The organism is Streptomyces yongxingensis, from assembly GCF_055597465.1.
In genome coordinates this window covers 9,073,867-9,186,996 of sequence record NZ_CM145717.1, presented here as the reverse complement: position 1 = coordinate 9,186,996, position 113,130 = coordinate 9,073,867, and the positions used below count along the sequence as shown (strand labels likewise).

At 71.6% G+C, this 113,130-nt stretch carries 96 protein-coding genes, 4 pseudogenes and 3 riboswitches (2 of these 103 cut by a window edge); of the genes and pseudogenes, 49 read left to right on the top strand and 51 right to left on the bottom strand.

Annotated features, from left to right (window positions below; genetic code table 11):
* From ACZ6TD_RS39445 to ACZ6TD_RS39435, 3 genes and pseudogenes are all read right to left on the bottom strand, one after another.
* Positions 1-317 (bottom strand): annotated as a pseudogene (locus ACZ6TD_RS39445) (ThuA domain-containing protein); its annotated part reaches 427 nt to the left of the window's first position; the annotation flags it as partial.
* A 239-nt stretch (positions 318-556) separates the two neighbouring features.
* Entirely contained in the window at positions 557-1,723 is a 1,167-nt protein-coding gene (locus tag ACZ6TD_RS39440) for a Gfo/Idh/MocA family protein (protein WP_471345874.1), read from the bottom strand.
* Between the two features lie 375 nt (positions 1,724-2,098).
* Positions 2,099-2,893 (bottom strand): IclR family transcriptional regulator, encoded by a 795-nt coding sequence (locus tag ACZ6TD_RS39435; RefSeq protein ID WP_471345872.1) that lies wholly within the window; start codon positions 2,891-2,893, stop codon positions 2,099-2,101.
* Positions 2,894-3,166: 273 nt separating this feature from the next.
* Here ACZ6TD_RS39435 and ACZ6TD_RS39430 point away from each other — a divergent pair, with 273 nt between their 5' ends.
* The gene (locus ACZ6TD_RS39430; protein ID WP_471345870.1) at positions 3,167-4,018 is read left to right on the top strand and encodes a putative RNA methyltransferase; all 852 of its coding nucleotides are present in this window, start codon (positions 3,167-3,169) and stop codon (positions 4,016-4,018) included.
* A gap of 42 nt (positions 4,019-4,060) precedes the next feature.
* Here the strand turns inward: ACZ6TD_RS39430 and ACZ6TD_RS39425 are convergent, their stop codons facing one another.
* Positions 4,061-4,189: a hypothetical protein gene (locus ACZ6TD_RS39425; protein WP_471358864.1), complete on the bottom strand. Its 129-nt coding sequence runs from the start codon at positions 4,187-4,189 to the stop codon at positions 4,061-4,063.
* Between the two features lie 11 nt (positions 4,190-4,200).
* On the opposite strand from ACZ6TD_RS39425, the gene ACZ6TD_RS39420 reads away from it, so the two are divergent.
* A complete protein-coding gene (locus ACZ6TD_RS39420) occupies positions 4,201-4,368 on the top strand; it encodes a CGNR zinc finger domain-containing protein (RefSeq protein ID WP_471345869.1) in 168 nt (55 codons plus the stop codon).
* 56 nt (positions 4,369-4,424) lie between these two features.
* On the opposite strand, the gene ACZ6TD_RS39415 is transcribed toward ACZ6TD_RS39420, so the two are convergent.
* A complete protein-coding gene (locus ACZ6TD_RS39415) occupies positions 4,425-5,102 on the bottom strand; it encodes a response regulator (protein ID WP_471345867.1) in 678 nt (225 codons plus the stop codon).
* Positions 5,103-6,284 carry a sensor histidine kinase gene (locus ACZ6TD_RS39410; protein WP_471345865.1) on the bottom strand — a complete coding sequence of 394 codons (1,182 nt, stop codon included), beginning with the start codon at positions 6,282-6,284 and terminating at the stop codon, positions 5,103-5,105.
* Between the two features lie 540 nt (positions 6,285-6,824).
* Here ACZ6TD_RS39410 and ACZ6TD_RS39405 point away from each other — a divergent pair.
* Entirely contained in the window at positions 6,825-7,037 is a 213-nt protein-coding gene (locus ACZ6TD_RS39405) for a hypothetical protein (protein ID WP_471345863.1), read from the top strand.
* Between the two features lie 138 nt (positions 7,038-7,175).
* Positions 7,176-7,396, top strand: a riboswitch (cobalamin riboswitch).
* A gap of 167 nt (positions 7,397-7,563) precedes the next feature.
* A complete protein-coding gene (metE, locus tag ACZ6TD_RS39400; RefSeq protein WP_471345861.1) occupies positions 7,564-9,876 on the top strand; it encodes a 5-methyltetrahydropteroyltriglutamate--homocysteine S-methyltransferase in 2,313 nt (770 codons plus the stop codon).
* A gap of 97 nt (positions 9,877-9,973) precedes the next feature.
* Here metE and ACZ6TD_RS39395 read toward each other — a convergent pair whose 3' ends face one another.
* On the bottom strand, positions 9,974-10,840 hold the full coding sequence (locus tag ACZ6TD_RS39395) for a helix-turn-helix transcriptional regulator (RefSeq protein ID WP_471345860.1): 867 nt from the start codon (positions 10,838-10,840) through the stop codon (positions 9,974-9,976).
* Between the two features lie 151 nt (positions 10,841-10,991).
* On the opposite strand from ACZ6TD_RS39395, the gene ACZ6TD_RS39390 reads away from it, so the two are divergent.
* Complete coding sequence (locus tag ACZ6TD_RS39390; RefSeq protein WP_471345858.1) at positions 10,992-11,924, top strand: SDR family NAD(P)-dependent oxidoreductase; 933 nt, start codon at positions 10,992-10,994, stop codon at positions 11,922-11,924.
* A 22-nt stretch (positions 11,925-11,946) separates the two neighbouring features.
* Here the strand turns inward: ACZ6TD_RS39390 and ACZ6TD_RS39385 are convergent, their stop codons facing one another.
* The 3 genes from ACZ6TD_RS39385 to ACZ6TD_RS39375 are packed head-to-tail and all read right to left on the bottom strand — an operon-like array spanning position 11,947 to position 15,184.
* Complete coding sequence (locus ACZ6TD_RS39385; protein WP_471345856.1) at positions 11,947-13,131, bottom strand: epoxide hydrolase family protein; 1,185 nt, start codon at positions 13,129-13,131, stop codon at positions 11,947-11,949.
* 59 nt (positions 13,132-13,190) lie between these two features.
* Positions 13,191-14,078 (bottom strand): helix-turn-helix domain-containing protein, encoded by an 888-nt coding sequence (locus tag ACZ6TD_RS39380; protein WP_471345854.1) that lies wholly within the window; start codon positions 14,076-14,078, stop codon positions 13,191-13,193.
* A gap of 41 nt (positions 14,079-14,119) precedes the next feature.
* On the bottom strand, positions 14,120-15,184 hold the full coding sequence (locus ACZ6TD_RS39375; RefSeq protein ID WP_471345852.1) for an alkene reductase: 1,065 nt from the start codon (positions 15,182-15,184) through the stop codon (positions 14,120-14,122).
* A 133-nt stretch (positions 15,185-15,317) separates the two neighbouring features.
* Between ACZ6TD_RS39375 and ACZ6TD_RS39370 the strand changes: the two genes are divergently transcribed.
* Positions 15,318-15,878 (top strand): MarR family winged helix-turn-helix transcriptional regulator, encoded by a 561-nt coding sequence (locus ACZ6TD_RS39370; RefSeq protein ID WP_471345850.1) that lies wholly within the window; start codon positions 15,318-15,320, stop codon positions 15,876-15,878.
* 108 nt (positions 15,879-15,986) lie between these two features.
* On the opposite strand, the gene ACZ6TD_RS39365 is transcribed toward ACZ6TD_RS39370, so the two are convergent.
* The gene (locus ACZ6TD_RS39365; RefSeq protein ID WP_037961940.1) at positions 15,987-16,427 is read right to left on the bottom strand and encodes an Lrp/AsnC family transcriptional regulator; all 441 of its coding nucleotides are present in this window, start codon (positions 16,425-16,427) and stop codon (positions 15,987-15,989) included.
* A 176-nt stretch (positions 16,428-16,603) separates the two neighbouring features.
* Between ACZ6TD_RS39365 and ACZ6TD_RS39360 the strand changes: the two genes are divergently transcribed.
* The 3 genes from ACZ6TD_RS39360 (at position 16,604) to ACZ6TD_RS39350 (ending at position 21,947) form a co-directional block, all read left to right on the top strand.
* A complete protein-coding gene (locus ACZ6TD_RS39360) occupies positions 16,604-20,116 on the top strand; it encodes an indolepyruvate ferredoxin oxidoreductase family protein (RefSeq protein ID WP_471345848.1) in 3,513 nt (1,170 codons plus the stop codon).
* Positions 20,117-20,168: 52 nt separating this feature from the next.
* A complete protein-coding gene (locus tag ACZ6TD_RS39355; RefSeq protein ID WP_471345846.1) occupies positions 20,169-21,308 on the top strand; it encodes an acyl-CoA dehydrogenase family protein in 1,140 nt (379 codons plus the stop codon).
* 117 nt (positions 21,309-21,425) lie between these two features.
* Positions 21,426-21,947, top strand: a complete 522-nt coding sequence (locus tag ACZ6TD_RS39350; RefSeq protein ID WP_471345844.1) for a hypothetical protein — start codon at positions 21,426-21,428, stop codon at positions 21,945-21,947.
* Positions 21,948-22,134: 187 nt separating this feature from the next.
* Here ACZ6TD_RS39350 and ACZ6TD_RS39345 read toward each other — a convergent pair whose 3' ends face one another.
* Complete coding sequence (locus ACZ6TD_RS39345; RefSeq protein ID WP_471345842.1) at positions 22,135-22,959, bottom strand: aldo/keto reductase; 825 nt, start codon at positions 22,957-22,959, stop codon at positions 22,135-22,137.
* Positions 22,960-23,069: 110 nt separating this feature from the next.
* A complete protein-coding gene (locus tag ACZ6TD_RS39340; protein ID WP_471345840.1) occupies positions 23,070-24,275 on the bottom strand; it encodes an MFS transporter in 1,206 nt (401 codons plus the stop codon).
* Between the two features lie 783 nt (positions 24,276-25,058).
* Between ACZ6TD_RS39340 and ACZ6TD_RS39335 the strand changes: the two genes are divergently transcribed.
* From ACZ6TD_RS39335 to ACZ6TD_RS39325, 3 genes are read left to right on the top strand one after another with little or no spacing between them, the layout of a single operon-like run.
* Positions 25,059-27,101 (top strand): flavin monoamine oxidase family protein, encoded by a 2,043-nt coding sequence (locus tag ACZ6TD_RS39335; RefSeq protein ID WP_471345838.1) that lies wholly within the window; start codon positions 25,059-25,061, stop codon positions 27,099-27,101.
* Entirely contained in the window at positions 27,098-28,945 is a 1,848-nt protein-coding gene (locus ACZ6TD_RS39330; RefSeq protein ID WP_471345836.1) for a thiamine pyrophosphate-binding protein, read from the top strand. The genes ACZ6TD_RS39335 and ACZ6TD_RS39330 overlap by 4 nt, the downstream gene beginning before the upstream one ends.
* A 4-nt stretch (positions 28,946-28,949) precedes the next feature.
* On the top strand, positions 28,950-29,456 hold the full coding sequence (locus ACZ6TD_RS39325; RefSeq protein ID WP_471345834.1) for an inclusion body family protein: 507 nt from the start codon (positions 28,950-28,952) through the stop codon (positions 29,454-29,456).
* A 112-nt stretch (positions 29,457-29,568) separates the two neighbouring features.
* On the opposite strand, the gene ACZ6TD_RS39320 is transcribed toward ACZ6TD_RS39325, so the two are convergent.
* Positions 29,569-30,261: an ROK family protein gene (locus ACZ6TD_RS39320; protein WP_471345832.1), complete on the bottom strand. Its 693-nt coding sequence runs from the start codon at positions 30,259-30,261 to the stop codon at positions 29,569-29,571.
* 85 nt (positions 30,262-30,346) lie between these two features.
* Between ACZ6TD_RS39320 and ACZ6TD_RS39315 the strand changes: the two genes are divergently transcribed.
* Positions 30,347-30,655 carry a glycoside hydrolase family 95-like protein gene (locus tag ACZ6TD_RS39315; RefSeq protein ID WP_471345830.1) on the top strand — a complete coding sequence of 103 codons (309 nt, stop codon included), beginning with the start codon at positions 30,347-30,349 and terminating at the stop codon, positions 30,653-30,655.
* A gap of 50 nt (positions 30,656-30,705) precedes the next feature.
* On the opposite strand, the gene ACZ6TD_RS39310 is transcribed toward ACZ6TD_RS39315, so the two are convergent.
* On the bottom strand, positions 30,706-31,497 hold the full coding sequence (locus ACZ6TD_RS39310; protein ID WP_471345828.1) for a heparin lyase I family protein: 792 nt from the start codon (positions 31,495-31,497) through the stop codon (positions 30,706-30,708).
* 205 nt (positions 31,498-31,702) lie between these two features.
* Between ACZ6TD_RS39310 and ACZ6TD_RS39305 the strand changes: the two genes are divergently transcribed.
* Complete coding sequence (locus ACZ6TD_RS39305; protein ID WP_471345826.1) at positions 31,703-32,587, top strand: SDR family oxidoreductase; 885 nt, start codon at positions 31,703-31,705, stop codon at positions 32,585-32,587.
* Positions 32,588-32,695: 108 nt separating this feature from the next.
* Here the strand turns inward: ACZ6TD_RS39305 and ACZ6TD_RS39300 are convergent, their stop codons facing one another.
* The 3 genes from ACZ6TD_RS39300 to ACZ6TD_RS39290 form a co-directional block, all read right to left on the bottom strand.
* Positions 32,696-33,871: an epoxide hydrolase family protein gene (locus ACZ6TD_RS39300; RefSeq protein ID WP_471345824.1), complete on the bottom strand. Its 1,176-nt coding sequence runs from the start codon at positions 33,869-33,871 to the stop codon at positions 32,696-32,698.
* Between the two features lie 316 nt (positions 33,872-34,187).
* Positions 34,188-34,772: a CGNR zinc finger domain-containing protein gene (locus ACZ6TD_RS39295; RefSeq protein ID WP_471345822.1), complete on the bottom strand. Its 585-nt coding sequence runs from the start codon at positions 34,770-34,772 to the stop codon at positions 34,188-34,190.
* Positions 34,773-34,832: 60 nt separating this feature from the next.
* Positions 34,833-35,318 carry a hypothetical protein gene (locus ACZ6TD_RS39290; protein WP_471345820.1) on the bottom strand — a complete coding sequence of 162 codons (486 nt, stop codon included), beginning with the start codon at positions 35,316-35,318 and terminating at the stop codon, positions 34,833-34,835.
* Between the two features lie 32 nt (positions 35,319-35,350).
* On the opposite strand from ACZ6TD_RS39290, the gene ACZ6TD_RS39285 reads away from it, so the two are divergent.
* Positions 35,351-35,737, top strand: coding sequence for a hypothetical protein (locus ACZ6TD_RS39285; protein WP_471345818.1), 387 nt, complete (start codon positions 35,351-35,353; stop codon positions 35,735-35,737).
* 9 nt (positions 35,738-35,746) lie between these two features.
* Here ACZ6TD_RS39285 and ACZ6TD_RS39280 read toward each other — a convergent pair whose 3' ends face one another.
* The 5 genes from ACZ6TD_RS39280 to ACZ6TD_RS39260 form a co-directional block, all read right to left on the bottom strand.
* Positions 35,747-36,577 (bottom strand): ABC transporter ATP-binding protein, encoded by an 831-nt coding sequence (locus ACZ6TD_RS39280; protein ID WP_471345816.1) that lies wholly within the window; start codon positions 36,575-36,577, stop codon positions 35,747-35,749.
* Complete coding sequence (locus tag ACZ6TD_RS39275; protein ID WP_471345814.1) at positions 36,574-37,587, bottom strand: FecCD family ABC transporter permease; 1,014 nt, start codon at positions 37,585-37,587, stop codon at positions 36,574-36,576. The genes ACZ6TD_RS39280 and ACZ6TD_RS39275 overlap by 4 nt, the downstream gene beginning before the upstream one ends.
* Before the next feature lie 56 nt (positions 37,588-37,643).
* The gene (locus ACZ6TD_RS39270; RefSeq protein WP_471345812.1) at positions 37,644-38,681 is read right to left on the bottom strand and encodes an ABC transporter substrate-binding protein; all 1,038 of its coding nucleotides are present in this window, start codon (positions 38,679-38,681) and stop codon (positions 37,644-37,646) included.
* A 60-nt stretch (positions 38,682-38,741) separates the two neighbouring features.
* Positions 38,742-38,969: riboswitch (cobalamin riboswitch) on the bottom strand.
* A gap of 7 nt (positions 38,970-38,976) precedes the next feature.
* Positions 38,977-39,906 carry an RNA polymerase sigma-70 factor gene (locus ACZ6TD_RS39265; protein ID WP_471345810.1) on the bottom strand — a complete coding sequence of 310 codons (930 nt, stop codon included), beginning with the start codon at positions 39,904-39,906 and terminating at the stop codon, positions 38,977-38,979.
* A gap of 43 nt (positions 39,907-39,949) precedes the next feature.
* Complete coding sequence (locus tag ACZ6TD_RS39260; RefSeq protein WP_471345808.1) at positions 39,950-40,423, bottom strand: carboxymuconolactone decarboxylase family protein; 474 nt, start codon at positions 40,421-40,423, stop codon at positions 39,950-39,952.
* A gap of 205 nt (positions 40,424-40,628) precedes the next feature.
* On the opposite strand from ACZ6TD_RS39260, the gene ACZ6TD_RS39255 reads away from it, so the two are divergent.
* Positions 40,629-41,168 carry a DUF2165 domain-containing protein gene (locus tag ACZ6TD_RS39255; RefSeq protein WP_471345806.1) on the top strand — a complete coding sequence of 180 codons (540 nt, stop codon included), beginning with the start codon at positions 40,629-40,631 and terminating at the stop codon, positions 41,166-41,168.
* Positions 41,169-41,221: 53 nt separating this feature from the next.
* Here the strand turns inward: ACZ6TD_RS39255 and ACZ6TD_RS39250 are convergent, their stop codons facing one another.
* The 6 genes from ACZ6TD_RS39250 to ACZ6TD_RS39225 form a co-directional block, all read right to left on the bottom strand.
* Positions 41,222-43,090, bottom strand: a complete 1,869-nt coding sequence (locus ACZ6TD_RS39250) for a serine/threonine-protein kinase (RefSeq protein WP_471345803.1) — start codon at positions 43,088-43,090, stop codon at positions 41,222-41,224.
* Between the two features lie 261 nt (positions 43,091-43,351).
* Positions 43,352-44,134 (bottom strand): polysaccharide lyase family 7 protein, encoded by a 783-nt coding sequence (locus tag ACZ6TD_RS39245; protein WP_471345801.1) that lies wholly within the window; start codon positions 44,132-44,134, stop codon positions 43,352-43,354.
* A gap of 99 nt (positions 44,135-44,233) precedes the next feature.
* Positions 44,234-45,028 (bottom strand): FHA domain-containing protein, encoded by a 795-nt coding sequence (locus ACZ6TD_RS39240; RefSeq protein ID WP_471345799.1) that lies wholly within the window; start codon positions 45,026-45,028, stop codon positions 44,234-44,236.
* Between the two features lie 239 nt (positions 45,029-45,267).
* Complete coding sequence (locus ACZ6TD_RS39235; RefSeq protein WP_471345797.1) at positions 45,268-45,762, bottom strand: IclR family transcriptional regulator; 495 nt, start codon at positions 45,760-45,762, stop codon at positions 45,268-45,270.
* Positions 45,763-45,902: 140 nt separating this feature from the next.
* Entirely contained in the window at positions 45,903-46,550 is a 648-nt protein-coding gene (locus tag ACZ6TD_RS39230; protein ID WP_471345795.1) for a TetR/AcrR family transcriptional regulator, read from the bottom strand.
* Between the two features lie 178 nt (positions 46,551-46,728).
* The gene (locus tag ACZ6TD_RS39225; protein ID WP_471345793.1) at positions 46,729-47,550 is read right to left on the bottom strand and encodes a 2-keto-4-pentenoate hydratase; all 822 of its coding nucleotides are present in this window, start codon (positions 47,548-47,550) and stop codon (positions 46,729-46,731) included.
* 278 nt (positions 47,551-47,828) lie between these two features.
* Between ACZ6TD_RS39225 and ACZ6TD_RS39220 the strand changes: the two genes are divergently transcribed.
* Positions 47,829-49,118: a hydroxyacid-oxoacid transhydrogenase gene (locus ACZ6TD_RS39220; RefSeq protein WP_471345791.1), complete on the top strand. Its 1,290-nt coding sequence runs from the start codon at positions 47,829-47,831 to the stop codon at positions 49,116-49,118.
* A gap of 75 nt (positions 49,119-49,193) precedes the next feature.
* On the opposite strand, the gene ACZ6TD_RS39215 is transcribed toward ACZ6TD_RS39220, so the two are convergent.
* Complete coding sequence (locus ACZ6TD_RS39215) at positions 49,194-50,213, bottom strand: LLM class flavin-dependent oxidoreductase (RefSeq protein WP_471345789.1); 1,020 nt, start codon at positions 50,211-50,213, stop codon at positions 49,194-49,196.
* 150 nt (positions 50,214-50,363) lie between these two features.
* Positions 50,364-51,671 (bottom strand): flavin monoamine oxidase family protein, encoded by a 1,308-nt coding sequence (locus tag ACZ6TD_RS39210; RefSeq protein ID WP_471345787.1) that lies wholly within the window; start codon positions 51,669-51,671, stop codon positions 50,364-50,366.
* 229 nt (positions 51,672-51,900) lie between these two features.
* Between ACZ6TD_RS39210 and ACZ6TD_RS39205 the strand changes: the two genes are divergently transcribed.
* The 6 genes from ACZ6TD_RS39205 (at position 51,901) to ACZ6TD_RS39180 (ending at position 57,308) form a co-directional block, all read left to right on the top strand.
* Positions 51,901-52,695 carry an IclR family transcriptional regulator gene (locus ACZ6TD_RS39205; RefSeq protein WP_471345785.1) on the top strand — a complete coding sequence of 265 codons (795 nt, stop codon included), beginning with the start codon at positions 51,901-51,903 and terminating at the stop codon, positions 52,693-52,695.
* 295 nt (positions 52,696-52,990) lie between these two features.
* The gene (locus ACZ6TD_RS39200; RefSeq protein WP_471345783.1) at positions 52,991-54,412 is read left to right on the top strand and encodes an LLM class flavin-dependent oxidoreductase; all 1,422 of its coding nucleotides are present in this window, start codon (positions 52,991-52,993) and stop codon (positions 54,410-54,412) included.
* Between the two features lie 79 nt (positions 54,413-54,491).
* Positions 54,492-55,013 carry a flavin reductase family protein gene (locus ACZ6TD_RS39195; RefSeq protein WP_471345780.1) on the top strand — a complete coding sequence of 174 codons (522 nt, stop codon included), beginning with the start codon at positions 54,492-54,494 and terminating at the stop codon, positions 55,011-55,013.
* A 111-nt stretch (positions 55,014-55,124) separates the two neighbouring features.
* Entirely contained in the window at positions 55,125-55,946 is an 822-nt protein-coding gene (locus tag ACZ6TD_RS39190; protein ID WP_471345778.1) for an SDR family NAD(P)-dependent oxidoreductase, read from the top strand.
* A gap of 266 nt (positions 55,947-56,212) precedes the next feature.
* Positions 56,213-57,034 carry a SigB/SigF/SigG family RNA polymerase sigma factor gene (locus ACZ6TD_RS39185; RefSeq protein WP_471345776.1) on the top strand — a complete coding sequence of 274 codons (822 nt, stop codon included), beginning with the start codon at positions 56,213-56,215 and terminating at the stop codon, positions 57,032-57,034.
* Positions 57,035-57,074: 40 nt separating this feature from the next.
* A complete protein-coding gene (locus ACZ6TD_RS39180) occupies positions 57,075-57,308 on the top strand; it encodes a DUF5133 domain-containing protein (protein WP_471345774.1) in 234 nt (77 codons plus the stop codon).
* 120 nt (positions 57,309-57,428) lie between these two features.
* Here ACZ6TD_RS39180 and ACZ6TD_RS39175 read toward each other — a convergent pair whose 3' ends face one another.
* Both ACZ6TD_RS39175 and ACZ6TD_RS39170 read right to left on the bottom strand, forming a co-directional pair.
* Complete coding sequence (locus ACZ6TD_RS39175) at positions 57,429-58,430, bottom strand: threonine ammonia-lyase (RefSeq protein WP_471345772.1); 1,002 nt, start codon at positions 58,428-58,430, stop codon at positions 57,429-57,431.
* Between the two features lie 156 nt (positions 58,431-58,586).
* The gene (locus ACZ6TD_RS39170) at positions 58,587-59,402 is read right to left on the bottom strand and encodes an alpha/beta fold hydrolase (protein WP_471345770.1); all 816 of its coding nucleotides are present in this window, start codon (positions 59,400-59,402) and stop codon (positions 58,587-58,589) included.
* 148 nt (positions 59,403-59,550) lie between these two features.
* On the opposite strand from ACZ6TD_RS39170, the gene ACZ6TD_RS39165 reads away from it, so the two are divergent.
* Complete coding sequence (locus ACZ6TD_RS39165) at positions 59,551-60,522, top strand: GlxA family transcriptional regulator (protein WP_471345768.1); 972 nt, start codon at positions 59,551-59,553, stop codon at positions 60,520-60,522.
* On the opposite strand, the gene ACZ6TD_RS39160 is transcribed toward ACZ6TD_RS39165, so the two are convergent.
* Entirely contained in the window at positions 60,507-61,190 is a 684-nt protein-coding gene (locus tag ACZ6TD_RS39160) for a helix-turn-helix transcriptional regulator (RefSeq protein ID WP_471358440.1), read from the bottom strand. The genes ACZ6TD_RS39165 and ACZ6TD_RS39160 overlap by 16 nt on opposite strands.
* Before the next feature lie 120 nt (positions 61,191-61,310).
* Between ACZ6TD_RS39160 and ACZ6TD_RS39155 the strand changes: the two genes are divergently transcribed.
* Entirely contained in the window at positions 61,311-62,195 is an 885-nt protein-coding gene (locus ACZ6TD_RS39155) for an NAD(P)H-binding protein (protein ID WP_471345766.1), read from the top strand.
* 53 nt (positions 62,196-62,248) lie between these two features.
* Positions 62,249-62,856, top strand: a pseudogene (locus ACZ6TD_RS39150) (sensor histidine kinase); the annotation flags it as partial.
* A gap of 29 nt (positions 62,857-62,885) precedes the next feature.
* Here ACZ6TD_RS39150 and ACZ6TD_RS39145 read toward each other — a convergent pair.
* Positions 62,886-64,409: an FAD-dependent monooxygenase gene (locus ACZ6TD_RS39145; protein WP_471345764.1), complete on the bottom strand. Its 1,524-nt coding sequence runs from the start codon at positions 64,407-64,409 to the stop codon at positions 62,886-62,888.
* 89 nt (positions 64,410-64,498) lie between these two features.
* Here ACZ6TD_RS39145 and ACZ6TD_RS39140 point away from each other — a divergent pair, with 89 nt between their 5' ends.
* A complete protein-coding gene (locus tag ACZ6TD_RS39140) occupies positions 64,499-65,140 on the top strand; it encodes a TetR/AcrR family transcriptional regulator (protein ID WP_471345762.1) in 642 nt (213 codons plus the stop codon).
* A 119-nt stretch (positions 65,141-65,259) separates the two neighbouring features.
* Here ACZ6TD_RS39140 and ACZ6TD_RS39135 read toward each other — a convergent pair whose 3' ends face one another.
* Together ACZ6TD_RS39135 and ACZ6TD_RS39130 are read right to left on the bottom strand one after the other, a co-directional pair.
* On the bottom strand, positions 65,260-66,027 hold the full coding sequence (locus ACZ6TD_RS39135) for a CbtA family protein (protein ID WP_471345760.1): 768 nt from the start codon (positions 66,025-66,027) through the stop codon (positions 65,260-65,262).
* A gap of 21 nt (positions 66,028-66,048) precedes the next feature.
* The gene (locus ACZ6TD_RS39130) at positions 66,049-66,270 is read right to left on the bottom strand and encodes a CbtB domain-containing protein (protein WP_201850408.1); all 222 of its coding nucleotides are present in this window, start codon (positions 66,268-66,270) and stop codon (positions 66,049-66,051) included.
* A gap of 56 nt (positions 66,271-66,326) precedes the next feature.
* Positions 66,327-66,461: riboswitch (cobalamin riboswitch) on the bottom strand.
* Positions 66,462-66,543: 82 nt separating this feature from the next.
* On the opposite strand from ACZ6TD_RS39130, the gene ACZ6TD_RS39125 reads away from it, so the two are divergent.
* A complete protein-coding gene (locus ACZ6TD_RS39125) occupies positions 66,544-67,470 on the top strand; it encodes a cobalamin-binding protein (RefSeq protein ID WP_471345758.1) in 927 nt (308 codons plus the stop codon).
* Positions 67,471-67,568: 98 nt separating this feature from the next.
* Here the strand turns inward: ACZ6TD_RS39125 and ACZ6TD_RS39120 are convergent, their stop codons facing one another.
* The 3 genes from ACZ6TD_RS39120 to ACZ6TD_RS39110 form a co-directional block, all read right to left on the bottom strand.
* A complete protein-coding gene (locus ACZ6TD_RS39120; protein ID WP_471345756.1) occupies positions 67,569-70,700 on the bottom strand; it encodes an alpha-mannosidase in 3,132 nt (1,043 codons plus the stop codon).
* Between the two features lie 197 nt (positions 70,701-70,897).
* Positions 70,898-72,244, bottom strand: coding sequence for a 6-phospho-beta-glucosidase (locus ACZ6TD_RS39115; RefSeq protein ID WP_471345754.1), 1,347 nt, complete (start codon positions 72,242-72,244; stop codon positions 70,898-70,900).
* Between the two features lie 47 nt (positions 72,245-72,291).
* Positions 72,292-73,041, bottom strand: coding sequence for a DeoR/GlpR family DNA-binding transcription regulator (locus tag ACZ6TD_RS39110; RefSeq protein WP_471345752.1), 750 nt, complete (start codon positions 73,039-73,041; stop codon positions 72,292-72,294).
* A 126-nt stretch (positions 73,042-73,167) separates the two neighbouring features.
* Between ACZ6TD_RS39110 and ACZ6TD_RS39105 the strand changes: the two genes are divergently transcribed.
* From ACZ6TD_RS39105 to ACZ6TD_RS39080, 6 genes are all read left to right on the top strand, one after another.
* Positions 73,168-74,217, top strand: coding sequence for a PfkB family carbohydrate kinase (locus ACZ6TD_RS39105; protein WP_471345750.1), 1,050 nt, complete (start codon positions 73,168-73,170; stop codon positions 74,215-74,217).
* 153 nt (positions 74,218-74,370) lie between these two features.
* Positions 74,371-75,651 (top strand): extracellular solute-binding protein, encoded by a 1,281-nt coding sequence (locus ACZ6TD_RS39100; RefSeq protein ID WP_471345748.1) that lies wholly within the window; start codon positions 74,371-74,373, stop codon positions 75,649-75,651.
* 12 nt (positions 75,652-75,663) lie between these two features.
* On the top strand, positions 75,664-76,647 hold the full coding sequence (locus tag ACZ6TD_RS39095) for a carbohydrate ABC transporter permease (RefSeq protein ID WP_471358436.1): 984 nt from the start codon (positions 75,664-75,666) through the stop codon (positions 76,645-76,647).
* 9 nt (positions 76,648-76,656) lie between these two features.
* Positions 76,657-77,493 (top strand): carbohydrate ABC transporter permease, encoded by an 837-nt coding sequence (locus ACZ6TD_RS39090; RefSeq protein WP_471345746.1) that lies wholly within the window; start codon positions 76,657-76,659, stop codon positions 77,491-77,493.
* Positions 77,493-80,495 carry a glycoside hydrolase family 2 TIM barrel-domain containing protein gene (locus tag ACZ6TD_RS39085; protein ID WP_471345744.1) on the top strand — a complete coding sequence of 1,001 codons (3,003 nt, stop codon included), beginning with the start codon at positions 77,493-77,495 and terminating at the stop codon, positions 80,493-80,495. The genes ACZ6TD_RS39090 and ACZ6TD_RS39085 overlap by 1 nt, the downstream gene beginning before the upstream one ends.
* Positions 80,496-80,516: 21 nt before the next feature.
* The gene (locus ACZ6TD_RS39080; RefSeq protein ID WP_471345742.1) at positions 80,517-81,785 is read left to right on the top strand and encodes an alpha-L-fucosidase; all 1,269 of its coding nucleotides are present in this window, start codon (positions 80,517-80,519) and stop codon (positions 81,783-81,785) included.
* Positions 81,786-81,891: 106 nt separating this feature from the next.
* Here ACZ6TD_RS39080 and ACZ6TD_RS39075 read toward each other — a convergent pair whose 3' ends face one another.
* On the bottom strand, positions 81,892-82,668 hold the full coding sequence (locus ACZ6TD_RS39075; RefSeq protein ID WP_471345740.1) for a DeoR/GlpR family DNA-binding transcription regulator: 777 nt from the start codon (positions 82,666-82,668) through the stop codon (positions 81,892-81,894).
* 315 nt (positions 82,669-82,983) lie between these two features.
* Between ACZ6TD_RS39075 and ACZ6TD_RS39070 the strand changes: the two genes are divergently transcribed.
* The 3 genes from ACZ6TD_RS39070 to ACZ6TD_RS39060 are packed head-to-tail and all read left to right on the top strand — an operon-like array spanning position 82,984 to position 86,679.
* On the top strand, positions 82,984-84,588 hold the full coding sequence (locus tag ACZ6TD_RS39070; RefSeq protein WP_471345738.1) for an FGGY family carbohydrate kinase: 1,605 nt from the start codon (positions 82,984-82,986) through the stop codon (positions 84,586-84,588).
* Positions 84,581-86,068, top strand: a complete 1,488-nt coding sequence (locus ACZ6TD_RS39065; protein WP_471345736.1) for an FGGY-family carbohydrate kinase — start codon at positions 84,581-84,583, stop codon at positions 86,066-86,068. Before ACZ6TD_RS39070 ends, ACZ6TD_RS39065 begins: the two co-directional genes overlap by 8 nt.
* Entirely contained in the window at positions 86,065-86,679 is a 615-nt protein-coding gene (locus ACZ6TD_RS39060; protein WP_471345734.1) for a histidine phosphatase family protein, read from the top strand. The genes ACZ6TD_RS39065 and ACZ6TD_RS39060 overlap by 4 nt, the downstream gene beginning before the upstream one ends.
* Before the next feature lie 102 nt (positions 86,680-86,781).
* On the opposite strand, the gene ACZ6TD_RS39055 is transcribed toward ACZ6TD_RS39060, so the two are convergent.
* The gene (locus tag ACZ6TD_RS39055) at positions 86,782-88,062 is read right to left on the bottom strand and encodes a ricin-type beta-trefoil lectin domain protein (RefSeq protein ID WP_471345732.1); all 1,281 of its coding nucleotides are present in this window, start codon (positions 88,060-88,062) and stop codon (positions 86,782-86,784) included.
* Positions 88,063-88,495: 433 nt separating this feature from the next.
* On the opposite strand from ACZ6TD_RS39055, the gene ACZ6TD_RS39050 reads away from it, so the two are divergent.
* From ACZ6TD_RS39050 to ACZ6TD_RS39040, 3 genes and pseudogenes are all read left to right on the top strand, one after another.
* Positions 88,496-89,530, top strand: coding sequence for a chitinase (locus tag ACZ6TD_RS39050; RefSeq protein WP_471345730.1), 1,035 nt, complete (start codon positions 88,496-88,498; stop codon positions 89,528-89,530).
* An 86-nt stretch (positions 89,531-89,616) separates the two neighbouring features.
* Positions 89,617-90,933: pseudogene (locus tag ACZ6TD_RS39045) on the top strand (coagulation factor 5/8 type domain-containing protein); the annotation flags it as partial.
* Between the two features lie 235 nt (positions 90,934-91,168).
* A complete protein-coding gene (locus ACZ6TD_RS39040; protein WP_471345728.1) occupies positions 91,169-92,398 on the top strand; it encodes a glycoside hydrolase family 88 protein in 1,230 nt (409 codons plus the stop codon).
* 49 nt (positions 92,399-92,447) lie between these two features.
* On the opposite strand, the gene ACZ6TD_RS39035 is transcribed toward ACZ6TD_RS39040, so the two are convergent.
* A complete protein-coding gene (locus ACZ6TD_RS39035; protein ID WP_471345726.1) occupies positions 92,448-92,879 on the bottom strand; it encodes a MarR family winged helix-turn-helix transcriptional regulator in 432 nt (143 codons plus the stop codon).
* Between the two features lie 153 nt (positions 92,880-93,032).
* Here ACZ6TD_RS39035 and ACZ6TD_RS39030 point away from each other — a divergent pair, with 153 nt between their 5' ends.
* The 3 genes and pseudogenes from ACZ6TD_RS39030 to ACZ6TD_RS39020 all read left to right on the top strand — a co-directional run bounded on the left by ACZ6TD_RS39030 (position 93,033) and on the right by ACZ6TD_RS39020 (position 97,136).
* The gene (locus tag ACZ6TD_RS39030) at positions 93,033-94,745 is read left to right on the top strand and encodes an FUSC family protein (protein ID WP_471358433.1); all 1,713 of its coding nucleotides are present in this window, start codon (positions 93,033-93,035) and stop codon (positions 94,743-94,745) included.
* A gap of 161 nt (positions 94,746-94,906) precedes the next feature.
* Positions 94,907-96,028, top strand: a pseudogene (locus tag ACZ6TD_RS39025) (chitinase); the annotation flags it as partial.
* Between the two features lie 112 nt (positions 96,029-96,140).
* On the top strand, positions 96,141-97,136 hold the full coding sequence (locus tag ACZ6TD_RS39020; protein ID WP_471345724.1) for an aldo/keto reductase: 996 nt from the start codon (positions 96,141-96,143) through the stop codon (positions 97,134-97,136).
* Positions 97,137-97,151: 15 nt separating this feature from the next.
* On the opposite strand, the gene ACZ6TD_RS39015 is transcribed toward ACZ6TD_RS39020, so the two are convergent.
* Positions 97,152-98,789 (bottom strand): FAD-dependent monooxygenase, encoded by a 1,638-nt coding sequence (locus tag ACZ6TD_RS39015; protein WP_471345722.1) that lies wholly within the window; start codon positions 98,787-98,789, stop codon positions 97,152-97,154.
* A 70-nt stretch (positions 98,790-98,859) separates the two neighbouring features.
* Here ACZ6TD_RS39015 and ACZ6TD_RS39010 point away from each other — a divergent pair, with 70 nt between their 5' ends.
* The 3 genes from ACZ6TD_RS39010 to ACZ6TD_RS39000 are packed head-to-tail and all read left to right on the top strand — an operon-like array spanning position 98,860 to position 102,380.
* A complete protein-coding gene (locus tag ACZ6TD_RS39010; RefSeq protein ID WP_471345720.1) occupies positions 98,860-99,486 on the top strand; it encodes a TetR/AcrR family transcriptional regulator in 627 nt (208 codons plus the stop codon).
* Positions 99,487-99,495: 9 nt separating this feature from the next.
* On the top strand, positions 99,496-100,746 hold the full coding sequence (locus tag ACZ6TD_RS39005) for an AAA family ATPase (protein WP_471345718.1): 1,251 nt from the start codon (positions 99,496-99,498) through the stop codon (positions 100,744-100,746).
* A complete protein-coding gene (locus tag ACZ6TD_RS39000; RefSeq protein ID WP_471345717.1) occupies positions 100,743-102,380 on the top strand; it encodes a VWA domain-containing protein in 1,638 nt (545 codons plus the stop codon). Before ACZ6TD_RS39005 ends, ACZ6TD_RS39000 begins: the two co-directional genes overlap by 4 nt.
* Here the strand turns inward: ACZ6TD_RS39000 and ACZ6TD_RS38995 are convergent.
* Positions 102,337-103,236, bottom strand: coding sequence for a helix-turn-helix domain-containing protein (locus ACZ6TD_RS38995; RefSeq protein WP_471345715.1), 900 nt, complete (start codon positions 103,234-103,236; stop codon positions 102,337-102,339). The genes ACZ6TD_RS39000 and ACZ6TD_RS38995 overlap by 44 nt on opposite strands.
* A gap of 225 nt (positions 103,237-103,461) precedes the next feature.
* Here ACZ6TD_RS38995 and ACZ6TD_RS38990 point away from each other — a divergent pair, with 225 nt between their 5' ends.
* A complete protein-coding gene (locus ACZ6TD_RS38990; protein ID WP_471345713.1) occupies positions 103,462-104,379 on the top strand; it encodes an alpha/beta hydrolase in 918 nt (305 codons plus the stop codon).
* A 139-nt stretch (positions 104,380-104,518) separates the two neighbouring features.
* On the opposite strand, the gene ACZ6TD_RS38985 is transcribed toward ACZ6TD_RS38990, so the two are convergent.
* The 6 genes from ACZ6TD_RS38985 to ACZ6TD_RS38960 all read right to left on the bottom strand — a co-directional run bounded on the left by ACZ6TD_RS38985 (position 104,519) and on the right by ACZ6TD_RS38960 (position 110,801).
* A complete protein-coding gene (locus ACZ6TD_RS38985; protein WP_471345712.1) occupies positions 104,519-105,268 on the bottom strand; it encodes a DNA alkylation repair protein in 750 nt (249 codons plus the stop codon).
* A 127-nt stretch (positions 105,269-105,395) separates the two neighbouring features.
* A complete protein-coding gene (locus ACZ6TD_RS38980; protein ID WP_471345710.1) occupies positions 105,396-105,860 on the bottom strand; it encodes a ribose-5-phosphate isomerase in 465 nt (154 codons plus the stop codon).
* Positions 105,857-107,602: a dihydroxyacetone kinase family protein gene (locus ACZ6TD_RS38975; protein WP_471345708.1), complete on the bottom strand. Its 1,746-nt coding sequence runs from the start codon at positions 107,600-107,602 to the stop codon at positions 105,857-105,859. The genes ACZ6TD_RS38980 and ACZ6TD_RS38975 overlap by 4 nt, the downstream gene beginning before the upstream one ends.
* Complete coding sequence (locus tag ACZ6TD_RS38970) at positions 107,599-109,059, bottom strand: FGGY family carbohydrate kinase (protein WP_471345706.1); 1,461 nt, start codon at positions 109,057-109,059, stop codon at positions 107,599-107,601. Before ACZ6TD_RS38970 ends, ACZ6TD_RS38975 begins: the two co-directional genes overlap by 4 nt.
* A complete protein-coding gene (locus ACZ6TD_RS38965) occupies positions 109,056-110,126 on the bottom strand; it encodes a 2-hydroxyacid dehydrogenase (protein ID WP_471345704.1) in 1,071 nt (356 codons plus the stop codon). Before ACZ6TD_RS38965 ends, ACZ6TD_RS38970 begins: the two co-directional genes overlap by 4 nt.
* 6 nt (positions 110,127-110,132) lie before the next feature.
* Positions 110,133-110,801 carry an HAD family hydrolase gene (locus ACZ6TD_RS38960; protein ID WP_471345702.1) on the bottom strand — a complete coding sequence of 223 codons (669 nt, stop codon included), beginning with the start codon at positions 110,799-110,801 and terminating at the stop codon, positions 110,133-110,135.
* Positions 110,802-110,978: 177 nt separating this feature from the next.
* On the opposite strand from ACZ6TD_RS38960, the gene ACZ6TD_RS38955 reads away from it, so the two are divergent.
* Complete coding sequence (locus ACZ6TD_RS38955; RefSeq protein ID WP_471345700.1) at positions 110,979-111,767, top strand: DeoR/GlpR family DNA-binding transcription regulator; 789 nt, start codon at positions 110,979-110,981, stop codon at positions 111,765-111,767.
* A 104-nt stretch (positions 111,768-111,871) separates the two neighbouring features.
* Positions 111,872-113,130, top strand: partial view of an MFS transporter gene (locus ACZ6TD_RS38950; protein ID WP_471345698.1) — the 5' portion only. 40 nt of this gene lie beyond the right edge of the window; only the first 1,259 of its 1,299 coding nucleotides appear in the window; it begins with the start codon at positions 111,872-111,874; the stop codon falls past the right edge of the window.

Below are 113,130 nucleotides of genomic sequence, written 5' to 3'. Positions count from 1 at the left end.
GCGATATAACCCTCGAAGGCCGTCTGCCTGCCGCCGTCGAGGACGTCGCCGGTCGTGGACAGGAAGACCACGGCGGCGTAGCGGGCGAGGTTGCCGGGCGTGAAGGCGGTGGCGTCCTCGGTGGCGTCCACGGCGAACCCGGCCTGGGTGCCCAGTTGCCGGATGGCGGCGATGCCGTCGGGGATGGAGTCGTGGCGGAAGCCCGCCGTCTTGGAGAACACCAGCACCCGGCCCGCCTTCGGCCGCCTGCGGATGGGCGCGGCCCACGCGGGCGCGTTCGCCGCGGTGATCAGGACGGCGCCGGCCGCGGCCTTCATCACGGAGCGGCGCGGGGCGGGGGCGGGCAGGTCTGGACGTTTCCTGTGCACGGGGAACCTCCGGGGAGAAGTGTGATTCTCAAAGGGGGTTGGGCACAGCGCGCGCCGTCGCGCCTGGGGCGCCGCACGGATGCGAGCCTCGGTGAGGGGATGGGGCCGCGTCCGTGGACGTAAGGGACCGTACCGAGTCGGCCTCACTTTGCAAAGCCCGTTGACAAAATCCTGTGCCGGTCGTCCGTTCACCACCTCGTGGGCGCGGGACGGCCCGCCGATGGGGACAGCTCGTCGACGAAGGGCACGGGCTCGGGACGGGAACATGTGGTGCCGACCGGCAGCGAGGTCCGCTCCCGGGCGGCGTCGAGGAGGGTGAGCATGACGTCCAGGACATGCCGGGCGAGCTCGGCGGAGGCCCGGTGCGGACGGCCCGCGCCGAGTGCCCGCGCCAGGTCGGCCAGGCCATAGCCCCGGGCGGAGCCCGCGTATCCGGCCGACGGCGCCAGCGGCTCCCAGGCGCCACCGCGCCAGAGCTCCACCGGGCCGTCGAAGGTGTTGGGGTCCGGCACCGACAGCGAGCCCTCACTGCCGTGGACTTCGATGCGCGGCAGCCGGGCCGCGTGCACGTCGAAGCTCATCAGCAGTGTGGTGAGCGCGCCTCCGCGATGCTCCAGGACGCCCGTGACATGGGTGTCCACCTCGACCGCGAAGCGCTCGCCCGCGCGCGGCCCGCTGCCGATGCTGCGCTGGGCGCGCGGCCGGGAGGCGGCTCCGGTGACCCGGACCACCGGGCCCAGCAGGTGCACGAGGGCGGACAGGTAGTACGGGCCCATGTCCAGCAGCGGCCCGCCGCCGGGCCGGTAGTAGAACTCCGGGTCCGGATGCCACGCCTCGTGCCCGGCGGTGGTCATGAAGGCGGTGGCCGCGACCGGTGTGCCGATGAGTCCGTCGTCCACGGCCTTGCGCGCGGTCTGGGTGCCCGGACCGAGCACGGTGTCCGGCGCGCAGCCGACCCGCAGCCCGGCGAGCTCGGCCGCGCGCAGGATGGCATCGGCCTCCTCGCGAGTGCCGGACAGCGGCTTCTCGCCGTACACATGCCGGCCCGCGGCGAGCGCGGCCAGCGCCACCTCGGCGTGCGCCGCCGGGATGGTCAGGTTGAGTACGGCGTCGACGTCCTCACGTGCCATCAGCTCATCGGCAGACGCGGCGACGGCCACGCCCTTCGCGCCCCTGGCGGCGGCCTCGGTGCCCCTGGCGGCGGCCTCGGCGCTCTTGGCCGCGGCTTCGGCGCGCGCCCGGTTGAGGTCGGTCACGGCGGTCAGGCGCAGTCCCGGCAGGCGGGGCAGCGTGTCCAGATAGGCCCGGCTGATCTTGCCCGCCCCGACCAGTCCTATCCTCAGCGGCTCGCCCACAGCGGCCCCCTCCCGGTCAGCGCCCGCGCCCGGGGCGCCCATCTGCTCGTCGCGTTCGGTGTCACGGGCAGTTCTGAGGTGCCGTCAGGAAGGTGCGTACGGCGGTGGTGCGGAGCTTGTCGCCGCGCTCCGCCACCCAGGGGGCCTGGGCCAGCGGGAGGTGCGGCTCGCGGGGGTGCGGACATACGCTCCCATTCCCATAGCCGAATGGCGATCGTCCATTCGAACGTAAAGAGGGTTCAGGAGCGGTGTCAATGACCGTACCGGGATATGGCCGGACCCAGGCGTGCGGCGGGGCACATGGCAGGGGCGCGGAGCGGGGCGCACGGCAAGGGCGCGTGGCAGAGGCGGCGGCGCGCGGCCGGGCCCGGAGGCTCAGTGCTCGCCGAGGCGCTTCAGCAGCGTGCGCAACGAGTGGGCCGCCTCGGTGACATGAGCGGCGATCTCGCTCAGCCGGGCGTCGTCCATCCGGCTGCGCGGCGCCGAGCAGCTGATCGCATCGCCGCCGCCGTGCCCGGTGCCGAGCGGGACCGCCACACAGCGGATGTCCACCGAACTCTCGCCCTCGTCCACCGCCCAGCCGCGCTTGCGGGCGTCTGCGAGCTGGGCGAGCAACTCGTCCGGGTCGGTGACGGTGCTCGGAGTAAGTGCCGGGAGCGGCCAGTTGAGGCGGCGCTGGACCTCCGCCGCGTCGTACTGGGACAGGATCGCCTTGCCGAGCGCGGTGGCGTGCGCGGGCAGCCGGCGGCCCACCGCCGAGTACATTCGCAGGGCATGGCGGGATTCGCGTTTGGCCAGGTGGACGACGTCCGTGTGGTCCAGCCGCCCGAGGTGGACGGCCTCGCCCGTCTCCTCGGCCAGCAGGTCGAGCACCGGCCCCGCGATCCCGGCGAGGTCGTCACTCTCCAGATAGGCGGTGCCGGTCAGCAGCGCCTTGAGGCCAAGGCTGTACAGCGTTCCGGACGGGTCGGTCTCCACCCAGCGGCGGGATTCCATGGTGCGCAGCACCGCGTGCAGGCTGCTCTTGGGCACGGACAGGGTGCTCGCCATGTCGGCGAGCGAGAGCCGGGCGCCCTCGGCACCGAGGAGTTCGAGCACTTCCAGGACGCGCGCCGCGGACTTGACGTCCTCATGACGCCGGACCCGCGCTGCTCCCGACACCGATTCCACGCCGGCCTCCGCTCCCCGGCCCGGCGCCCCGCCGACCCCGGTCCCCGACAAGTTCCGTAGCTCGTCTCGACGCTATATCACGGCGAGCCTATGTTCCGTTACTCCAATGCTGTTCGGTCTTCCGAACGCTGCGCATCAGGCGGGGGATTGTGCCGACGACGTCTCCGGGCGGACCGGCCGCGGCGACCGAGGCAGGGGGTGGATGTGCGGCACCCCGCGCACCTGCGCATAGGCTGGGGTCCTGTCAGGACAACGGCGCCAACGGGGGACACGATGCGGAAAGAGGCGGTTCGGTACCTTCGCTGTCCGTACTGCTCCGGCGCCATGACGATGACCGACGGCGTTCTGCGGTGCTCCCAGGGGCACAGCTTCGACGTGGCCAAGCAGGGGTACGTCAATCTGCTGCGTGGCGCCGCCAAGTTCAGCGCGGACACCGCCGCCATGGTGGCAGCCCGCGCGGACTTCCTGGCCGCCGGCCACTACGCACCGATCGCCGGGGCACTGGCCGCGCTGGCGCGCGCGACGGCACCGGAAACCTCGGGTGGGGACCTCGGCTGTGTCGTGGACATCGGTGGCGGCACGGGCTATCACCTCGGCCGGGTGATGTCGGAGTTCCCTGACTCCGAGGGGATCCTGCTCGACATCTCCAAGTTCGCCGCCCGCCGCGCCGCGCGGGCGCATCCCCGGATCAGCGCGGTGGTGGCCGACGCCTGGGACGGGCTGCCGCTCGCCGACGGGGCCGCGTCGGTGGTCCTCAACGTCTTCGCACCGCGCAATCCGGCCGAGCTGCGGCGGATTCTGCGTCCCGAGGGTGTGCTGCTGGTGGTGACGCCCCGGCCGGATCATCTGCGGGAGCTGGTGGCGGCGCTGGAGCTGCTGCGGGTGGGCGAGCAGAAGGACGAGCGCCTGGCGGACCGGCTCTCGGCGCATTTCACCGAGGTGGCCCGGGAGCGGTCGCGGAGCACCATGACGCTGGACCACAAGGCCGTGCCGCAGTTGGTGGGGATGGGCCCCAACGCCTGGCATCAGCAGAGCGAGCGGCTGGAAGAGCGCATCGCCCGGCTGCCCGAGCCCTGCGATGTGACGCTGTCCGTCACGCTCACCGCGTACCGTCCGCTGGTCTGACGCCGGGCCCCATCGGGCCCCATCGGGCTCCGCTCGGCGCCGTCAGGTCCAGACGGTGTATCCGCCGTCCACGCGGATCGCCTCGATACCGCTGATGTACCGGGCGCCGCAGCGGTCCTGGGGCAGGACGAGCTGGGGGCCCGCGCGGCCAGCTCGCCACTGAGGCGCCATCGGCGCAGCGCATGGCCAGGATTCGCGGCCTGCGCACGGCCCTCATGGACATCATCACCGCGCCGGACAGCGACACCACGCGCAGCCGCACCCAGCGCTGGCACGCGTATGGCACCTGTGGCAACAAGAGCGACGTGGCCGCGTACCGGGCCCGGAAGAAGGCCCGGCCCGGCGGCTGACCCGAGAGCTCGACCTCGGAAAAGTGCGGTCTCGCGGGTACGCCATCGGCCCCGGGTCATTCCTCCGCGTCGCGGACCAGGAGTGCGATCTGCACCCGGTTCTCGACCGCCAGCTTGGCGAACAGGTTGCCGGTGTGCGCCTTGACGGTCGCGATGCTGATGTGCAGCCGCCGGGCGATCTCCGGGTTGCCCAGCCCGTCCGCGATGGCCCTGGCGGTTTCGCGTTCTCGTTCGGTCAGGGTGGACAGCTGTTTCCGCGCGGCTTCGCGGGACGAGTCGCGAGCGTGAGAGGACCGCGGACCGGTGGCTGCGGCGATCACCCGTGCCGTGGCCGCTGGAGACAGCACGGGGTTGCCGTCCGCGACGGTCCGTACCGCGTCGAGAATCTGCTGCGGTCGGGTGTCTTTGAGGACGAACCCGAGTGCTCCGGCGCGCAGTGCGCCGAGCACCAGATCGTCGGAGTCGAATGTGGTCAGCATGAGCACGCGCGGCGGCGCCGGTCGGGTGAGGAGTTCCCGGGTCGTGCTGAGACCGTCACGGCCGGGCATCCGCACGTCCATCAGGACGACGTCCGGCCGCTGCTCGTCCACCACGGTGATCGCGGCGTCCCCGTCGGCCGCCTCCGCGACGACGGTCAGGTCCGGCTCGCCGTCGATGACGAGCCGCAGCGCCATCCGCACCAGCTGTTCGTCGTCGACGATGACGACACGCACCCGCTCCCGCTCGGTATCCACTCATACTCTCTTTTCGTGGGTGGGGTTCGGCCAGGGTAGTCGCGCGGTGAGGAGGTATCCGTTGCCGGGTGTGGGGTGATGGTCGAGTTCTCCGCCGGCGAGGGTGATTCGTTCGGTGAGGCCGAGCAGGCCGAATCCCGATGCCGGTGGTTGTGCGGTTGCCGCGGTGGCTGGGGAGTTGTGGACGCTGACGGTGAGTTTGCCGCCCGCTGTTCCATCGAGGGTGATGTGTACGTGTGCGCCTGGGGCGTGTTTGGCGGCGTTGGTCAGTCCTTCCTGGACGATCCGGTAGCAGGTTCGTCCGACGACGTCGGACGGTATTCCCGTAAGGGTGGTGGTGAGCGTGACGTCCAGTCCGGACGCGCGGGCGTCGTCCACCAGTTCGGGGATTCGGTCGAGGGAGGGTTGTGGTGGGTCCGGGCGGCCCGGGTCGGCTCGGAGCACACCGAGGACATCCCGTAGTTCTTCCAAGGCTCGGTGGGAGCCGTCGGCGATGCCGCGGACCAGCACGCGGTTCTCCTCGGCCGTGAGGTCGCCGCGGTGGTCCAGCACTCCGGCCTGCATGGCGACCAGGGAGATCCGGTGCGCGAGTACGTCGTGCATCTCGCGGGCGATCCGGTTGCGTTCCAGGGCCCGCGCCTGCGCCGCTCGTGCGGTCTGTTCCCGTTCCGCGCTCTCCGCCCGGTCCCGCAAGGACCGCACTTCGACACGGCGCGCGCCGATGGCCATGCCCGCGGCCACCGCGATGCCCGCGATCAGTACCGGGAACGAGAGCCGGAACCACAACGAGCCGGGCGGGCTCTGGACCGGGTAGAACGCGTCGGCGAACTGTGACGCGGTCACGAAGGCCAGCCCGACGACCCCGCTCTCCACCGGACGGCGACGAGTGGAGATCGAGCCCATCGCCAGAAGTGCGGCGCCGGTGGCGAGTGACGACGCGGCCGAGGCGATCGCGACCGTCATGGCGACGGCGAGCGGGAACCGCCGCCGCCACAGAAGCGCCGTCAGGCAGCCGGAAGCCACCAGCGGATCACCGATGACGAACCACGAGCCCGTTTCGGCCGCCTGCCCCCGCAGCAGCACACCGGTGGAGAGCCAGAGCGGGATGCCCACCGCCGCGGCCGCCGCCAGCCGCCAGGTCTGCTGCCACCACCCGAGCCGTGCCGCGACGTCCGTGTTCACCTGGTCATTATCGCGACACCGTGCGGCCGGTGAGTCGGACCGAGGGCTGATACGCCCTGGACCAGAGTCGAAGCACCGCCTCGCCTTGGGTCGGAGGCGGTGCGAGCCGCCGGGCTGATGTGCCGGCCGCGCCGCACGGGCAGGCTCGCGCCCCTGTGTGCCCCCGTGTGCCCCTGTGCGCCCCTTCAGGAGGACATCAGATGCGCAGAACCCTGCCCCTCGCCTGCGCGGCGGAGCTCCCGGGCACTGTTCGCTCGTCGGCTGACGAACGATGATGGCCGGCAGACGGTCTACGGCGTCGACGTCAGGCATTGGCAGAACCAGTCGTGGGCAACACCGTGATCGGGCTCGGTACGGCGGCGGCCAGCACGGAGCGGGCGCTGCGGCTGCGCTACAGCCGGCTGCTCGACGGCGGCGGACGACCTGACGGGACCGTCTTCGCCCATTGGGAGGACGTTGGGCCGCGATCCGCCCGACAAAGGGGCACCATGCATGCGAAGCCGGTCATTTCTGGCCGCTCATCCCCAGCAAGGAGTTCCCATGCGTATGCGGACCGCCCTGTCCACGCTCGCTCTCACCGCCGCGTCCCTCGCCGTCGGCGCGGCGGGTGCCGTCGCGGAGGACGGCCCCGATGTCACCACCGTCAACAACGCCGGCAGCACGACCTTCCCCGGTGTGTGCGCCAGCAACCAGTTCTCCTTCGTCACCGTCCCGGTCAATCTGGTGGGCGCGTCGGACTCCAGTTCGTGCTGAGCCCGTGAGGAGCGGAACCCCCGGCCGACGTGGCCGGGGGTTTTCCTGTGTCCTGAGTGGGCCATGCCACACCATGCCCGTCCCACCTCACCATCCCGAATACCGGACGGGACGCCGCACACCGCCGCACGGCCCCGTAGGCTGGCTGGTGCAGCTGGTTCGCCCCGTCCGCCAGGCGGGACGCGTCGCAAGAGGGAACCCGGTGGGAATCCGGGACTGCCCCGCAGCGGTGAGCGGGAACGACCGCCGTCATACGCACTGGGCCCGGTGAGAGGGGCCTGGGAAGCGACGGCCAGTAGGTGTCCTCCGAGGAGGACGCGCCCGTGAGTCCGAAGACCTGCCATCTGCCCGCGTACGGACCACCCGTGCGCGGACATCCCGGTGACCTCGAGGGCGGGTCGGCGAATCTGTACCAGGCGGACGATCGCGCGCCAGCCGCGCGAGGTCGTGGCGTCCGGTCCGTCACCCTTCGCGCTCTCCTCCCGTCGCCGGGACCTCAGGGATTCATCTCGCGAAGGAGATCTCCGTGACCACCAAGTCCGCGGCAGCACGGGCCACCGTGTACGGCTACCCCCGCCAGGGCCCGAACCGGGAACTGAAGAAGGCGATCGAGGGCTACTGGAAGGGCCGCGTCACCGCCGGCGCGCTGAGGGCCACCGCCGCCGAACTGCGCCGCGCCACCTGGCGGCAACTGGCCGGGGCGGGCATCGACGAAGTCCCCACCGGCGACTTCTCGTACTACGACCATGTGCTGGACACCACCGTCATGGTCGGCGCCGTCCCCGACCGCCACCGGGACGCCGTCGCCGCCGACCCGCTCGACGGGTACTTCGCGATGGCGCGGGGCACACAGGACGTGGCGCCGCTGGAGATGACCAAGTGGTTCGACACCAACTACCACTATCTGGTCCCGGAGCTGGGTCCGGACACGGTGTTCGCGGCCGACTCCGCCAAGCAGGTCGCCGAGCTCAAGGAGGCCCTCGCCCTCGGGCTGACCGCGCGGCCGGTCCTCGTCGGCCCCGTCACCTACCTCCTCCTCGCCAAGCCCGCGCCCGGCGCGCCCGCCGACTTCGAGCCGCTCACCCTCCTGGACCGGCTGCTTCCGGTGTACGCCGAGGTCCTGGCCGATCTGCGGGCGGCCGGTGCCGAGTGGGTGCAGCTCGACGAGCCCGCCCTGGTCCAGGACCGCACCCCGGCCGAAATTAACGCGGCCGGTCGCGCCCATCGCAACCTGGGCGCCCTCACCGACCGCCCGAAGCTGCTGCTCGCCTCGTACTTCGACCGCCTCGGCGAGGCGCTGCCGGTGCTGGCCAACGCCCCGGTCGAGGGGCTGGCGCTGGACTTCACGGAGGCCGCCGCGGCCAATCTGGACGCGCTGGCCGCCGTCGGCGGGCTGCCCCGCAAGCGGCTGGTCGCCGGTGTCGTCAACGGCCGCAACATCTGGGTCGACGACCTGGAGAAGTCCCTGGCCACGCTCGGCACCCTGCTGGGCCTGGCGGACCGGGTCGATGTGGCCGCCTCCTGCTCGCTGCTGCACGTCCCGCTCGACACGACGGCCGAGCGGGACATCGAACCGCAGATCCTGCGCTGGCTGGCCTTCGCCCGGCAGAAGACCGCGGAGATCGTCACCCTCGCCAAGGGCCTGGCCCGCGGCGCGGGCGCGATCACCGCCGAGCTGGCCGCGAACCGGGCCGACCTCGCCTCCCGCGCCGGCTCCCCCATCACCCGCGACCCGGCCGTCCGCGCCCGCGCCGCCGCGGTCACCGAGGCCGACGCCCGGCGTTCCCATCCGTACGCCGAGCGCACCGCGGCCCAGCGCGCCCACCTGCGCCTGCCGCTGCTGCCGACCACCACCATCGGCTCCTTCCCGCAGACCGGTGAACTCCGCGCCGCCCGCGCCGCCCTGCGCGGGGGCCGGATCGACACGGCCGGGTACGAGGAGCGCGTCAGGGCCGAGATCCAGGAGGTGATCTCCTTCCAGGAGAAGACCGGCCTGGATGTGCTGGTGCACGGCGAGGCCGAGCGCAACGACATGGTCCAGTACTTCGCCGAGCGGCTCACCGGCTATCTGGCCACGCAGCACGGCTGGGTCCAGTCCTACGGCACCCGTTACGTCCGCCCGCCGATCCTGGCCGGTGACGTCTCACGTCCCGAGCCGATGACGGTGCGCTGGACGACCTACGCCCAGTCCCTCACCGACCGCCCGGTCAAGGGCATGCTCACCGGACCGGTGACGATGCTCGCCTGGTCCTTCGTCCGCGACGACCAGCCCCGCGGCGACACCGCCCGGCAGGTGGCCCTCGCCCTGCGCGACGAGGTGAACGACCTGGAGGCGGCCGGGACCTCGGTCATCCAGGTGGACGAGCCCGCGCTGCGCGAGACCCTGCCCCTGCGCACCGCCGACCAGCCCGCCTATCTGGCCTGGGCGACCGAGGTCTTCCGGCTCACCACCGGTGGCGTACGCCCCGACACCCAGATCCACACCCATATGTGCTACGCCGAGTTCGGCGACATCGTGCAGGCGATCGACGACCTCGACGCCGATGTCATCAGCCTGGAGGCCGCCCGCTCCCATATGCGGGTGGCCCGCGAGCTCGCCGCCCACGGCTATCCGCGCGAGGCCGGGCCCGGGGTGTACGACATCCACTCCCCGCGGGTGCCCAGCGCGGAGGAGGCGGCCGAACTGCTGCGGACGGGCCTGAAGGCCATCCCCGCCGAGCGGCTGTGGGTCAACCCCGACTGCGGTCTGAAGACCCGCGGCTGGCCGGAGACCCGCGCCGCACTGGAGAACCTGGTCACCGCGGCCCGTACGGTCCGCGGTGAGCTGCCCGCGTCCTGACCCGGACGACCGGCCGGGGCCGGGGCGCCACGCGCTCCGGCCCCGGTGCCGGCGCTCCGGCCCCGGTGCCGATCCCACGCCGCCGCGACAGGACCGGTCACGGGCGAGGAGCGGCGGTGTGGGGGCCGGTGACGCGCAGCAGGTCCAGCTTGCCCGCGTCGCTGCTTCCGGTCGCCGCCGTGTAGGTGACCATGCGCAGATCCGCGCCGGGGACGATGAGCACATCGCAGTCGAGCAGGATGTCGCCGATCTCCGGGTGCCGGATCGTCTTGCGGTCGGAGGTGTGCTGGGCGGCGGTCGCCCGGGTGGCCCAGTGACGGGCGAAGACCTCGGACTCCGCCCGGAGCTCCCGCACCAGGCGGGCGAGCCGGGCGTCGGCGGGGTAGCGGGAGACGGCGTCCTTGAGGTCGGCCACGATCGAGGTTTCGAAGGTGTCGGGCCCCCTCTCGGGACGGACGCGGAGCACCGGGTCGCGGGCGGCACCGGTGCCGAACAGGGCGCGGGCCAGGTTGCGTTCGGCGGTCGGGAGGACGGTGGGGTCGCCGTGCAGGGCGCTCCACATGGCGTTCCACCACACCAGGGTCCAGTCGGCGGTGAATACCCCGATCGGGACGTCGCCCAGACGCGCCGCGAGCCGTTGGATGCCCGGGGGCACATGGGCGCTGACCGTCCCGTCCCGCGGCGGCAGCAGCCCGGCGCTCCGGTACAACTGGTCGCGTTCGGCGCGGGAGAGCTGGAGGGCGCGGGCGAGGGCGCCGACGACCTGGTCCGAGGGGTGCTTCGCGCGTCCCTGCTCCAGGCGCAGGATGTAGTCGACGGAGAGCCCGGCCAGCTCGGCGAGCTCCTCGCGGCGCAGCCCCGGGGCACGACGGCCCGCCGCCGGGGCGAAACCGGCGTCGGCCGGGGCGAGGCGGTCGCGCCAGGCCCGCAGGAGCACGGCGAAGTCGGAGCGGGAGGAAGCCATGGGTTCATTCTCGCCGCGCGGCGCCGGATGAGCCTGGGTACTGCCAGTCCTAGTGACGGGGACGGCACTGGCCGGCGGGGGCGGGGGCGGCGAACGTGGAGCCGCCGCGCCCGGGCCGGGCGCCATCGGCCGACCAGTGAAGGAGCCTTCCATGCCTGCTACGCAGCACACCATCGTGATGACGGGCGCGAGCCGCGGGATCGGGCGGGTCGCCGCGGAGCACATCGTGCGCCGGTCGCCCGACGCGCACCTCCTCGTCGTGGCCCGCGCGTCCTCCGGCGCCCAGCTCGCCGAAGAGCTCGCCACGGGCGGGCACACGGTCTCGTACGTCCCGGCGGACCTCGGCTCGCTCCAGAGCGTCCGCTCCGCCGCCACCGGGATCCGTGACCGGCTGGAGCGCGGTGATCTGCCACCGCTGCGCGGCTTCGTGGGCAACGCGGGGATGCAGTACACCAACGCGCTGACCGAGTCCCCCGACGGGTTCGAGGCCACCTTCGCCATCAACGTACTGGCCAACCACCTCTTCGTCCGGGTGCTCCAGGACCACTTCGCGGCGCCCGCCCGAATCGTGATCACCGTCAGCGACACCCACTTCGGGGACTTCAGGCACAACCTGGGCATGGTTCCCGGCCCCGTCTGGAACTCCCCCGACGTTCTCGCCCGTCCGGGCGCCTTCCCCAAGCCGGCCGGCCCGGCGGGCGGGCGCACCGCGTACTCGACCAGCAAGCTGGCCGCCGTCCACCTCGTGCACGAGTACGCGCGGAGGCTTCCGGCCGGGATCGATGTCGTCGCGTACAACCCCGGTTTCGTCCCCGGCACCGGTCTCGCCCGCAACGCCGGTCCGCTCTCCCGCTTCGCCATGCGGCGCGTCCTGCCGGTGATGGCCCTCACGCCGTTCGCCACCGGCCGGGGCGCCGCGGGCCGCTACCTCGCCGACGTCGTGCTCGGCACGACCCCGGCACCGACCGGCTCCTACGTCGACCGCGCCCGGGTCGCGCGGTCGTCGGAGGAGTCCTACGATCCGCGGCGCGAGCGCGAACTGTGGGACGCCGTCGAGCGGTTCACCGTGACGCACGCGGCCTGAGCGGCGTGGCGCACCACTTTCGTCACCGCACGGTGCGGAAGGCGTCCCGCAGCTCCCGCACCAGCGTCTCGGGCTGCTCCAGCCCGGGGAAGTGGCCGCCCACCTCCATCTCATGCCAGGAGCGCAGATCCGTATAGCGCCGCTCGGCCCAGCGTTCGGCCGTGGGCCATGGCTCGGCCGGGAACAGCGTGCACGCGGTCGGCACGGTCACCGGCAGGGCGTTCTCCTCCTCGGCGCCGCGCGGTGTCCAGCGCAGCGCCTCCCAGTACCAGCGGGCGCTGGACGCCCCCGTTCCGGTGAGCCAGTACAGGGCGATGCCTTCGGCCTGCCGGTCAAGGCTCACTCCCCCGCCCGCTTCGGCACGGGTGTCGGCGTAGGCGGCGAACTTCTCACCCAGCCAGGCGGCCAGCCCGGCGGGCGAGTCGACCAGGGCGTAGCCGAGGGTCTGGGGCCGGGTGCCCATCTGGATGCCGAATCCATAGCCGTCGGCCAGGTGCAGATCGCGCCGTTCGATCATCCGCGCCTCCGCCGGGGTGGCGGTGTCGCGGTCCTGCGGGAGCGGCGAGGCCACCGGCATCGTCAGGTGCAGGCCCGCCACCCGTGAGGGGAAGCGGCGGGCCAGCTCGGTGCTGATGAACGCGCCCCAGTCGCCGCCGTGCGCGCCGAAGCGCTCGTAGCCCAGCCGGCTCATCAGCGTCGCCCAGGCGTCGGCGGTGCGCGCGGGATTCCACCCGGTCCGCGCGGGACGGCCGCTGAAGCCGAATCCGGGCAGGGACGGGACGACGACGTCGAAGGCGTCGGCCCGGTCGCCGCCGTGGCCGACCGGATCGGTGAGCGGGCCGATGACCTGCTCGAACTCCAGGACCGACCCCGGCCAGCCATGGGTCAGCAGCAGGGGCATCGCGCCGGGCTCCGGCGACCGCACATGCCAGAAGGCCAGCTCCAGGCCGTCGATGACCGTGCGGAAGTGGCCGATGGCGTTCCACATCTTCTCGCGTGCCCGCCAGTCCAGCGCGCGCAACGCCGCGAGGAGTGCCCGCATCTGGTCCAGCGGCACGCCTTGGGAGGCGTTCGCCACGGTCTCCGATTCCGGCAGGCGGACCCGTTCCAGTCGCAGGCGCAGATCGTCGAGGTCGGCGTCGGGAACGGAGATGGCAAAGGGTTCGATGTCGGGCGTCACTCCGCCCGGTGAAGAAGAAGTCGGCACGCCACGAACGCTAGAAGCGCCCCGGGGCCGTGGGAATGCGCGCGATTGCCGTCCACGGATCAGCGATTGCGGTAGGCCGACGGCCGTACGCCCGTGTGCCGCAGGAACGCCGTGGACAGTGCGCCCGGGCTGCCGAATCCGCACCGCGTGGCCACTTGCGCGACGGACAGCTCACCCGCCCGGAGCAGCCGCTGTGCCTCCTCGATCCGCAGCCGGGTGAGATAGCGGTGGGGCGTCTGGCCCGTGGCGTCCCTGAAGGCCCGGATGAAGTAGTACACGCTGAAGCCGGCCTCGGAGGCCATGTCCGCCACCGTCAAGGGGCCACCCAGCCGGTCCCGCATCATCGCCACGGCCTTGTGCACCCAGGGCCCCGCGGCGCTCGGCCGGTTCACCTCCGGTGGCCGGACGCCGCAGGTGAGCAGATGCACGGCGAGGAACGTCGCCGCGGACTCCGCGTACAGGTCGTCGGCCTCGCCGGCCGCGCCCAGCGACCGCATGGTGTGCTCGACGAGCGGATCCCCCGAAGCCACCGCTGCGGCCATCCGCTCGTAGTCGATGCGTTCCCCGCCCAATTGCTCGACCGTACGGGCGACGGTGACGCGTGGGATGTGCACCTGGAGGGTCCGCAGGGGGACCACGGACCGATAGCGGCGTACCGACGCCACGCCCGGAACCGCCATATCGAGCTGTCCCGGCATCCAGTGCCGCTGCCGCCAGCGCCCACCGGTACTGGTCTCCATGGCCGCGTCGCCCGCGACGGTCAGGACGAGATGCAGATCGTCGGTGGCGGGCAACGCCACCCGCTCCACGCGCGCGACGTGATCGAACCGCTGCAAGAGCAGGGACCGCCAGCCGAGGCCGTCCCAGCTGTTGAATGTCCGCTCGACATAGGGGTTAGCGTCGAATCCGGTATACGGCTCGAGGTCGAAGTCAGGAGCGTCACACACCACATCGAGCATAGCCACGACGCGGCCGGGAGGGTCGCCCCTCAGGCGGTCAGGTACGGGTAGTCGGTGTACCCCTTGTCGGTGCCGCCGTAGTAGGTCGTCTCGTCCGGTGTGTTGTACGGTCCGCCCGCGCGCAGCCGGGCCGGAAGGTCCGGGTTGGCGAGGAAGAGCGCCCCGAAGGACAGCATGTCGGCCGTACCGTCCTCGATGAGCGCCAGCTCCTCCGCGCTGGTGAACCCGTCCGTCGCGGGGTTGAGGATGAAGGTTCCGGAGAACTCCTTGCGGAGGATGCCGGTCAGATCGCGGGAGTCCTCGACGACGTGCAGATAGGCGGGGCCGGTCTCGTCCAGGCGGCGGATCAGCTGGACGTACGTGGCCTCGAGGTCGGGCTCCTCGATGCCGTTGTAACGGATCCCGGGCGAGACGCGTATCCCGGTGCGCCGCGCTCCGATGGCCGCCGACACGGCCGCCACCACCTCGGCCGCGAACCGGACCCGGCCCTCGATCGAGCCGCCCCACTCATCGGTGCGCAGATTGGAGCTGGGCGCCAGGAACTGGTGGATCAAGTAGCCGTAGGCGGCGTGCAGTTCGACCCCGTCGAACCCCGCCTCGATGGCGTTGCGTGCCGCCTGGGCGAAGTCCGCGATCGTCTCCCGCACCTCCTGGGAGGTCAGCTCGCGCGGGGTGGTGAACTCCTTCATCCCGTCGACGGTGAACAGCCGGCCGGGTGCGGCGACGGCCGAGGGCGCGACCTGCACCAGCCCGTCGGGCAGCAGGCCGGGGTCGCCGACCCTGCCGACGTGCGAGATCTGGGCGAAGACCGCCCCGCCCTCGGCGTGCACCGCGTCGGTGACGCGGCGCCAGGCGGCGATCTGCTCGGCGCTGTGCAGCCCCGGGGTGTGGGGGAAGCCCTGACCGACCACGGACGGCTGCGACCCCTCCGTGATGATCAGCCCGGCCGAGGCCCGCTGCGCGTAGTACGTGGCCATGGAGTCGGTGGCCGTATTGCCGGGCCCGAAGGCACGGGCACGCCCCATGGCGGGCATGACCAGGCGGTTGCGGAGCGGCAGCCCGGCAAGGTCGATCGGATCGAAGGGTGTGGACACAACGGCTCCCGTGGTCGATGGGGCATGACGGTCGGCAACGAGATCATTGGCCGCCCAATGATCTCGCGGCGAAGCCACCATAACCCATTCATTGGGTGGCCAATGATTGGTCGGCCACGATAGCCTTGCCACCATGACCACAGAGCTCCCGCACACCGGCGCGACGGAGGACGAGCACATCGACGCCACGGAGGCCGAGCCCGCCGGCGGGGCGGAGGTCGAGCCTGCCGACGCCACGGGGGCCGGATACGGCGGCCACGTCAGTCAGACCCTGGCGCGGGTGTCCCGCCTGCACCGCCTCGCCGGGGGCAGGCTGCTGCGCCCGACCGGCCTCTGCTCCGGCCAGGAATTCCTGATGATGACCCTGTGGGACGCGGGATCGGTCCGGCAGTCCGAGCTGGCGAGGGCGCTCGACCTGGACCCGTCGACCGTCACCCTGATGTTGCGGCGGCTGGAGCAGGGCGGGCATGTCACCCGCACCCGCGATGCGCAGGACCGGCGTGTCATGCTCGTCCGGGCCTCGGAGCAGAGCTATGCCCTGCGGCCCCAGGTCGCGGAGGCATGGGGGCGGCTGGAGGAGCACATCCTGGACGGGCTCGACGACGGGGAGCGCGATGCCTTCGCCAGGATCCTCATGAAGGTCGAGAAGAACCTCGCCGCAGGAGAAGGCGAAGAGGACCCCGAGCGCTCTTAGGGTCCTTCTGGCGGCCCACGCGGCGGAACCGCGTATCGATGCCGCGGGAAGGGGCGGGGAGGGGAACGGCCCGCCGCGGGCGTCACGATCCGTCGGCCACCCCTCAGGTCAGGCGTGGCGTGTCCACGAGCCCAGCACCATCAGCGTCTTGGTTCCGGTGACCAGCCCCACGCGCCGCAGACCGTCGATGACCTGCTGCAGATGCTCGATGTCCCGCACCCGGACGTGCACCAGGGCATCGGGATCACCGGCGATGGTGAAGACGGCCTGCACCTCGGGAACCGTGTAGCAGGTGCGGACGATCTCACCGACCGGTGTCGTACCGGTGTAGGACAGCTCCACGAATGCCTCGATGCCCCAGCCGAGCTTGGTGTGGTCGATCTGCACCGTGAAGCCCTTGATCACCCCGGTGTCCTTGAGCCGGTCCACCCGGCGCTTGACCGCGGCCACCGACAATCCCACCTCGGGTGCCATCTCGGAGAAGGTGCGCCGCCCGTCCTCGCGCAGCATGCGCAGCAACTGCCGGTCCACATCGTCGAACTCGGGCATCGGCCCTCCATTTCGCGACTCGCGCGCGAGGGCGGCCCGCGCAAAGTCTTTTAGTCCAGCCAGCGAAATCCCCCGGCAGTTTGCGTCTTGTCCCGGATCAGCCGCAAGTTACTTGTGCTCCTCGGGAGGGTGTTGCTGTCCTTGAGCCGGACCCCAGATACGTCGAGGAGGCTCACGTGAGCACCGACCCCGCCGCGGTTTCACTCGATGACCCCTACACGGCCCGCAGCGGCCGCGTGCTGATCTCCGGCATCCAGGCCCTGGTCCGGCTCACCCTCGAACAGCGCCGGCTGGACGAGGCGCGCGGCCTGGACACCCGCGCGTTCGTCTCCGGCTATCCGGGCTCTCCGCTGGGCGGGGTCGATCTGGAGCTGGACCGGGCACGCCGCTTCCTCGACCCCGCCGGTGTGGTCTTCCGGCCGGGCCTCAACGAGGAGCTGGCCGCCACCGCCGTGGCCGGGACGCAGCTGCTGGGGCAGGTGCCCGGACGCCGCCACGAGGCGGTGACCGGGTTCTGGTACGGCAAGAACCCCGGTCTTGACCGCGCGGCCGACGCGATGCGGCACGGGACGGTGGCCGGTACGGCGGCGCTGGGCGGCGCGGTGGCCTGGATCGGCGACGACCCCGGGAGCAAGTCCTCCACAGTGCCCAGCTCCTGCGAGCCGATGTGCCAGAGCCTGGCCATGCCCCTGCTCGCGCCCGGCTCCGTGCCCGAAATCCTCGAGCTCGGACTGCACGCCGTGGCCCTGTCCCGGGCCACCGGCCTCTGGGCCGGGCTGAAGATCGTCGCGGATATCGCGGACGCCTCGGCGGTCGTCGACCTCGACGCGCTCCGGCCCGACATCCCCGCCCCGCCCACCGCCCCGCGCGGCGCGCCGCCCACCCTCGTGGGCCCCGCGTCCCTGGACGCCGAGCACGACATGCTCACCCGTCGGCTGGATCTGGCGCGCGCCTACGCCCGTGAGGCCGGGCTGAACCGCATCACCTTCCGCGCCACGCACGCCACTCTGGGCGTGGTGGCCTCCGGCACCTCCTACGCCGTGGTGCGGCGCGCCCTGGCCGACCTCGGCATCGGCGAGGCGGACATGGAGGCTCTCGGCGTCCGGCTGATCCGGCTGGCGATGCCGTTCCCCCTCTGCGACGAAGACCTGGTGGCCATGACCGCCGACCTGGAGCAGGTCCTGGTCGTCGAGGACAAGGTGCCCTTCCTCGAAGGGCACCTCAAGGCCGCCCTGTACGGCAGCGCCGACCCGCCCGTGGTGGTGGGCCGCCACAGCGAGAACGGCCGACCGCTGCTCACCGCCCGCGGCACCCTGGGCGCCGAGGACGTGGCCAAGGCCCTGGCCCAGCGCATCGGCCCGGACCGGCTGCCGCGGACCGCGACCGCCCGGCCGGCCTCGCCGGCACCGCCGGCCGCGCCCCGGATCGCGCTGCCCACCGTGTCGGCGCGCACGCCCTACTTCTGCTCCGGCTGCCCGCACAACACCTCCACCCGCACCGCCGATGACACCCTCGTCGGCGCGGGCATCGGCTGCCACGCCATGATCGCCCTCGATGGCGCGGGCCGCGGCCATCAGATCGGACTGACCCAGATGGGCGGCGAAGGCGCCCAGTGGATCGGCCTGGCCCCGTTCACCGACGACCGGCACTTCGTGCAGAACCTCGGTGACGGCACCTTCCACCACTCCGGCTCCCTCGCCATCCGCGCGGCGGTGGCCGCGGGCGTGACCATGACGTACAAGCTCCTCTACAACGACGCCGTGGCGATGACCGGCGGTCAGCGCCCCGAAGGGCGGCTGGACGTCCCGGCGCTGACCCGCTGGCTCGCCCTGGAGGGCGTACGGAAGGTCGTGGTGACCACCGCGGCACCGGCCGACTACCGCGGCGTACGCCTCGACCCGATCGCCACGGTGCGCCACCGCGACGATCTGCCCGAGGCCGAGAAGGAGCTGGCCGCCACCGACGGCGTGACCGTGCTCATCCATGACGACCGCTGCGCCGCGGAGGAGCGCCGGCTGCGCAAGCGCGGTCAGCTGCCCACCCCCGCCGAGAAGGTGGTCATCAACGAGCGGGTCTGCGAGGGCTGCGGCGACTGCGGGGACGTGTCCACGTGTCTGTCGGTGCAGCCCGTGGACACCGCCTTCGGCCGCAAGACCCGGATCCACCAGGCGTCCTGCAACTCCGACTTCAGCTGCCTGAAGGGCGACTGCCCCTCCTTCCTCCTGGTCGAGCCGAAGACGACGAAGACCACCAAGGCGAAGGCGCGGCCCCGTGCCGTCCCCCAGCCGCCCGTGGCCCTGACCGCGCCCACTCCGGCGGTGGCCGGGGACAGCACACTGCTGCGGATGCCCGGCATCGGCGGCACCGGTGTCGTGACCGTCTCACAGGTCCTGCAGCGGGCCGCCCATCTCGATGGGCGCTACGCGGCCGGACTCGAGCAGACGGGGCTGGCCCAGAAGGGCGGACCCGTCGTCAGTGACGTACGGATCTCGTCCACTCCGGTCACCGGTGCGGTGCGCGCCTCCCGCGCCACCGCGGACGTGCTCATCGGCTTCGATCTGCTCGGGGCGGCCGCCGACGCCAATCTGCGCATCGCCCGCCCCGGTCACACCATCGCCGTCGTCAACTCCGCCATCGTCCCCACCGCGGCCATGGTGACCAACCGGGTCGTCGTGCCCGGCTCCCCGGACGACGCCCTGGAGCGGATCGAGTCGGCCACCCGCCCCGGGGACAACCTCTACCTCGACGCGCAGAGCATGGCCGAGGCCCTGTTCGGCGATCACATGCCGACCAACATGCTCCTCGTCGGAGCCGCCTTCCAGCACGGCTGCGTCCCCCTGACGGAAGACGCCATCGAGGGCGCGATCCGCCTGGGCGCCGCCGTGGAGAAGAACCTCGCGGCCTTCCGCTGGGGGCGCGCCGCCGCCCTCGACCCCGAGGCCGTACGGCGTGCCCTCGCCGCACCGGAACGGCCGGTCCTGGAGGTCACACCCGAGGCGCGCACCATCGCGGCCACCGCCGCCCGGCCCGGCGCGCTCCAGGACACCATCGCCCTGCGCGCCGCCGACCTGATCGGCTATCAGGACCGGGCCTACGCCGAGCGGTACGCCACCGAGGTGGAGCAGGTCGCCGCGATGGCCCGGCGGCGCGCCGGTGACGAGGCGGGCGAGCGCATCGCCGTCGCCTATGCCGAGGGGCTGCACAAGCTCATGGCCTACAAGGACGAGTACGAGGTGGCCCGGCTGCATCTGGACACCGTCGAACGGGCCAGGGTCGCGGACGAGTTCGGTGCCGATGCCACCGTCTCCGTCCTGCTGCACCCTCCGGCGCTGCGCGCGCTGGGCATGAAGCGCAAGATCCGGCTCCGCCGCACGGCGCCCGCCCTCTTCTCGCTGCTCCGCGCCCTGCGGCGGCTGCGGGGCACCCGGCTGGACCTCTTCGGATACGCCGAGGTCCGCCGCCAGGAGCGGGCGCTGATCGAGGAGTACCCGCGCCTGGTCCGCGACGCCCTCACCCGTCTGACGCCCGGCAACGCCGCGGCCGTGGAGGATCTGGTGCGGCTCGTCGAGGCCGTCCGCGGCTACGAGGACATCAAGCTGGCCCGGGTCGAGGAGTTCCGCGCCACGGCCCGCGCGGCTCTGGACGACCTGGCCGCCACCGCCGACGCCCCCGCGGCCGTCTCCGTCTGACCCCGGCCCTTAAGCCCTCTCCTCGCCCGTCCGCACCCCAGGAGCGCCCCTCATGCCCGTCGACCGTCTGCTTCCCACCCGTGAGGCCGAGGACCTGCTCGACCTCGTCCGCGAGATCGCCGACAAGGAGCTCGCCCTCCGCGTCGACGGCCACGAACGCACCGAGACCTACCCCGAGGGCCTGTTCCGCCTGCTGGGTGACGCCGGGCTGCTCGGCCTGCCCTACCCGGAGGAGTTCGGCGGGGGCGGCCAGCCCTACGAGGTCTATCTCCAGGTGCTGGAGGAGCTGGCCGCGCGCTGGGCCGCCGTCGCCGTCGCCACCAGCGTCCACACCCTCGCCGCCTTCCCCCTGCTCACGTTCGGCACCGCCGAGCAGCGCGAACGCTGGGCGGAGGACATCCTCGGCGGCCGGCTCATCGGTGGGTACAGCCTGTCCGAGCCCCAGGCCGGGTCCGACGCGGCGGCCCTGACCTGCCGTGCCGAGAAGGCCCCCGGCGGCTACCGGATCAACGGCGCCAAGGCGTGGATCACCCACGGCGGCAAGGCGGACTTCTACGCCCTGTTCGCCCGCACCGGCCCCGGCAGCGACGGCATCTCCTGCTTCTTCGCGCCGGGCCACACCGACGGCCTCACCTTCGGCCGGCCCGAGGAGAAGATGGGCCTGCACGCCATCCCCACCACCTCCGCCTTCTGGGACGACGCCCTCCTCGAAGCCGACCGGCTCATCGGCGGCGAGGGCCAGGGGCTCCACATCGCCTTCCAAGCCCTGGACTCCGGCCGGCTGGGCGTCGCCGCCTGCGCCACCGGGCTCGCCCAGGCCGCCCTGGACGCCGCGGTCGCCTACGCCCACGAACGCACCGCCTTCGGCCGAAGGATCATCGACCATCAGGGCCTGGGCTTCCTGCTGGCCGACATGGCCGCCGCGGTCGACTCCGCGCGCGCCACCTATCTGGACGCGGCCCGCCGCCGGGACCACGGACGCCCGTACACCCGTCAGGCCAGCGTCGCCAAGCTGACGGCGACCGACGCCGCCATGAAGGTGACCACGGACGCCGTCCAGGTCTTCGGCGGCTACGGCTACACCCGCGACTTCCCCGTGGAGCGCTATATGCGCGAAGCCAAGATCATGCAGATCTTCGAGGGCACCAACCAGATCCAGCGGCTCATCATCAGCCGCCAACTCGCCCCCTGACCGGCCCCGCGACGGAATGTCGCACCCCGGCACGCCGGGACACGGGTCATGATGGCCACCATGACATCGGTACGGGGAACGCGCGGGGCGCGAGCGCAACAGCCGGGATCAGGTCGTATGGCGGCGGTGATGGCGGTGCTGGCCGCTCTGGCCGTGGCCGGTTGCGGCGGGTCGGACACGACCGACGGGGCGCCCTCGCACAGCGGGAGCCCGTCGGAGTCCCGTTCCGCGCACCCCTCGGGCGGCAGCCCCTCCGGCGATCTCAGCGCCTCGGCGAAACCGTCGGTGTCGGCGGCGGACGGGCGTGACGTCGGCGCCTGCGCGGACGGCAACTGCGCGATCGCGGTGTCGGAGCGGGTGACGGTCCGCTTCGAGGGCCCGGCCGGTCCGGCGACGCTGACCGTGAACGAGATCGGCCCGAACAAGGTCACGTACACGGTGAAGTCGGGCAACAACCGCTCCCAGGGCGGGGCGAGCGGCCCGGGCCAGGGGTGCGTCACCGTGCTGCGCGACCACGGCAGCAGCAACTCGTGCGGAAGGGTGGGCACCACCCGGCCGGCCGCCCAGCCCGGCGCCGTGGTGATCCTGATGGCCGCCGGGGAGGACGGCACGGCGATCCTGTACATCGTGTCCGGGTGACCGGCCCCGGTGGTCAGCTCTCCACAGGCGGGCTTCCGGGGGAACGGGAGTGGCGGATGCCCGCCTCGTAGGTCTCCAGCAGCAGCTCACGCCCGGTGTGGGAACGGGCCGCGCCGCCCCGGCCGGCTGAATGAGCACGGCCGCGGCGGCGCGGTCGAGTGGGGCGGTCGAGTGGCGTGGTGGCGGGTCAGTTGAGGGTGTCGGGGTCCGGCCCGGTGCGCTGACCGCGGTCGAGAGCGCCGATCGCCTCGATGTCCTCAGCGGTGAGGGCGAAGTCGAAGACGTCGATGTTCTCCCGGATGCGGGCGGGGGTCACGGACTTGGGGATCACGACGTTCCCCAGCTGGAGGTGCCAGCGCAGGACCACCTGGGCGGGCGTCTTGCCGTGCCGCCGCGCTATCGCGGTGAGGGCGGGGTCCTGGAGCAGGGCGCCCTGGGCCAGCGGGCTCCACGCCTCGGTGGCGATGTTGTGCTGGGCGTGGAAGGCCCGCAGCTCCCCCTGCTGGAGGTAGGGGTGCAGCTCCACCTGGTTGATGACCGGCACCACACCGCTGTGGTCCAGCAGCCGCCCCAGGTGTGCGGGCTGGAAGTTGGACACGCCGATGGCGCGGGCGCGGCCGTCGGCCAGCAGCTTCTCCAGGGCGCGCCAGGTGTCCAGGTACAGGTCGCGGGCGGGGGTGGGCCAGTGGATCAGGTAGAGGTCCACATAGTCGGTGCCCAGCTTGGCCAGGCCGGCGTCGAAGGCCGCGAGGGTGGAGTCGTACCCCTGGTCGGCGTTCCACAGCTTGGTGGTGAGGAACAGCTCCTCGCGGGGGACGCCCGAGGCGGCCAGGGCACGGCCGACGCCGGTCTCGTTGCCGTAGATGGCCGCGGTGTCGATGGAGCGGTAGCCGGCCTCGATGGCGGAGAGCACCGCGCCGGTGGTCTGCTCGTCCTCCACCTGGAAGACGCCGAAGCCGAGCTGCGGGATCTCGAGGCCGGTGTGGAGGGTGACGTTGGGTACGGAGGTCATGGTGTCCTTCGTCGGGTCGTGGGTTTTGTGGGGTTCGGGGTCTCGGTGGTTCGGGGGTCTCGGTGGTTCGGGGGTCTCGGTGGTTCGCGGGTCTCGGTGGTTCGCGGGCCTCAGCCGAGCGTCGCGACCGCCGTGGTGGCGCCATCGTGGCCGCGGCGGGCGTCGCGGCGGGCTTGGCGGCGCTCCAGGGCGGCGGACAGGACGGCGAGGACCAGGGCGGATCCGGCGAGGGCGGCGCCGACCCAGTTGGGCGCGGTGTAGCCGAGTCCGGCCGAGATCACCAGGCCGCCGAGCCAGGCCGAGAGCGCGTTGCCCAGGTTGAAGGCGCCGATGTTGACGGCGGAGGCGAGAGTGGGGGCACCCGCCGCGTAGTCCAGCACCCGCTTCTGCAGCGGGGGCACGGTGGCGAAGCCCAGGGCGCCGACCAGGGCGATGGAGACGGCGGCCGCGATCTTGTTGTGGGCGGTGAAGGTGAACGCGGCCAGGACCAGCGCGAGGGCGCCCAGCGATACGTACAGCATCGGCATCAGCGCCCGGTCGGCGAACCGGCCGCCGAGGAGGTTGCCGCCGACCATGCCGAGGCCGAAGAGGACCAGCAGCCAGGTGACGGAGGAGTCCGCGAAGCCCGCGACCTCGGTCATCATGGGCGCGATGTAGGTGATGGCGGCGAAGACACCGCCGAAGCCGAGCACGGTCATCGCCATGGCCAGCAGCACCTGTGCGTTGCGGAAGGCCGCCAGCTCATGGATCAGGTACACACCCTCCGGCTTGGGGATGTCGGGAACGAGTTTGGCGATGCCCGCCAGGCCGATCACGCCGAGCGCCGCGACGAGGAAGAAGGTGGTCCGCCACCCCAGCGACTGGCCGATCGAGGTGCCCAGCGGCACGCCGACGACGTTGGCGACGGTCAGGCCGGTGAACATCATCGAGATGGCTCCGGCCTTCTTCTCGGGTGCGACCAGGTCGGCCGCGACGACCGATCCGATGCCGAAGAACGCGCCGTGCGCGAAGGAGGCGACGATCCGTCCCACGGCCATCACACCGAAGGCGGGGGCGACCGCGGAGAGCAGATTGCCCACCACGAACAGCGCCATCAGCAGCATCAGCATGCGCTTGCGGGAGATCTTCGTACCGAGCGCGGTCATCAGCGGCGCGCCGACCATGACGCCGAGCGCGTAGCCGGTCACCAGGAACCCGGCGGTGGGGATGGACACATCGAAGTCCCCGGCGACCTCGGGCAGCAGCCCCATGATCACGAACTCGGTGGTTCCGATCCCAAAGGCCCCGATGGCGAGGGCCAGCAGTGCGATGGGCATGAAAGTTCACTCCAAGTGATTGCTACCGCCCTTTACGAGCATCCACAATACTTGCATACACACTACTTGCAAGCGCGCTATATTGCTCATGCCGTGTATCCTGCCGCACAGCAGGACCGAGACGCGTCTCGAGGGGGCTCTCCACACTCGCCATGGGCTCAGCGCCCGCGAGCACGCGGTGCTGGACGTCCTGAGCCGACAGCGGCCGCTCCTGCTCGACCGGGCGTCACCGCTTGACGCCTCGTCAGTCCGATTTCCGGGGTGTGAGCTCCCCGGCCGGCCTCACACGCCGGAGGCGGAGCCACCGGCCGGCGGCCCGGCCATCCGCGCCATATCGGCTGCGCGCCCGGAAAGCCGCTCGTCTCATTTCCCGTACGCCAGGTCCTTGACGGCCTGAAACCCATTCGGATGGGCGGTCGGCCCCGCCGGAACGGGTTTCTGAACGGCACCCGAGCGGCCACAGGTGTTGCTGCGACACCCCTTTCTTCATCATCGGGCAGGAGTTCGACGTCCATCCATATCCGAGCGCGGCCGACCGGGCCCCGTTGCGCCCGTCGTCGCGAAGGTCACCGAGTTCGCCGGGGCGCGGGCGCCGCCGCGTCTCCCTTCCGCCTCGGCCCCTGGTGGAGCACCCGCCCCAGCCGGATCTCGGGCTCCTTCCAGGGGAAAATCCAGCAAGTCGAAATTCCGTCAGCCACAAGGTCCATCCTTTTAGGACTTTACCCATACATTACCTTGTGAAAGAAACAAGAAATCGTTTCTTCAAATCTACGATCGCAAGCTATGACCGACGCTCCACGCGATAACTCCGCCACCCGTGCGCGCTGGCAGACCTGTCTCAAGCTGGCCCGCGAACTCCTCCTCATCGGACCGGACAACACCGACCTCAAACTCGGCTATCTCCACACCCTCATCGACACGGGCAGCCTCGGCGTCACCCGCCACCCCCGCAAGAAAATCCTCATCATCGGCGCCGGTATCACCGGCCTGGTGGCCGGCCGCCTGCTGAAGGACGCGGGCCACGACGTCACCATCCTGGAGGCCAACACCGGCCGCGTCGGCGGGCGCATCAAGACCTTCCGCACCACCAAGCACCACCAGCCGTTCGACGACGCCGCCCAGTACGCCGAGGCCGGCGCCATGCGGTTGCCCGACTTCCACCCGCTCGTCCTCGCCCTCGTCGACAAACTCGGGCTCGGCCGCCGCCTGTTCTACAACGTGGACGTCGACCCCGCCACCGGCAGCGGTCCCGAGGTCCCCGTCCCCCCGGTGACGTACACCTCGTTCACCGGCCGCACCTGGACCTACGGCGACGAGAGCCCCGACTTCCGCGCGCCCGACAAGCGCGGCAACACCTGGATCCGCACCAACCGCGTCCAAGTGCGGCGCGCCGACTACAGCGCAGTCCCGGAGAAGATCAACGAGGGTTTCCACCTCACCGACGACGAGGTCCGCGCCCCCGCCGTGCGGATGGTCGACGACGCGCTGGAGAGCGTGCGGGACTACTACTCCGACGTCATCGACGGGAAGCGGGTCAACAAGCCGTTCGAGGAGTGGGTCGAGGGCTGGGCCCGGGTGATCCATGACTTCGACGGCTATTCGATGGGTGGCTTCCTGCGCGACTGCGCCGGGCTCAGCGACGAGGCCATCGAGGCGGTCGGAACGCTGGAGAACATGTCCTCGCGGCTGCACCTGTCGTTCTTCCACAGCTTCCTGAGCCACACCGACATCAGCCCCGGTGTGCGCTACTGGGAGATACCCGGCGGGAGCTGGCGACTGCCGGACGCCCTCCACCGGGGCCTGCGCGACGAGGTGCGGTTCGGTCACCGCATGATCCGCCTGGAGTACTTCGACCCCAGCCGCGACTCCACGCCCGAGGGCACCGGCGCCGTCGGACCCGACGGATGGGGCGTGGCCGTGCAGACCGTGGCCGAGGACAACCCGGCGGGCCCCACCCGGCTGTGGACGGCGGACCTGGCGATCGTCACCATCCCGTTCTCCACCCTGCGCTTCGTGGAGATCGTCCCCTCGATGTCGTACAAGAAGCGCCGCGCCATCATCGAGACCCACTACGACTCGGCCACCAAGGTGCTGCTGGAGTTCAGCCACCGGTGGTGGGAGTTCACCGAGGACGAGTGGCGCGAGGAGCTCGAGAGCATCACACCGGGCCTCTACGAGTACTACCAGCGCGGCGGCGGGACCGGCACCGATCCCGATCCCGTTCCCGCGCTCGCCGAGGTGGGCCGCGGCCTGCTCGGCGCCGCGGTCAAGGACAGCGGTGTCACCGAGGAGTTACGCCAGGTCAACAGCACCATGCCGCTGCGCGGCCCCGCCGTGCGCCCCGCCACCCACTGCTTCGGTGGCGGCTCCGCCACCGACAACCCCAACCGGTTCATCTACTACCCCTCACACCCGGTCGAGGGCAGCACCGGTGGTGTGGTGCTCGCCTCGTACTCCTGGTCCGACGACGCCGCGCGCTGGGACTCCATGCGCGAGGTGGAGCGCTATGTCTACGCCCTGCGCAACCTCCAGGCCCTGCACGGACGCCGCATCGAGGTGTTCTTCACCGGCCTGGGCGCCACCAAGAGCTGGGCCCGCGACCCGTACGCCTTCGGCGAGGCCGCCACGTACACCCCGCACCAGATGACCAGCTTCCACCTGGACGCCTCCCGCCCCGAGGGCCCGGTGCACTTCGCCGGGGAGCACACCTCCCTCAAACACGCCTGGATCGAGGGCGCCCTGGAGAGCGCCGTCCGCGCCGCCGTCGCCGTCCACCAGGCCCCGCCCCTCACCACGCCGGGCCCGAACCAGGAGGGCCGCTCGTGACCGCGATCACCCCCGAGTGCACGGTCGCCCGTTATCTGGCCCGCCGCCTGGCCGAGCTGGGCATCACCCATCTGTTCGGGGTACCCGGCAACCACCTCGGCCCGTTCCTCACCACCCTGCGGGCCGAGGGCGACGTCGAGTGGGTCGGCACCCCCACCGAGGGCGGCGCGGGCCAGGCCGCCGACTCCTACGCCCGACTCCACGGCATCGGCGCGGCCGCGGTCACCTACAGCGTCGGCGCGTTCAACCTGCTGGGCGCCTGCGGCGGGGCGTATGTGGAGCACGTCCCGCTCATCGCCATCAACGCCTGCCCGCCGTACGAGCAGTGGCAGAACTACCGCGCCCTCGGCCTGCTCACCTCGCATATGAGCCCGCGCCGGGAGAGCAACCTGGACGCCTACCGGCAGGTCACCGTGGAGGCGCAGGTCATCTCCAACCCGGGCCTCGCCCCGGGCCAGATCGACACCGCCCTCACCGCCTGTCTGTCGACGCGCAGGCCCGTCTACCTGGAGGTGATGGAGGACCTGTGGGACGAGCCGTGTGCCGTCGCCGAGCAGCCGCTCCTGCGCCGCGAGCGGCCGTTCGGCGCGCGCGGCCAGGCCATGCTGGCGGGCGCCGTCGCCGCGATCCTCGCCCTGGTCGAGGAGCACCCCGGGCCGGACGGCAGGCCCCGCCCGATCGTGTGGGCGGGCGAGGAGGTCGAGCGGTTCCGGCTCGACGGGCAGCTCACCGATCTGACGCAGGCCACCGGGGTGCCGTTCTGCACCACCGTCGGCGCCAAGGCCGTCCTCGACGAGCGGCTGCCGCAGTTCCACGGCGTCTACAACGGCAAGGCCAGCCACCCGGATGTGCACTCGGTCTTCAAGGACTGGGCCACCTGCCGGATCGGCCTCGGCACCTGGTCCACCTCGAAGAACCTCGGCGGTGAACTGTGTGTGGGCACGGACTGGGTGGTGGCGGCCCGGGGCGGTGTGAGCGTCGGCACCCAGTACTTCCCGGACGTCCAGCTCACCCGGCTGATACCGGCCCTCAAGGACGCGCTGGTGGCGCGCTTCGGCTCCGGTGGCCTGACCGCCGACTACTACGCCGAGGCCCACGCCCACCACGGCGCGCCCGAGGGCCGTCCCGCCTCCCTCGAGGACCACCGCGCCACGACGCTCCGCGCCGGCGGCTCGTCGTCCCGGTCCGGCGAACGGCTCACCTACGACGGGGTGTTCGACCGGATCAACCACTTCCTGGCCAAGGAGACCCGGGAGAGCTGGACGGTGGTCTCCGACGCCGCGTTCTCCCTGATCGGCTCGATGAACCTGACCCTGCCCGCGGGCGGCTTCCTGTCCCAGGTCAGCTGGCTGTCCATCGGCTGGTCCGTCGGCGCGGCCACCGGCGCCGCGCTCGCCCCCGAGCGCGGCCACGCCCGCCCGATGGTGTTCGTCGGCGACGGCGCCTTCCAGGAGACCTGCCAGGAGATCTCCACCCACACCAGGCTCGGACTGCGGTCGGTGGTGTTCGTGATGGACAACGGACACTTCTACGGCATCGAGCAGATGCTGGTGCACCCGTCCTACTACGCGGACCGGGACGCGCACGGCGCGGATGACACGGATGGCGCGGACTTCTACAACGTCCTCCATCCGTGGCACTACGAGCGGCTCGCGGATGTCTTCTCGGACAAGAAGACCCCGGCACACGGGGTCAGCGTGGCCCACGCCTCCGAGCTGGACGAGCTGCTGGCCCGCCTCACCGACCCGACCGATCCGGTCAACGCCGGACCACTGCTGGTCCGCGTCCGCCTGCACCGGCACGACTACCCGCGGGCGATGGCGTACAAAGTGAAAGGGGAGTAGGAGCATGTCGGAAATCATCAATGTGCTGATCGCGTTCGACGCGTACTCGATCGCCAAGCGGTATCCCGACGCGTCAAAGGACTACGACGCGCCGACGTGGGTCGACCAGAGCCTGATCTATATGACGACGCGTCAGGACCGCGTCATCGGCACCTCGGGGGCCGAGCTGAACTTCCGCGCCAACCCCAGGGACATCATCAGGTGGCGCGAGACCACGCTGTCGCTCAACAGCGAGTACTGCGCCTTGCTGTACCGGTACCTGAGCGACGACCCGCTCATCAGCACACCGCGGATCGTGATCGCCGACGGCACCTATCCGATCCCGAAGGAGGGGGCCACCGACCGGCCCGACTTCGAAACACAGGACTACGAGGATCACTTCTGGGAGGCGGACGTCAACAAGATCGGCCAGGTCACCTACCACTTCTCCTTCCAGGTCCTGGACAGCGACCAGCAGTTGGTGGGGTACTTCCAATGGGACCCGTTCATCACCATCGAAAAGCGCTCCTGACGGTCCTCCCCGCGGTCAGGTAGCGGCGCGTCCCGTAGGCGGCGCGGGTGTCCGCACCGCCTACGGGACGGCGGCTAGGGCCCTTCTGACGGATCTCCGTGGAAGAAGGACCCTAGCCCCCCGGGGCCTCCGCCACGTCGAAGAGCTCCGCCTCGACCCGGTCGAGCGCCAGCCGAACCGCGCCCAGGGCCACCGACTCGTCACCCAGCACCGACGCCTCGACCTGGACGGGGAACAGACACAGCCGGGCCAGCTCCGCACGGAGCGGCTCGGCCAGCAGGGCTCCCGCCTGGGACAGCCCGCCGCCGATCACCACGAGCTGTGGGTCCACGGTCAGCACGGTGGCCGCGACACCGGTGGCGAGGTCGGCCACGAACGCCGTCACGATCGCCTCCGCCTCCGGGTCGCCGCGCCGTACCGCGTCGAACACCCGCTTGGCGGCCTCGCCGGCCGGCCCGGTGTCCGGGTCGTCCGTCCCGTACGCCAGGATCCGGTCGAGCGCCGTGTACCAGCCGAGGTCGCACAGCACACCGATCTCCCCCGCCCCACCGTTGTAGCCGAGGTGCAGCTTCCCGCCGATCAGCAGCCCGAGCGAGATGCTCCGCCCGAGCAGCAGATGGACCACGTCGTCGAAGTCCCGCGCCGCCCCGCGCCAGTGCTCGGCCAGCGCCGCGAGCTTGGTGTCGTTGCCCGCGAACACCGGGTAGGGGCGTCCGGCGCCCAACTCGACCGCCAAGACGTTCACCATCGCGGCCCGCGCCGGCTGGGAGCCCGAGGATCTGATCCGCACGTTCACCACCGTCATCAAGCGGCTGTGGCGGCCGAACCTGACCGTCCGGCAGTCCGGTGGCGGGCAGGAGACATCGGGTGCCATCGAGACGGTCGACTCGATGATGCTGCAGACGTACGAGGGCGTGACCCGGGTGTTTCCCACGTGGCCCGAGGATCGCGACGCGACGTTCGTACGGCTGCGCGCCGAGGGGGCCTTCACCCTGTCCGCCGAACGCGAGGACGGTAGCGTCCGGTACGTGGACGTGACCAGTGAGAAGGGCAACCGCTTCGCACTGGTCGACCCGTGGGGCGGCGATCGGGTGACCGTGGTCGACGACCACGGCCGACGCGTCGCCCACACCACCACGCGGGACGGGGTCATCTCGTTCCGGACGGCGCCGGGGCGGACGTATCACCTCACTCGCTGAGCAGGATGGGGCTTCCCGCCGGGCAGGCGGGAAGCCCCGTCCCCGCGGCGTCACCAGTTGGCGGGCTCGGCCAGGCTGTAGGAGTTGGCGATGCGCGCCTGGTCATGGAAGACGGAGAGCTCCGACGGGCCTGCGGGCGGGTTCTCGCGCCAGCCGGTGCAGTAGATCCCGGACGACCAGCGGACCGTGTTCGACGTCTTGGGCAGCACGGTGACCCCGGTCTTGCTGTACTTCTTCACACCGTTGACCCAGATCTCGATGGCGCCGTCGGTCGCGTGGAACTTCAACCGCGTGACGATCCGGATCCACGTGCCCCGCAGATCGGTCACCTTGGCGACGTTCGCGCTGAAGCCGCCGGATCCGCCGATGCGCAGCTCGTCGTTCTGGATGAACATCAGCTCCCAGGGGCCCTCGGGATCCTCGGGCGACCACTGCTGGAAGGTGACGTTCTGGTTGTGGAACCGCCAGTTGGGGGCGACGTAGATGGCCTGGCCGTAGTAGCGGTCCTGGCCGACGGCCTGGGTGGACGCCTGCTCGGTCTCGGAGTGGTAGCCGCCGCCCTCGTTGATGTACGTCTGCTTGGCCTCGATGGCGTTGCCGCCCTTGTAGGCGGGGGTGGTGACATTACGGATGACGCCCTGCTTCTGGGGCTTCTGCGGGTAGTTGGACCACCCCTGGACGGTGCCCTCGTTCTGGAAGTAGACCCCGGCGGGCAGCGCCTGGACACCCGCGTCGCTCCGGGCGCTGGCCCCTGCGGTGCCACCGCTGAGGGCGAGGCCGCCGACCAGGGCGCCGGTGACGCAGAGCAGGTGGATCCGTGTGCCGATCCGCTTCGTTAACATCCGATCAATCCTCTCGGGAAGTCGTGTTACAGGTCTGAACCTTCCCCAGAAGCTAGCGCTCAGAGCATGACGCGTCCACATCACTCATCAAGATAGGTCGGATGTCAGAGCCGCATTCGCTATCGACTCGCGTTTGTCCAGGTGGGCCACAGGGCACCCGGGGCCGGACGGTTCGTCCGAATATCCGTGGCCAGGAGGTGTCCCCGTGCAGCAGAAGGAACAGCGTCACCCGGTGGAACGGCATCCGCAGCCGGAGTTCCCCCAGCAGGACCAGGCGCACCCCGGCGAGACGGAGGAGATGGAGCCCCGGCCCGATCACGGTGAGGACACCTACGAAGGCCACGGGCTGCTGGAGAACCGGCGCTCCCTGATCACCGGGGCCGACTCGGGGATCGGCCGTGCGGTGGCCCTCGCCTTCGCCAGGGAAGGCGCCGACGTGTGCTTCAGCTATCTGCCCGAGGAGGAGAAGGACGCCCAGGAGACGGTGCGCCTCATCGAGTCGGCCGGGCGCCGGGCCGTCCCCTTCCCCTGCGACATCCGCGAGGAAAGCACATGTCAGCGGCTGGTGGACCAGGCGGTCGACGCATTCGGCGGGATCGACATCCTCGTGAACAACGCCGCCTACCAGATGTCACGGCCCAAGGGGCTGGAAGAGATCCCGTCCGAGCAGTTCGACCGGGTGATGCACACCAACCTCTACGCCATGTTCTGGCTGTGCAAGATGGCCCTTCCGCATATCCCGGAGGGCGGCAGCATCATCAACACCACCTCGGTGCAGGCGTACAAGCCCAGCTCCCACCTGCTCGACTACGCCACCACCAAGGGCGCGATCGTCACCTTCACCCAGGGGCTGGCGGGCAATCTCGCCGAGCGCGGCATCCGGGTCAACGCCGTGGCCCCCGGCCCCGTATGGACCCCCCTGATCCCCGCCACCCTGCCCGACACCTCGACCTTCGGCCAACAGAGCCCGCTGAACCGCCCGGCGCAGCCCGCCGAGATGGCCCCCGCCTATGTCTTCCTGGCCTCGCAGCAGGCCAGCTACATCACCGCGGAGATCGTCAATGCCACCGGGGGCACGCCCCTGCCCTAGCACACGGGGAAGACCCCGCGGTGTGTGCCGCCGCGGGGGCGCTCAGCAGGGCGCGGAGCCGGTCGAACAGCTCGCCCGCGGCCACGCCGTTCCACTCCGGCGGCGGTGTCAGTCCGTGGCCGCCGCCCGGTAGGGGCGGAAGAAGGCGCGCAGTTCCTCGGCGTAGAGCTCGGGCTCCTCGAACGGTGCGAAGTGTCCGCCGCGCGCGGGCTCGGTCACCCGCACGAGGTTCGTCGTGCGCTCCAGCCACTCCCGCGGCGGGCGGACGATGTCGCCGCGGAAGAGCGAGAAGCCGGACGGCGCCTCGACCCGGCGGGCGTGCTGCGCGGGCGGGATGGCGGCGTTGGCGTGGTACATGCGCATCGAGGAGCCGATCGTCCCCGTGAGCCAGTAGAGCGTGACGTTGGTGAGGATCTCGTCCTTGGTGAAGCACCGCTCGACGTCACCGTCGCAGTCGCTCCACGCCCGCAGCTTCTCGACGATCCACGCGGCCAGCCCGGCCGGTGAGTCGGTGAGCCCGAAGGCGGCGGTCTGTGGCTTGGTGCGGTGCATGGCGGCGTACGCGCCCTCGGCCGCGCCCCAGCCCGTGACGTCCTCGAACCAGGCGCGCTCCTCGGGCGCGAGGTCCGCGGGGTCGCCGGTGAAGACGGGCAGGCCGCCGTCCATGCGGTGCACGGCCACCACCCGGTCGGGGTGGTCGAGCGCGAGGTAGCGGCTCACATGGCTGCCGATGTCCCCGCCCGCCGCACCGAACCGCTCATAGCCGAGGACGTCCATCAGCTCGGCCCACAACCCGGCGACGGCGATGGAGTCGAGCGGCGGGCCGGTGGGCCGGTCGGAGTACCCGTAGCCCGGCAAGTCGGGCACGACCACGTCGAACGCGTCGGCGGGGTCGGCGCCGTGCGCACCGGGGTCGGTGAGGTGCGGGATGACCTTCGTATAGCGCCAGAACGAGTCCGGCCAGCCGTGGCTGAGCACCAGCGGCAGAACGGGCCCGGCCGGGGCGGCGGCCCGGACGTGTGCGAAGTGGATCCCGAGGCCGCCGAGCCGGACGCGGAAGCGCGGCAGCCGGGCAAGCGCCGCCTCCTGCGCCGCCCAGTCGAACCCGTCCGCCCAGTAGGCGACGAGCTCACGGAGGTAGGCGAGGTCGGTCCCGAGCGCCCACCCGGCGTCCTCGGGCGCGTCCGGCCAGCGCGTGGCGCGCAGCCGCGCGCGGAGGTCCGCGAGGGCGGCGGGGTCGGTCCGCGGGGTGAACGGCTCGGGTCGGGGCGGGGCGTCCGGCATGCCACGTACCCTACAAGCCGCCCGTGTCAGTCGGCGGGGATGCCGGGGCCGCTCAGGGCGGGCACGGTGGTCTCGGGCCGGGTCGGGGAACGGGCGCCGAGGCGGAACTGTTCTGTCTCTTCGCACGGCCACGGAACCGGTGACCCGTCCTTTCACGCCGGCGATCTGCGTGCCGTAGATCTGCTTGCGGCCCTCGTTGACCAGTGCGCGGTCGCGCAGGAACGCCAGTTCGTGGGCCGGCCGAGCCCGTCGGCACCGCCTGCCGCACCAGCATGGCTCCACCCCAGAAGCCGGAGCCGGGTCGCCGCGTGGCGATTCAGGTCGATTGGCGGCGGCGATACGCTTGCGTCTTCGCGCGGTTGCCGCACAGCCGTGGTGAGCACCATTTGGCCAGGCCGGGGCGGGAGTTGTCGTAGAAGACCCACTGGCAGTCGGGGGCCGGACACATCCTGAGCCGATGCCAGGTCCCATTCACCGTGGCGGTCAGCGCGGACATGACGATGTGTGCGAGGGCGGTGTCCACGGGGTCGGCGGCGATGGTCAGGTGGGCGCCGTGGCCGGCGGTCAGTGTGACGTGGAAGGAGTAGCCGACCGGGACATCGCCGCCCTGGCCGTCACCCTCCGCGTCCTGGCGGAGCGCGGACCGCAGCGCCGTACGCAGCTCGCGGGCTCGGGTCAGGTGGCCCTGATGAGCCCTGGTGTCGGGGGTGTCGCCTACGAGCAGGTCGTGCTCCCGCAGCCAGCGCTCCAGATCGCCGGGCGTGGCGAGCGCGTCGTGCCCCGTAAGGCGCCGTCCGTGCGCGACGAATCCCCGGCGATCCTCGGTGTTGGCGAAGTGATGGAGCAGGGCGACGCCCTCGGGAAGGCCCTCGACGTCCTCGGCCCTAGTCGGCGGCAGCATGACCAATGTCTCCGTAAACGCGCCGGTAGGCATCCTTCACCCGGATCCGATCGCCCATGACTAGACCCTTCCCGCGAAGCGAGCGGTGAGATAGGCATCCGGGTCCGGGCCGTCGGGGTTGGCGAGCACATGGCGCAACCATGCCCGGCGTTCGAAGTCGGTGACGGCCAGCTCCCAGACGCAGCCGATGGCCTCACCGGGGTGCGGCCTCAGCGCGTGCGGTTGCTCCAGGGGCGCCGAGAACAGTCGCTGATGGATCTCGTTCTCACCGTGCCACCAGTCCACCAGCGCGAAACAGCGGTCCGCCGCGTCATGCGCGATGGCGAACCCGATGCCATAGCGGCTGTCCGTCCGGGCGGGGCTGGGCAGCACCGAGGCCGCGGCTTCCACGGTCGCGGCCACCAGCGCGGGACGCGGCACATCGGCCCACGCGCTGATGCCGTACACCTTCACGGCCCATGCACCGACCGCCTCCAGGTCCAGGAAGCCGATGGCACGAGGGCGATGCGGCTGCCGAAGGACGACCGCTCCCTGGTGCGTACTCATGGCCCGCCCTCCTCCACGACGACACGTGTTAAATGATTAACAGGTGTCGCCTCCCTCGCGCAACACATGGCACCAGGGCCCGCCGCCGAGGCTGGTCCGGGGCCCTGGCCACCGTCCTGACGGGTGCGGTCGGCTGCACCCCCGACGCGGCGTCCGCCGGTGAGACCCACACCCCCGCGCCCGGAGCCGCCGGAATCGGGGACAAGCCGCACCCCGGGCTCGGCAACGGCGGCTATACGGTGCGCCATACCGCCCTGGCGCTGCGCTTCGCCGAGGACCTCGAGACGTACACGGCGACCACCACGCTGCGCGGCCGGGCCACCCACTCAGCGCGAGGCCGTCCAGGTTCGGCATCCGGATGTCAGGCGGGCGAGGCCGCCGATGGCGGGATACCGTCCACCGTCTCACGGCTCCGGTGACCGGGGGTCTCACGGCTCCGGTGTCCGGCGCAGGAAGCGGATGACCGGGTGGCCCGGATCGTGGGTGACATCGGCCTGGACGTCGTACACCCGCTTGATCAAGGACGGGGTCAGCACATCGCCCGGAGCGCCTTCGGCCACGACGTGTCCCTCGCGGAGGACGAGCAGGCGGTCGCAGTACATCGCGGCGAGGTTGAGGTCGTGCAGGGCGATCACGGTGGCGATCGGGAGGCTGACGACGAGGTCGAGCAGGTCGAGCTGGTGCTGGATGTCGAGGTGGTTGGTCGGCTCGTCGAGCAGGAGCTCGCGCGGTTCCTGGGCGAGGGCCCGGGCGATCTGGGTGCGCTGGCGTTCGCCACCGGAGAGGGTGTGCCACGACTGACCGGCCCGGTCGGTCAGTCCGGTGCGCTCCAGGGCCGCGTCGACGGCCCGGGTGTCCGCGGTGGAGGCCGACGCCCAGGCGCGCCGGTGCGGGATGCGGCCGAGGGCCACCACCTCGCGGACGGTCAGCTCGGTCTGGGTGTCGGCGTGCTGTTCGACGGTGGCGATGCGGCGGGCCGTGGCACGGCGGCCGACCTGTGGCAGGGTACGGCCGTCCAGGGTGACCACTCCGGCGGAGGGGGCGAGGATCCCGGCCAGCAGCCGCAACAGGGTTGATTTCCCCGAGCCGTTGGGGCCGAGCAGGCCCACCGTCTCGCCGGGGCGCAGGGTGAGGGTGATGCCGTCGACGATCAGCCGGCCGTCGGTGCGGCGGCTGACGCGGTCCGCGCGGAGCCCGGACGCCGCTTCCGCGGTGGCGGCGGACTCCGTGCCGGGGGTTTCCGCGGTGGAGTCGGTCATGTCGTCCTCCGGCCGCGGTAGAGCACGGCCACGAAGGCCGGTACGCCGATGAGGGACGTCACCACGCCCACCGGGACCTCCTGGGGGGCGATGACGGTGCGGGCGGCGGTGTCCACCCACACCAGGAAGATGGCCCCGGCCAGTGCGGTGACCGGCAGCAGACGGGCGTGGCCGGAGCCGGTGAGGGCGCGGGTGGCGTGCGGGAGGACCAGGCCGACGAAGCCGATGGCCCCGGCGGAGCTGACCATGGTCGCGGTGAGCAGCGCGGTCGCGCACAGCAGGACGAGACGGGTACGGGCCACCCGGACACCGAGCGCCGCCGCGGCCTCCTCCCCGAAGGCGAACGCGTCCAGGGTGCGGGCGTGGCCGAGACAGACCACGAGGACGGCGGCCAGGACGGCGGTACACAGCAGCACATCGCCCCACCCGGCGCCGGTGAGCGAGCCGAGGAGCCAGAACAGCACGGCCCTGGTGGTGTCGGCGTCCGCGGAGGTGAGGACGATGAACGAGGTCAGCGCGGAGAACAGCTGCATGGCGGCCACTCCGGACAGCACCACGCGGTCGGTGCTTCCGCCGAGGCTGTGGCTGAGCAGCAGGACCAGGCCGAACGACAGCAGCGCACCGGTGAACGCGCCCGCCGACAGGGACACGGCCCCGCCGCCCACGCCGAGCACGACCACGGTGACGGCGCCCGTGGAGGCGCCCGAGGACACGCCGAGGACGAAGGGGTCGGCCAGCGGATTGCGCAGCAGGGACTGCATCACGGCCCCGCAGAGGGCCAGACCCGCCCCGCACACCGCGGCGAGCAGTGTGCGCGGCATGCGCAGGTTCCACACGATGCCGTCCCGAAGCGGCGGCAACGTGCTCTCCCCCAGACCGAGATGGGCGGTGACCGCCGCCCATACGTCGGCCGTGGAGATGTCTGCCGGGCCGATGGTCACGGCGAAGGCGACCGACACGAGCAGCGCGGCCGGCCCACCCGCGACCAGCAGCAGGAGGCGGGTGCTCACGCGGCGGCCGCTCAGGTGGCGGGTACTCACGCGGCCGGTGCTCACACGGCGAGTACTCACTTGGCGAGCCCGACGTCACGCAGTCCTGCGGCGACCTGCTCCACCCCTTCGACCGTGCGGAGGGACGGGTTCATGGCCTGCCCGCTCAGCAGGATGTACCGCCTCTTCTTCACGGCGGTGAGATTGCGGGTGGCGGCGTTGGTCTCGAGGAAACGCATCTTGGCCTCGGCGGTCTCCGCGGTCTGCTGCTTGCGCGTGAGGTCGCCGAGGACGATGACGTCCGGGTCGCGGTCGGCCACGGTCTCCCAGTTGATCTGCGGCCACTCGTCGTGGGTGTCGGAGAAGGCGTTCCGCGCCCCGACGGCCCGGGTGATGGCACCCGGCGCGCCACAGCAGCCGGCGAGGTAGGGCGACTGGGAGTTGGCGAACCAGTACATGAGGGAGACACCGGAGGCGTCCAGTCCCTCCGTGGCCTGGTGAACGCGCTCCTTCAGCCGCGCGACGAGCTTCTCACCGCGCTCGTCGACACCGAACGCGTGGGCCAGATCGCGTATTTCGCCGTAGACGACATCAAGCGTGAGGGGCTTGCCGCGGGAGCCGTCACCACCGCTGTCGGTGTCCCGGCCCGCCGCGCAGTCGGACGGCGAGACATACGTGGGCACGCCCAGCTTCTCGAACTGCTCGCGCGTGGCCACGCCGCCCTTGCCGAGGGTGGAGACGAACGAGGCGGTGACGAAGTCGGGCTCGGCGTCCAGGGCCTTCTCGAAGGACGGCGCGTTGTCCGCCAGGCGCTCCACCGTCGCGTTGGCCTTCTCCAGGCCCTTCATCACCGGGTCGGTCCAGGTCGCGGTGCCCGCGACGCGGTCGGCGAGGCCGAGGGAGAGCAGGATCTCCGTGGTGCCCTGGTTGAGCGAGAGGGCCCGCTTCGGGGCGGACTTCAAGGTGACCTTGTGGCCGCAGTTGTCGATCGTGCGCGGAAAGCCCGAACCGGCGGGCTGTCCGGCGTCCGCGTCATGGCCGGAGCCACCGCACGCGGTGAGCAGAAGGGCGGGGGCGAGCAGGAACGCCGCGGTACGGCGGGCGGAGCGGAGCACGGGCAGCCTCGGTGGTCGTGGCTCGTACGCGGAGCCTGGCCTACGGACGTCCTCCGCGCACCGGGCGCGGAGGTGCCAGCAGGTCTTCGGACTCGGGCTCGTCCGGACGGGGCCCCTTCCCGGTGCTCGTTCGCGACGGCCCCACGGCCGTCACGGACTCCTCCCAGTGGTGTCACATGCCCCGCCCGTCCCCCTCACCGCTGCGCGTCAGTTCCGGATTCGCACCGGATTCCCTGGCCTCGGATGTGGCACGACTGGCTCCCCGAGACTACCAAGACCGTCGAACGGCCATGTCTCACGGTCGGCTCGGCCCCCGGCGGGCCTGCTTCACCTCGCGGTCCACGGCCCAGGCGTCGCCGACCGGTCCGAGGTGGCCGAGCTTGTCGGGGTTGACCACCGTGCGGATGGTCTGGATCTGCCCGTCGAGCACATCGAGGACCAGGGTGTGGAGCACCTTGCCGTCCCGGTCGCGGACGATCGCACCGGGCTGGCCGTTGACCTCACGCGGCTCGAACGACACATCGATCCGCAGCAGCCAGGGGAAGACGTTGCCCAGCAACCGGGCCACGTTCTCCGCGCCCATGACGGCCCTGGCCAGCTGCGGGGCCTTGCCTCCGCCGTCTCCGACCAGCCGCACATCGGCGGCCAGCAGCTTCCGCAACCCGCCCACGTCGCCGTCCTTCAGTGCCTCGAAGAACCGCGTGGCCAGCTCCTGCCGCTCCCGCCGGTCCGCTGCGAACCGCGGCCGCCCGGCCTCCATGTGGCGTCGCGCCCGCACCAGCAGCTGCCGGCATGCCGCCTCCGACCGCCCCACCGCCGTGGCGATCTCGTCGAACCCGAAGGCGAACACCTCCCGCAGCACGAACACCGCCCGCTCCAGCGGGCTGAGCCGCTCCAGGAGCAGCAGCGCCGCCATCGACACCGAGTCGGCCAGCTCCACCGCCCGGGCCGGATCCTGGTACGGATCGCTGAGCAGCGGCTCGGGAAACCACGGGCCCACGTACTCCTCCCGTCGCACCCGCGCGGAGCGCAGCACATCGATCGAGATCCGCGTCACCGTGGCCGACAGATACGCCTTGGCCGATGTGGGCCGGGTGGCCGAGCCGTCGAAGCGCAGCCAGGTTTCCTGCACCGCGTCCTCGGCCTCGCTCACGCTGCCCAGGATCCGGTAGGCGATCGAGAACAGCAGTGGCCGCAGCTCCTCGAACTCCTCGACCTCGCTCACGCCGATTCCCCCCTGAACGACCGGCCGGACAGACCAGCGCCGATCAATGGAACTGCCCGACCTGGTAGTCGCCCGCCGGCTGCTGGGTGATGACGTTCAGCCGGTTCGCCATGTTCATGAACGAGACCAGGATCACCAGGGCGGTGAGCTGCTCCTCGTCGTAGTGCTTGGCGGCGTTCGCCCACACCTCGTCGCTGACCCCACCGGCCGCGTCCGCGACCCGGGTCCCCTCCTCCACGAGCTCCAGCGCGGCACGCTCGGCGTCGGTGAAGACCGTGGCCTCCCGCCACGCCGCCACCAGGTTGAGCCGCACCGCGGTCTCACCGGCCGCGGCGGCTTCCTTGGTGTGCATGTCGAGGCAGACGGCGCAGCCGTTGATCTGGCTCACGCGCAGTGCCACCAGCTCCTGAGTGGCGGGCGGCAACGGCGAGTCCTTGACCGCCTTGCCCGCCGCCATGAGGGGCTTGAGGACCTTGCCCGCGGTCAGGCTGGCGGAGTAGTTCAGTCGCGCGTCCATGGTGTGCTCCTCCGTGGTGGTCAGTGGCTACACCCTCAGACGAGGTAGCCCGACCCCCTGTGACATGGCCGCATGTGATCCGCGTCTCCCCCGCCCCCAGGCCGGGTCCGCAACTACATGACGACGTCGATGACCGCCCGGATCAGACAGTTGTACGCTACGGCTCGGTCCGATCAACGGAATACAGCGGGAGGCAGAGGTCATCGTGAGCGAGCGAGCCGGCAGAATACGTTCCCCTCGTGCCTACTCCGCCGTCTCGGGGGTGCTCACCGGGACGATCGCCCTGTACATCACGCTTGTCGCCTTCGGCAACATCACCGACTTCGACACCAATCAGCAATTCGTCCGCCATGTCCTGGCGATGGACACCACGTTCAAGGACGACGACCTGATGTGGCGGGCCATCACGTCCACCGCGCTCCAGGACACCGCCTACGTCGCCATCATCGTCTGGGAGAGCGTCGCCGCTCTCGTCCTCCTCGCCGGGACGGCCATGTGGGGCGCGGGACTGCGCGGAGGCAGCGTCCGCCGTGCCCGTCAGGCCAGCACCGTGGGGCTGTTGATGCTGATGCTGCTGTTCGGCGCCGGGTTCATCGCCATCGGTGGCGAGTGGTTCGCCATGTGGCAGTCCAAGCAGTGGAACGGGCTGGAGGCCGCCACACGCGTCTTCCTGATCTCCGGGATCGTGCTGCTGCTCATTCACCTGCTCGCGGCCGAGCGGACCGGCACCGACTCCACGGACTGAGCATCCACGGCGGGGCACGGCGGCGGCTCAGGCGGACGGAAATACGACGGCGGTCAGGCAGGCGGCAACGCGGCGGCGGCCGACCCGGCGAGGTCGGTGGCCAGTTCGCAGGGCCGTCCCTTGGCGCCCGCCCCCTTGAGGACGAGGGCCACCCGCTCGGTGCCCTTCACCCGGTCCAGGCCGGTGTAGTCACGGTGGACCACCTCGACGCGGCAGCTCCCCGGGCCCTCGTACTCCGGCATGACAATGGCCTGGTGATCGCTGAGCCTGGTCGACCGGGCGTTCTTGTCGCTCGGCAGGTCGCCTTGGTCGAAGCGCAAGTCGACCTCGTACTCGCTGGTGGTGCTCTTCCACTGGCAGTCCCAGCGGCCGAATCCGACGTCCGGGTCCCGGGCGTCGATGCCGGGCACCTTCTCCAGCGTCTTGGCGTCCAGAAGGGTGCACGCGTCCTGGTGCGCCAGCGAATTGGACGGGAAGCCCGGGGAGCGCCGGGGAATCGCACCTCGGTTGAGCACATTGACCGCGAATCGTGTGGCGACGTCGGCGGTGTCGCACAGCGGCTCCTTGACCCTCGCGGGCCGTCTCGCGACCGCGGTGATCCGAAGGCTGTTGTCGCGAGCGCCGGTCACCGCCATGGCCCGCACGCACTCGTCGCCCTCGGCAGCGTGCTCCACGACGGTGACCCTGCCCTTGGCCTTCCTCGCCACGGCCTCGGGCAGCGAATCGGCGTCGAGCTCTACCCTGACGTCCACGACCTCCTCGTCGCGCTCCTTCAGGTTGACGTCGCAGCGATTGAAGTTGCCCTCGTCACGCTTCAGTTCAGCCACTTCGTACCGATCGAACACGCCGGCCTTCAGCAAGGCGCAGGGATCGGCCGTGCGGGGGTCACCGATGAAGTCCGCGCTGGCCGGTGTGGTCGGCGACGAGGCCGCTTTGTCGCCATCGTCGCTGCCCAGACTCATCACGATGAACGGAACGGCGATGGCCAGTGCCGTGACGGCGGCGGCGCCGGCCAGGAGCAGAGGACGGCGCCGGACCAGCGTCGCCGTGCGGCGCCGCGGCCCCGCCGCAGGGACCTCGCTCCGCGTCAGGACGTCCGTATAGGGCGTGGTCGACGGGGCCATCGGGAGGGTCGGGAACCGGTCCGGGGGCCCCGCGATGTCGGTGAGGGCCGTGAGCGCCTCGGCGGCCGTGGGCCGGGCCCCGGGGTCGCGCTGGAGCATCGCGGTGAGGATGCCCCCGAGCGGTCCGACCTGGGGGCTGATGGCCTCCAGCCGGACCACGCGCCCGGCGCCGCGCAGCGGCGGGGTCCCCGTCACCAGCCAATGCATGGTGGCACCGAGGGAGAACACATCGGACGCACGCTCGGGCGCTCCCCGGAACGCCTCGGGGGCGGCGAAGAACGGGGTGAGGCTGACCGGCCCGTTGGGCGTGATCGTCTCACTGCCGTCCACCCGGTACGCGGCGCCGAAGTCGGTCAGCTTGGCGACCCTGTCGGGGGTGATCACGATATTGCCGGGCTTGACGTCGCAGTGCACGATGCCCTTGTCGTGCAGGGCCGCCAGCGCGGCCGCGATCTGTGCGCCGATGTGTGCCGCGAGCTCGGGGGCCATCTTCACCGGGATGTCCAGGCTGCCGCCGGTCACATGCTCCATCACCAGCCAGAACGTTACGTTCCTGCCCTTGCCCGCGCGGACGGCGTCGTAGAGGGTCACCACGTTCGGGTGGCTGAACTTCGCCAGAGCGCGGGCTTCGGCCAGCAGCTCGTCGAAGTCGGCCTGGCTGTTGTTCTCGAGCAAGGCCCGTTTGAGGACGACGGATCGGCCCAGCTCCGTGTCGACGGCGAACCAGACCGCGCCTCTCCCTCCCTCGACGGGCCCCTTGGTGAGCCGGTACTTGCCGACCTTCTCCCCCCGCCGCACGACGACACTCCCCTCCTACGAGACCAGAACCGCTGCTGTCTGCCGTTACCGCACGCGGACCGAACTTACTGCGTACGCGGAAAGACACGCACCGTTTGTGGCGCTCGTGAGGGCGGTACGGGGTTCGGCGCGCGCCGGAGGCGCATCGGACCTGGCCGATTGAGAGGGGAATTCACCCACCACTCCAGAAATCTTCACCTTTGTGGAGGTTGCGGGGTCGCCGCACGGACGGCAGGCCCGGCACCGCACCCTCCCGTCCGGCTAGGAGTGGGTGACCCTGAGGCTGGATATGTGGACCTCACCGTAGTTGTCATCGTCGCAGGGGTCCGAATTGCCGCAGTTGGCCTGGGTGTAGGCCCCCGCCTTGAAGTAGTTGGTGTCGCCGTCGGAGGAGATCGTGGTCTCACGCTCCCCGTTGTAATAGGCGTCGATCTTCCCGTTCCGCGCCACGAACTTGGCTTCGAACTCGGTGCCCAGCTCGTAGTCGTCGGTGACGAGGTGGTGGTGGGCGTCGTCGCCGTCGGTGATGTAGAGCTTGCTGCCTTCGAGGCGGAAGACCGTGACATCGTCGTCCCCGCCGTGGATCTGGGCGCCGACGAGGTGCGGCTTCTCCTTGGGGAGCGCGGTGAACGCCTCCTTGACCACGAGGGTGTGGGTGCCCTCGGTGGTCGGCCAGCCGGCCTCCTCCTCCCCGTCATCGGTCATCTCCCGCAGCTCGGCGCGCGGGTAGTTGGAGCCGCCCGTCGTCACGCCGTTGACGGCGGACCGGAACTGGACCGCGTCGCAGTCCCCGGTGACCTGGAACCAGGGCTTGGCGGAGAAGGTGGCGAGATCGGGCTGTGTGATGTCGGTCGGGTCCTCGTCCTCGCCGGTGGGCAGGGTCAGCTTCCAGTTGGTCAGGTCGAGGACGTCGGCGGGGTACTCGCACTGGGCGGCCGGGGTGTGGTGGCGGGCGGGGATGCCGGCCTGCGCCGGGAGCGCGAGAGCGGCCGTCGAGGCGGCCACGGTGATGCCCGCGAGGACGACGATGCGCATGCACCTCATGGGGTGTTCCTTCCTGTTCCGTTCGGCGACAGCCATGATTCGCCGCCGCCTCCGGGACGGGTCCCGGAAGCGGCGGCGGTCACCGCGGAGCGGCTCGGGCTATGCCTCCGGCGCGGGATCGGGCCAGAGGTCGTCGTCCTCGATGAGGCCCAGATCGGGCGGTACCAGCGTCGTGGACTCCACCAGCCCCTTGAGCAGGTTGTGCAGCAGACCGTTGTCGGCGGGGCGGCCCTGCGACTTGTCGTGCATCACCGGGTACCTGAAGCCGGTGCCATGCAGACGGCGGCGTACGGCCTCGACCCGGTACTCGATCTTGCGCTCGTTCCAGCCCGCGCCCGGCCGGAGATAGGTGAGCTGCTTGGCCGCCGTGGCGTACGTCAGGGGGCGCGGATCCTCCTCGTACAGCAGATACCGCTGGCCGAGGACGACCAGCAGCAGCCGTTCGTCGTCGTCGAGCGGCCAGATCTCCGGCCGAAGCGTCTCGGCGCGCCGCCGCGACACCGGCCCCTGGTCGTCGTGGCCCGCCACATACAGTTCGACCAGGTGCTCGCGGTAGCCGGAGCCCTTGACGAAGAGCGGGGTGTAACCGGTGTCGAGCGGGATCGGCTCGGTGCTGAGGTGCATCATCGTGCCGCGCGGCAGCCGGACGAGCTGCCGCCCGGTGTTCCGCAGCCACCACTGCCCCTGGCGATACGTCAGCTCACCGTGCCGCCGGCTCACCCGGAGGTCGTCCACGCCGACGCCCAGATCCACGTCCGGCTTCTCGCCCCGTCCGAAGCGGACCGTCAGCCCCGGCCGGGGCGGGGCGCTGAGGTCGCCGGTCACGGTACGTGCGTGCAGCATGCCGGGCGTGCTGGGCGCGACTCCGCGCGCGAGGCTGGCGGAGAGGGGCATCGGCGGTCTCCTCGGTTCGGGCGATTCTCGACACGCGTGCGGACACGCACACCGCCAGGCTCCGCGCCCTCCGCCGGGACCCGTCCCGAGGCAGGCCCGTGCGACGGGAGCACGCCCCATCGCGACGGGGCTCATCGGCCGCCACAAGCGTACGAGTCGAGTGGCGTTTCCCCGTCCGGGGCGGGTTCCGAAACCTCGGCCGGACGATGCCCACCACGACCCCGGCACGGCCGCCGGGGTTACGACGGCACGCTTGCTCCCAGGCGTCGTGCCATGGCCTTCGCACCGCCCAGGACCAGCTCGACGTAGTGCTCCTTTTCCGCGTCGCCCCATCGCGGGGTGGGCACCGAGATGCTCATGGCTGCCACGCAGTTGCCGAGGCGGTCGTGCACCGGGGCGGCGACGCAGGCCGCGTGGTCGTTGGACTCGCAGTATTCCTCGGTCCAGCCGCGCTCGCGGGCCGTTTCCATTTCGGACAGCAGCCGCTTGCGTGTGGAGATGCTGTGGGAGGTCATCTGCCGCAGCGCCTTGTCGTCGGGGAACAGCTCATCGAGCTCCCGGGCGGAGAGGGCGCTCAGCAGGGCCTTGCCGCCCGCGGTGCAGGAGGCGGGCAGGCGGCTTCCCACCTGGGACACCAGCCGGACCGAGTACTTGCTGTCGATGCGCACGATGAACACCGCGAATCCGCCGTCGCGCACGACGACCTGGACCGTTTCGCCGCATGCCCGCGCCACCTCACCGGCGCACTCCCGGCCCAGGGTGGCGAGGTCGAGCCCGCGCTCGTAGCCGGCGCCGAGACGCAGGGCGCTGAGCCCTATCGCGACGCGTCCGGTCTCCTTGGAGATCGTCCCGGACCTGGCCTCCCGTCGGTGGGTCAGTCCGTCACGCGTGCGTCCGCGCGCGGCCCCGGCTCGGGCAGCGGTTCGGTGTTGCGGCTGCTGAGGCCGTCGAGGGAGATGCGCAGGAGGCGGCGCCACTGGCCGGGACGGCTGCCGTCGGTGGCCTGGACGGTGTGGCTCAGGGAGGTACTGAGCAGGACGAGGTCGGCGGTGGTGACGCCGTCGCGGAGGAGTCCGGCGTCCACACAGCGGGTGCGCAGTTCGTCGATGAAGGCGTCGAACTGCCGGGCGCACTCGTGCGAGGGGGCGCCGGTGGCGGTGTGGGTCTCGACGAGGGCGCGGTTGTGCGCCTGGCTGGTGAGGGTCTGCTCGAAGAAGCCGGTCAGGGCCTCCCAGGGGTCTTCGGTCGCGGCCGCCGCCTGGTGGGCGGCGGTGAGCCAGGACGTGAATTCCCGCTCCATGACGGTGGCGAGCAGATCGCCCTTGGTCGGGAAGTGGCGGTAGAGCGTGCCCATGCCGACGCCGCTGCGCCGGGCGATCTCGCGGACGTCGACGGCGCAACCCTGCTCGGCGAAGACCACACCGGCCGCCTCGATGATCGCGGCGCGGTTGCGCTCGGCGTCCGCGCGGCGCGCGCGTCTGGCGGGGGGCCGCGTGGGCGTGGACTGGTCGGCGCTGGTCACGGCATTCAGCGTACAGGCGGCATTTCGGAGCGCCCGCTCCGGATGCTGCGGAGCACGTGCTCCACGAAACTCGCCGGATCGCGGCGGGCATCGACGTCCTCCTGTCCAATTCCCGCGGGCCCGAGACCCTGACCCGGACGGTCGCCGAGCGCGGGGAGCGGCCCCAGCCCTCCGGTGGTCAGTTGACGTCGAGGGCGATCCGGCCCAGTTCACCGAGGTCGGCCACCAGGTGGTCGCCGGCGCTGATCGCCGTCGGGGCGCACAGGGTGCCGCTCAGGACGATGTCCCCGGCTTCCAGTCGCCTTCCACCGCGCAGCAGATGCCGGGCGAGCCACGCCACCGCCTCGGCGGGGTCGCCCATGACGGCGGCCGCGCTCCCCGGCACCGTGCGGGAGCCGATCGTCAGCGTGGCGGCGATCTTCGACAGATCCACGGACGCCGACGGCGCGACCGCGGGGCCCACCATCGCGCGAGCGGCGTTGGTGTTGTCGGCGACGAGCATGGGGAGCGTCCGCGCCCCGCCGCGCCACCGGCTGTCGACGATCTCGAAGGCCGGTGCCACGGTGGCGGTCGCGTCGCGGACGTTCCGCGCGGTCACCCGCGGACCTGACAGCGCCTCGCCCAGGGTGAACACGACCTCCACTTCCGCCAGTGGGGCGAACAGCCCAGTCGTGGCGAGGGACTCGCCGTCCGCGAGCAACCCGCCGGCGAGCAGGTAGCCGGCGGCGGGCTCATCGGCACCGTACGTCTCCCGTGCGGGCCGTGCCGTGAGACCGACCTTGTAGCCGATCGCCCGCTCACCGGCCGCGATCGCCAGGTCGTGGGTGGCGCCCTGGACGGCGTAGGCCATCGCGAGACCATCGAGCTGATCGGCCATGGCCGAGTCGACCGCGGCCGAGTCCACTACGGCCGAGTCGACCGCGGCGGAGTCGACCGCGGCGGCTCCCTTGCCCGCTTGCCACAGCCGTCGGCCCAGTTCCGCGACCAGTTCCTCGTTCATCAATCTCCCCTACGACCGGTTCCGTTGGTGAGCCGGTCCGCGCTCACAGCTCACTCACACCTTAGGACCGGGAACGATCACCGCACGGCCGGTGGCCCCCCGCGCCGGCGCCGCGTACGCCTCGTTGACCGCCGACAGCCCGTACCGTTCACCGAGCAGCCGCGCTCGACGCGGCTCGCCCCCGATGGCTTCTACGCTTGATCGTCCGGACCCGGCCGGCGCTCCGAGCCCGGCTCGCCGCGCCGCCGGGACCTACTCCGATCCCAGGAGGGACGCGTATGAGCAGCACCGTTCCGGCCCGACCCGAGTCCGTGTTCACCTACGGCGCCCCGGCGCTGAAGTTCGGGCCGGGAGCATCCGACGAGATCGGCTTCGACCTCTCCCAGCACGGGGTCCGCCGGGTCCTCGTGATCACCGACGCCGGGGTGGCCGCCACCGGAGCGCCACACCGCGTCGCCGAACGGATGACCGCGTTCGGCATCGAGGCCCACGTCTTCGACGGCGTGCATGTGGAGCCCACCGACGTCAGCCTGCGGGAGGCGGTCGACCACGCGCGGGCGTCGGGCCCGTGGGACGCCTTCGTCGCGGTGGGCGGCGGCTCCAGCATCGACACCGCCAAGGCCGTCAACCTGCTCAGCACCAACCCCGGCACGCTGATGGACTACGTCAACGCGCCCGTGGGCAGGGCGCTGGCGCCCGAGAACCCGCTCAAACCGCTGGTCGCGGTCCCCACCACCACCGGAACCGGCTCCGAGTCCACCACCATCTGCGTGCTCGACGTGCTGGAGCTGAAGGTCAAGACCGGCATCAGCCACGCCCGGCTGCGGCCCACGCTCGCGGTCATCGACCCGGATCTGACCTTCACCCTCCCCGCCGCGGTGACCGCCGCCAGCGGCATGGACATCCTGTGCCACGCGCTGGAGAGCTACACGGCCCGCCCGTACGACACCTACCCGCGCAAACACCCCGAGCAGCGGGTGCCCTACTGCGGCGCCAATCCCATCTCCGACGCCTGGTCGGAACGGGCGCTGCGCCTGCTGGCACGGTCCTTCCGTACCGCGGTCCGCGACGGGGACGACCCCGAGGCGCGCTCCGACATGGCTCTGGCGGCCACCTTCGCCGGCCTCGGTTTCGGCAACGCGGGCGTGCACATCCCGCACGCCAACGCCTACCCGATCGCCGGGCAGGTGAAGGACTTCCACCCCGCCGGCTACCCCGCACACGAGCCGATGGTGCCGCACGGGATGGCCGTCTCGCTCACCGCGCCGGAGGCGTTCCGCTTCACCTTCGGCGCCCAGCCCGAGCGGCATCTGCGGGCCGCGGAGCTCCTCGCCCCGGGGATGGAACGCCCCGCCGACCCCGCCGAGTATCTGCCCACCGCGATCCAGCGGTTGATGCGCGACATCGGTATGCCCGACGGCATCGGCGGTGTCGGCTACGACAAGGGCGACATCCCCGCACTGGTGGACGGCGCCATGAAGCAGCAGCGGCTGCTGGCCACCGCCCCGCGCGAGGTCACCGAGGACGACCTCGCCGGGATCTTCGACCGCTCGCTGTCGCTCTGGTGAGGAGGACCGATGGCCACGATCCACGCGCACGGGCACGCGCACCAGCACGGGCACGCGTCCAAGCCTTCGTAAGCGCTACGGGGCCGGTTGCCAGCCCAGTGCCGGGGCGAGCTTGGTGGCGATGTCGGTGAGGATCTGGACGTAGTCCTCATGGTCGAAGGTGAAGGGCAGCGCGAACGCCACCTCCTCGACCTCCCGGAACGCGGCGTGCGAGGTGAGCCGTTCGGCGATGTCCTCCGAGGTGCCGACGAGATCGGGCGCGAACATCATGCGCGCCGGCCCCTGGGGCGTGGCGGTACGCGGCAGCCGCTGCTGGGCGTATTGCTCGTACTTCGCGCGCTGCTCCGGTGAGGCGGTGTCGGTGGGGATGACGACGAGCCCCTGGGACACACGGGCCCGGTCGCCGTCGGGGTGGTGGGCGCGGAAGGTCCGGATGTGCGAGAGCTGGATCTCGGCGAAGTCCTCGGACTCCTCCGCCTTCACCACACTGCTGGTGAGCAGGTTCATTCCATGCTCGCCGGCCCACTGGGCCGACCGCAGGCTGCCACCGCCGTACCACATGCGACGGCCGAGCCCCGGGGCGTGCGGCTGGACGCGGTCGGAGAACACCTCGAAGCCCTCGACACCGCTGAAGTCGGTGACCGGTTCGCCGCGTACGCAGTCCAGCAGCCGTCGCACACGCTCGTGGCCGAAGTCCTCGGCGTCGGCGGTGTCCGGGTGGAGGGCGCCCTTGACCTTGTCGTAATGGTGCGGCGGACCGGCGCTGACCCCCGGGTTGAGACGGCCCCCGGACAGGATGTCGACCGTCGCCAGGTCCTCGGCCAGCCGCAGCGGATTCTCCCATCCCATGGGGATGACGGCCGTGCCCAGTTCGATGCGGCTGGTGCGCTGTGAAACCGCCGCCAGAACGGCCATGGGAGAGGAGATGCCGTACTGCAGATGGCGGTGGCGCACCCAGGCGCTGTCGAAACCCAGCCGTTCGCCCAGTTCGATGATCTCGAGTGTCGACTCATGGCCCCGGCGGGGGTCGGCCTCGTCGAACAGTCCAATGGTCAAGAAGCCCAGCTTGCGCAGGGGTTTCGAGGTCAGCGGCACAGGATTCCTCCAGCGTCCGTGGCGTACTCCGCCGCACACCGTTGCCGTTCCATTGTCGCGGAGCGTTTCACCCGGACAGGGCGGACGCCGCGGTGGCGGCGCGGTGGGCGAATTCCTGGCGTACGAGGGGAATCAGATGGCGCCAGCCGGTCAGCCGCCGGAGGGCTGCTGGAGGTCCCGGTGGACCTGGCGGGCCACTCGGGTGCCGCTTTCGATGGCGCCGTCGATGAAACCGGCCCAGATGTTCGCGTAGTCGCTGCTGGCGAAGTGCAGGACTCCGGTGCTCTCCTGCTGGGCGCGGTGGTAGCGGGTGAGCTGGTGGGGTTGCTGGATCAGCCAGGTCTCCTGGGAGTAGGGGTCGGCCATCCAGTCGTGGCCGCCGGCCTCGACCACCTCGAGGTCGGCGCGCCAGACCTTCAGCGCCGCGTCGATGGCCCGCGGGTCGTTGACGTCGATCCGGGTCGAGTCCGGGCCGAAGGCGACCAGCACGGCGTCGTCCTCCCCGATGAACTCGGTGCGCACCACGGAGAGGGGGTGGGCTTGAGAGGAGTAGGCGAAGAAGGGCTTGATGCGGCCGCGGACCCGGATCCACGCCTTGGCGCCACGGGAGGCGGTCTTCTCCAGGCTGGGGCGGAGCTTGCCGTCCGGCAGCGCGGGGGCGATGTCGAGCTGGTGCAGGACGTTCTGCGGCACGGTGATCACCACACGCCGGGCGGTGATGGTGCGTCCCTCGCCGTAGGTGATCTCGGCGCCGTGGGCGTCGTGGGTGAGGGAACGGACCGGCGCGGACAAGCGGATGTCGGCTTCCGCGTCGGCGGCGATGGCCTCCACCAGGCTCCGGGTGCCGCCGGTGAGCCGGAAGATCGCGGATGCCTCGTGCATGAGGTGCCAGGACCCGGCGGTGGCGGCGGTCCAGCGCAGGGCGCTGGTGTAGGCGCACTGGTCGAGCGGGGCGTTGAAGTGGCCGACCCACGCGGCCTCGTTGGCGTTCCTCTCGTCGATGGACAGCTCGAGGTCGTCGAGCATCTCCTGGAGGTTGAACTGGTCGACGTCGGCCAGCCGTGGGACGGTCAGCGGTGCGTTCGGGCGGGGGATCCACCTCATGGTGTCTTCCAGCAGCCGGGTCATGCCCGGGTCGATGAGCCGCATGAAGTCGTCCAGGGTCCCGCGGCGCACCTGGTCACCGGCGAGCCAGTAGGTCTCCTCCGAGCGGGGGCCACGGGTGATCTCCAGGCCATAGCGGGTGATCTCCGCCCAGACGTGTGGCTGGACCCAGTGCACCCAGGTGCCGCCCATCTCCAGGTCCCGCCCCAGCCGGTGATCGGTCCAGGTCCGGCCGCCGATCCGGTCACGCGCCTCGAGGACGACGACCCGCGCTCCCTTCCGGCCGAGTTCGCGAGCGGTGATCAGGCCGGCGACTCCGGCTCCGATGACGACGACGTCTGCCTGCGCGGGCACGTGAGTCCTCCTTCGTCGAGCCCCGACTCCGAGGTGCGTCCACATAGTGAACGTGACGTTCACATCAACGCGTACGGATAGTGGGCCGCACCCGCCGCCCGCTGTCAAGACCTCGCGCGGCCGCGGCTCCCGGCTCCTCGCGGTGACGGCGTTCACTCCCCGAACAGGACGACGGTACGGTGGAGGGAAGGGTCGCGGGCGGAGCGACTCCGCACGACGAAAGGGCCCCATGAGCGACGCGTCCGGACCGGCGGACATGACCAACAAGTCCGTGACCAAAGGTGTCCGGCTGCTCCGCGAGTTGGCGGCCCAGCCCCGGTCCGGAGCCACCGTCACCACCCTCGCGAAGGCGGCGGGGATCTCCCGGCCCACCGCCTTCCGCCTGCTGTACAGCCTGGAGCAGAGCGGGCTCGTCGACCGCGTCGACAACAACTACGTCCTGGGCTGGGAGCTGGCCCGGCTCGGCCGGTACGCGGACCCCCACGCGGGCCTCGCCGCCCGCGCCCAGCCCCTGCTCCAGGAGCTGGCGGACAGGTTCAACGAGTCGGTGACCCTGTCGGTACCGGACCTCAGGGGCGGGGTCGAGCTGATCGCCGAGGCCCGGGGCTCCCACGTGGTCAGCATCGTGCCGCGGAACACGGTCGGCGAGCACTACCCCCTGCACGCCAGCTCCACCGGCAAGGTCCTGCTCGCCGACATGCCCGTGGAGCAGGTGATCGCGCTCCTGCCGGAGAAGCTGGAGCCGTACGCCTCGCGCACCATCACCGATCGCGCGACCCTGCTCAAGGATCTCGAGCAGGTCCGCGAGCAGGGCTTCGGCGTCATCGACAACGAACTCGAGGAAGAGCTGCTGTCCCTGGCGCGCCCGATCCGCGACTCGTCCGGGACCCTGGTGGCGATCTTGGCCCTCGACGGGCCCCGGTACCGGTTCGGCCGGGACCGGATCCCCGAGGCCCTCCAGGAGATGCGGTCCATCGTCGACCGCCTGACCGAGGCGTTCTGGCAGGACTCGCCGTCCGCCTAAGGTCCTGAGACGGGTCGTGACGCCCGCGGTGGGCCCCCCGTCCCCGCCCCTTCCCGGCAGCGTCGACGTGCGGCTCCCCCGCGTGGGGGGCTCCGCCTCAGACCACGGGGTCCAGGGGCTTCGCCCCTGTGCCGCGTCGGGCCGGCCTGTTGACACCGGCCCTCGCGAGACTTCAGCATGCTCAAATGAACGCCGCGTTCGCATACTGAACGCAGAACGCTCCCACTCTCCCACCTCAGGTGCTCTGCGGAACTCTCACCGCAGGAAGGCCCCGCCTCTCGCCCTGGAGCGCAGCATGAGCAATCAGCCGCTGAAGTTCTTCGCCTTCGACGTCGCCGCTCCCGCCCATCTGACCGCGGGTTCCTGGCGTGACCCGGAGGACGAGGGCCGGCGCTACACCGACGTGGACTACTGGACCGACACGGCTCGGATGCTGGAGGACGCCTGCTTCGACGGCATCTTCTTCGCCGACACCGTCGGATATCACGATGTCTACGGCGGGTCCCCCGACGCCGCGATGCGCGACGCCGCCCAGTTCCCGATCAACGACCCGGCGTTGGTCGTCCCGGCGATGGCCTCGGTCACCCGTCACCTGGGCTTCGGCGTCACCGCGTCCCTGACGTACGAGCAGCCGTACGCGCTGGCCCGCAAGTTCAGCACGCTGGACCATCTGACGGCGGGCCGGGTCGGCTGGAACATCGTCACCTCCTACAGCGCATCGGCCGCGCGCAACCTCGGGCTCGGTACGCAGATCCCGCACGACAAGCGCTATGACATGGCGGACGAGTACCTGGAGGTCTGCTACAAGCTGTGGGAGAGCTCCTGGCAGGACGACGCGGTCGTCCGCGACGCGGAGGCCGGTGCCTATCTCGACCCCCGGCGCATCCACCCCATCGGCCACAAGGGCACCTACTTCGAGGTCCCCGGCGTCCACCTGTGCCAGCCGTCGCCACAGCGGACCCCCATGCTCTTCCAGGCCGGTGCCTCCTCGCGGGGCATGCTCTTCGCCGCGCGGAACGCCGAAGCGGTCTTCGTGAACACGATGACGCCCGAGCTCACCCGGCACAGCGTCGACCGGATCAGGGCCGCGGTCGCGGCGGCCGGACGTGACCCCGGGAGCGTGAAGATCCTCGCCCTGATCACCGTGATCGTCGCGCCCACCGACGCACAGGCGCGGGAGAAGTACGAGCGCCACCTCGCGAACGTCAGCTACGAGGGCGCGCTGGCCCGGTACGCGGGCTGGACCGGGATCGACCTGAGCACGCTGGACCCGGACATGCCGCTCCAGTACGCGGACGTGGACGGCTCGCGCTCCATCGTGGAGATGTTCTCCAAGGCGGACCCCACCCGGACCTGGACCTCCCGGCAGATCGCCGAGTTCATCGGCATCGGCGGCACCGGCGCGGTCGTCGTCGGCTCCCCGCGGACCGTCGCCGCCGAGCTGCGCACCTGGCGGGACGAGGCCGACCTCGACGGATTCAACCTCAGCTACGCGACCAAGCCCGGCGGCTGGGAGGACTTCATCGAGCTGGCGCTCCCGGAGCTGCGGCGGCAGGGCCTGGCCCGTGACGCCTATGACGAGCGGGCCACCACCCTCCGCGAGAGCTTCTACGGCGCGGGCCGGCGCCGCACCCTGCCCGACCACCCGGCCTCCAGGATCCGCGCCGCGCGGCGCGCGGGCGGCCAACTGCCGGGCGGGGTGGGCGCATTGGCCTGACCCGTCGGTGCGCTGGCCGGCCCGTCGGCGCACCGGCAGACGATCTCACCCGTTCCACCACACCGAAGGGAGCATCACCATGACCACCGCCCCTACCACCGCCTCCGGCCGCCGGATCGACCAGATGGACTTCCGGCACGTCATGTCCCACCTGCCCACCGGCGTGGTGGCGGTGACCGGCGTGGAACCCACCTCGGCGCAGGCCGTCGGCCTGATCGTCGGCACCTTCGCATCGCTCTCCCTCGACCCTCCGCTGGTCGCCTTCAGCGTCGCCCGCGCCTCCCGTAGCTGGCCCAAGGTCCGCCGCGGCGGCCGGTTCAGCGCCAGCGTCCTCGCCGAGGGGCAGGACGCGGTGTGCCGGTCGCTGTCCCGCAAGAGCGGCGACAAGTTCGCCGATGTGCCCTGGCACCCCTCCCCCGACGGCGCCCCGCGCATCAACGGCGCCGTCGCCTGGCTCGACTGCGAACCGGAGCAGGAGCTGGGCGGCGGCGACCACCTCATCGTCATCGCCCGCGTGCTGCGCATGTCCACCGGCCCCGGGGAGCCCCTGGTCTTCCACAAGGGCAGGCTCGGCAGCTACCGGGACACGGTCGCCGCCTGAGACGCCGGGGGTGCGGCCGGCGACGGGGAGCCTCGGCTCGGCCTCGTCCGAGCGCGCGGCGCGTACGATCAAGCACCTTGGGTGATGTCACGGCAGGAGGCTTGAACGGGCATGGCGGAGCAGCGAGTTGTCATCGTGACGGGTGGGGGTACGGGCATCGGGGCCGCCAGTGCCCGTCTCTTGCGTGAGGCGGGCCACCACGTGGTCATATCCGGGCGGCGGCCCGCACCACTGCGGCGTCTCGCGGAGGAGACCGGGGCGCTGGCCCACCCGTCCGATGTCGGCGACCCCGAGGCCGCCACCGATCTCGTCCAGGTGGCGTTGGATTCCTATGGCCGACTCGACGGGCTCGTGCTCAATGCGGGCATCGGGCGCGGCGGAGCCGTGGGGGACCTGTCGCTCGAGGACTGGGACGAGGTGATGCGCACCAACGTCACCGGTCCGCTGCTGCTCCTGCGCGCGGCCGTCCCCCACCTGCTCCGGACGCGCGGCGCGGTGGTCGCGGTCGCCTCGGTGTCCGCCCTGCGCAACGGCACCGGCAACGCCGTCTACGCGACGTCCAAGGCGGCGTTGCTGCAACTCTGCCGCTCCCTCGCCGTGGACTACGGGCGCCAGGGGCTGCGGGCCAACATCGTGTGCCCGGGCTGGGTGCGCACCGAGATGGCCGACCGGCGCATGGCGCGTTTCGCGACCGAAGCGGGGCTGGAGGACGGCAGCGTGGAGGCCGCCTACGAGGAGGCGACCCGGCTCCTGCCCATGGGCCGCCCGGGCGACCCGCGCGAGGTCGCGGAAGCGATCAGCTGGTTGCTCTCTCCCGCCGCGTCCTATGTCAACGGCGCGACCCTCACCGTTGACGGTGGCGCGACGGCGCTTGACCCCGGCAGCCTCGCCTTCGACTTCCGCGTCCAGCCACGCGGTGCGGGAGAGCGGTAACTGTCCGGCCCGATCCATCCGGGGCACGCGACGGCGTCCGTCTTGTGCGCGTGCGCGGCGGCTCCGAACGGGCCGAACACGAACCAGAATTCATGAATTCATTGGTTTGAGGTCCATGGCCCTGGCTAGAAGAGTGAGTGACCAAAGTGCTTCGGAAGGCAGGCACCTGGCGGGAGGCGCGCGCCGCGCGCTGTGCACCCCAGACGTGCCGTGCCGTCCTCCCGCTTGCTCGACCACGAACAAAGCCGGGAGAGAAGAGGACCTTGATGAGCGCCACGTGTGCAGGCGCCCGCCGCCGCCACGACGACACTCCTGACACCGCGGCCGACTTCGCGCGACTGGCCGCCATGCCCAAGGGACCCGAGCGGGAGTCCCTGGCCGAGAAGCTGGTCGAGGCATGGCTGCCGATGGCCCACCGCCTCGCCCGCCGCTACCGCAACCGCGGGGAGAATCTGGAGGACCTGGAGCAGGTCGCCGCCCTGGGCCTGGTCAAGGCCGTCGACCGTTACGACCCCCAACGCGGAGGCGCCTTTCAGCCCTACGCCATCCCCACGATCGTCGGGGAACTCAAGCGGTACTTCCGCGACTGTGCCTGGGACCTCCACGTCCCCCGGCGGGTGCAGGAGCTGCGCAACAAGGTCCGCGCCACCGTTCAGGACCTCGCCGCGGCCGAAGGCACCGACCGCTCCCCCACCGTGTCCCAGGTCGCCCGGGCCGCCGACATGAGCGAAGAGGACGTCCTCACCGGGATGGAAGCCATCGACAGCTTCCGGTCCCTGTCCCTGGACGCCGAACTCGCCGGCGCGGACGACGGCTACTCCCTGGCCGACACCCTCGGCCGGCCCGAGACCCGCTATGACACCGTCATCGCCCGGGAATCGGTCAAGCCGTGCCTGAACCGGCTCCCGGAGCGGGAGCAGCACATCCTGTATCTGCGGTTCTTCCGCGATATGACCCAGGCCGGCATCGCCGAGGAGCTGGGCATCTCCCAGATGCATGTCTCCCGCCTCATCTCCCGCAGCTGCGCCCGGATCCGCGACCAGGTCGAGGCCGAGACCCGGCACGACCGGATTCCGGCCCCCGCATAACAACGCCCGGCCCCGCCCTCAGGAGAAGAAGGAGCCCGCCATGCTCATGGCCCACCCCGCCGTTCTGACCGACCTCATCCAGCAGTACGAGACCCTCCGCATGCTGCACGCCGAGAACGGCAGTCCGGAAGCGCGGCAGCGGCTCGCCGACGTCTCGTACACGCTGTGCGTCGTCACCGGCACCCGGGACATCGACGCCGCCCTGATCGCCGCCCGGCACCAGCTCCCCGGCGCCCACCCCGAGGACGACTCCCTCGTCCCCGCCGGCGCCTGAGGCAGGACACCCCCGCGTGCCCCGGACGTCGACGGCCATGGACGGCCATCGACCTCCGGGGCCCGCGGCACGCCCGTCCGTCATCCAGCGCGATGTCGGCGTCGTGCTCCTCGGTGGATGTCAGTCCGCCAGGGCCTTGCGGTAGACCGACGGATCGACGTTGCCGCCCGACGCGACGAGCGCCACGACCTTGCCCCGGACGTCCACCTTCCCGGACAGCAGGGCCGCCAGGGAGGCGGCGGCGCCCGGTTCCACCACGATCTTGAGGAGGCGGTGGGCCGTGCCCATGGCGGCCAGGGCCTCCTCGTCGGTGGCGGTCAGGCCGGTCACGTCGTAGTGGCGGAGGACGGCCAGGGGGCGCGCACCGGCCACCGGACCGGAGATGGCGTCCATGAGGCCGCCGGGCGGGTGGGGGTTGGCGCACACGCGGCCGGTGGCGAGGGACCGGGCCATCTTGTCGAAGCCCGCCGGTTCGACGATGTGGTTCGCCAGACCGGGGAACGCGTCGTCGAGCGCGGTGATCACACCGGAGGCGAGCCCGCCGCCACTGCAGTTCACCAGGGCCGTGTCCGGGGTCAGACCCAGCTCGCGCGCCTGCTCGGCGATCTCCAGGCCGACGGTGCCCTGCCCGGCCATGACACGGGGGTCGTCGAAGGGCGGGACCAACGTCATCCCGCGCTCCTCGACGATCTTCCGGGCCACCTCCTCCCGGTCCTCGGTCCGCGGGTCGTACAGGACCGTCTCGGCGCCCCACCAGCGGCAGTTGTCGACCTTGATACGGGGGGCGGTGCTCGGCATGACGATGACCGCGGGGCACCCGGCGAGCCGCGCCGCGGCGGCCACGCCCTGCCCGTGGTTGCCGGCGGAGTAGGCCACGATCCCGGCACGGCGGGCGTCCTCGTCCAGGGTGAGCAGCGCGTTGAGCGCCCCGCGCACCTTGAACGAGCCTGTCAGCTGGAGAGATTCGGCCTTGACCAGGACGCGGGCGCCCACGAGGTCGTCCAGCATCGGGGAGTTGAGCAGCGGCGTCCGGACCACATGGCCGGTCAGGCGCCGCGCGGCCTCGTGGATGGCGTCGATGCCGAAGCCCGGCACGGCGCCGTCGGCGTGGATGTCGGGCAACGGTGGGTGATCCTCTCGGTAAGGGTCCTTGGCCCATGGATAGCCGAGCGGCACGGCCGCGGTCAACGTGGCGCGTCGGCCGTGGCATGGCGCCAGACGGCCGAGGAGGAGACCGGCCGCGGCGGCGGCCGGTCTCGATGAACGCCGTGGCACCGTTCAGCGGAGGCGTGCGATGAACGCGCTGATGTGGGAGGCGATCTGGTCGGGCACCTCCAGCGGCGACAGGTGGCCGGTGCCACCGAGCTCGGTGAGGGTGGCCGTGGGGACCAGCGGTAGCAAGTGGTCGCGCAGGACATGCGGCGGGTCCACCTTGTCGTCGCTCCCGGCCAGCACCAGTACGGGAACGTCGATCGCACCGACCCGGTCCGCGAAGTCCTCGACCAGCGCCTCGCGCGGCCAGGCCATACGCGCCGCCTCGCCCGCCCGGGAGCTGTCCTCGTGCACCTGGCGGCGCGCCTCGGCGGACAGCTCGCCGCTGGTCAGGACGAGATCGATGCTGCGGTCGATGGTCTCGTCGTTGTCGTAGGCATGCGCCAGCGCCTCCTGGAACTCCCGCGTCACACCGACCGGAGCCGGCGGAGCGGGTGCGACGAGCACCACGCCCTTCAGTCCGGCGGAGCGGCGGGAGGCCAGCACCTGGGCCACCTTTCCGCCCATCGAGTGGCCCACCACCACGTAATCGCCATAGCCCAGTTCCTCGATGACGCGCTCGGCGTCGTCGGCGAGCTGCTCAATGCCGTAGGGGCCGGGCACCTCGGTGGACTCGCCCCAGCCGCGGTGGTCGTACGAGACGAACGCCCGTGTCGGGCCGAGGCGCTCGATGACCGGCCGCCAGGTGCGGTGGGAGCCGCCCCAGTAGTGGAGGAAGACCAGGGCCGGCCCGTCGCCCTCGCGGACGTGGCCGTAGACCCGCCCGCCCTTCACGTCGAAGTACCGGCCGATGGGGGTTTTCGTGGTGGTCACGCTGTTCATGGCACGATCCTCGTCCAGCCCTTCTCGATCAACCACACGCTCGTCTGCCACCCTTCGCAACTTTCGGGACACGGTCACCGGTGGCCGCCGCAGGTTCCCGCCCGGCCGTCCGGTCTGGCGGGAAAGTTACGGCCGTAATATTGGAGTCATGGCCCCTCATCGCGTCGCGGTCCTGGTGCTGCCCCGGGTCCTCCCGATCGACCTCGGCATCCCGACGCAGATCTTCAACGCACGGCCCAACACGCCGTACGAACTCACGGTGTGCGGCGGAGCCCGTGGCAGCGTCATGACCAGCACCGGTTTCACGGTCGGGGACACCGCCGGGCTGCCGGCCCTGGCCCAGGCGGACACGATCATCGTGCCCGGCTACTGGGAATATCAGCGGCCACCGGCGCCCGAGGTGGCGGCGGCCCTGAAACTCGCCTTCAGCCGAGGCGCCCGTATCGCCTCCATCTGCACCGGCGCCTTCGCACTCGCCGCGGCCGGGCTGCTCGACGGCCGTACGGTGACCACGCACTGGGCCAGCGCCGACGAGCTCGAAGAGCTCTACCCCCGGGTCCGGGTGGACCGCGGTGTCCTCTACATCGACGACGATCCGCTGCTGACCTCCGCGGGTGTGACCGCGGGCATCGACCTGTGTCTCCACATCGTCCGCGAGGACCTCGGCGCCGCCGTCGCCAACGACATCGCCCGGGAACTGGTGGCCGCGCCGCACCGCGATGGCGGCCAGGCGCAGTACATCGCCCAGTCCCTGCCCGAGCCCACCGCCCACACCCTCGCCGACACCCGCGACTGGGCCCTCGGCCACCTCGACGAACCCCTCACGCTGGAGGTCCTCGCCCGCCACGCCCGCGTCTCCACCCGCACCCTGGTCCGCATGTGGCGCCAGGAAACCGGTGTCACCCCGCACCAGTGGTTGCTCACCGCCCGTGTCAACCACGCCCGCGAACTCCTGGAGGTCACCGACCTCGGCATCGAGCGGATCGCCGCCCAGAGCGGCCTCGGTACCAGCACCAACCTCCGTGCCCGCTTCCGCGACGCCCTCGGCACCACGCCCTCCGCCTACCGGCGGACCTTCCAGCGGGGCTCGGAGGTCCCGGAACGTCACGCCATGCCGTGAGTGGCGCGGCCGAAGTCGGTGGTCAGCCAGTGCTCGATGGACTCATCGGGGAACGCGCGCGGCCGGTAGGTGCCCGCCACGCGGGAGATGTCGGTGATCCGGTCGAGGCGGAAGGTGCGCCAGTCGTCCCGGTCGACGTCGAATGCCACGAGGTACCAGTGTCCGGCGCGCAGGAAGTGGCGGTACGGCTCGACCAGGCGGGTGGAGGGGCGGCCGTGCTGGTCGGTGTAGTGGAAGCGGAGTCTGCCGTCCTCGGCCACCGCGTCGGCGATCACACCGACGGTCGCCGCCGAGACCACGGCGCCGGGCTGCTGGAGCACCTCGGTGGCCAGGTCGGTGGCGGCCGCACGGCGTCGCAGTGGGCGGGGCAACACTTGGTCCAGCTTGAGCAACGCACTCGAGGCGACCGCCTCCTCGGGGAGGAAGGCGCGGATCACATGCAGCCCGGCCACCAGTGCGGTGATCTCGTCGGCGGTGAACAGCAGCGGCGGAATCCTGGTCCCGGGGCTCAGCCGGTAGGCGCTGCCCGGCCCCGGGCGGGCCTCGACGGTGTACCCGAGGCGGCGCAGCCGCTGGGCGTCGCGTCGCACGGTGCGGACGCTCGTGCCGAGCCGTTCGGCCAGCTCGGTGGCGGTCCACTCGCCCCCCGACTGCAGCAGCGTCAGCATGGTCAAGGTCCTGATCGTCGGATCGAGCTCCATTCCCCCAGCCTTCCAGGAGAGGAGGACAGCTTCCGGCCGCCTTGGTTCCTAGGGTGCGGTCGAGCCATCGAGGAGAGGAAGCAACCAATGCGGATCGCCGTCACCACCCCGACCGGAAACGTCGGCCGCCACGTCGTCGCCACGCTCGTCCGCGCCGGGGTCCGGCCGCGCGTGCTGCTGCGCGACCCCGGGCGGCTGGCGCCCGAGGTCCGGGACGAGGTGGACGCGGTGCCGGTCGACCAGTACGACGCCGACGCGGTGGTGGCCGCCACCCGCGGTATCGACGCCCTGTTCTGGGTGAACCCGACCAGCGGCCACGGGGACCCCCTCGCCGAATACGCCCGCGCCACCAGCGGCGTGGTGCGCGCCGTCACCGAGAACCGGATCGGCCGCGTGGTGTTCCAAAGCAGCGTCGGCGCCGAGAAGCGCCACGGTGCCGGTGAGATCGACGGCCTGGCGCAGACCGAGATCGCCTTGGACGGCACGGGCGTCGACGTCACCCATCTGCGCTGCGGCTACTTCTTCACCAACCTCGAATTCGAGCTCGAAGCCCTACGCGCCGGCACCCTCCAGGTGATCCTTCCGCTCGACCAGCCCATGGCGTGGGTGGCGCCGCGCGACATCGCCGAGGTCGCCGCCACCCGTCTGCTGTCCCCCCTCTGGTCCGGCCGGTGCGTACAGGCCGTTCACGGGCCCGCCGACCTCACCTGGCGACAGGTCGGCGACATCCTCACCGCCGCCACCGGTCGGCGGATCGGCGTCGAGCGGATCACCGACGACGCCATGCGCGCGCGACTCCGCCGGGCGGGGGCGGCCGAGAGCCTGGTCGAGGCCGTGCTCGGCATGTCGACCGGCCTACGTGAGGACTTCGTACCCGAACAGCCCCGCACCCTCCGGACCACCACCCCGACCACCCTCGCCGCCTGGGCCTACGCCCATCTGCGCCACCGGATCGCCGACGACGTGGCGTAAGCGATCCGCGGGTCGTCCTCGGGGGCACCGGCGACGGTGAGGCAGCGCCGCCGGGCATGCCCGGGCGCGCCGATGTCGACGCCGCGATGGGCCGTATCGAGCGGGAGGCGGCACGGCTGGTCCGGCTGGTCGAGGACCTGCTGCTGCTCGCCCGCCTCGACGAGTACGCCGTCGCGGACCTCCCGCTCCATCCCACTCCGATGGATCTGCGCACCCTGGCCGTCGACGCCCTGCACGACCTGCGCGCCCTCGATCCACGGCGCCCCGTCACCCTCACCGGCCCCGGCGGCGGGCCGCCGGGTGGCGCGCCGGTGCTCGGCGACGAGGCGAGACTGCGCCAGGTGACCTCCAACCTCGTCGGGAACGCGGTGGCCCACACCCCGCCCGGCACTCCGGTCCGGATCGGCGTCGGCACCCAGGACGGTCTGGCGGTGCTGGAGCTGCACGACGAGGGTCCGGGGATGTCCGAGGAGCAGGCCGCCCGCGCCTTCGACCGCTTCTACCGCGCGGATGACGCCCGCGGCCGCACCCGGAGCGGAGGCGCGGGGCTCGGCCTCGCCATCGTCACTCCCTGGTGACGGCCCACCACGGCCGGGTGGAGGTGCACACGGCCCCGGCCGAGGGCGCCACCTTCCGCGTCCTGCTCCCCCTGGACGACTGAGCCCCCGCACAGCGTCCGACGCGTCCGGCTCAGTGCACCTTCGCCAGCCCGCTTCCGATGGTGGAGAGCAGGGTCTCGCCGCAGTCGGCCGAGGTGTCCGCCGCCCAGCACACATAGCCGTCGGGGCGGATCAGCAGGGCGGCGGCGCCCAGATCGTCGGCGCAGGTGGCCCGGACGAGGTCGACGCGTGGCGGGAGCCGGAGGCCCTCCGGGACGGCTCCGGCCAGATCGAGCAGAACGGAGTGGCCCGAGCCGAACAGCGCCGACAGCCGGGTGACACCGGCCTCGGTGACCAGGTCGGCGTCCGGTACGCGCTGCCCGGTGAGGGGATGCTCGCCGGGCAGCTCGTAGCGCAGCGAGAGACCGGACATCAGTCCCGCGAGGTGGCGGTTGGCATCGGGCAGGCGCAGCAGGTCGATGAAGATGTCGCGCAGTGCGGCCACGTCCTCGCTCGGATTCGTGTCCGCCAGGACCCGCTGCGCCGCCGTGTGATGCAGGACCCGGGCCGCGGCCGGGTGCCGTTCGGCGTGATAGCTGTCCAGGAGGCCGCTCGGCGCCCGGTCCTGGATGACCGCGGCCAGTTTCCAACCGAGGTTGAACGCGTCCTGCATACCGAGATTGAGCCCCTGGGCGCCCAGCGGCGAATGGATATGGGCGGCGTCGCCCGCGAACAGCACGCGACCCACGCGGTACTGCTCCAACTGTCGCGTGGCATCGCTGAAGCGCGAGGAGTTGACCACGTCCCCCAGGGTGGTCTCCTCGCCGTACACCTCCCGCAGCGCGGTGGCGATCTCCTCATGGGTGACGGGGAGGTCGCGGGCGGTATATGCCTGGTCCGCGCGCCCGAAGGTGAAGCGGTAGAGGTCGCCGTCGACCGGGACCAGCATGGCCCAGTAGTCGCCTGCGCGACGGGTCAGGGTGCTGATGTGCGCCATCCGCTTCGGCACCAGTGAGGACGCCGCGGTCAGCCGGATGTCGGTCAGTACCGCCTGATGAGTCCCGGCCCGCCCGGGGAACGGCAACTCGAGCAGTTTGCGCACCGTGCTGTGGCCGCCGTCGCACGCCACCAGATAGCGCGCCCGCACCTCCAGGCCGTCCGCCGTCACGGCCACGCCGTCCTCGCCCCCCTCGACCTTCGAGACGGCGGTGGAGCGCAGAACCCGCGCGCCCGCGGCGATCGCCCGCTCCTCGAGCACCTCCTCGATCTTCCACTGGGGAATGGCGATCGGGCCGTTGTGCCGGGTCTGCCAGGGGGTGCAGTCCAAGGGCACGGGCAGCAGCGCGAAGTTCCCGCCCACCGGGTCACGCGGAATGGCCCGCCGCAGCATCGGCTCCAAAAGCCCGCGCGACTCCAGCAGTTCGGCCGTACGGGGCTGGATCGCACCGCCCTTCACCTGCTCGATGCGCTGGTCCAGCTTCTCCAGCACCAGGGTCCGGGCCCCGGCCAGCGCCAGTTCGTACGCCAGCATCAGCCCGGTCGGGCCGGCGCCCGCGATGACGACGTCGGTCGTGTACTCCGTCGTGTCCGTCTTCTCCGCCTTCTCCGTCGACATTGCCACTCCTCCTCGATTTCTCGCCTCGGTCTATATGTATACCAGGTGCAGAAATCTCCTGGGGGCAATACTCTGCTACGGTGGACGTCGTGGACGGCAAGCCAGGGCTACGGGAGCGGAAGAAGCAGCGGACCCACGCCGCGATCTCCAAGGCGGCGATCAGGCTCTTCCTCGAACACGGCTTCAACCAGGTCTCGGTGGCCCAGGTGGCCGAGGCGGCCGAGGTGTCCAAGCGCACGCTCTTCGCCTACTTCCCGGCGAAGGAAGACCTCGTCGTGCACCGCCTCGCCGACCACGAGACCGAAAGCGCCCGCGTCGTACGGGCCCGCCCGCCCCGTACCGCCCCGCTGACCGCACTGCGCGAGCACTTCCTCAAGGGCCTGCGCGAACGGGACCCGATCACCGGCCTCAACGACCATCCCCAGATCCTCAAGCTCACCCGGATGATCCTCGACACCCCCTCGCTGGTGGCCCGGATGGAGCGGTTCAAGGCCGGTGCCGAACGCGCGCTCGCGCAGGCGCTGCGGGAGACGGCGGACACCCCGGAGCTCACCGCGCGGCTGGCCGCCGTCCAAATCGTCGCGGTCCAGTGGTCACTGGCGCAGGACAACACCGAACGCGTGACATACGGGGAGCCGGCCGACGAGCGCTACGCGGGCGCGGTGGCCGACGCGGAGCACGCGTTCGCGCTGCTGGAGAACGGATTGCGGCACCTGCCCACGCGGACGTGACTCCAGGCGCCCCGCACGGGTGCCTCCGGGGCCGCGGTTCGGGGGATCGGACGTGCCCTCACCACGCGAGAGGGCCCCCGGACGGTTCCGCGGGCCCTCGTGCGTCTCGGCATGGTCAGTCAGTTCGGGGCGGCCGCCATCGCCCGGCTCTCATCGGCCTTCGCGGGCTTGGGGTTCAGCATCCGCTCGGCGAGTTCGCCGAAGAGGAGACCGAAGCCACCCCACAGGATCACCTGCATGGCGAGGGCGGACAGCCGGAACCGCCACAGGACGGTGGCCGGGAAGTCCGCCGGGACCTCGTTGACGACGGGCAGGAAGGCGTACGCCGGCCCGATGACGACGGCGAAGGCGGCCACCGCGGCGACGGTGGCGTACCAGGTGCCCAGCTTCGGGGCGAGCCGCTTGCCGAGGATGGTGGCGGCGATCGCGAGCAGCACGCTGAGCACCATCATCAGGAAGTACAGCGTCGTCCGCTTGCCGATGGTGTCGCCGTTGCCGACGGCGGGCGGGTTGGCCGGGTACTTCAGGAACGGCACGACATAGACCGCGAGCAGCGCACAGCCGGACAGCAGCAGTGCGGTGGCCCGCGGGGTGAATCGGCCGACGCGGCCGAGGGCGACGCAGTAGGCGAGGGCGGCGATGCCGCCGAACGCGATCCCGTAGATCAGCACACCGGTGGCCAGGCCGGCGGTGGACTGAAGACCGCGGGAGACGATCTCGACCTCGTGCTCGTGCTCGTGCGCGGGGGCGTGGGCCTCCTCGAAGCCGATCGCGCGGTCGACGTTCGGCTCACCGAGGAAATAGGCGGCGATCAGGGCGAGCACACCGGCACCAAGACCGGCGAGCATGCCCCGCACCAGCAGGTTTCTTACTGTTGCGGAGTTCATGGGCGTGCCGCGTCCCTCGCGTCAGTGGCAGGGGAAGCCGAGCAGATGACGGGCGTCATGCACCCACTCGTGGACGCCCTCGCCGGAGACGACCGCGGTGGCGCCCTGCTCGGCGCCGACGAAGTACAGCAGGACCAGCATCAGGATGCCGAAGAAGACGGCCCAGGGAGCTATCGCCTTCAGCGGCAGCGTGGCGGGAAGGGCGGGAGTGGTGGCTGTCGGCTGCGCGACATGCTGCGCCATGACAGTGGCCTCCTAAGGGAGTTCGCGTCCCATCTCGGTGGTGCACAGGACGATGGCCGCGGGTCTGACTCACGGGACGTCCCCTTCGGATACGTCTCGTTCACAGTGGCGCGACCGTGCCGGATTCCCACCGGCTTCCGTCAGGCCATCGTCGATATCGCACCGACGGTACCGCGTGTCGGATGCCTGGCCAAGACCGCCCACCTGGTGAGACGCCGGCAGCCACGCGCCGCCTGTCACCAATGTCCCGGACAACCCGCCTACAGTCGCGGTATGCGCATCGTCTCCCTGCTGCCCGCCGCGACCGACATCGTCGCCGAACTCGGACTCGCCGAGCACTTGGCCGGCCGGACCCACGAATGCGACTGGCCGCCGGAAGCGGTGGCGGACATCCCCGTGGTGACCGCCACCGGCCTCGACCAGGACGCCCTCACCAGCCGGGAGATCTCCGACGCGGTCGGCGGCGCGACACACTCCGGGTCGTCGCTCTACACCCTCGACACCGAGGCGCTGGCGGCCGTGCGCCCCGATGTGGTGCTCACTCAGGACCTGTGCGAGGTGTGCGCCGTGTCGTACCGGAAGGTGAGCCGGGCCGTCCGGGCGCTGGACGCCGGCACCCGCGTCCTCAGCCTGGATCCGCGCACGCTCGACGATGTGCTGGACTGCCTGGTGACAGTGGGCGAGCTGCTCGGCGTGCGCGAGCGCGCCGAGCGGCGCCGGGCCGAGCTGCGCGACCGCCTCGACCGGATCCGTCGGGCGGTGGCGGGCCGGGCCCGGCCGCGGGTCGTGGCGATCGAATGGCTCGACCCGCTGTGGCCCGCCGGACACTGGGTCCCCGACCAGATCGCCACCGCCGGAGGCGAACCGCTGCTCGCCGCGTCCGGTCAGCACACCAGCCCGATGACCTGGGAGGCGGTGCGCGCCGCCCGGCCGGAGGTGGTGCTGGTCCTGCCGTGCGGCTTCCCGCCCGAGCGGACCCTGCGGGAGACGGACCTGCTCACCCGCCTGCCGGGCTGGACCGACCTCCCCGCCGTACGGGCCGGGAGTGTCTGGGTGCTGGACGGCCCGGCCTACTTCAACCGCCCCGGCCCGCGCGTGGTGCGCGGAGCCGAGGTGCTGGCCCACGTCCTGCACGGCGTACGGGCCGGGGACGAGGTGACGGCGGCCGAGGCTCTCCCGTTCCCGGACCGGTCGTCCTGACCTGCCGTCCGCCGCACCCTGGCTCGTCCTCGCCGCCGTCCCGGCCCCGGCGGTGACCCCGCTGCCCCGCCGCCCGCGGCGGACCGGGTCCCCTGACCTCAGCCGGCGGGGGTCAGCCGCACGGTGAGGATCTGGAACGGCCTTAGCGCCACGGCCAGTTGGCCCGCACCGAGCGCCGAGACCTCCGCGGGCCGCTCGGCCGACGGACGCTCCAGCAGGTCCGTGACCTGGGCCCGGCCGAGCGGGAATCCCGTGCGCAGCACCGCCCGCGCCCGGCCGCCCAGCGACTCGTACAGCCGCACCACCACATCGCCCGATCCGTCGTCGGCCAGCTTGACCGCCTCGACGGTCACCGCCGGATGGTCGCTGGTGATCACGGGGGCCGCCGGGGTCGCGGCGCCGACGCGCAGCGGCAGGTTCAGCGCGTACCCCTCCGCGATGGCGTCCTCGACCGTCGCGCCCGGCAGCAGCGCGTAGGTGAAGCGGTGCTTGCCCTGGTCGGCTTCCGGGTCGGGCACGCGCGGCGCGCGCACCAGGGAGAGGCGGACCGTCGTGGTCGTCCCGCCGTCCGACTCCCGTGTGGTGCGCGAGACGTCGTGGCCGTAGGTGGCGTCGTTGAGCACCGCGACCCCGTAGCCCGGCTCCCCGATGTGCACCCAGCGGTGGCCGTACACCTCGAAACGGGCCGCCTCCCAGCTCGTGTTGGTGTGGGTGGGGCGCTGCACATGGCCGAACTGGATCTCGGCGCGGGAGTGGTCGGCCCGCACATCGACCGGGAAGGCGGCCTTGAGGATCTTCTCCGCCTCGTGCCAGTCGATCTCCGTCTCGATGTCGACACGACGGCTGCCCGCCCGGACCACGATGGTCTGCGCGATCCGCGAGCCCTTGCCGAAGGCGCGCTCCACGCGCAGCGCCCCCAGCAGCGGGCCGTCCTCGGCCACCGTGATGGACTCGGCGTCGGTGAGGTCCGTGTAGCGGTTCCGGTAGTGCTTGTCGATGTCCCAGGCGTCCCAGTAGTTGGGCAGGTCGCTGTGGAGGCGGAGCAGGTTGCCCGCCGCGTCCGGCGCGAGCACCTCGCGGTCGGCCGCCAGGTCGCGTACGGACGCGATGGTGCCGTCGTCCGCGAGCTCCACCCGCACCAGGCCGTTGTCCAGCACCCGGCCGTCGACGGTGACCGGACGCGGGGGCGTCCCGCGCGGGACGAGCGGCGCGCTGCCGTTCGCCGGGACCCGCGTCCACACGGCCACCGAACCGTCCGCGAGCCGCTGCCCGTCCGTCAGCCCCTGCCCCTTTGCGGCGACCTCCGCCGGCACCGTGACGACCTCGGCGCGGTCGCGAGGGCTGGTGTTGAACACGGCGGCCGACCCGTCACCGGTCGCGGCCAGGGCATCGAGCGCCCGCTCGGTGAGCTGCCGCACCTCCGCCGCCACCCGCGCGTACTCGGCCTCGGCCTCGCGGTGCACCCAGGCGATCGACGACCCGGGCAGGATGTCGTGGAACTGGTGCAGCAGCACCGTCTTCCACAGCCGGTCCAGCTCCGGCAGCGGATAGCGGTAGTCCGGCGCGTGCAGCGCGGCCGTCGTGGCCCACAACTCGGCCTCGCGCAGCAGGTGTTCGCTGCGCCGATTGCCCTGCTTGGTGCGGGCCTGTGAGGTGTACGTGGCGCGGTGCAGCTCCAGATACAGCTCCCCGGACCACACCTGGTCCTTCGGGACCTCCTCGCTCGCCTCCGCGAAGAACACGTCCGGGTGCTCGATCCTCACCCTCGCCGAGCCCTCCAGGTCGGCGAGGCGGCGGGCGCGCTCCATCATCTCGCGGGTGGGGCCGCCACCGCCGTCGCCGTGCCCGAACGGGGCGAGCGAGCGGGTGCCCACGCCCTTGTCCTGGTAGTTGCGCACCGCGTGCGCCATCTCCTTGCCGGAGAACTCGGCGTTGTAGGTGTCCACCGGCGGGAAGTGGGTGAAGATGCGGGTGCCGTCGATGCCCTCCCACCAGAAGGAGTGGTGGGGAAGCTTGTTGGTCTGGTTCCACGAGAGCTTCTGGGTGAGGAACCACTCGTTGCCGGCGAGCTTCGCCAGTTGCGGGTAGGCCGCGTTGTAGCCGAAGGAGTCCGGCAGCCACACGCCCTTGGTCTCGATGCCGAAGTGCTCGATGAAGAAGCGCTTGCCGTGGACCAGTTGCCGGGCTATCGCCTCACCGCCGGGGAGGTTGCCGTCCGACTCCACCCACATGCCACCGACCGGCGCCCACTGGCCGCGTCTGACGGCCTGCTGGATACGGGCCCACACCTGCGGGTAGTGGTCGCGCACCCAGGCGTACTGCTGGGCCTGCGAGCAGGCGAAGACGAACTCCTCGTACTCCTCCGCCAGCGCGGTGACGTTGGAGAAGGTGCGGGACGTCTTGCGCTTGGTCTCCCGGATCGGCCACAGCCACGCCGAGTCGATGTGCGCGTGGCCGACCGCCGACATGATGTGCGCGCTGGCGTGCGCGGGCCGGTCCAGCGCCGTCCTCAGCACGGCGCGGGCGTCGGCGGCGGTGCCGGAGAGGTCGTCCAGGTCCAGGGCGTCCAGGGCCCGGTCCAGACAGGTCATGATCTCGTGCCGGCGCGGATCGTGGACGTCCAGCTCCAGCATCAGCTCGCGCAGGACCTGTACGTCCAGGGAGAGGTGCCAGACCTCCTCGTCGAGGACGGCGAGGTCGGCGCGCCGGAAGGTGTACAGCGGCTTGTCGCCCGCGGTGAGCCGGTCGCCGAGCGGGGTGGGGCCGATGAAGTCGTCGGCCAGGATGTCCGGGTTGGAGGCGGCCTCCACCAGGTAGTGGATCTCCTCGCCACCGACGGCTTCACGGGCCACGGGCACGTACTGGTTCTGCGGGTTGACGGCCTTCAGGGGCCGGCCGTCCGGCAGATGGACGAGGGCCTCGGCCTGGTTGCCGGGCCAGTCGCCGACGAAGCCGAGGTCGACCACCGTCTCGACGCGCTTGCCCGCCCACTCCGCGGGCACCCGTCCGCGCATGCGGAACCAGGTGGTGCCCCACGGCGGACCCCAGGGCGTGTCCATCGCGAACGGCTCGTACGGGGCCCGCGCGGCCTCGGCGAAGGGCACCGGCTCGCCGGGGGCCTGCCAGGCTTCGACGGTCAGCGGGGTGGTGGCGGAGTAGACGGCGGGCTTGATGCGCTGGTCGTGAATGCGCGCGACGCGCTCCTCGATCCGGCGGCGTTCATCGTGCACGGGGAACTCTTTTCGGGGGTGGGGGTTGACGGCATGGGGTCGGCCGCGGCCGCGTTGCTCGGGGATCGCTACGGTTCGGGAAGCGCCCCGAAGGGGCGCGGGTCTGTGTCGATGTGCGGCTCCGCCGCGTGGGCGCGACCAGCCACGACGGCGCCGCAGTCGGCCGACGACGCATCGCGACACTTTCAGCGGACCGCTCAGGTGAGGTACGCGAGCCCGGGATGTGCCTGGCGGTAGGCGTCCACCAGGCGGCGGGCCACCTCCACCGAATCGATGAGGGGGTGCAGGGCGAACGCCTTGACGGCCGCGGCGCGGGAGCGGGAGGCGGCCGCCGCGAGGGCCTCGCGCTCCACCGCCTTGACCGAGCAGACCAGGCCGGTGGCGTGTGCGGGGAGCGGGGAAACGGCCACCGGGTGGGCGCCGTTGCCGTCGACCAGACAGGGGACCTCGATGACCGCGTCCTCGTCCAGGGCGGACAGTGTGGTGCGGTTGCGCACGTTGAGGATCAGCGTCGTGCGCTCGTCGCGGGCGATGGCCCGCATCAGGGCCAGGGCCACCTTCTCGTAGCCGCCGGACTCGGTCAGGGACTCCTCGTCCCGCTCCCCCGCGCCCGCCGCCTCGCGGTTCTCCGCCATGTACGTGGCCTCGCGCTCGGCCCGGGTGTCGTCCCACGTCCTCAGCGCGGGCGCGGCCGGGTCGCGCAGGGAGTCGTAGAACCGGGCCTGCTGCTGGCACAGGAAGGCGCCGCGGGTCTGCCGCGCCTCCCGGTACGCCGTCACCGCCTCGCGGTTGAAGTAGTAGTAGTGCAGATACTCGTTGGGGACGGCGCCCAGCGACTGGATCCACTCCGGGCCGAAGAGCTTGCCCTCTTCGAAAGAGCCCAGCAGCTCCTGGTCGGCGAGCAGCCGCGGCAACTGGTCGCGGCCGTCGAAGTACAGCCCGCGCAGCCAGCCCAGATGGTTCAGCCCCACATAGTCGATCCACGCGTCCCGCGGACGCTCGGCACCGAGCGCGCGGGCCACCCGGCGGCCCAGGCCCACGGGCGAGTCACAGATGCCGATCACCCGGTCGCCCAGGTGGCGGGACATGGCCTCGGTGACGAGACCGGCCGGGTTGGTGAAGTTGATGAACCAGGCGTCCGGGGCCAGCGCGGCCACCCGCCGGGCGATGTGGTCCACCACCGGCAGGGTGCGCAGCCCGTACGCGATGCCACCGGCGCCGACCGTCTCCTGCCCCAGCACGCCCTCGGCCAGCGCCACCCGCTCATCGGCCGCCCGCCCCTCCAGGCCGCCGACGCGGATCGCGGAGAACACGAAGTCGGCACCCTTGAGCGCCTCGTCCAGGTCCGTGGTGACGGTCACGGTCGGTGCGTCCGGATGGTCCGCGGCCTGCTCGGCCAGCACCCGGGCGATGGCGGAGAGCCGGCCGGCGTCCAGGTCGTGCAGGGTCACGCGGGTGACCCGGCCCTCCCCGCGATCGGCGAGCAGCGCCCCGTACACCAGCGGCACCCGGAATCCCCCGCCGCCGAGAATGGTCAGTCTCACTGAAGAACCTCCGAGATGTCCCGACTCGCTGTCCGCTCCGGGAGCGATCAGACCTTGATCACTTCGACACCGGCCTCGGCGAGGACCGCACAGGTGGCCTGATCCGCGGACGCGTTGGTCACCACGATGTCGATGTCCTGCGGACCGCACACCTTGGCCACCCCCCGGCCGGGGAACTTCCCGGCGTCCGCGAGCAGCACCGTCTTCTCGGCGGCGGCCATCATCGCCCGCTTCACCGGCACCTCGACCACGGTCGTGTCCATCACATGGCCACCGGGCCGGATGCCGCTCGTGCCCAGGAACAGCCAGTCGGCGTGCAACTGGCGCAGGCTGTCCTCGGTGAGGAAGCCCACCAGCGAGCGGTACTCACGGCGCACCACGCCCCCGGGCAGCACCAGTTCTATCCCGGTGTCCTCCGCCAGCTCCTCGTACACCACCAGATTGCTGGTGATCACGGTGAGGCGGCGGCCGTGGAGCTGCCGGGCCAGGCGGTAGGCGGTGGTGCCGATGTCGAGCAGCACCGTCTGGCCGTCCTGGACCATCGCGGCGGCGCGCTCCGCCACGGCGTCCTTGTCGGTGACCCGGACCTCCGCGACCTCGGCGAAGGGCTGATCGCCGTCCTCCGCCACGGCGCCCCCGTGCACCCGGGTGAGCAGGCCGTCCTCCTCCAGTCTGATCAGGTCGCGGCGCACGGTGGCGGCGCTCACCCCCAGCTCGGAGGAGAGGTCGGTCACGGATGCGGGGCCACCGGAGCGCAATGCCCGCAGGATGAGTTGGTGTCGTCGCTCTGCCAGCATGCGGCGCACACTACCCTGCAATTTCAATCAACTCCATGCTTGTTTTTGATGAGGTCTTGAAAACTTTGCTCAGGTAGCCCACGATCCACGTCAGAACTTGCACACCTTTGACGAGAGGACGCGCTCGTGAGCGAGCCGCTCCCCGACGGGTCACCGGGCGATACCCCTCCCGACGTCCTGCTCACCGGTCTGCTCTTCTACGACCTGGTCTTCACCGGCCTCGGCCGGGGACCCGTGCCGGGCGAGGAGATCTGGGCCAGGGGTATGGGCAGTGGCCCCGGCGGCATCGCGAACCTCGCGGTGGCCGCCGCCCGCTTCGGGCTGCGCACCTCGCTGGCCACCGTGTTCGGCGACGACCTCTACGGCCGCTACTGCCGTGAGGTGCTCGCCGGGCAGGAGGGTGTCGACCTCTCGCCGTCCCGTACGGCACCCACCGGCTGGCACACGCCCGTCACCGTCTCGCTGGCGCTGGGCGCGGACCGGGCGCTGGTCACCGGTGGCGCGGAGCCCCCGTACGGCCAGGACGAGCTGATCGGCGACCCGCCGGCCGCCCGCTCCGCGCTCGTGCACATCGGCCCCGAGCCACAGGACTGGATCGCCAAGGCGGCCGCCTCGGGCACCCGGGTCTTCGCCGACGTCGGCTGGGATCCCTCCCAGCGGTGGTCCACGGATCTGCTCGACCAGCTCTCCCTGTGCCACGCCTTCCTGCCCAACGAGGCCGAGGCCATGGCGTACACCCGTACCGCCACCCCGCGGGCGGCCCTGCGCGCGCTCACCGACCTGGTGCCGGTCGCCGTGGTCACCCGCGGCCGGGACGGGGCGATCGCGGTGGACCAGGACACCGGGGAGCACGCCGAGGCCGACGCGCTCGACATCGATGTCCTGGACGCCACGGGCGCCGGCGATGTCTTCGGCGCGAGCTTCGTCGCCGCCACCCTGGCCGGCTGGCCCCTCGCCGAACGGCTGCGCTTCGCGGTGCTCGCCTCGGGGCTGTCCACCCGCCGCCACGGCGGAGCCCTGGCGGCGCCCGGCTGGGGCGGCGTCGCGGAGTGGTGGCACGAGGTCGTGGCCGACCCCGGCGCCGGGGAACTCCGCCGGACGTACGGCTTCCTCGCCGACCGGATCCCCGCGGGCGTCGGCCCGCCTCCGCCGGAAGCGCCGGCCACACCGCTGTGACCGGCCGCGCCGTGGTGACCCGCCACGCCGTGGTGACCGGCCGCGCCGTGGTGATGCGGCGCCACACCTTTTCGCAGAAAGCCCCTTCCCCAGGACACCCCCACGGCAACACCCCGACACCTCAACGACGAGACACCGAAAGGCGGTGAAGCAGTGCACCCCTCACGCAGAGGACTGCTTCGCGCGGGCCTGGCAACCACCTCGGCCGCCCTGCTGGGCAGCGCGGCCGCGGGCTGTGCGGTTCCGGCCGGATCGACCGGCCGGAACATGACACTCTGGTACTGGGGTGGTGGACTGAGCGACAAGCTGGTGGAGGACGCCGCCAAGCGCTTCACCCAGGTCGACCTCAAGGCCACCCAGATCGGCGGATACTTCCGCTCCAAGCTGCTGACGACACTGACCGCCCGCGCCTACGCGCCCGACATCACCGGCCTGAAGGGCGAGGACATCGCCTCGCTGCTGTCCAACGCCGACCAGTTCATCGACCTCAACACCCTCGGCGCGGACCGGCTCAAGAGCCAGTACCTGGACTGGAAGTGGGCCCAGGGCACCGCCGACGACGGCCGTCAGATCGGCTTCCCCATCGACACCGGCCCCTGTGTGCACTACTACCGCCCCGACGTCTTCGCCAAGGCGGGCCTGCCCACCGAGCCCGCCGAGGTGGCCGCCGCCATGAGCACCTGGGACGACTACTTCGCCGCGGGCGAGCGGCTGGTCAAGCGGGTCAAGGGCGCGTACCTGGTCAACGACCTGCTGGCGGTGCTCAACATGGGCATCGGCCAGTCGGCGAAGCGCTTCGTCGACAAGGACCGCCACTTCATCGGCGACCAGGAACACATCGTCCGCGCCTGGGATCTGGCGCTGGAGTGCAAGAAACGAGGTCTCGTCTCCCCCTTCAAGTCCGGCACGGTCGACCAGACCGCGGCGCTGGAGGACGGCAGACTGCCCAGCCAGCTCGGCGCCTCGTGGGTGTCCGGGGACTTCAAGTCGCAGCTCACGAAGTCCGCCGGCAAGTGGCGGGTGTCCTCGATGCCCGAGCGGCCGGCCAACGACGGCGGCTCGTTCCTGGGGATCACCAAGTACTGCCGCAGACCCGAGGTGGCCTTCGAGATCATCACCTGGCTGCTCGGCCCCGAGAACCAGACCCGCGGCTTCGTGGAGGCGTCGCTCTTCCCCTCCACCCCGGCGTCCTACGAGATGGCCGCGATGCGCGAGCCCGACCCCTTCTTCGGCGGTCAGATCACCAACGACATCTTCGCCCGGGCCGCTCAGCGGATCCAGATCGCCTACTACAGCCCGTACGACGTGGCCCTCAAGCAGCCGATCATGGACGAGCTGACCTCCGTCCACGTCTCCGGCAAGGACCCGAGGCGAGCCTGGCGGGACGCCATGAGCACATGCCGACGCATCGCGGACCACCTGGGGGTGAGCTGAGCCATGGCCGACATGAAGACCGCACCGGCCGCGGCGGTCGCGGCCGCGCCGAGCCCCGCGGGAACGGCGGGCACGGCAGCCACGGCGCCGTACAGCCGCAAGGGCGGCATCCGCCGCCACTGGCGGCTGTACGCGGCGATCTCACCGTTCTATCTGCTGTTCCTCTGCTTCGGCCTGGTCCCGGCCGGCTTCTCCCTCTTCCTCGCCTTCCAGCGCTGGGACGGTCTGGGGGACATGGAGTACGCGGGGCTGTCGCAGTTCCGCTATCTGCTCGCCGACACCCAGTTCTGGGACGCGGTGCTCAACACGGTGGAGATCTGGGCCATGGGCACGCTGCCCATGCTGTTCATCGCCCTGGTCAGCGCCGTGATGCTGAACTCCGCGGTGCGCTTCAAGGGCCTGTACCGCTTCGCCTACTTCGTGCCGTCCGTCACCTCGGTCGTCGCCGTCGCGGTCATCTTCGGCTCCATCTTCTCCACCAGCTTCGGCCTGATGAACGCCGTGCTGAAGACCGTCGGCATCAGCGAGGTGGCCTGGCTGAACGAGCCCTGGGGCATCAAGGTCGCCGTCGCCGCGCTGATGACGTGGCAGTGGACCGGGTACAACGCGATCATCTTCCTGGCCGGTCTCCAGACCATCCCGACCGAGCTCTACGAGGCGGCGAGGGTCGACGGGGCCGGGCCGATCCGGACCTTCTTCTCGGTCACCATGCCGATGATGCGCCCGGTCATCCTCTTCACCGTGGTGGTCTCCACGGTCACCGGCTTGCAGTCGTTCTCCGAGTCCCAGGTGCTGCTCGGCCGCAACGACGGCCTGTCGACCTTCGCGGGCGGGCCCGAACACGCCGGACAGACGGTGGTCCTCTACTTCTTCCAGCAGACCTTCGACAACAACGACTTCGGCTACGGAGCGGCCATCGCCTGGGCGATCTTCATGATCGTGGTGGTCTTCTCCCTCATCAACTGGCGCCTGGTCAACCGCCGGGAAAAGGGCTAGGAGGCCGTCATGAGCAGGACCAAAGGGGCCATGGCCCGCGGTGTCTCGCTGCACACCGCGCTGATCGCGGGCGTGCTGCTGTCCGTCTTCCCGTTCTATCTGGCCGTCGTGATGGCCACCCGGACCTCCAGCGAGATCTTCTCGTACCCGCCGAAGCTCTGGCCCGGGTCACACTTCCGGGAGAACGTCGGCCACCTCTTCGACACCATCGACTTCTTCGGGTCGATGCTGAACTCGCTGATCGTCGCCGGCACCGTCACGGTGCTCGTGCTCTTCTTCGACTCGCTCGCGGCATTCGTCTTCGCCAAGTTCGACTTCCCGGGCCGCAAGCCGCTGTTCGGGCTGATGATGGGCATCTTCATGCTGCCCGCGCAGCTCTCCGCCATCCCGCAGTTCGTGATCATGGCGAAGCTGGGCTGGATCGGCTCGCTCACCGCGCTGATCGTCCCGGCGGCGGCCAACGCGTTCGGCATCTTCTGGATGCGCCAGTACATGACGGGCGCCATCCACGACGAGCTGATGGACGCCTCGCGGCTCGACGGCTGCAGCTTCCTGCGCCAGTACTGGCATGTGGCGCTGCCCGTGGTCCGCCCGGGTCTGGCGTTCCTCGGCATCTTCACCTTCATGAGCCAGTGGAACGACTACGCCTGGCCGCTGATCGCCCTGACCAACCCGGACCACGTCACCCTCCAAGTGGCACTGTCCCAGCTCAACAGCGTGCACAGCATGACGGACTACGGCATGGTCATGGCCGGTGCCCTGCTGGCCCTGATCCCGCTACTGGTCATGTTCATCTTCGCGGCCCGCCACTTCATCGCCGACCTGGCCAAGGGAGCCATCCGCTGATGCGCCAACCGCCCCCGTACGCCCGCCCCTGGGAGACGCCCGAGCTCACGTCCTGGCGCCGGCTGCCGCTGCACGCGGTGGTGCGCGGCGCCACGGACACCGGCCGGACGGCGCTCGACGGCGACTGGCGGTTCCAGTTGCTGGCCTCGCCCGACGAGCCGCTCGCCGAGCGGTGGGGAACCGCCCGGGTGCCCGGCTGCTGGACCACGCAGGGCACCGACGACCTCCCGCACTACACCAACTTCACGATGCCGTGGCCGGAGTTCCCCCCGGCCTCCCCGGCGAAGAACCCGACGGGGGTGTACGAGCGCGAGGTCGACATCCCCGCGGAGTGGGCGGGCAAGCGGATCGTGCTCCACGTCGGGGCCTTCGAGAGCGTGCTGCTGGCCGAGGCCGGCGGCCGCCCCGTGGGCATGGGCAAGGACTCGCATCTGGTCAGCGAGTTCGACATCACCGACGCCGTGCGGCCGGGCGAGCGCACGACCGTACGGCTCACCGTGGTCAAGTGGTCGGACGCCTCGCACATCGAGGACCAGGACCACTGGTGGCACGGTGGCATCACACGATCCGTGTACCTCTGTGCCGTCGACCCGCTGCACCTGGCCGATGTGCGGATCACCGCACCGGCCGACGGGCGGCTGCGGGCCGAGGTGCTGGTCCGCTCGGCGCACGGCGCCCTCCCCGCCGGGTGGTATGTCACCGGATCGCTGGAAGGCGTCGGTGAGCTGCGGTTCGACGCGGAGTACGCCGCCTGGTGCGCCGCCGAGGAGCGGGTGTCGGACTTCCTCGGCGAGGCCCGGCTGCACACCACCGTGCCGGAGGTGCGGACCTGGTCCGCGGAGACCCCGCACCTCTACGACTGCGTGATCCGGCTGCACCGCGCGGACGGTTCGGTCGCGGACACCTCGTACCACCGCGTCGGCTTCCGCGATGTCGCGGTGCGCGGCCGGGATCTGCTGGTCAACGGCGAGCGGGTGTTCATCCGCGGGGTCAACCGCCACGACTTCCACCCGCTGACCGGCCGCGTGGTGTCGTACGACGACATGCGCGCCGACCTCGTCACCATGAAGCGCTTCGGCTTCAACGCGGTGCGCACCTCCCACTACCCCAACGACCCGGTCTTCCTCGATCTCTGCGACGAACTGGGTCTGTACGTCGTCGACGAGGCGAACATCGAGGCGCACGACCACGCCCACGAGATCGCCGACGACCCGCGCTACCTCGCCGCGTTCACCGACCGCGTGTCGCGGATGGTGCTGCGCGACAAGAACCATCCGTCAGTCATCGTGTGGTCGCTGGGCAACGAGTCCGACTACGGCGCCAACCACGACGCCGCGGCCGGGTGGGTGCGCCGCCACGACCCGAGCCGGCCCGTGCAGTACGAGGGGGCACTGCACCGCGGCTGGACCCGCCCGGACACCGTCACCGACATCGTCTGCCCGATGTACGCCTCCATCGACGAGATCACCGCACACGCGCGCTCCGGCAAGCAGACCAAGCCGCTCATCCTGTGCGAGTACTCGCACGCCATGGGCAACAGCAACGGCAGCCTCGCCGACTACTGGGCGGCCATCGAGTCCACCCCCGGTCTCCAGGGCGGATTCATCTGGGAGTTCTGGGACCACGGCATCCTCCAGCGGCTCTCCGACGGCCGCCCGGCGGGGCTCGCGGGCGCGGGCGGATACGGCGGCGGGGTCGCCGGGCCGGGGATGCGCTGGGCGTACGGCGGCGACTTCGGTGACACGCCGAACGACGGCGCGTTCATCGCCGACGGCGTCGTCTTCCCTGACCGCACGCCCAAGCCCGTCCTGTACGAGCACCGGGAGATCGCCGCGCCGGTGCGGCTGACCCACGACGAGGAGGGGGTGCGCGTCCACAACCGCCAGCACTTCCGCGATCTGTCGTGGCTGGCGGCCGAGTGGGTGCTGTCCGTCGAGGGCAACGGCGCCGACCACCCGCCGGTTCCGGCGCAGCTGCCGCACCTCCCGCCGGGCGCGAGCGCCCCGGTCGAGCTGGAGCCGGACCTGCTCGCCGGGCTGCCGTCCGGCCCGGGCGAGGCATGGCTGACGCTGCGGGTCCGTACGGCGGAGGAGGAGGCGTGGGCACCGGCCGGCACGGAGGTGTGCACGCCGCGGGTGCGGCTGCGGGAGCGTGCCGCGCCCACCGCGCCGGTCGACGGCCACGGCCTGCCGCCGGTGGAGGTCGACGAGGACGGGCTGCTGGCGCATCCGGCGCTGTCCGCACCACCGGTGCTCTCGCTGTGGCGGGCGCCGACGGACAACGACGAGCTGGGCGGGCTCGGCGAGCGGTGGCGGGCCTGGGGGCTCGATGCCCCGCGCCGCCGGCTGGTGTCCGTCGAGCGGGGCGCCGCCGGGGCCGTCACCGTCCTCGCGGAGTACGACACCACCGCTGGTCCGGTGCGCCATCGGCAGGTGCTGCGGCCGGTGCCGGACGGGAGCCACGTCGGGAACCACACCGAGAACCACGTCGGAAACCACGCCGGCCACGTCGGGATCCACGTGGAGGAGACCGCCGAGCTGCCCGCCGGGCTGACGGATGTGCCCCGCGTGGGCACGGTCTTCGAGACGGCCACCCGGCACGACCACCTCGCCTGGTACGGGCCGGGCCCCTGGGAGACCTACCCCGACCGCTGCGCGGGCGGGGCCGTCGGCCACCACCAGGCCGCCGTGGACGAGCTGTTCACCCCGTATCTGCGCCCGCAGGAGAGCGGCGGGCGGCACGCGGTGCGCCACTTCACGCTCGGCGCCCGGTGGCGCGTCACCCTCGACGCGCCGCGCCAGATCTCCGTCACCCGCCACCGCGCCGCCGACCTGACCGCCGCGGCGCACCATGACGAACTGGTCCCGCGCGACACCTGCGTGGTGCACATCGACGCCGCGCACCGCGGAGTCGGCACCGCCTCGTGCGGCCCCGACACCCTTGCCCGCTACCGCGTCGGCCCCGGCACGTACCGCTGGTCCTGGACGCTTTCCGCCCTCTAGGAAACGGGAGTTCACCGCATTATGGCCATGCAACCCTGGTTCCCCGACGCCAAGTTCGGCATCTTCATCCACTGGGGCATCTACGCCGTCGACGGCGTCCAGGAGTCCTGGTCGTTCTTCGAGGGCGACATCCCCCACGACCAGTACATGGCGCAGCGACACGGCTTCACCGCCCGCCACTACGCCCCGGAGGACTGGGCGGACCTCTTCGCCCGGGCCGGTGCCCGGTACGCCGTGCTCACCTCGCGCCACCACGACGGCGTCTCCCTGTGGGACACCGCCGAGGGCGACCTCAACGTGGTGCGGCACACCCCCGCCGGACGCGATCTGGTCGGCCCGTACGCGGCGGCGATGCGGGAACGCGGCATCAAGGTCGGCCTTTACTACGCCCACAACGACTGGAACCACCCCGACTACGCCTCGACCCGCTACGAGGGCCGTCCGTCCGAGCAGGAGAACAACCCCTACGCCGAGGTGCCGAAGGAAGAGGAGGACCTGGCGGCGTGGGCCCGCTACCTCGCCTACCGGGACGGCCAGGTGCGGGAGCTGACCACCCGGTTCCGCCCCGACCTGCTGTGGTTCGACGGCGAGTGGGAGCGCACCGAGGAGCAGTGGCGGATCAAGGAGCTGGCCCGGCTGATCCGCTCCGAGGTGCCGCACTGCGTGCTCAACGCGCGCATGCTCAGCGAGGGCGACTACGCCACCCCCGAGCAGGGTGTGCCGATCGAACCGCCCTCCGGCCCCTGGGAGTTGTGCCTGACCTTCAACGACTCATGGGGCTACCGCCACCACGACCACAACTACAAGTCGACCGGCCAGCTCATCCGGTACTTCACGGAGACCATCGGCGGCGGCGGAAACCTGCTGCTGTCCGTGGGGCCCAAGGAGGACGGCACCATCCCGGCCGAGCAGATCGAGCGCCTCGAGGGCATGGGCGCGTGGATCGCCCGGCACGCCGAGGCCGTCTACGGCACGGTCCGCGGCCTGCCCGCCGGCCACCACTACGGCCCCAGCACGCTCTCCGCCGACCGCCGCACGCTCTACCTCACCGTGTTCGACATCCCCCGCGGCCCCATCGGCGTGCGCGGCCTGCGCACCCCGGTGCGGCGGGTCAGCGTCCTCGGCACCGGCACCGAGCTGGGCCACCAGGTCATCGGCGGCCTGCACGAGGTCCCCGGGGTGCTGTGGATCGACCGGCCCGCCACCGCGGACCTGGACGAACACGCGACGGTCCTCGCCGTCGAGCTGGAGGGCGAGCTGGACCTGTACCGGGGCGCGGGCCGCTTCTGACGCGCACACCGACCGCGTTCTCGATGCCGCCGACGTTGTCGAAGTGCCGCGGCGGTCCCAGCGGGCAGGCAGCATGGGCCCGGTGTCCTGCGGCAGGGCGTCGACATCACCGAGGGACGATGCGCACGTTGACGCCGCGCTCGCGCAGCCCGCGCACCTCTCCGGCCGGTGCCGCGTCATCCGCCACGACCAGGTCGAAGTCGGTGAGCGGAGCCAGGGCGTACAGGCCCTGGTTGGCGAACTTCGTATGGTCGACGAGGAGTACGCGGCGTGCCGCGGCGGCCATCATCGCCTGCTTGACCTGCACCGTCTCCGGTGACATGTGGTAGCAGCGGCCCGCGGTGACGGCGGTGGTGGACATGAACAGCACATCGGCCCGGAAGGCGGACACGCTCTGCGCGGTGTGCGGTCCCATGAACGCGTCGTACGCCGGGAAGTAGGTGCCGCCGAGCGCCACCAGCGCCGCTCCGGGCTCCTTGGCCAGAGCCGTGATGGCGGGCAGCGAGTTGGTGATCACCGTGATCGGTGTGTGGTGGGCCAGGTGCTGGGTCAGGCCCAGGCAGGTGGTGGAGTCGTCGATCACCACGATCCGGCCGGGAGCCAGCTCCTCGGCCGCCGCCCGCGCCAGCCGCTGTTTGGTCTGGGCCATCGTCGTCATGCGCTCGCCGACACTGCCGTGGAACCGCGTGGACGGCAGACAGCTCGCGCCGCCGCGCACCTTGCGCAGCCAGCCCTGCGCCTGGAGGGCGTCCAGGTCGCGGTGGATGGTCATCACACTGACGGCGAACTCGGCCGCCAGGTCCGGGGTGCGGGCGAAGCCCTTGGCCGTGACCAGTTCGCGCAGCCGGCGCCGCCGCTCCTCCTGCCCATCCGTACGGGTCATGGCCTGCGGCTCCTCATCCCTTCCGCACCACCCCGGCGAACCGACGTGAGAAAGACTGATGTGAAACTCACGCGAAGGTAACACGCGCGCGGGCCGTCGCCTCCCCCGTGTCCAGGGCCGGTGGCCCGGGACATCGCACGGTGCCGTGGGCCGGCCGCGGGATAATCCCGCGCCCCGATTGACGTGGCTTCCCGGCGGCGATTCTCTGGGTTCGTCGGCACAGGATTCCGCCGACGGCGTCGGTTCCTCGAAAGCGGCGGCGATTCACCGATACGCCGCTGCTCCAGCCGTGGCGAAGGGGCAGGTGTTTCGGCCATGACGGTTCTCACTGTCGACGTCGGCACGTCGGTCATCAAGTCCGTCGTGTTCGACGCCGAGGGAGGGGAAGTGGCGGTCTCCCGCATCGGTACGGAGGTGCTGCGGCCTCACCCCGGATGGGCCGAGCAGGACATGGACGCGGTGTGGCGCGGGGTCGTCTCCACCGTGCGCGGCGCTCTGTCCCAACTGGGGCCCGGGCACGACGCGGTACGGCTGATCGCGTTCACCGCCCAGGGGGACGGCTGCTGGCTGGTCGACGGCGACGGCCGCCCCACCGGTCCGGCGATCCTCTGGTCCGACGGGCGCGCCGGTGAGCTGCTCGCGCGCTGGCAGTCCGATGGCGTCCTGGCGGAGGCGTACCGCCGCAACGGCTCCCTCACCTGCGCGGGCATGCCGAACGCGGTGCTCGCCTGGCTCGCCGAGCACGACCCGGCGCGCCTGGAGCGCTCGCACACCGCGCTGACCGCGGCGGGCTGGCTGTTCCTGAAGCTCACCGGTGTCACGGCGATCGACGCCTCCGACGCGTCGGCACCCTTCCTCGACCACGCCACGGGCGCGTACGACCCCGCGATCGTGGACCTGTTCGGCCTGGCGTGGGCCCGTCGGCTGCTGCCGCGCGTCCTCGGACACCACGAGTGCGTCGCCGAGCTCACCCACCACGCGGCAGCCGAACTGGGCCTCCCCACCGGCCTTCCCGCCGTGATGGCGCCTTACGACATCGCCGCCACCGCCCGCGGCGCCGGGGTCGTCGACCCCGGGCAGGCGTGCGCCATCCTCGGCACCACCCTGTGCACCGAGGTGGTGCGCCGATGCGTGGACACCTCGGGCGAGCCGTGCGGCATCACCATCGCCTTCGGCCGTCACGACCGCCTGTTGCGCGCCCTTCCCACCCTCTCGGGCACCGAGGTGCTGGACTGGGCGTGCCGGACGCTGGCCGTCGAGAGCCCCGTCGCCCTCGGTGACCTCGCCGCCGCGTCCGAACCCGGCGCCGCCGGGCTGGGCTTCCTCCCCTACCTCTCACCCGCCGGGGAACGCGCCCCGTTCCTCGACGGGCGGGCCCGCGGCACCTTCTGGGGCCTGTCGCTGGACCACACCCGCGCCGACCTGGCCCGTGCGGTCTTCGAGGGCCTGTCCCTCGTCGTACGGGACTGCCTGCGAGCCTCCGGAACCGAGGTGCACGAGCTGCGGCTGTGCGGCGGAGGCGCGGGCAGCGACCGCTGGTGTCAGCTCATCGCCGACGCCACCGGCGTCCCGACGGCGCGCGGCACCGACACCGAGCTGGGCGCGAAGGGCGCCTTCCTCACCGGTCTCGTGCTCACCGGCGCCGAGCGGAGCATGGAGGAGGCAGCCGCCAAGTACGTGCGTATGGGGGCACGTTGGGTGCCGGACCAGGGCCGGGCCGCGCTCTACGACGAGCTGTCCGCGGCACACCTGGCCTGGCGGGACGCGGCCCGGTCCCTGGGCTGGTCGCCATCCCAGGGACCAGGCTCGTCGCCATCCCAGGGACCAGGCTCGTCGCCGACCCGGACACCGGGCCGGCCACCCACCGACACCCCCGCTCAGCGCCCCCACGACCCCCGTCCGGAAACCTCGCATGTCTGACGCGCTCTCCCCCGACGCCGTCCACCTCGGCCTGGACCTCGGTACGCAAAGCGTGCGCGCGGTCGCCGTGGACGGCACCGGGAAGCTGCTCGCCGCGGCCTCCCGCCCCCTGGCCGGCCACCGCGACGGCGTACGCCACGAACAGGACCCCGAGCAGTGGTGGTCCGCCGCCCGTGCCGCCTGCCGCGAGGCCCTGAGCGGCATCGACGACCGGCGGGTGCGGGGGGTGGCGGTGGACGCCACCTCCGGGACCATCCTCCTCGCCGACCCCTCCGGAACGCCCCTCACCCCGGCCCTGATGTACGACGACGGGCGCGCCGCGGGCCACGCCGACCGCGTCAACACCGTCGGCGCGGCGGTCTGGGAGAGGCTCGGCTACCGCACCATGCAGCCGTCCTGGGCCCTGCCCAAACTCCTGTGGCTGCTCCAGCACACCGATGTCCCGCCGGGGGCCCGGCTGCTGCACCAGGCCGACCTGATCACCTGGCGGCTGGCCGGACGACAGACCCCCGGCGACGCCAGCCACGCCCTGAAGACGGGTTACGACCTGCTCGCCGACCGCTGGCCCGCCGAGGAGCTGGCCGCCCTCGGTGTCCCCGATGGTCTGCTGCCGGAGGTCGTACGGCCCGGCACGGTGATCGGCACGGTCTGCGCGCGGGCCGCCGCCGTCACCGGGATCCCCGTCGGCACCCCCGTGGTCGCGGGGATGACCGACGGTTGCGCGGCCCAGATCGGGGCGGGCGCGCTCGGCCCGGGCGCCTGGAACTCGGTGCTGGGCACCACCCTCGTCCTCAAGGGCGCCGGCCCCCGTCCGGTGAACGACCCCGCCGGGGTGGTCTACTGCCACCGCGGGCCCGGCGGCAGTTGGCTGCCCGGGGGCGCCTCCAGCAGCGGCGCGGGCGTGCTGACCCGGCGCTTCCCCGGCGCCGACCTCGACGCCCTCACCGAAGTGGCCGCCGGGACCGGTTCCACCGCGGTCGTCTACCCGCTCGTCGGCGAGCGGGGCGAGCGCTTCCCCTTCCGGGCGCCCGACGCGCACCCCTTCGTCCTGGGCGAACCGTCCGGCGTGGCCGAGGAGTTCCACGCCTGTCTGCTCGGTGTGGCCTGTGTGGAGCGGCTCTGCCTCGACCACCTGGATCACATCGGCGCCCCTGTGGACGGCCCGCTGAGCCTGACCGGCGGCGGCGCCCGCAACCGCTACTGGTCGCGGCTGCGCGCCGACCTCCTCGGCCGGAAGGTGACCCTGCCCGCGCAGGCCGAGAGCGCCGTCGGCATGGCGGTGCTCGCCGCCACCGCCTCGGGCGTCACGCTGGAGCGGGCCGCCGCCTCCATGGTGCGCGACGGAGTCGAGCTGTACCCCGATGCCTCCCGTACCGCGCGGCTGCTCCCGGTCTACCTCGGCTTCGTCGACGAACTGGTCCGCCGGGGCTGGCTGGAGCCGGAGGTGGCCGCCCACGCCCACAGAAAGGCCGACCAGTGACCGACTTCGTCCTCGTACGGCACGGGGAGACCGTGTGGCACGCGGAGAACCGCTACGCCGGCCGCACCGATGTGCCACTGACCGGACACGGGCACAAGCAGGCCGCCGAGCTCGGTGCCTGGGCCGCGGGACAGCGGCTGGACGCGGTGCTCAGCTCACCGCTGTCCCGCGCCCGGCTCACCGCCGAGCCCGCCGCGGCCGCGCTCGGCCTCACCCCGCGCGTCGACGAGCGGCTGTACGAGGTGGACTTCGGGCGCGGCGAGGGGCTGACCCGGGCGGAGATGCGGGAGCGGTTCCCGGCAGAGCTGGGCGCGTTCCTGGCCGATCCGGTCGCCCACCACCTGCCCGGCGGTGAGGACCCCGCGGCGGCCGCCGACCGCGCGATCGCCTGTGTGACGGACCTCGCCCATGAGGTGCCCGAGGGACGTGTCCTGGTCGTCGCCCACTCCACCCTCGTCCGCCTCGCGCTGTGCCAGGTGCTCGGCATTCCGCTCGCCCGCTACCGCCAGGTGTTTCCCCGGCTGGAGAACGGCGCCCTGACCGAACTGCGCCTGCGGGACGGCCGGGCATCGCTCCTGCGGCTCAACGCCCCGGCCCTGACCACCGGCTGACGCCGGTCGCGTTCATCACGGTGGTGGGGCTCGGCGGGCTGCCCCAGCCGTTGTAGAGGTACGGGGCCACGGCCGTGGCACCCGGTCCGGGCGGTGTGGTGTTCACCTGGTCACCGTCCACTTCTGGTGGGCGGCGCCGGTGCAGGTCCATATCTGCAGCCTGGTGCCATTCGCCGAACTTCCGCCCGTGGCATCCAGACACTTGTCGGCCTGCGGATTCACGATGTCACGTGCCGCCGGAACCGCCCACTGCTGAGCCGCGCTCCCATTGCAATCCCATAGCTGGACCAGCGTGCCATCGGCCGTACCACCCGACGCCACATCCAGACACTTCCCCAGCGCACGGATCGTGCCATCGGAACCAACCGTCCACTGCTGCGCGGCAGTTCCGTTGCAGTCATAGAGCTGCACCGGCGTGCCATTGGCGTTGTCGGCACCCGCCACGTCCACACACTTGCCACCGACACCGGTGATGGCACCGCCGCTCGGCTGTCCGCTGTCGGTGCTGACCCGGACGTAGTCGACGAGGAGCTGCTGGGGGAAGGACGTGCTGCCGTCGGGGTCTCCGGGCCAGTAGCCGCCGACCGCGAGGTTGAGGATCACGAAGAAGGGCTTGTTGAACACCCACTGCCGGCCACCGAGGTCGGCGGGGGTGCGCCGCTGGTACACGGTGCCGTCGACGGACCAGCTGATCGCGTTCGGGCTCCAGTCGATGGCGAAGGTGTGGTACGCGTCGGCGAACGCCTGGCCGCCGGGCAGGGAGTAGCCGGCGCCGATGCCACCGGAGCCCGAGTATCCGGGGCCGTGGAGGGTGCCGTGGACCGTGGAGGGCTCGAAGCCCACGTTCTCCATGATGTCGATCTCACCGGAGTTGGGCCAGCCGACCTGTCCGATGTCGTTGCCCAGCATCCAGAACGCGGGCCACATGCCCTGCCCCCGCGGGACCTTCATCCGGGCCTCGACCCGGCCGTAGGTGGTGGTGAACTTGCCGGAGGTGTTCAGCCGGGCGGAGGTGTACTCACACCGTCCGTACCAGCACTGGTAGTTACCGGGGTTCTCGCGGCGGGCGGTGATGACCAGGTGGCCCTGGCCGTCGAGGGCGGCGTTGCTGTTGCCCGCCGTGTAGTACTGCCGCTCGTGGTTGTTGACGTTGTCCCCCGTCTCGATCTGCCACTTGCCGCCGTTGACGGCGGAGCCGGCGGGCCCGTCGAACTCGTCGGAGAACGTGACGGCGGCCGCCGTGGCGGGTCTCGCGGTGGACTTCGCGGCGGGGCTCGCCGCGGATGCCGAGGTGCCCGGTGCCAGTCCGGTGGACAGCGACACGAGGGCGAGGACCGAGACGACGGAGAGCAGCAGTCGCCGGGGTAAGCGCGGGGAGTCCATGACTCTCCCTTCCAGAAGCAGGTGAATGACAGGCGCGGAGAGGCATGAGGCACATGCGAACCAAGTGGTTACGGCGCCGACCGGGTGCGTGAACGATCTCAGCGATGCTTAGTTCATTACGTGAGTTAAGAAGTGAAGGAAAAGCCTGTCAAGGGTTTGGTATGGACCAGATATGCCAACACGTCACCGTGCGGAGGGCTGTTCGCCGCCGAGGGCATCGGTGATACGGCCCGCGAGTTCGCCCTTTGAAGGCATGTCATTCATTGGTGCGGACCTATTGACGAGACACGTTCAACTCCCGAAATATATGGGCCCGAGAGTCCGGCCGTGACCTTCCGGCCGGACACCGCATGTCGCGGGCTGCGGCGGGGCCTGTCCGACGGACATGCCCACTGCCGGGGCCCGTCCGCGTGTCAGGAAGGCATCCCCCCACATGAATCACCACGAAGACCTCTCCGCCCGGGACCGCGCGCAGCGCCGCCGCCGGCGGACCGTCCTGGCCGTGGCCGCGGCCCTCGCCGCCACCGCCACGAGCACGACGGCGGCCGCCTGGGCCGACAACACCGGCCAGGACCGCGCCTCGGCATCCGCCGCGCCCGCCGCCGTGGCCCCCTACCTCTACAACGGATGGGGCGATCCGCCGGACCCGGGCGAGGTGATGGACGCCACCGGCGTCGGCTGGTTCACCCTCGCCTTCGTCCTCGACGCGGGCGACTGCGATCCGCGGTGGGACGGCAGCCGCCCGCTGGCCGGCGGCGCCGACGAGCAGACCGTGAAGGCCGTACGGGCCAAGGGCGGCGACGTGGTGCCGTCCTTCGGCGGCGCGAACGGCAACAAGCTGGAGCAGTCCTGTGCCGACGCGAAGGCCCTCGCCGGGGCGTACCAGAAGGTCATCGACGCCTACGGTCTCAAGGCCATCGACATCGATATCGAGGGCGACGCCTACAACGACCCGGCCGTCCAGCAGAAGACGATCGACGCCCTGAAGCAGGTGAAGGCCGACAACCCGGGGCTGCTCACCTACGTCACCTTCCCCAGCGATCAGAACGGCCCCGACGACGGCATGATCCGCCGGGCCGCCGAATCCGACTTCGAGGCCGACAGCTGGACCATCATGCCGTTCGACTTCGGCGGCGAGGGCCAGAACATGGCCGAGCTGACCAAGCAGGCCACCGACGGGCTGAAGAACGCCGTCAAGGGCGCCTACGGCTACGGCGACGAGGACGCCTACCGGCACAGCGGCCTGTCCTCGATGAACGGCGTCACCGACGTCAAGGAGACCGTCTCCACGGACGACTTCGAGTCGATCCTGGCCTACGCCTCCGAGCACCACCTGTCGCGGCTCTCCTTCTGGTCCGTCAACCGCGACCGCCCCTGCCCCGGCGACTACCCGAACGACGACACCTGCTCCGGAGTCGCCCAGGAGCCCTGGCAGTTCACCGGGATATTCGCCCGCTACAAGGGCTGAGGGGGGACATCACCATGCCGAACGACACCACGGGGATGACCGACACCGCCGGGACGACCGACACCACCGTGACGGACACCGCCGGGATGGACACCACCCGGCCCGGGCACCGCCGACGCCGTCGCATCGCCCGCGCCACCGCCGCGTTCGCCGTGCTGGCCGGCGCCGTCGCCGCGGCGCTGACCGTACCGGCGGCGCACGGCGCGGACGCCGAGCCGGACCTGGGTCCGAATGTGCAGATCTTCGACCCGTCGATGTCCGCACAGGAGATCCAGGGCAAGCTCGACTCGGTCTTCGGCGAGCAGGAGAAGAACCAGTTCGGCCAGGCCCGGCACGCCCTGCTGTTCAAGCCCGGTTCGTACGACGTCAAGGCCAACGTCGGCTTCGACACCCAGGTGGCGGGCATCGGCCTGTCGCCCGACGACACCACCATCAACGGCCAGGTGCACGCCGAGGCCGACTGGTTCGACGGCAACGCGACGCAGAACTTCTGGCGCGCCGCCGAGAACCTCGCCGTCAACCCGGACGGCGGCGCGGACCGTTGGGCCGTCTCGCAGGCCGCCCCGTACCGCCGTATGCACCTGAAGGGGGATCTGCGGCTTGACGACGGCGGCTGGTCCAGTGGCGGTCTGCTGGCGGACACCAAGGTCGACGGACAGGTGAAGTCCGGATCGCAGCAGCAGTGGCTCTCCCGCAACACCGAATGGGGTAGTTGGACCGGCTCCAACTGGAACATGGTGTTCGTCGGCGCGCGGAACGCCCCGGCCGGGGACTTCCCCGACCCGCCGTACACCCGCGTCGACACGTCACCCGTCACCCGTGAGAAGCCGTTCCTGTACGTCGCCGACGACGGCGCGTACAAGGTGTTCGTGCCGGAGGTGCGCAAGGACTCGACGGGCACGTCCTGGTCCTCGGGGACGCCGAAGGGCGAATCGCTCCCGCTGAGCGACTTCTTCATCGCCAAGCCGGATGCCACGGCCGAGGAGATGAACGCGGCGCTCGACGCGGGCAAGCACCTGCTCATCACCCCGGGCGTCTACCACCTCGACGCGCCGCTGAAGGTGACCCATCCGGACACCGTCGTCCTGGGCCTGGGGCTGGCCACGCTGGTCCCCGACAACGGGGTCTCGGCGATGACGGTGGCCGACGTGGACGGCGTCAAGCTCGCGGGCCTGCTCATCGACGCGGGCACCGAGAACTCCGACACCCTGATGGAGGTCGGCCCCAAGGACGCGTCCGCGAACCACGCCGACAACCCCACCTCGCTGCACGATGTGTTCTTCCGGGTCGGCGGCGCGGGCGTGGGCAAGGCGTCCACCAGCCTGGCGGTCAACAGCTCGAACGTGATCGGCGACCACACGTGGATCTGGCGCGCCGACCACGGCGACGGCGTCGGCTGGGACTGGCACCATCAACCATGTCATCAATGACACGGGAGGCCCCTCGGACGCGGGCAGCAACGTGGCGAACGTGACCGAGTACCCCTGATCCCGTAACACGCCGCACCAACTCCACCGGCTTCACCAGTTCGCCTGTGGGGCGCGGGTACGTCGCCCGCGCCCCACAGGCGGCTGACACGCACGGACCGCATGTCGTCATGTCGTTGTCGGATTCACCACTCGTGAAGGGCGGACACTGATGAGCGTTTCCCGGCGAGCCCTGCTGACCACCGCGGCCGGTACCGCGGTGGCGGCCACGTCGATCGCTCCCCCGGCCCAGGCGGCGGAGGAGGCCCCCGGCCACGCCGCCACGCTCCGCACCCTCCGGGAGACGGCGGACTACGCGGTGGCGAAGCTGCGCACGGTCGCACCGGGGGTGAGTGGCTTTCCGGTCGGTACGAAGTTCGAGAAGTGGACGTACTCCCAGAACGGCGACTGGGTCGGCGGGTTCTGGCCCGGCACCCTGTGGATGGCCTGGCTGCACAGCGGCGAGGAACGGTTCCGCACCCTGGCCCTCGCCTCCGCGGAGAAGCTCGCCCCCCGCCAGGACGACACCGGCACCCACGACCTCGGATTCCTCTTCTATCCCTCGTGGGTCACCGCGTGGCGGCTCACCGGAGGGGACACCTGGCGGGCGGGCGCACTGCGGGCGGCCTCCTCGCTGATCCGGCGGTACAACCCGCGCGGCCGTTTCATCCGGGCCTGGGGAGCGCTGGACGAGCAGGCGAACGCGGGCCGGGTCATCATGGACACGATGATGAACCTCGACCTGCTGGCGTTCGCGAGCAGCCAGACCGGGGACGGCACGTACCTCGACATCGCCGTGGAACACGCGAGAACCACCCAGCGGCACTTCCCCCGCCCGGACGGATCCACCCCGCACGTCTACGACTTCGACCCGTCCTCCGGCGCTCCCCTCGGCCCGGCCACGGTGCAGGGCTACAGCCCGGCATCCTGCTGGTCACGCGGGCAGGCATGGGGGATCTACGGATTCACCACCATCCACCGCCGGACCGGCCACCGGGAGTTCCTCACCACCGCGCGGAAACTCGCCGACTTCGCCCTGGGCGCGCTCACCCCCGACAACGTCCCCGTATGGGACTACCTCGCGCCACAGGCACCCCACGACATCAAGGACGCCTCCGCGGGCGCGGTCATGGCCTGCGGCCTGCTCGACCTGTCCAAGGCGACCGGGGAACCGCGCTACCGCGAGGCGGCGCTGCGGCTGCTCACCGCGCTGTCGCGGACCTGCCTGACCACGAAGTCGACCCGCGCCGAGGCGATCGTGGCACGCTGCACCCGCAACCGCCCGCGCGAGGACGGCGTCGAGATCTCACTCCCCTACGCCGACTACTACCTGCTCGAGGGCATCCTGCGGGTGCTGCGCCCCGACGACATCGACCGGGCCATCGACCTGTCCACGGTCTGACGCTCACCCCGCGGCGCCGTCCGCTCGCGAGGTCAGGGGCCCCGGGAGGTCATTCTCCGCGGTCGGGCAGCACGGCCGGGGAGTCGGCGAGGCGGTCCATCAGACGGGCGGCGAGCAGCAGAACCTGGCGCTCGGTCTCATTGACGCCGGCGAGCGCGATGTCGAGCCATGCGTCGCGCTGCGCCATGTCGCGGGCGAGGACCTCGCGGCCCGCCTCCGTGATCTCCAGCACCTGCTGTCGGCCGTCCCGGCCGTCACGGGTCCGGCTGATCAGGCCGTCGCGTTGGAGTTCGGCGAAGACCCGGGTCAGGGATTGCGGCTGCTGACGGTCAGCGGCGGCGAGGGCACCGGCCGACATGGGTCCATTGCGCCGCAAGTGGCCGAGGACGCTGTTCTTGTTGAGGCTGAGCCCTTCCGCGGGGCGCTCCGCGCTCAGCCTGCGGGCGAGCCGTACCACGCCCTGCCGAATCTCGGCGGACACGCGCCCGTCCGGGCTGCCGTCCCCGCCCTGTCCGCGGTCCTCATGTGCTGGTTGCCCTGATGCCACATCACTAAGCTACCACTTACTAAATAACCAGGGGTGGACATACGCTAGCGCCTCTCATCAGGTCAGCTCCGGCGGTGATGCTACGTGATGCTTACGTTCTCGGTACGGCTACGCCGGGCTCTGCACTTCGACCCGAAGTGGCTGCACCTTCGGGCAACCGCCGTGACCATGGCCACCGTGCTCGGTACGTACGGCTGCGCGCTGCTCATCGAGCACGCGGCCGGGTTGCACGTGGACAGCGTCGTACAGGCCGTCGTGATCGCCACCTCCCTCGGGCGGGTGCAGCGAGTCCTGGACCACGCCGACCGGCTACTGGCGTGTGCCGTGCTGCCGTGCGCGGCGGCCGGCGGAACGGAGCTGACCACGCTGATGCAGCGCCATCCCACCGTGGCTGACGTGGTCTTCGCCCTGGGCGCGGCCGGGGCGATCTGGTTGCGGCGGTTCGGAGCGCGCGCCACGCGGGTGGGTACTCTCCTCGTCCTGCCGCTGGTCGCCGTCCTGGTCGTGCCCGGTGGCACCGGGCCCGCGGGCGGGCACGAGCGCACCGGGTGGGCGGCGGTGATGGCGCTGGTCGCGGTCGTCTGGGGGTCGCTGCTGACGTGGGTGGCGCAGCGCACCCGTCTCATCCGCAGGCCACCGGCGGCCGAAGTGGCCGCGGCAGCGGCCGGGCCACGGCGCGGCGGGATACCGGCCGGCACCCGGATGGCGTTGCAGATGGCGGCCGCGCTGGCCGCGGCGTTCACCGTGGGCCGGATGCTGTGGCCGGACCACTTCAGCTGGGTGGTCCTCACGGCGTTCCTGGTCTGCAGCGGTGCGCGCAGCCGGGCGGATGTGCTGGTGAAGGGGGTGTGGCGGACGGTCGGTGCCGCGGTCGGCACGGTGGTGTCGAGCGCCCTCGCCGGATCGTTCGGGCCCCGCTCGGACGCCCTGGTGGTGCTGATCTTCGCGGTGCTGGCGGTGGCCACCTGGCTGCGGGAGCTGAGCTACGCGTATTGGGCGGGCTGTGTCACGGCCGTACTGTCGCTGCTCTACGACTGGTTCGGGCAGAGCCCGGGGGGCCTGCTGCACACGCGGCTGGCGGGGATCGCGGTCGGCGCGGCCCTCGGTATCGCGGCGTCGTGGCTGGTGTTGCCCATCCGCACCTCCTCGGCGGTGCGGGCCCGCACCGCCGCCGCGCTGGCCGCCCTGACCGAACTGCTGGAAGCCGACTGGCGCGATGGCCGGGCCGTCCGCATGGCCCGGGCGCGCTTCCGCCACCGCGTCGAGCAACTGGGTGTGACCACCGCGCCGCTGCGGATCCTGACCACGCCACCCCTCCCCCGCCCACTGTCCCTCAAGCGGCGGCGGAGCATCGACGCACTGCGTGCCGTGGCGGCCTTGCGGCACTGCGCCGAACCGGTCGGCGATCTCGCCACCGCCGCCACGTCCGCGCCGGAAGCGCTCGCCGACGACCCGGGCCTGCACGGGCGGCGCAGCGAGGTGGCGGCGCACGCGGTCGCCGTTCGCCGCGCCATCGGCGGCCGCCCGGCACCGCACAGCTCCCCCGCCCCGGCTCCACCCGCGAAGGCCCGCCCCACCGGACCGGAGTCGGCCGTGGCCTTGCGGGCTCTTGCCGCGATCGACGCCCAACTCGACGTTCTCACCGAGGTGTTCGGTCGGCCGCCGATCCCGCCCGGGTCGCCTCCGGCCGCGGCCACCGCCCGCTCATCACCCATACGGCCGACCAGCCGTGGAGCAAACGCCGCGGCAACGCACCACCGAACGCAAAGATCCGCCGCCGAATGTGGTCCGGACCATTGACACTTACTGGTCTAGTCCTGTTGTCTCTTGGGCGCGCAACCTCCCCCATGCCTTCCGACCATCCCTCCCCCTCACTTCAGCTCCGCCTTCCCCCACACCAAGGAGCGGCCCCCATGAGCCTCCGTTTCCCCTTGAGCAAGAGGGTCCTGACCGGCGTGTGCGCCTCCGTCGCCGCGGCCGGGCTGCTCGCCACGGTCTCGACGACGACCGCCGACGCGGGTACCGCCGCCGACCCGGGTGCCACCTCCGCCACCGCCAAGGCGGCTCTCCCCGAGCACGCGCTCGTGGGCTATCTGCACTCGAGCTTCGCCAACGGCTCCGGATACACCCGGATGGCCGATGTCCCCGACAGCTGGGACATCATCGACCTGGCCTTCGGCGAACCCACCTCCACCACCTCCGGTGACATCCGCTTCAGCCTCTGCCCCCAGAGCGAATGCCCGAACGTCGAGTCGGAGGAGGAGTTCAAGGCCGCCATCAAGGCCAAGCAGGCCGCGGGCAAGAAGGTGCTGATATCCATCGGCGGGCAGAACGGCCAGGTGCAGCTCACCACCACCGCCGCCCGCGACAAGTTCGTCGAGTCGGTCGGGGCGATCATCGACAAGTACGGACTGGACGGCCTCGACATCGACTTCGAGGGCCACTCGCTGTCGCTGGACGACGGCGACACCGACTTCAAGAACCCGAAGACCCCCGCGATCGTCAATCTCATCGCGGCCGTGAAGTCGCTCAAGGCGAAGTACGGATCCGACTTCGTCCTCACCATGGCTCCGGAAACCTTCTTCGTACAGCTTGGCTACCAGTTCTACGGCTCGGGCGCCTCCGGCGGCCAGGACCCACGCTCCGGGGCGTATCTGCCGGTCATCCACGCGCTGCGGGACGATCTCACCCTGCTGCACGTCCAGGACTACAACTCCGGACCGATCATGGGGCTCGACAACCAGTTCCACACCATGGGCAACGCCGACTTCCACATCGCGATGACCGACATGCTGCTCAGCGGCTTCCCCGTCGCGGGTGACACCAACAACGTCTTCCCCCCGCTGGACCCGTCCCAGGTGGCGATCGGCCTGCCCGCGAGCCCCAACGCGGGCAATGGCCACACCACGCCCGGTGATGTGACCAAGGCCCTCAACTGCCTGACGAAGAAGAGCGACTGCGGCGGCTACGAGCCCCACGGCAGCTGGCCCGCCCTCCGCGGGCTGATGGCCTGGTCGATCAACTGGGACGGCTTCAACGGCAGCGAGTTCTCGAAGAACTTCGACACCTACTACGGCCGTTGAGCCCGTCCCGGCACCGACCCGGCCCGACGGGATCGCGACGGTCATGGGCGTCGGTGGCGCCCATGACCGGGGGTTGCCTTCGTGTGCGCTTCAACTCCTACCGTTCACCGGCATGGAGACCATGGCGCACAACAGAACGCTGGGCCGCAGCGGCATCGACGTGAGCCCTCTCGGCTTCGGCTGCTGGGCCATCGGCGGTGAGTGGCAGTCCACCGACGGGCAGCCCCTGGGCTGGGGCAAGGTCGACGATGACGAGTCGGTGCGCGCGATCCGGCGCGCACTCGACCTCGGTGTCACCTTCTTCGACACCGCCGACGCGTACGGCACCGGCCACAGCGAACGCGTGCTCGGCCGCGCCCTCGGCAAGCACCGCGGCGATGTCGTCGTCGCCACGAAATGGGGCAATGTCTTCGACGAGCGGACCCGGATCCGCGAGGGCCAGGACGACTCCCCGGAGCACGTACGCCGCGCCCTGACCGCCTCGCTGCAACGCCTGAACACGGACCACGTCGACCTGTACCAGCTCCACATCTCCGACGCGGATCCGGAACGGGCCACCCAACTCCGTGGTGTTTGCGAGGAGTTGGTGCGCGAGGGGCTCATTCGCGCGTACGCGTGGAGCACCGATGACCCCGCCCGGGCCGCCGTCTTCGCCGAGGGCCCGCACTGCGCGGCCGTCCAGCACCGCCTGAACATCCTCCAGGACGCGCCCGAACTTCTCGCGCTCTGCGCGGAGTCGGACCTCGCCAGCATCAACCGCAGCCCCCTCGCCATGGGGTTGCTCGCCGGCAACCACACCGCCGGGCGCGCCCTGGACGACGGGGACATCCGCAACGCGCCGCCCGCCTGGCTGCCGGGGTTCATCGCGAACGCGGGCGCGGACCCGGCCTGGCTCCGGCGGGTCGACGCCCTGCGGTCCGTCCTCACCAGCGACGGCCGTACCCTCGCGCAGGGTGCCCTCGCCTGGATCTGGGCCCGCAGCCCGCGGACGATCCCCATCCCGGGCTTCCGTACGGTCGCCCAGGCCGAGGAGAACGCGGGCGCGATCGCGAAGGGGCCGCTCACGGCCGGACAGATGGCCGATGTCGACCGGATCCTGGGGCGGTGAGCGGCGGCGGCATGCTCAGCGTGTGCCGACCCACCGCTGAATCGCGGCGTCGAGCTCCTTGAAGACGCCGTCGTCGGACGTGGCCGTGTCGGACGTGGCGGTGTCGGACGTGGCGGTGTCGTGTGAGTCGGCCCAGACGATGACACCGTCGGGACGTACGAGCAGGCTGAGCGGCGACGTGGCGGAGGCGGGATCCGCCACGTACCCGATCCGGTGCCCCATCGGGCGCACCGCCTCGGCGAAGCGCCCGTCGGACGAACGGTCGACGAGGACGAAACGGCCGTCGTGGGCGTGGTCGGCGAGCCGGTCGCCGGAGGACAGCGCGACATCCCCGGCGATCGAGCCGACCGGCGTCGCCACCCCCTCAGCCACGTCATAGCGCTGTGCGATCCCCGACGTCAGGGCGACCACGCGGTTCATCACACCCGGCACGGTGAACAGTTCCCCGCCGACGACCTCGCGCAGCCGCGCGGTGTGCTCGTCGCCGCGCATCAGGGCGACCTGCGCCCGCGTCCAGTCGAGCACCCACGCCGCGATCGGGTGGCGTTCGCTCTCGTAGCTGTCGAGCAGTCCGGCCGGGGCGTGTCCCCGCACGGTCGCGGCGAGTTTCCAGCCCAGGTTGACCGCGTCGCCGAGACCGAGGTTCAGCCCCTGGCCGCTGAACGGCGCGTGCACATGAGCGGCATCGCCCGCGAGCAGCACCCGGCCGTGCCGGTAGGACTGGGCCTGCCGGGCGTTGTCGGACCAGCGGGTCGCACGGCCGCGCAGGCCCTTGATCGTCACATCGACGCCGGTGACATCGCGTATGACCGCCTGGAGTTCGTCGAGCGTGACCGGGGCGTCGCGGTCCTGCGGCCGCGGGCCGAAGTGAGCGACGAGAATACGTCCGGGGATCGGGCCATAGGCGTAGATGCCGCGGGGTGTCCACGTCCAGCCGCGGCTCAGCTCTCCGGGGTCGTCGAAGTCGGCCACCGCCTGGTATCCCACGAGCTGCGGATCGGTGCCGGGGAAGCCGATGCCCAATTGCCCGCGGATCACGCTCCGGCCGCCGTCGGCCGCGACGACCCACCCGGCCGTCATCTCGCCCGCGCTGGTCTCCACCACGACATCGGCGTCGTCGGTGAGGTCCGCTTCCGCGTGTCGCGTGCCACGCCCGCGCACACCGCGCACCTCGACACCGCGGCGCACCTCCACGCCGAGACGGGCGCAGTGCTCCCCGAGCAGCAGTTCGAGATCGTACTGGGGCACAAGGACGCCGCCCGAGGCCGCGGTGTGCGCGGCCAGCACCGGATCGCCCTGATCGACCAGCTCATCGCGGAACAGCATGCCCGCGAAATGCCCGGCGACCGGGAAGCGGCGCGCGCCCCGCGCATCCCGCTCCAACTGGTTGACGAGGGCGTTCTTCCGGCCGCGGGCGGCGAAGGCACCGACGGACACCAGCAGCCGGCGCTGCACGTCCTCCGCGGCCGGCAACAGCCCGCGCCGGTCGAGGATTTCCGCGCTGGCGACATTGATCGACCCGGCCTTGATCGTCGGATCGGGCTCCCGGAGCCGCTCCAGAACCATCACTCGCACACCCTGGAGTGCCAGTTCACCGGCGAGGAAGAGACCCGTGGGCCCCGCTCCGACGACGATCACATCGCTGCGCCGCATGGCACGCTCCTTCTGCCTTTACCCGGTAAGCTTACTGAGTAAAGGTAACGGGAGGGGCTAGCGTTGTCACATGCCGAATCGAGGGGACCGCGGCGGAGCACAGACCCGGGCTCGCATCGCCTCCGTCGCAACCCAGCTGTTCCTGGAGCGCGGGTTCGATGACGTGACCATCAACGAGGTCGCCGCGGCCGCCGGAGTGTCGAAGGTGACCGTCTTCGCACACTTCGACCGCAAGGAGGACCTCCTGTTCGACCGCTTCCCGGAGGCCCTCGACACCGTGCGCACCGTGCTCCGCGAGCGCGCGGATGACATCGACCCCGTCGAAGCCATGCGCCGAGCCGCCCTCGCACTGGCCACGGAACGCCATGTGCTGTCCGGGCTCGGGGAGGGTGTCGAGCCGTTCCTGCGCACCGTGATGGCGTCTCCCGCACTGATCGCACGGCTTCGGCTCTTCGCGTCCGAGGTGGAGGAGGCACTCGCGGCGGAACTCGACGCCGACGCTCGCTTCTCCGGCGACAGCACGCTGACCGCGGCCCTGCTCGTGGCCGCGTACCGTGCGGTGGCCGTCGACACGGTGCGGCGACGACTCGCCGGAGAGGACATCGACGAGATCAGTGCCGCGCATCAACGACGTCTGACGCTCGCCTTCGACACGCTGGCGGGCGGATTGAACAGGGCTTCACGGGCGGGGAGTTGAATGTCGGACATGGACGCACAGGACACGCCGGACGCACACGGCACGCCGGACCCGGACGCACACGGCACGCCGGACGCGCAGGACACCGCCAAGAGGCTGCGGGCGATCACCGACGAGCTGTCGGACCGCTTCTACGAGCGGGCCGACGTGGTGCGAACGCTGGTGGTGACGCTGCTGGCCGGGCAGCACTCCTTGGTGCTCGGCCCGCCCGGGACGGCCAAGTCCGAGATGGCCCGGGAGCTCACGGGCAGGGTCGAGGGCGCGGCGTACTGGGAGATCCTGCTGTCGAAGTTCACCGCGCCCACGCGGATGTTCGGCCCCATCGACGTGGCCGCGCTGGCCCGGGGTGAGTACCGCCAGGTCTACGACGGCCGCGCCACGACCGCGCACATCGCGTTCATCGACGAGATCTTCAAGTGCTCCACGGCGGCGCTCAACGAGACGCTGGGCTATCTCAACGAGCGGATCTACCACCCCGAGAACGGCGGCGAGCCGATCCGCTGCCCGCTGATCGGGGCCATCACGGCGAGCAACGAACTGCCCGGCGGGGAGGACTCGGCCGCGATCTACGACCGGCTGCTGGTGCGCATCGAGGTCGGCTACCTGGAAGACCCCTCGAACTTCGCCGCGCTGGTCCGCTCCGCCGTCGGCCGCCCGGCGGCACCGCCACGGACCACGGTCGAGCTGGCCGCGTTGCGGCACGCCGTGGCCGGGGCCGTCCCGGCCGTGGACGTCCCCGACGCGATCGTGGACGCGGTGTGCACACTGCGGGCGGCCCTGCGCCGCAAGGAGCTCATCGCCTCCGACCGCCGCTGGCGGCAGGCGGTGGGCCTGCTCCAGGCGTCCGCGTACCTCGACGGCCGCCCGGCGGTCGCCGAGACCGACCTGTCGGTGCTGACGCATGTGCTGTGGGACTCCCCCGCCGAACGCCCGGCCGTCGAGCGCGAGGTGCTGCACCTGGTCAACCCCGACGCCAAGGAGGCGCTCGACCTGGCCGACGCCCTCGAGGAGCTGGAGGCCCAGCTCGACGCCATGGCCGGGCAGTCCCGCGAGGCGCTGAGCGAGTGGGTCATCAGACAGGCCCACAACAAGCTCGCCATGGCGGGGAAGCGGCTGGAGAAGCTGCGCGAGGACGCGGCGCGCGCCGGCCGCTCCACCGCCGCCATCGACCGGGTCACCGGCCGCCAGCGCGCCGTCCGGGCCCGCGTGCTCACCGAGGCCCTCGGGGTGGACGCGAGTATGGTGCAGGCCCAGCTGTGAGCGAGCGCGACGAGCCCGCGCTCAGCGAACTGGCGAGCCGGGCCGGAACGTGGCCGGGCCGGTCCGCCGCCGCTCCCGTACGGCACACCGCGGCCGTGGCCGCGGACCGGTTCGACCGGATCACCTGGCGCGACACGTACGAGCAGTCGGCCGGGCTGCGCGAGGTGGCCGAGGAGCTGGGCGGGCGCCACGGCCACGCCACCGACCTCCTGACCGACGTGTTCCTGGCCGCCTACAAGGTCAGGCCACGGTTGCGCGAGCGCGCCGAGATGGCCCCCTCCCGGCTGGTCAACCACCGGGTCATCACCGCGCTGGTGGAGTCACCGGAGTTCGCCGAGCTGCGCCGGGAGACGGCCGGCGACCCGTACGCCGCCGCCATGGCCGTGCTCGCCCAGGCCGCCGCGGTGCGCGGGATGCTGGAGCGCTCCCGGGAGGCCCAGAAGCGGGCCGAACGGGCGAGCAGGGCCCGGCAGGACGCCGACGGCGCGGCGGCCGCCGTGGACGAGGCGCTTCAGCGGGCCGCGGACGAGGACGCCGAGGACGCCGAGGACGGCACCGTGCCGGCCCCGGCCGCCGACGCCGTGCGCCAGGCGATCGACGCCGCCGAAGCCGCCGAGGCCGCTGCGCGGCAGGCCGCCCAGCACGCCGCGCAGGCCCTCGCGGCGGCGGCCCCCGGCCTCCGCGCCGCCGCGCGGAACGCGGCGGGCAAGGCCGCCGAGGCCGTACGGGAGGAGGCCGCGCTGATGCGGGCCTGGGGCGTGGCCCCCGGCGAGCTGGAGCGGATGCCGTTCGAGGAGCGCGCCCGGCTCGCCGAGCGGCTGCGCACCGGCCGCCTCGCCCGGTGGGCCGAACTGATCGGCCGCTTCCGGCAGATGGCCGACGGTGAGCGCGCCCGCAAGGTGGAGAACGCCACCGGGGAGCTGGTCGGCGTCACGCTCGGGAATGACCTCTCCCGTGTCATCCCCTCCGAGCTGGCGGGCCTCGGCCTGCCCGAACTGCGCGCGGTGTTCGCCGCGCGCTATGCCGCCGGGGAGCTGATGCTCTACGACGCCCAGGGAGAGCGGACCACGGGCCAGGGCGCCATCATCGCGTGCGTGGACACCTCCCACTCCATGTACGCGGCGGGGCCCGGCGGCGTCACCCGGGAGGCGTGGTCCAAGGCGTGCGCCCTGGCCCTGCTGGACCAGGCCCGTCACGCGGGGCGTGACTTCGTCGGCATCCTGTTCTCCGCCGCCGACAAGCTCCAGGTCTTCCGCTTCCCCGCCGACGGGCCGCAGCCCGCCGGTGTCGACCGGATCCTCGACTTCGCGGAGACCTTCCTCGGCGGCGGCACCAGCTACCAGGCGCCGCTGACGGCGGCCGCCGGACTGCTGGAGGAGGAGTTCGACGCCGCCGCCCGCACCCGCGGCGACATCGTGATGATCACCGACGACGAATGCGGTGTCACCGAGGAGTGGATGCGCGGCTGGAACGACGCCAAGCACCGGTTGGGGTTCCGGGTCTTCGGCGTGGCCATCGGCGCCCCGCGCGCCGTCGAGACCGGCTCGGTCCTGGAGGCCCTGTGCGACAATCTCCGCGCCGTCGAGGACCTCACCGACGTCCACGCCGCCGCGGATCTCTTCCGCGTGATCTGACCGCCCCGTCGGCGGACTGCGCCGCCCATGAAGCGAGGATCCGCAGCCGGTCGTGGCTGGGGGTGCCGGGCTCGGCGGTCAGGGTGATGAGCTGCTGGTCGGGGTCGTCGGTGCAGGTGAGGAAGGACCAGTCGAGGGTGAGCTCGCCGACGACCGGATGGTGCAGGACCTTCGTGCCCGTGCCCTGGACGGCGACGCGATGGGCGCCCCACCACCGGCGGAAGTCGGGGTCCTGAAGTGACAGCTCGCCCACCAGTTCGGCCAGCCGTGGATCGTTCGGGTCCCGGGCGGCCTCCATGCGCAGCTGCGCCAGGCTGGTCTGGGCCACCCAGTCCCAGTCCGGGTACAGCGCTCTGATGGCCGGTTCGCAGAAGACCAGCCGTACGAAGTTGCGTTTCTCCACCGGGATGCGCGCGAAGTCGGTGAACAGGGCGGCGGCCATGGGGTTCCAGGCGAGGATGTCCGTGCGCCGGCCCAGGACGACGGCCGGCGTGGTGGCGAGGTCGTCCAGCAGCCGCCGCAGCTGCGGGTGGACCTGCTGCGTGGTGCGCCGACGGGGCCGGGCGGCGTCCCGGCCGGACAGTTCGAACATGTACGCACGCTCGCCGTCGTCGAGCCGGAGAACGCGCGCGAGGGTGTCCAGCACCGGTTCGGAAGCCTGGCGGCGGCCCTGTTCCAGACGCGTGTAGTAGTCGGGGCTGATCGACGCCAGCAAGGCCACTTCCTCCCGGCGCAGACCCTTGACCCTGCGCCTGCCCGCCGCATCGGGCAGCCCGACCTGGGCCGGCCTCAGCTCCCTGCGCCGCGCCTTGAGGAAGGCGCCCAGTTCGCTGTGGTGCGCGTCGCTGCTGCTCATGGCCACAAGTCTGACAAACAACGAGGCCCGTGACAGGGGGCCTGGCGTGTCCCAGGACAGCGTTGTCCGGGGACAGAAGACGCCCCTTACCCGCCCGCGTACCGCGTGCGAGTGTCGGTGACGTGACCGGCGGACGGGCCGTCCCGCGGCGGACGGCCCCGCCGGACGAATCCGCCCCGTCCGCGGTCACGGCACTTCCCACCCGCACCCAGGAGCCACAGAACCGTGAAGGCCAACGTCACCTTCCCCAGCAACCATCTCGCCATCGCCGGAATCCTCTTCACCCCCGATGACCACACCGGCGGCCGGTTGCCGGCCGTTGTCATCTCCCACCCGGGAGGCGGCGTGAAGGAGCAGAGCCCGAGCATCTACGCCGAGCGTCTGGCCGGCGCCGGGTTCGCCGCGCTCGTCTTCGACGCCGCCCACCAGGGCGAGAGCGAGGGCGAGCCGCGAGGTCTGGAGAACCCCTTCCAGCGAGCCGAGGACATCAAGTCCGCCGTGACCTACCTGACCATCCGTGACGACATCGACCCGGACCGTATCGGGGCTCTGGGCATCTGCGCGTCCGGCGGTTACGTTCCCTTCGCCGCACAGACCGACCACCGCATCAAGGGCGTCGCCACGGTCAGCGCCGTGGACCTCGGGTCGGTGTTCCGCGAGGGACTGGGCCGCACCCAGGACCCGGCGATCCTCCAGGCCATGCTCGACCGGGCCGGTGCCCTGCGCACCGCGGAAGCACGCGGTGCGGCCCCGCGGCTGGAGGCATGGATTCCCGACGACGCCGAGGAACTGCTGGAGACCGCCACCCGGCAGTTCCGGGAGACGTACGAGTTCTACCGCACCCCGCGCGGTTACCACCCCCGCGCGAACCAGGGGTGGGTACTGCGCGGCATCGACCTGATCGCCCAGTACGACTCGTACGCGATGATCCGGCTCATCTCGCCCCGCCCCCTGCTGATGATCGCCGGTTCGGAGGCGGAGACCGCCTACTTCAGCAGGGAAGCGATCGAGAAGGCGGCCGAGCCCAAGGAGTTGGTCGTCATCGACGGCGCCACCCACATCGACCTGTACGACAAGGACGAATACGTCACCCCCGCCGTGGCAGAACTCACCGCCTTCTTCGGCAAGCACCTGGCCGGCTGACCACCCACCGCCGTTGACCAGTGGCGTCCCCGTGGGCGAGCCCATAGCTGGTGCGCTCGCTCCGTCCCGGGGGCTGGTCGACGACCCCGGCGGCTTGTTCGGCCCGACGATCGTGCGCTGGACAGCGGACCGGGCAGCACTAGCGAGAACCCAGCGCCATCAGGGAAGTCCGCGTCTCCTTGTCCATCTTCTCGATCGCATACCGGAACGTGTCGCGGCTCATTTCGCCATGCCACGTGCGCAGGAACTCGGCCACCTCGTCCGGATGGACCTCGGCGGTGACCTTGAGCAGCCACCCGCAGCCCTTCCGCACATACACATCGTCGTCGTGCATCAGCCGGACGCAGTTGTCGAAGACGTGGGACAGCGGCAGTTCGAACACCGCCCGCCCCACCTTGCGCCGGACGAACTTCACGACGGCCACGTTCGCGGCGCGCCTCGCCCAGCCGGACCGGGATTCGACCCAGGCTCGCGTCCGCGGGATCTGATCGAGGTGTCCGCGGAAGAACGGGTACAGCAACTTCAGGCACAGGTCGTCGCACTGCGCCCAGTTCGATACATACGATCCGAGCCAGTGCTCACAGCGGTCGAGCAGTTCGGGGCCCAGCCCGGCCCTCGCGACCTTGTGCAGGACCGCGAATCCCAGCAGGACCTCTTCGTGGTGGGAGGCGCGCGACAGGACCTCTTCCGCGAGAGCCGGCCTCGTCGCCGCGGGGACGTCCCGCCTCTCGCGGAAGTAGTCGTTCGCGATCTCCACGACGGAGGCGTTGCTCACCCCGAGCGCGCGGATCTCCCGCGGAAAGTACCGCTGCATTCTGACCGCGAACTCCGCGTCGGCCTTCGCCGCGAGGGACTCCAGAAGTTCGTCGGCCGCCGCCTCCACGTCCATGACCGTGATCCCCGTATGAGTGACACCGGCTCGGCGACGATCGGTCCCGGCGCCCGCTCCAGCCGCGGCCTGTCGCGCATCACGTCACTGTACTCCGGTCGCGTCCTGGTGTGCGGGCGTACGCCGGTCAGCCCTCGTAGCTCCGGATGGCGGCGACCTTCTCCGCCGACGGGGAGGTCTCGTCGAAGCTCTGCGCGAGCCAGTCGTCGGTGAGCGCGCGGGCGAGTTCCAGGCCGATGACGCGCTGGCCGAAGCAGAGCACCTGGGCGTTGTTGCTGAGGACCGAGCGGCGCACGGAGTAGGTGTCGTGGGCGGTGACCGCGCGGATGCCGGGGACCTTGTTGGCGCTGATGGCCACGCCGAGGCCGGTGCCGCAGACCAACAGCGCGCGGTCGGCGGTGCCTTCGGCCACGCGGCGGGCCGCTTCCACCGCGACATGCGGGTAGGCGGTGTGCTCGTCGCTGCCCACGCCGACGTCGATGACCTCGGCGACCCGGGGGTCGGCCTGTAGATCCCGCTTGAGGACTTCCTTGTAGTCGTAACCGGCGTCGTCGCAACCGACGACGATCCGGAAGGCAGGCGCGGTGGTCATACGGATTCGCTTCCTGTTGTCGCGCGGAGAGTGGCCACCGCGGTCAGCACCGCGGCGAGTGAGGTGGCTCCGGGGTCGGGGGTGCCGACGCTGCGGTCGGCGAGGGGGCGGGCGCGGCCCAGGCGGGGGCGCAGCCCGGCGGTGTTCTCGGCGGCCGTACGGGCTTCGGCCACGGCGGACGCGTACGCCTCGGAGACCGGGGCTCCGGTCCGCAGCCCCGTCGCGAAGGCGGTGGCGAACGGCGCGAGGGCGTCGACCAGGGTCTTGTCGCCCACGTCGGCCCCGCCGAGCGAGGTGACGGCGGTGAGCGCGTCCGCGGCGGCGGACGCCAGCTCCTCGCGCTCCGGCGCCCGGTCGGCGGGCAGCGCCGCGCCGATGGCGCGCAGGCCCACGCCCCACAGCGCCCCTGAGGTGCCCCCGGCCTCCGCCGCCCAGGCATCGCCGGCGGCGGCCAGCACCGCCGCCGGGGCGAGCCGGTCGGTGTGCGCCTTCTCGGCGGCCGCCAGCGCCGCGTCGACGCCCTTGCACATGCCACGGCCGTGATCGCCGTCGCCCGCCACCGCGTCCAGCCGGCCCAGCTCCTCCGCGTCCCGGTGCAGTACGTCGCGGGCGGCGCGCAGTGCGTGGACGGCCAGCTCCGCGACCTCGACCGCCGCGCCGGACGCCGTGGCGGCGGACCGCTCCGGGCGGCGCGGGGCCGCGGCGGGCCGTACGGCCGCGTCGTCCGCCGGGGGTTCCGGCGGTGGCGTACGGCAGAAGGCCGGGGTGTCGGCCGGGGCGAGCCACAGCCGCTCCAGTTCCTCGTCCAGCCAGCTCAGGGTCAGCGAGCAGCCGGCCATGTCGAGACTGGTGACGAGTTCGCCGACCTCGGGGCGTACGGGCGTGAGCCCCGCCTCGTCCAGTTGCCGGGCCACGGCGCCCCACAGTACGTACAGCTCCTCGTACTTCGTGGCGCCGAGCCCGTTGAGGACGACCGCGACCCGCCCGTCGTCGCCCGCGTCGGCGGGCCGGTCCGCGAGCAGCCCCGTCACCAGGGCGCGGGCCAGGTCCTCCGCGGTGCCCAGGGTGTCCTCGCTGACCCCCGGTTCGCCGTGGATGCCGAGACCGAGGCCCAAGCGGCCCTCGGGAACGGTGAACAGGGGCGCTTCGGCGCCCGGCAGGGTGCAGCCGTCGAAGGCCACGCCGAGCGTGCGGGTACGGGCGTTGGTGTGCTCGGCGACGCGGACGACCTCCTCCAGCGAGGCACCTTCCTCGGCCGCCGCCGACGCGGTCTTGAAGACGACGAAGCCACCCGCGATGCCCCGCCGCCGCGCCGTCTGGTCGGCGGGGGCGGAGGCGATGTCATCGGTGACGGCGAAGCAGCGGGCGGGAATCCCGTCTCCCTCCAACTGCCGTGCCGCGAGCCCGAAGTTCATCACGTCTCCCGCGTAGTTGCCGAAGAGGAAGAGAACACCGCCGCCCGCCTCCGCCGCCTCGGCGACCGAGCGGGCGCGGGCGGCCGACGGAGAGGTGAAGACATCGCCGATGACCGACCCGTCGGCGAATCCGGGGCCGACGACACCGCAGAAGGCGGGGTAGTGGCCGGAGCCGCCACCGGTGAGCACGGCCACCTTGCCGGCGCGGGCGGGGCGGGCGCGCACCACACCGCCGGGCACGGCCCGTACGTGCCCGGGATGGGCGGCGGCGAAGCCCGTGATCATGTCGTCGGTGAACCGGGCGGGGTCGTTGAAGAGCCTGGTCATCGTGTGCTCCAGCCTTCGCGTGCGGTCTCGAGGGCCTGGCGGTAGGCGGCGTAGCCCTCGGCGTAGTGGTCGATCAGCCCGCGCTCGGCGGTGACGGTACGGAGGCGGGCGCGCCAGGCGCCGGGGTCGACCGGCGTGCCCAGGGAGCGCCAGGCGACATGGGCAGCGCCGCGGATGCCCACGGCGTCGTCGCAGACCTCCAGGTCGCCGCCGAGGACACCGGCGAAGATCCGTGCCCACTCCCCGGAGCGCGCGCCACCGCCGCAGGCGGTGACGGTGCGGGTGACGCCGAGGGTTTCCATGCAGTGCCGGGCCGAGTAGGCGACGGCCTCGCACAGCGCCCGTACCAGGTCGGCGCGGCCGGCCAGCGGGGAGAGGCCGTCGAACCGGCCGCGGGCCCGCGGGTCGACGAAGGGCGCCCGCTCACCGCTGGTGGACAGGAACGGCAGCGCGGTGACGCCCGCGGCGCCGGGCGGGGACTGGACGAGCAGCGCGTCCAGCGCCTCGATCTTCACATCGAGCAGCTTCAGCAGCCAGTCCAGTCCCGCGGTGCCGATCATGGCGGGCATGACCCGCAGGAACCGGCCCTCGTACGGGGTGGCCAGCACCATCCCGGCCGGGTCCTCGGCGAGGGCCGGGCGCGGCTCGCTGTCGAGGACCTGGGCGGCGAGGGTGGTGCCGATGATGAGGTTGCCCTCGCCCGGTTCGGCGACCCCCGAGCCGAAGGCGCAGGCCGGGATGTCGAACGGGCCGGCGGAGACCGGCAGCCCCGCGGGCAGGCCAAGCCGCCTGGCGGCGTCGGGCAGCAGCCGGTGCAGGGTGCCGGGCGGCGCCGGGTCCGGCAGCAGCCGGCGATGTGCGGACAGCCCGCACAGCTCGAGCGCGGTCTCGTCGTACGTACGGGTGGCCACGTCGAGGAACGGCTGCGAGGCGTCGGAGACGTCGACGGTCACGGCGCCGGTCAGCCGCTGCACGACGGCGTCCACGCAGTACCCGGCGACCTCGGCCGCCGCCAGCCGCTCCGGCTCGTGCTCGGCCAGATGCGCCAGCAGGGGTGCCGCCGAGCCGGGGAACAGACCGACGCCGGTGCGCCGGTGCAGGGCGCGCAGGGTGCCGTCGGCGGTCCACCGGTCGAGCCGGTCCGCGGCCCGGCCGTCCATCCAGGACAGCGCGCGGCCGACCGGGGCGCCCGTGGCGTCGCGCAGCCACAGGCCGTCGCCCTGCCCGGTGAGGGCCAGGGCCTCGGCCGGTTCGTCGCCCAACTGCGCGGCGTCGGCGAGCGCCGCCCGTACGACGGTCTCCACGGTGCCCACGACGTCGTCCAGGTCCTGCTCGACGCGGTGTCCGGGCAGGGTGTAGACGGTGCTGCGGGCCTCGTGCGCGGGGGTGGTCCGGCCGTCGCGGGAGATCAGCTGGGCCTTGGTGACCGAGGTGCCGATGTCGACTCCGACGATCATGGCCGGCTCCCGGTCAGCACCTCCGGATTGGCCACGTGCCGCAGCGGTTCGCCGCGCAGGAAGCGGGCGGCCTCACCGGCGGTGATCAGGGCGGCCCGGTCGGCGGTCTGCCGGGTGGCGCCCGCCAGGTGGGGTGTGGTGATGACGTTGGGGGCCTTGTGCAGCGGCCAGTCGGCCGGGGGCGGCTCGATGTCGTAGACGTCGAGGGCGAGCGCGCCGAGCCGGCCGGACTCCAGCAGGCCGGGCAGGGGCGCGTAGTCGAGCAGCTCACCGCGGGCCGAGTTGACGAGGACGGCGCCCTCGGGCAGCAGCGCGAGGTTGCCGGCGTTCAGCAGATGCCGGGTCTCGGGGGTGACCCGGGCGTGCAGGCTCACCACGGAGCTGCGCCGCAGCAGGTCCTCCAGGGCGGTGAGCTCCACGCCGTCGGCGTGTGCCCGCTCCGGGTCCGCGTACGGGTCGGAGACGAGGACGTGTGCGCCGAAGGCGCGCAGCACGCGGGCCACGATCGAGCCGATGGCCCCGTATCCGACGAGGCCGACGGTGGCGCCGTCGAGCTCCAGGCCCGCGTTCTCGTAGGCGTAGTAGTCGCCACGCCAGGTGCCCTCCTTGAGGGCCGCGTCGGCGTGGGTGATGCGGCGCATGGCGGCGAGGATCAGGCCGACGGCGAATTCGGCGGCCGCGGCGGCGTTGCGGCCCGGTGTGAAGGTGACGGGGATCCCGGCGGCGGTGGCGGCGGCCAGGTCCACGTTGACCGGGCCGCCGCGGGCCACGCCGATGAACTTCAGGCCGGGTGCCTCACGGATGACCCGGGCGGTGAAGGGCGCCATCTGGGTGAGGGCGACACTCGCGTCGCCGAGCGCCTCCAGCACCTGCTCCTCGGTGCCGCTGGCCTCCTTGACCCCGCCGTTCCCCTGCCCGTCGGCCCCGACCGGTCCGAAGGGTTCGTTCGGCCAGCGGGTGCGCAGGGTGCGGAAGGTCAGCCCGGCGGAGGGCAGGCTCTCGCTCAGGGCGGCGGAGAAGAGCTCGGGGGCGATGAAGTCGTCGCCGGATACCAGGACCGTGGTCATGTCCGGTCACTCCCCTCGGGGGTCGAGCCTGCTGAGCAGGAAGTCACGTACGGCATGGTGGTCCGGAGAACGGTATGCGGCCGCCGCGAGGGCGTCCTCGGCGGGTGGGTACTGCGGATTCGGGATGGCCACGACGGTCATCCCGGCGGCCGCGGCGGCGCGCAGTCCGTTGCTGGAGTCCTCCACCGCCAGACAGCGCTCCGGGGCCACGCCGAGGGCGCGCGCGGCGGCCAGATAGACGTCCGGGCTCGGCTTTCCGCGCTCCACCTCGGCGCTGGAGACGGTCGCCTTGAAGTGGTGGTCGACGCCGTGGTGGACGAGAACGGCGTCGATCACCCGGCGCGGCGCGGAGGAGGCGAGCGCCACGGGGGCGAGCTCGGCGGTGGCGGTGACCATCTCGCGGGCTCCGGGCAGCAGGCCGATGCGGCCGTCGGCCAGGGCCTGGACCATCCCGTCGACGACGGTCTGCTCGGTGCTGGTGGCGGAGTCACCCGCCGCGCAGAACCGGGTGAGGTAGGCGGCCCACTCGGGGGCGCTCATCCCCTGGACGTCGCGCGTCTGCTCCGGGCCCCACGTGCGGCCGCGGGCGGCGGCGTAGGTGGCCCACAACTCCTCCCACAGATGCTCGCTCTCCACGAGCACGCCGTCCATGTCGAAGACCACTGCGTCGGCCATGCGTACCCCTGATCTCCCGGCTGATGATGTCTGGCTGGCGGGGCACGGGGATGTCCGTGCGCCCGGCGGTGTCCGCCAGGTGATGGCACCCGGCGGGTCCGCCACAGCGAAATTAACAGTAGCGGCGTGAGTTGTCACTGGTTCTATGTGAGAAATAAACACGGCAGGATGGAGGGCATGACTACTCCCCCGTCGTCGCGCGGTGCGCGGCAACAGCGGCAGCAACTGATCGTCGAGCACGTTCTGGCCCAGGGGGACGCCACCGTGTCCGAACTGGTCGAGCTGACCGGCGTCAGCCTGATGACGGTCCACCGGGACGTCGCCGAGCTGGCGGACCGCGGCATCCTGCGCAAGTACCACGGTGGCGTCTCCGCGCAGCCCTCGATGGTCTTCGAGTCCAGTTCGGACTTCCGGCTGCACGCGCACACCGGCGAGAAGCGGGCCCTGGCCCGCGCCGCCCTGCGGTTCGTGGCCCCGGGGATGTCGGTGATGCTGGACGACTCGACCTCGGCGCTGGCCCTGGCGCGGCTGTTGCCCGAGGTGGGGCCGCTGACCGTGGTGACCAACTACCGCCTGATCACGGAGGAGCTGAGGAGCGCCGAGGGCATCCGGCTGATCTGCGTGGGCGGCGAGTACTCGCGCACCCATGACTCATGGATCGGCCTGCCGGCGATGGACATGATCAGCGGCATCTCCGTCGATCTGAGCGTGCTCTCCACCTCCGGGATGACCGCGGGCATGACGTTCCACCAGGAGCAGGAGATCGTCAGCATCAAGCGGGCGACCCGGCAGGCGGGCGCGACGAGCGTGCTGCTCATGGACCACAGCAAGGTGGGCCGCCGCGCGCTGCACCGGCTGGAGAGCGTGGACTCCTTCGACCACGTCCTGCTGACCGGCCCGGTGGACGAGGAGCTGCTCCGGGAGATGCGGGAGCTGACGGATGTGAGAGTCGTCGAGACCGAGTAGTTACCATCGAGTCTCGTTATTCTTACCAGACCCCTTGATATTTCTCTCGGCTCGCTTGAGTATCTGCGGTCGTACTCCGTCATCCCCGCAGAGTGGAGGAAGCGATGCCGAAACCCTTGGTCCTGGGCTATCTGGGCGTACTCCTGTTCATGATCGGTGACGGTGTCGAATCCGGCTTCATCGCTCCGTACATGGCCGATCACGGCGCGGCGACGGACGTACGGGCCGGGTACGTCATCACGGTCTACGGCATCGCCGTCATGCTGGCGTCGTGGTTCTCCGGCGCGCTCTGCCAGGTGTGGGGGCCGCGCCGGGTGATGTGGACGGGCCTGGCGATCTGGGCCGTGTTCGACGCCGCGTATCTGCTCTTCGCGCTGGGCACCGAGAACTACCCGATGATGCTGATCTTCTACGGCATCCGGGGCTTCGGCTATCCGCTCTTCGCGTTCGGCTTCCTCGTATGGATCACCAACACGGCGCCGAAGGCGCGGCTGGGCACCGCGGTGGGCTGGTTCTACTTCGCCTTCACGGGCGGCCTGCCCACCCTCGGCTCGCTGTGGTCGAGCCTGACGATCCCCTCGTTCGGCCGCCTGGGCACACTGTGGTCGGCCCTCGTCCTCATCCTCATCGGCGGCGCCATCGCCCTGGTCGGCGCCCGCAGCAGGCCCGGCGGCGACCGGATGGCACCCCCGGAGGTCACCACCGGCGAGAGCCTGCTCAACTCCGTGTCCATCATCTGGACCCACCCGCGCGTGCTGGTGGGCTGCCTGGTCCGGATCATCAACACGGCCCCGGAATTCGGCATGCTGGTGTACCTGCCGCGGATCTTCTCCGACGACGTCGGCTTCGGCGAGGACAAGTGGCTCCAGCTGCTGGCGATCATCTACGGCACGAACATCTTCTTCAACCTCATCTTCGGCGTCCTCTCCGACCGCATCGGCTGGCGCACGACCATCGCCGGCTTCGGCGCGCTGGGCTGTGCGATCAGCGTCACGACGCTGTACTTCGTACCGACCTGGCTCGGCCCGGACTACTACTGGGTCGCGGTGCTCGCGGGCATGTTCTACGGCGCGACCCTCGCGGGATTCGTGCCGATCTCGGCCCTCATCCCGTCGATGGCACCGGAGAACAAGGGCGGTTCGATGGCCCTGCTCAACCTGGGCGCGGGCGGCGCGGCCTTCGTCGGCCCGGCCATCGCCAGCCTCTTCCTCCCCGTCGTCGGCGCCGGCGGAGTCACCCTGATCTTCCTCGCCCTCTACCTGGTCGCACTCGTCCTGACGCTGCTGCTGAAGCTCCCCGAGGAACGCGACGGCGAGCCGCCAGCCCCGGGCACGACGGACGACGGCCAGAAGCCCCGAACCGG

Excerpts from the sequence above, each read along its gene's own strand:
- ACZ6TD_RS39430 (WP_471345870.1), top strand. The coding sequence starts at position 3,167 with ATGCGGAAAGAGGCGGTTCGGTACCTTCGCTGTCCGTACTGCTCCGGC.
- ACZ6TD_RS39425 (WP_471358864.1), bottom strand. The coding sequence starts at position 4,189 with ATGGCGCCTCAGTGGCGAGCTGGCCGCGCGGGCCCCCAGCTCGTCCTG.
- ACZ6TD_RS39420 (WP_471345869.1), top strand. The coding sequence starts at position 4,201 with ATGGCCAGGATTCGCGGCCTGCGCACGGCCCTCATGGACATCATCACC.
- ACZ6TD_RS39405 (WP_471345863.1), top strand. The coding sequence starts at position 6,825 with ATGCGTATGCGGACCGCCCTGTCCACGCTCGCTCTCACCGCCGCGTCC.
- ACZ6TD_RS39395 (WP_471345860.1), bottom strand. The coding sequence starts at position 10,840 with ATGGCTTCCTCCCGCTCCGACTTCGCCGTGCTCCTGCGGGCCTGGCGC.
- ACZ6TD_RS39390 (WP_471345858.1), top strand. The coding sequence starts at position 10,992 with ATGCCTGCTACGCAGCACACCATCGTGATGACGGGCGCGAGCCGCGGG.
- ACZ6TD_RS39370 (WP_471345850.1), top strand. The coding sequence starts at position 15,318 with ATGACCACAGAGCTCCCGCACACCGGCGCGACGGAGGACGAGCACATC.
- ACZ6TD_RS39365 (WP_037961940.1), bottom strand. The coding sequence starts at position 16,427 with ATGCCCGAGTTCGACGATGTGGACCGGCAGTTGCTGCGCATGCTGCGC.
- ACZ6TD_RS39355 (WP_471345846.1), top strand. The coding sequence starts at position 20,169 with ATGCCCGTCGACCGTCTGCTTCCCACCCGTGAGGCCGAGGACCTGCTC.
- ACZ6TD_RS39350 (WP_471345844.1), top strand. The coding sequence starts at position 21,426 with ATGGCGGCGGTGATGGCGGTGCTGGCCGCTCTGGCCGTGGCCGGTTGC.
- ACZ6TD_RS39345 (WP_471345842.1), bottom strand. The coding sequence starts at position 22,959 with ATGACCTCCGTACCCAACGTCACCCTCCACACCGGCCTCGAGATCCCG.
- ACZ6TD_RS39340 (WP_471345840.1), bottom strand. The coding sequence starts at position 24,275 with ATGCCCATCGCACTGCTGGCCCTCGCCATCGGGGCCTTTGGGATCGGA.
- ACZ6TD_RS39335 (WP_471345838.1), top strand. The coding sequence starts at position 25,059 with ATGACCGACGCTCCACGCGATAACTCCGCCACCCGTGCGCGCTGGCAG.
- ACZ6TD_RS39325 (WP_471345834.1), top strand. The coding sequence starts at position 28,950 with ATGTCGGAAATCATCAATGTGCTGATCGCGTTCGACGCGTACTCGATC.
- ACZ6TD_RS39320 (WP_471345832.1), bottom strand. The coding sequence starts at position 30,261 with ATGACGGTGGTGAACGTGCGGATCAGATCCTCGGGCTCCCAGCCGGCG.
- ACZ6TD_RS39315 (WP_471345830.1), top strand. The coding sequence starts at position 30,347 with ATGATGCTGCAGACGTACGAGGGCGTGACCCGGGTGTTTCCCACGTGG.
- ACZ6TD_RS39310 (WP_471345828.1), bottom strand. The coding sequence starts at position 31,497 with ATGTTAACGAAGCGGATCGGCACACGGATCCACCTGCTCTGCGTCACC.
- ACZ6TD_RS39300 (WP_471345824.1), bottom strand. The coding sequence starts at position 33,871 with ATGCCGGACGCCCCGCCCCGACCCGAGCCGTTCACCCCGCGGACCGAC.
- ACZ6TD_RS39295 (WP_471345822.1), bottom strand. The coding sequence starts at position 34,772 with ATGCTGCCGCCGACTAGGGCCGAGGACGTCGAGGGCCTTCCCGAGGGC.
- ACZ6TD_RS39290 (WP_471345820.1), bottom strand. The coding sequence starts at position 35,318 with ATGAGTACGCACCAGGGAGCGGTCGTCCTTCGGCAGCCGCATCGCCCT.
- ACZ6TD_RS39285 (WP_471345818.1), top strand. The coding sequence starts at position 35,351 with ATGATTAACAGGTGTCGCCTCCCTCGCGCAACACATGGCACCAGGGCC.
- ACZ6TD_RS39280 (WP_471345816.1), bottom strand. The coding sequence starts at position 36,577 with ATGACCGACTCCACCGCGGAAACCCCCGGCACGGAGTCCGCCGCCACC.
- ACZ6TD_RS39260 (WP_471345808.1), bottom strand. The coding sequence starts at position 40,423 with ATGGACGCGCGACTGAACTACTCCGCCAGCCTGACCGCGGGCAAGGTC.
- ACZ6TD_RS39245 (WP_471345801.1), bottom strand. The coding sequence starts at position 44,134 with ATGAGGTGCATGCGCATCGTCGTCCTCGCGGGCATCACCGTGGCCGCC.
- ACZ6TD_RS39240 (WP_471345799.1), bottom strand. The coding sequence starts at position 45,028 with ATGCCCCTCTCCGCCAGCCTCGCGCGCGGAGTCGCGCCCAGCACGCCC.
- ACZ6TD_RS39225 (WP_471345793.1), bottom strand. The coding sequence starts at position 47,550 with ATGAACGAGGAACTGGTCGCGGAACTGGGCCGACGGCTGTGGCAAGCG.
- ACZ6TD_RS39220 (WP_471345791.1), top strand. The coding sequence starts at position 47,829 with ATGAGCAGCACCGTTCCGGCCCGACCCGAGTCCGTGTTCACCTACGGC.
- ACZ6TD_RS39205 (WP_471345785.1), top strand. The coding sequence starts at position 51,901 with ATGAGCGACGCGTCCGGACCGGCGGACATGACCAACAAGTCCGTGACC.
- ACZ6TD_RS39200 (WP_471345783.1), top strand. The coding sequence starts at position 52,991 with ATGAGCAATCAGCCGCTGAAGTTCTTCGCCTTCGACGTCGCCGCTCCC.
- ACZ6TD_RS39195 (WP_471345780.1), top strand. The coding sequence starts at position 54,492 with ATGACCACCGCCCCTACCACCGCCTCCGGCCGCCGGATCGACCAGATG.
- ACZ6TD_RS39190 (WP_471345778.1), top strand. The coding sequence starts at position 55,125 with ATGGCGGAGCAGCGAGTTGTCATCGTGACGGGTGGGGGTACGGGCATC.
- ACZ6TD_RS39185 (WP_471345776.1), top strand. The coding sequence starts at position 56,213 with ATGAGCGCCACGTGTGCAGGCGCCCGCCGCCGCCACGACGACACTCCT.
- ACZ6TD_RS39180 (WP_471345774.1), top strand. The coding sequence starts at position 57,075 with ATGCTCATGGCCCACCCCGCCGTTCTGACCGACCTCATCCAGCAGTAC.
- ACZ6TD_RS39170 (WP_471345770.1), bottom strand. The coding sequence starts at position 59,402 with ATGAACAGCGTGACCACCACGAAAACCCCCATCGGCCGGTACTTCGAC.
- ACZ6TD_RS39165 (WP_471345768.1), top strand. The coding sequence starts at position 59,551 with ATGGCCCCTCATCGCGTCGCGGTCCTGGTGCTGCCCCGGGTCCTCCCG.
- ACZ6TD_RS39160 (WP_471358440.1), bottom strand. The coding sequence starts at position 61,190 with ATGCTGACGCTGCTGCAGTCGGGGGGCGAGTGGACCGCCACCGAGCTG.
- ACZ6TD_RS39155 (WP_471345766.1), top strand. The coding sequence starts at position 61,311 with ATGCGGATCGCCGTCACCACCCCGACCGGAAACGTCGGCCGCCACGTC.
- ACZ6TD_RS39145 (WP_471345764.1), bottom strand. The coding sequence starts at position 64,409 with ATGTCGACGGAGAAGGCGGAGAAGACGGACACGACGGAGTACACGACC.
- ACZ6TD_RS39135 (WP_471345760.1), bottom strand. The coding sequence starts at position 66,027 with ATGAACTCCGCAACAGTAAGAAACCTGCTGGTGCGGGGCATGCTCGCC.
- ACZ6TD_RS39130 (WP_201850408.1), bottom strand. The coding sequence starts at position 66,270 with ATGGCGCAGCATGTCGCGCAGCCGACAGCCACCACTCCCGCCCTTCCC.
- ACZ6TD_RS39125 (WP_471345758.1), top strand. The coding sequence starts at position 66,544 with ATGCGCATCGTCTCCCTGCTGCCCGCCGCGACCGACATCGTCGCCGAA.
- ACZ6TD_RS39110 (WP_471345752.1), bottom strand. The coding sequence starts at position 73,041 with ATGCTGGCAGAGCGACGACACCAACTCATCCTGCGGGCATTGCGCTCC.
- ACZ6TD_RS39095 (WP_471358436.1), top strand. The coding sequence starts at position 75,664 with ATGAAGACCGCACCGGCCGCGGCGGTCGCGGCCGCGCCGAGCCCCGCG.
- ACZ6TD_RS39090 (WP_471345746.1), top strand. The coding sequence starts at position 76,657 with ATGAGCAGGACCAAAGGGGCCATGGCCCGCGGTGTCTCGCTGCACACC.
- ACZ6TD_RS39085 (WP_471345744.1), top strand. The coding sequence starts at position 77,493 with ATGCGCCAACCGCCCCCGTACGCCCGCCCCTGGGAGACGCCCGAGCTC.
- ACZ6TD_RS39080 (WP_471345742.1), top strand. The coding sequence starts at position 80,517 with ATGGCCATGCAACCCTGGTTCCCCGACGCCAAGTTCGGCATCTTCATC.
- ACZ6TD_RS39075 (WP_471345740.1), bottom strand. The coding sequence starts at position 82,668 with ATGACCCGTACGGATGGGCAGGAGGAGCGGCGGCGCCGGCTGCGCGAA.
- ACZ6TD_RS39070 (WP_471345738.1), top strand. The coding sequence starts at position 82,984 with ATGACGGTTCTCACTGTCGACGTCGGCACGTCGGTCATCAAGTCCGTC.
- ACZ6TD_RS39065 (WP_471345736.1), top strand. The coding sequence starts at position 84,581 with ATGTCTGACGCGCTCTCCCCCGACGCCGTCCACCTCGGCCTGGACCTC.
- ACZ6TD_RS39055 (WP_471345732.1), bottom strand. The coding sequence starts at position 88,062 with ATGGACTCCCCGCGCTTACCCCGGCGACTGCTGCTCTCCGTCGTCTCG.
- ACZ6TD_RS39050 (WP_471345730.1), top strand. The coding sequence starts at position 88,496 with ATGAATCACCACGAAGACCTCTCCGCCCGGGACCGCGCGCAGCGCCGC.
- ACZ6TD_RS39040 (WP_471345728.1), top strand. The coding sequence starts at position 91,169 with ATGAGCGTTTCCCGGCGAGCCCTGCTGACCACCGCGGCCGGTACCGCG.
- ACZ6TD_RS39030 (WP_471358433.1), top strand. The coding sequence starts at position 93,033 with ATGCTTACGTTCTCGGTACGGCTACGCCGGGCTCTGCACTTCGACCCG.
- ACZ6TD_RS39020 (WP_471345724.1), top strand. The coding sequence starts at position 96,141 with ATGGAGACCATGGCGCACAACAGAACGCTGGGCCGCAGCGGCATCGAC.
- ACZ6TD_RS39015 (WP_471345722.1), bottom strand. The coding sequence starts at position 98,789 with ATGCGGCGCAGCGATGTGATCGTCGTCGGAGCGGGGCCCACGGGTCTC.
- ACZ6TD_RS39010 (WP_471345720.1), top strand. The coding sequence starts at position 98,860 with ATGCCGAATCGAGGGGACCGCGGCGGAGCACAGACCCGGGCTCGCATC.
- ACZ6TD_RS39005 (WP_471345718.1), top strand. The coding sequence starts at position 99,496 with ATGGACGCACAGGACACGCCGGACGCACACGGCACGCCGGACCCGGAC.
- ACZ6TD_RS38995 (WP_471345715.1), bottom strand. The coding sequence starts at position 103,236 with ATGAGCAGCAGCGACGCGCACCACAGCGAACTGGGCGCCTTCCTCAAG.
- ACZ6TD_RS38985 (WP_471345712.1), bottom strand. The coding sequence starts at position 105,268 with ATGGACGTGGAGGCGGCGGCCGACGAACTTCTGGAGTCCCTCGCGGCG.
- ACZ6TD_RS38980 (WP_471345710.1), bottom strand. The coding sequence starts at position 105,860 with ATGACCACCGCGCCTGCCTTCCGGATCGTCGTCGGTTGCGACGACGCC.
- ACZ6TD_RS38975 (WP_471345708.1), bottom strand. The coding sequence starts at position 107,602 with ATGACCAGGCTCTTCAACGACCCCGCCCGGTTCACCGACGACATGATC.
- ACZ6TD_RS38970 (WP_471345706.1), bottom strand. The coding sequence starts at position 109,059 with ATGATCGTCGGAGTCGACATCGGCACCTCGGTCACCAAGGCCCAGCTG.
- ACZ6TD_RS38965 (WP_471345704.1), bottom strand. The coding sequence starts at position 110,126 with ATGACCACGGTCCTGGTATCCGGCGACGACTTCATCGCCCCCGAGCTC.
- ACZ6TD_RS38960 (WP_471345702.1), bottom strand. The coding sequence starts at position 110,801 with ATGGCCGACGCAGTGGTCTTCGACATGGACGGCGTGCTCGTGGAGAGC.
- ACZ6TD_RS38955 (WP_471345700.1), top strand. The coding sequence starts at position 110,979 with ATGACTACTCCCCCGTCGTCGCGCGGTGCGCGGCAACAGCGGCAGCAA.